The following is an 86287-nucleotide window of genomic DNA, read 5'->3' as shown; positions in this document are numbered from 1 at the left end:
CACCCGCGCGAACACCGGGAACACCCCGTACAAACCCCGCCCCATCCCCACCCACTGACCACCCTGACCGGAGAACACGAACGCCGACCCGCCCGAGCCCCGGGCCTCGCCGGTCACCAGCCCGGGATGCGCCTCCCCGCGCACCAGGGCCGCCAGTGCCTCCGGTCCGGTCACCATGGCCCGGTGGGCGAACCGGGTCCGCGAGGCGAGCGCGACGCCGATTCCGTCCGCGTCGGGGGCCTTGGCCGCGTACGCCTGCAGCCTGCGGGCCTGGGCCCGGAGCGCCTGCTCGGACTTGGCCGACAGCAGCCAGGGCACCGGGACGACGGCCGCCGGCGTGGGAGTGGCAGGGGACTCGGGCGACCTCTCCTCGGCCGGATCCACGGCCGGTGCCTCCAGAATCACGTGCGCGTTGGTGCCGCTGATGCCGAACGCCGACACGCCGGCGCGGCGGGGACGCCCCGTCTCCGGCCACGGCCGGGCCTCGGTGAGCAGCGAGACATGGCCCGCCGACCAGTCGACGTGCGAGGTCGGCGCGTCGACATGCAGGGTCGGCGGCAACTGCCCGTGCCGCATCGCCATCACCATCTTGATCACACCCGCGACGCCGGCGGCGGCCTGGGTGTGGCCGATGTTCGACTTCACCGACCCCAGCCACAACGGCTCCACCCGGTCCCCGCCATACGCCGCCAACAGCGCCTGCGCCTCGATCGGGTCACCGAGCGTCGTCCCCGTGCCGTGCGCCTCCACCGCGTCCACCTCGGACGCCTCCAACCCGGCATTCGCCAACGCCTGCCGGATGACGCGTTCCTGCGACGGACCGTTGGGCGCGGTCAGACCGTTGGACGCGCCGTCCTGGTTGACCGCACTTCCCGCGACCACCGCCAGCACCCGGTGGCCGTTACGGCGGGCATCCGACAACCGCTCCAGGAGCACGACACCCGCACCCTCACCCCAAGCCGTACCATCAGCCGCCTCGGCGAACGCCTTCACCCGCCCATCGGCCGCAAGCCCCCGCTGCCGCGAGAACTCGACGAACCCCGCCGGCGTCGCCATCACCGTCACACCACCGGCCAGGGCGAGTGAGCACTCCCCCGAGCGCAGCGCCTGCGCCGCCAGATGGATCGCCACCAGCGACGACGAGCACGCCGTGTCCACCGACACCGCCGGACCCTCCAGCCCCAGCAGATACGACACCCGCCCCGAGGTCACACTCGTCGCCGTGCCCGTCGAGAGGTAGCCCTCCAGGTCGGGCGGCTGTGCCCCGGCGCCGTAGCCCGAGGACCAGATGCCGGTGAAGACGCCCGTCTGACTGCCCCGCAACGACGTCGGATCGATCCCCGCGTCCTCGAAGGTCTCCCACACCGTCTCCAGCAACACCCGCTGCTGCGGATCCATCGCCAACGCCTCACGCGGCGAGATCCCGAAGAACGCCGCGTCGAAGCCACCCGCATCCCCCAGAAAACCACCCGACCGCGTATACGACGTCCCCGGACCGCCGGCCGGATCGTAGAGACGACCCACATCCCACCCACGGTCCGACGGGAACTCCCCCACCGCATCCGCCCCAGCCGCCACCAGATCCCACAACTCCTGCGCCGAGCCCACCCCACCCGGATACCGGGCCCCCAACCCCACCACCACCACCGGATCACCCGACACCGGCACCCCGACCGGCACGGGTGAGGCAGGGGCCTGGCGCCGGGCACCGACCAGGAGGCTCCGCAGGTGGCCGGCCAGCGCGTCGGGAGTCGGGTAGTCGAAGACCAGCGTCGCGGGCAGCCGTACCCCGGCGACCGCGGACAGCCGGTTGCGCAGTTCCACCGCGGTGAGCGAATCGAAGCCCAGGTCCTTGAAGGCCCGCTCGGCGCTGACGGCCGCGGTGTCGGTGTGGCCGAGGACCGCGGCCGTCTGGCCGGTGACCAGTTCCAGGACGCGGCTGTGCTGCTCGGTCTCGGGCAGGGCCGCCAGTTCCCTGCCCAGGCCCGGCCGGTCCGTGCGCCGGGCGGGCCTGGTACGGGTGAGGCGGCTGAGCAGGGGGCGGGTGGACGCCGCCGACAGGTCGAGGTGTGCGGGGACCAGCGCGGGATCGGCGGCGCCCAGGGCCAGGTCGAACAGTGCCAGCGCCTGGTCCGTGGACATCGGCAGCACGCCGGCGCGGGCGAGGCGCGTGCGGTCGGTGTCGGTGAGGTGTCCGGTCAGCCCGCTGGCCTCGGCCCATTGTCCCCAGGCCAGCGACACGCCCGGCAGACCCAGGGCACGCCGGTGCACGGCGAGGGCGTCCAGGAAGGCGTTCGCGGCGGCATAGTTCGCCTGGCCCGGGCCGCCCAGCACACCGGCGGCGGACGAGAAGAGCACGAACGCGCTCAGGCCGAGGTCCTTCGTCAGCTCGTGCAGGTGCCAGGCGGCGTCGGCCTTGGGCCGCAGCACCTGGTCGATCCGGCCGGGCGTGAGGGATTCGACGACGCCGTCGTCGAGCACGCCGGCGGCGTGGACGACCGCGGTCAGCGGGTGCGCGGCCGGGATCGAGTCCAGTACGGCCGCCAGCGCGTCCCGGTCGGCCACGTCACAGGCCACCACCTCGGCGTCGAAGTCCACCTCCGCCGCGGTCCTGCTGAGCAGGAGCAGGTGCCGGATGCCGTGCCGGTCGCGCAGGTGCCGGGCGACGAGGCGGCCCAGTGTTCCGGTGCCTCCGGTGATCAGCACGGTGCCGTTCGGGTCGAGCGGGCCGGGTGCCGGGGCCGCTTCGGCCCGTACCAGGCGAGCGGCGTGGGCGGCGCCGTCGCGGACGACAAGCTGCGGTTCGTCCCCCGCGACGAGGACGCGGTCGTCGGTGTCGACGAGCACGAACCGGTCAGGGTGTTCCGCCTGGGCCGCGCGGACCAGGCCCCAGACGACGCTGGACGGCAGGTCGACGGGGTCCGGCCCGACCGCCCCGCGGGTCACGACGGCCAGCCGGCCGTCCCCGTCGCGCAGGAAGTCCTGGAGCACGCCCAGCGTTTCGGCGGCGACGGTGTGCGCGGCGGCCACGGGGTCTCCCGCCGGGGGCGTCACGTGGTGGACCGCCGGGGGTTCGCCGGTGCTCTCGACGGGCACCCAGTCGAGGCGGAAGAGCTGGTCGGCCCCGGCGCCCGGTATGCCCGGCGGCCGGTGGCGCACGGTCAGCGCGTCGATCACCGCCAGCGGCCCGGATTCGTCGGCGAGCGCGACCCGGAAGGTGTCGGGGCCGGTGGGTGTGAGGCGGACCCGGGCCGTGGAGCCGGCTTTCCGCATCGACACCCCGGCGAAGGAGAACGGCAGGCGGCCGGCCGCCAGCAGGGTCAGCGGCTGGAGTGCGGCGTCGAGCAGCGCAGGGTGGAGACCGAAGCGGTCGCGGGTGTCGGCGGGCAGCGCCACCTCGGCATAGAGCTCGTCGCCCTGCCGCCGGATCTCGCGAACGCCCGCGAACACCGGCCCGTACTCGTAGCCCTGGGCGGCGAGGGTGTCGTAGAAGTCGGTCAGGTCGACCGGCTCACCGGCCGGCTGCCAGGGCTCGCCGGTGTCGTACGGGTGGGGGCGGTCGCCGGTCGCGAGCATGCCGGTGGCGTGCCGCAGCCAGGTGCCGTCCGCCCGGGAGTGCACGGTGACGGGGCGCCGGCCCGTCCCGTCCGGTGCGCCGACGACGACCTGGACCGGCACGGAACCGTCGTCCGGCAGGATCATGGGGGCTTCCAGCACCAGTTCGTCCAGGACGTCGCAGCCGGCCTGCCGTCCGGCGTGCATGGCGAGTTCGACGAACACGGTGCCGGGCAGCAGCACGGAGCCCAGGACGACGTGGTCGGCCAGCCATGGCCGGGTAGCCGTCGAGAGCCGCCCCGTGAGCAGGACGCTCTGGTCCCCGGCCAGTTCGACGACGGCCCCGAGCAGCGGGTGCCCGGCCGATTCCAGTCCCGCCGCCGACACGTCGCCCTTCGCGGCGGCGGGGTTCAACCAGTACGGCCGGTGCTGGAAGGCGTACGTCGGCAGCGGGACATGGCGGGACTCGCCGGGGAAGACCGGCGTCCAGTCGACGGCCACGCCCTGCGTGTGCAGGCGCGCCAGGGCGAGGTGGAATTCCTGCCTGCCGCTGCCGCGGCGCAGCGTGCCGGTCACGACGCCGTCCATCACCGGCACCAGTACGGGGTGCGGGCTGACCTCCACGAACACGCCGTACCGGTCCTGCGTGAGGGCCTCGACGGCGAGGTCGAAGCGTACGGGTTCGCGGAGGTTGCGGTACCAGTAGCCGGCGTCGAGGGCGGAGGTGTCGATCTCCTCGCCGGTCACCGTCGAGTAGAACGGGATCACCGCCGGGTGCGGCGTGATGCCGGCCAGGTCGGTGAGCAGGTGCTCGCGGATCGCCTCGACCTGCACGGAGTGAGCGGCGTAGTCCACCGGCAGACGGCGGGCACGGACGCCATCGCCCTCACAGGCCGCCAGCAGTTCGTCCAACGCGTCCACATCACCCGACACGACGACCGAACCGGGGGCGTTGACCACCGCCACCGTCAGCCGGCCGTCCCAGCGGGCCACGAACTCGTCGGCCAGCTCATGCCCGAGGCCGACCGACACCATCCCGCCCTGCCCCGCCAGGGCGACCAGGGCCTTGCTGCGCAGGGCGACCGCCTTGGCGGCGTCCTCCAACGACAACGCCCCCGCCACATACGCCGCCGCGATCTCCCCCTGCGAATGCCCGACCACCGCATCAGGCTCCACACCATGCGCACGCCACAACTCCGCCAGCGCCACCATCACCGCGAACAGAGCGGGCTGCACCACATCCACCCGCTCCAGCGCACCACCACCGACCAGCACCTCCACCAACGACCAGTCCGTGTACGGCGCCAACGCCGCATCACACGCATCGATCACCCCCCGGAACACCGGCTCCGACCCGTACAACTCCCCACCCATACCCACCCACTGCGCACCCTGCCCCGGAAACACGAACACCGACCGACCCAGCGAACCGGTCACACCCGTGATGACGCGGGGGTCTCCGTCGGCGAGGGCGGCCAGTTCCGCCATGAGGTCGGTCCGGGTGCTGCCCACCAGGGCGGCCCGGTGGGCGAGCATGGTGCGGGTGGTGGCGAGGGCCCGGCCGATCGCGGCCGGCCGGAGTCCGGGGTGGGCGGTGATGTGGTCCGCGAGCCGTAGGGCCTGGGCGCGGAGGGCGTCGTCCGTCTTGCCGGACAGCAGCCACACGGTGGGCTCCACGGAGTCGTCCGCGGCGGGTTGTTCGGGGGTTTCTTCCGGGAACTGTTCGATGACGACGTGGGCGTTGGTGCCGCTGGCCCCGAAGGCCGAGATGCCCGCGCGGCGGGGACGCCCCGTCTCCGGCCACGGCCGGGCCTCGGTCAGCAGCCGGATGTCACCGGTGTCCCAGTCGACATGCGGCGTGGGCTCCTGGACGTGCAGCGTCGGCGGCAGTTCGGCGTGGCGCATCGCCATCACCATCTTGATCACACCCGCCACACCCGCCGCCGCCTGGGTGTGGCCGATGTTCGACTTCACCGACCCCAGCCACAACGGCTCCACCCGGTCCCGGCCGTACGTCGCCAACAGCGCCTGCGCCTCGATGGGGTCACCGAGCGTGGTGCCGGTGCCGTGCGCCTCCACCGCGTCCACCTCGGACGCCTCCAAGCCGGCATTCGCCAACGCCTGACGGATCACCCGCTCCTGCGACGGACCATTCGGCGCGGTCAGACCGTTGGACGCGCCGTCCTGGTTCACCGCCGAACCCCGCACTACCGCCAGCACCCGGTGACCGTTGCGACGGGCATCCGACAACCGCTCCAGCAGCACCAACCCCGCACCCTCACCCCACGCCGTACCGTCAGCCGTCGACGAGAAGGGCTTGCACCGGCCGTCAGGGGCCAGCGCACGCTGGCGGGAGAACTCCGTGAACTGCAGGGGGGTCACGCTCACGGTCACCCCGCCGGCCAGGGCGAGTGTGCACTCCCCCGAGCGCAGTGCCTGCGCGGCGAGGTGGATCGCCATCAGTGACGAGGAGCAGGCGGAGTCGACGGACACGGCCTGGCCCTGGAGGCCCAGCAGGTAGGAGACCCGGCCGGAGGTGATGCTCGGCGAGATGCCGGTGGCGAGGTAGCCCTCGGTGTCGGGCGGTGCCTGGTCGGGGCTGCCGACGTAGCCGGAGGACCAGATACCGGTGAAGACGCCCGTCTGGCTACCCCGCAGCGACGTCGGATCGATCCCCGCGTCCTCGAAGGTCTCCCACGCGGTCTCCAGCAACACCCGCTGCTGCGGATCCATCGCCAACGCCTCACGCGGCGAGATCCCGAAGAAATCCGCATCGAACCCCGCCGCATCCACGAGAAAACCACCCGACCGCGTATACGACGTCCCCGGATGATCCGCATCCGGATGGAACAACCCCTCAACGTCCCACCCCCGATCACCCGGAAACCCCCCGATCGCATCCACCCCACCCGACACCAGACCCCACAACTCCTCCGGAGACCCCACCCCACCCGGCAACCGGCACCCCATGCCCACGATCACCACCGGATCAACCCCCACACCCACCCCACCCACCGGCACCACCGACACCACACCCCGGCCCGCACCGGAGAGTTCGGCGGTGAGGTGGTCGGCGAGATCGGCGGGGGTGGGGTGGTCGAAGACGAGGGTCGCGGGCAGCCGCAGGCCGGTGGCGCCGGCGAGGCGGTTGCGCAGTTCGACGGAGGTCAGGGAATCGAAGCCGAGGTCGCGGAAGGCGAGTCCGGGGGTGATCGCGGCGGCGTCGGAGTGGCCGAGGACGGTGGCGGTGTGGGCGGCGACCAGGGACAGCAGGTCCGACGCGGGGGCCTTTGGCGTCGGCAGGGTCTGCGGCATCGAGAGGTCGGCCGTGGTCAGCGCGGGACGTCCGGCAGCCAGCGCGGTGTCGAACATGGCCAGGGCGCGTTCGATGCTGATGGGGCGGATGCCGTTGCGGGCGAGGCGTTGGCGGTCGGCCGCGGTGAGGTGGGCGGTCATGCCGCTCTCCTGCTCCCAGTAGCCCCAGGCCATCGACACGGCGGGCAGTCCGAGGGTCTGCCGGTGTGCGGCGAACGCGTCGAGGTAGGAGTTCGCGGCCGCGTAGCCGGCCTGGCCGGCGTTGCCGAGTACACCGGCGGCCGCGGAGAACAGCACGAAGGCGGCGAGGTGGTGCTCGCGGATCAGCTCGTGCAGGTGCCAGGCGCCGTCGACCTTGGGACGCAGCACCCGGTCGAGCTGCTCCGCGGTCAGCCGTTCCACAACGGTGTCGTCGAGCACGCCGGCCGCGTGGACGACGGCGGTGAGCGGGTGCGCGGCCGGGATCGAGTCCAGTACGGCCGCCAGCGCGTCCCGGTCCGCGACGTCACAGGCCACGACCCGCACGTCGACGTCCCCTTGCGGCTCCAGGTGCGGCACCGCACCGCCGCCGCGGCTGACGAGCAGCAGGTGCCGTACCCCGTAGCGGGACACCAGGTGCCGGGCGACGGCCTGGCCGAGGGTGCCGGTGCCGCCGGTGATCAGTACGGTGCCGTCGGGGTCGATCGGCTGCGGGACGGTGAGGACGATCTTGCCGGTGTGGCGGGCCTGGCTCATCAGCCGGAAGGAGGCGACGGCCTGGCGGAGGTCCGCGGCGGTGACCGGCAGCGGCTCCAGCGTCCCGTCGGCGACCAGCGCCACGACCCTGGAGAGGATGGCGCCCTGCCGCGCGGGGTCGACGTCGTTGAGGTCGAAGGCCCGGTAGATCAGGCCCTCGGGTGAGCGGACGTCCGTCTTGCCCAGCTCGACGAACCGTCCGCCGTCGGCGAGCAGCCGCAGGGAGGCGTCGGTGAGCTCTCCCGCGAGCGAGTTGAGGACGACGTCCATGGCCGGGAACCGGTCGGCGAACCGAGTGTCGCGGGACGAACCGATGTGGTCGTCCGCCAGTCCGAGGCGCCGCAGGGTGTCCCACTTGGCGGGGCTCGCGGTGGCGAAGACCTCCGCGCCGCTGTTCAGGGCCAACTGGACGGCGGCCATGCCCACACCGCCCGCGCCGGAGTGGACCAGGACCCGGTCGCCGGGGCGCAGTTCGCCGAGGTCGAACAGCCCGTACCAGGCGGTGGTGAACGCGATGGGCACCGACGCCGCCTCGGTGAAGCTCCAGCCGTCGGGGATCGCCGTCAGGAGCCGGTGGTCGGCGACCGCGCGCGGCCCGAAGGCGCCGGGCATCATTCCCAGGACGCGGTCGCCGGGCCGCCAGGCCGTGACGCCGGGGCCGACCTCGAGGACGGTGCCGGCCCCTTCGCCGCCCAGCGGGGGCCGGTCCGGGTACATGCCGAGGGTGATGAGCACGTCGCGGAAGTTCAGGCCGGCCGCGCGTACGGCGACCCGTACCTGTCCGGGTTCCAGCGCGGCCTCCTGCCAGGGCAGCAGGGCCAGGTCGTCCAGTTGCCCGGTGCCGGACTCGCTCAGCCGGTACGCGCCGTCGGGGGCGGTCAGTTCCGGCGCGTACCTGGCCTGCCGCGGTACGAGGACGCCCTCCCGGCGCAGGGCCAGTTCGGGTTCGTCGCCGGCTGTCATGGCGGCCCGGACCGCGTCCTCCTCGGACGCGTCGCCCATGTCGACCAGGACGAACCGGCCGGGGTGCTCGGCAGCGGCGCTGCGGACCAGGCCGCGTACGGCCGCGCCGGCCACGCCGCGGGTCAGGACGGCCAGGCGTGCGGCCGCCCGCTCCGGCTGCTCGGCCAGGAAGTCCTGGACGAGCGCGCGGGCCCGCTGGACGAGGGCGTGCACGGAGTCCGCGTCGGCTTCCGCAGTGAGTACCGGGCTCGGCACCACCTCGGTCCGTGTGCTCGCGGTGAGGGGCACCCACTGGGTGTGCAGCACCGCGGCCCGCGCCTCGGCGGCCGGACGGACGGTCACCGCGGTGATGTCCGCGACCGGGTTACCGGACAGGTCGGTCAGTGTCGCGCGGTAGGTGCCGGCGCCCGTGCGGGCCAGGTGGACCCGGGCGGACGACACACCGGTGGTGTGCACGGCGACGCCGGAGAACGAGAACGGCAGCCGGACCCGGGTGTCGGGGCTGAGCAGGATCAGCGGCTGGAGTGCGGCGTCCAGGAGCGCGGGGTGGATGCCGAAGCGGGCGCCGTCGGGGACGGACACCTCGGCGTACAGTTCGTCCTCGCCCTGCCACAGCTCCCGCACGCCGCGGAACGCGGGTCCGTACTGGTATCCGAGTCCGGCGAGGAAGCCGTAGAACCCTTCGGGGTCCACGGGTTCGGCGTTCCTCGCGGGCCAGTCGAGGCGTCCGGCCGTCACCCGGCCGCCGAGAGTTCCGGACGCGTGGCGGACCCAGCCGTCGCCGCCCTTGGAGTGCACGGTGACCGGGCTGCGGCCGGCGTCGTCCGGGGCGCCGACCGAGACCTGGATCTCCGTCGGTGTGTCCGAGAGCGCGAGGGGCAGGTGCAGGACGAGGTCGTCAAGGGTCCCGCCGCCCAGGGTGGCGAGTTCGAGGAAGGCGGTGCCCGGCAGCAGGACCGTTCCGTCGACGGCGTGGTCGGCCAGCCAGGGGTGGGTGCGGGTGGAGACGCGGCCGCTGTGCACGGTGCTCCCGTCGGGCAGTTCGACCGTGGTGCCCGCCAGCGGGTGCCCGGTGCCGTGGTCGCCGGCCGCGGGGGTGAGCCAGTAGGTGCTGCGCTGGAAGGCGTAGCGCGGCAGCCTGACGCCGTGCGGGCGGTCGTGCGGCCAGGTCACGGCGACGCCCTGGACGTGGAGGCGGGCCAGGGCGGTGTGGAATTCCCCGATGGCGCCGTGGTCGCGGCGCAGGGTGCCGGTCGCCACGCCGTCCAGGTCCTGCACCAGCACCGGGTGCGGGCTGACTTCCACGAACACCTCGTGGCCGTCGGCGGTGAGCCGGACGGTGGCCAGGTCGAACCGTACGGGTTCGCGGAGGTTGCGGTACCAGTAGCCGGCGTCGAGGGCGGAGGTGTCGACCGGTTCCGCGGTGACCGTGGAGTAGAAGGGAATCGCTGCGGACCGGGGCCGGATGTCCGCGAGGTCGGTCAGAAGCTGCTCGCGGATCGCCTCGACCTGCGCCGAGTGCGCCGCGTAGTCGACGGGGATGGCGCGGGCGCGGATGCCGTCCCTGGCGCAGGCTGCCAGCAGTTCGTCCAGGGCCCCGGGTTCGCCGGACACGACGACGGTCGAGGCGGAGTTGACCACCGCGACGGTGATCCGGTCGCCCCAGGGGCTCAGGTAGCCGGCGGCGTCGTCCGCGGACAGCGCGACCGAGACCATGCCGCCGTGTCCGGCCAGGGCGACCAGGGCCTTGCTGCGCAGGGCGACCGCCTTGGCGGCGTCCTCCAACGACAACGCCCCCGCCACATACGCCGCCGCGATCTCCCCCTGCGAATGCCCGACCACCGCATCAGGCTCCACACCATGCGCACGCCACAACTCCGCCAGCGCCACCATCACCGCGAACAGAGCGGGCTGCACCACATCCACCCGCTCCAGCGCACCACCACCGACCAGCACCTCCACCAACGACCAATCCGTGTACGGCGCCAACGCCGCATCACACGCATCGATCACCCCCCGGAACACCGGCTCCGACCCGTACAACTCCCCACCCATACCCACCCACTGCGCACCCTGCCCCGGAAACACGAACACCGACCGACCCAGCGAGCGGGCGTTCCCGGTGACCAGACCAGGCGCCGTGCCGCCCTCGGCCAGTGCCTCCAGGGCGGCGGCGGAGCCCACCACCACAGCCCGGTGCTCGAACACGGTGCGGGCAGCCAGAGCGCCCCCGACCGCCGCCGGACTCACCTCGGGATGTACGGCGGTGAAGGCGACCAGCCGGCGCGCCTGCTCCCGCAACGCCGCCTCGGACCTGGCCGACAGCGGCCAGAGGACCTGGTCGTCCGCGCGGCCCCGGAGAGAGGGCGCGGCGGAGTCGGCCTCGGCGGGCTGTTCGAGGATGCTCTGCTCGATGATGACGTGGGCATTGGTGCCGCTGATGCCGAACGCGGAGACGGCGGCACGGCGGGGGCGCCCGGTCCCGGGCCAGGCGACCGGTTCGGTGAGCAGGCGGACCGCGCCGGAGGCCCAGTCGACGTGCGGGGTGGGCGCGTCGACGTGCAGCGTCGGCGGCAACTGCCCGTGCCGCATCGCCATCACCATCTTGATCACACCCGCCACACCGGCCGCCGCCTGGGTGTGGCCGATGTTCGACTTCACCGACCCCAGCCACAACGGCTCCACCCGGTCCTGACCGTAGGTCGCCAGGAGTGCCTGAGCCTCGATGGGGTCACCGAGCGTGGTCCCGGTGCCGTGCGCCTCCACCGCGTCCACCTCGGACGCCTCCAACCCGGCATTCGCCAACGCCTGCCGGATCACCCGCTCCTGCGACGGACCGTTCGGCGCGGTCAGGCCGTTGGACGCCCCGTCCTGGTTGGTGGCAGTGCCTCGGACGACCGCCAGCACCTCGTGGCCGTTGCGGCGGGCGTCGGACAGGCGTTCCAGCAGCAGCAGACCGGCGCCCTCGGCCCAGCCCGCCCCGTCGGCCGCGGCGGCGAAGGACTTGCTGCGGCCGTCGGGCGCGCTCGCCCCCTGCCGGGACATCTCGGTGAACAGCATGGGTGCCGCGTTGACGGTGACGCCGCCGACCAGGGCGAAGGAGCACTCTCCCGAGCGCAGCGCCTGAGCGGCCAGGTGCAGGGCCACCAGGGACGACGAGCAGCCGGTGTCCAGGGACAGTGCCGGGCCGAGCAGCCCCAGCTGGTACGCCAGCCGGCCGGACCCCACGCTCGACGCGGTACCGGTGACCTGGTAGCCCTCCAGGTCGTCGGGGACCGGCCCGGCGGCGTAGCCGGTGGACCAGATGCCGGTGAACACGCCGGTGGGTGTGCCCGCCAGCGTGGTCGGGTCGATACCGGCGTACTCGATGGTCTCCCACGCGGTCTCCAGCAGGATGCGCTGCTGCGGGTCCATGGCGAGCGCCTCGCGGGGCGATATCCCGAAGAACGCCGCGTCGAAGTCGCCGGCGGCGTCGAGGAAGCCGCCCTGGGACGTGCTCGACGTGCCGGGGCGGCTTCCCGTCGGGTCGTACAGGCGGTCGGTGTCCCATCCCCGGTCGGCCGGGAAGTCGCCGACCGCGTCCACGCCGTCCGCGACCAGCCGCCACAGGTCCTCGGGGGTACCGACACCTCCGGGGTAGCGGCAGCCCATGCCGATGATCGCGATCGGCTCGTCCGTCGCGGCCGGGGCCGGGGCCTGCGGCGCGTCCTGTTCGCCGGACTCGCCGGACAGGTGGGCGGCCAGCCGTGCCGGGGTGGGGTGGTCGAAGACGAGGGTGGCGGGCAGTCTCACCCCGAGCGCGGCGCCCAGGCGGTTGCGCAGTTCCACCGCGGTCAGTGAGTCGAAGCCCAGGTCCTTGAACGCCTGCCGGGGGTCGAGCCGCTCGGGGGTGGCGTGTCCCAGCACCCCGGCGACGTGGGTGGTGATCAGCTCCAGCAGGTCGGTGCCCTCGGCGGGGAGCACGGGTCGGAGGGCCTGCGGCCGGCTGTGGGCCTCGGGCAGGTCCCGCAGCAGCCGGCTCGGCCGCGCGTGGGTGTAGGCGCGGGCGAACTGTGCCCAGTCGGCCTCGGTGACGACCGCGAGGGCCTCGTCGTGGTCGAGGACGTCCTGGAGCGCGTCGAGTGCCCGGCCCGGGTCCAGTTCGCCGAGGCCGAGCAGGGTGCGCTGGCGCTGCACGGGCTCCAGGGCCGCCATGCCGCCTTCGGCCCAGATGCCCCACGCGACGGAGGTCGTGGCGCGGCCCTGGGCGCGGTGCTGTGCGGCCAGGGCGTCGAGGTAGGCGTTGCCGGCGGCGTAGGCCGCGCCGTGGCCGTCGCCCCACACGCCCGCGGTGGAGGAGAACAGGACGAAGGCGTCGAGGTCCGGCAGGAGTTCCGCCAGGTTCGCCGCCCCGGCGACCTTGGCCATGATGACCTCGGCGAACTCCGCCGGTGTCGTGTCGGCCAGCCTGGTCGCCCTGATCACGCCGGCGGTGTGGAAGACCGCGCGGATGTCGCGGACGCGCTCGACGAGGTCCCGCAGGGCGTCCCGGTCGGCCACGTCGCACGCCGCCACAGTCACCCGCGCCCCGGCTGCCTCCAGTTCGTCGCGCAGGCCGGCCGCGCCGGGTGCGTCGGGGCCGCGGCGGGCGGCCAGCACGATGTGCTCCGCGCCCTGCCGCGCGAGGCGGCGGGCCACATGTCCGCCGAGCGCGCCGGTGCCGCCGGTGACCAGCACCGTGCCCCGCGGCCGCCAGGGCCGCGCGGCCGGGCCCGATGAGGCCTTGCGGCGCAGCCGCTTGGCGAAGCGCCGGGGGCCGCGGATCGCCACCTGGTCCTCGCCCGTGCCGGCGAGCACGACGAGCAGCGCGTTCACGCTCTCCTCGTCGGGCACGGCGGGAAGGTCGACCAGGCCGCCCCAACCGTGCGGGAACTCCAGCGCCGCGGACGCGCCGGTGCCCCACGCCAGGGCCTGGGCCGGGCTGGTGACCGGGTCGGTGCCCGAGGTGCTCACGGCGCCGCTGGTCGCGCACCACAGTGGGACGGCCGCCCGCACCGGGTCCAGGCTGCGCACCTGGTCCAGGGTGCGGACCAGATCCAGGGTGCGGACCAGGCCCGCCGGGAGCACCGGGTGGTCGGGGTGCGGCTCCTCGTCCAGCGCCAGCAGCGACAGCACACCGTCCGGCCCGGGCCGGGCGTCCCAGGTGTCGGCCATGTCCCAGGTGCCGGCCACCGCGAAGCCCCGTTCGCGCAGGGCCTCGGCCCACGGGTGCCCGGTCGTGGCCAGGACGAGCCAGCGAGCCGGGTCCACCGGGGCAGCGGTACCGCTCGTCGGCGCCCATGCCACCTCGTACCGCCAGTCGTCACGGGGCACCGGCGGGGTCGCGGTCACCCAGTAGGGCTCGCGCTGGAAAGCGTACGTGGGCAGGTCCGCCCTGGGTGCGGTGCGGGGCAGGACCGGAATCCAGTCGACGTCGGCTCCGGCGGCGTAGAGGCGTCCCGCCGCGGCGAGGAACTCGGTGAGGCCGCCGTGATCGCGGCGCAGTGTTCCGGTGGCGGCGACGTCCAACGCGGGCACCAGCACCGGGTGCGGGCTGACCTCCAGGAACAGGTCGTGGCCGTCGGCGGTGAGCCGGGCGGTGGCCAGGTCGAACCGTACGGGTTCGCGGAGGTTGCGGTACCAGTAGCCGGCGTCGAGGGCGGAGGTGTCGAGCGGCTCGCCGGTGACCGTGGAGTAGAACGGGATCGCCGCCGAGCGGGGTGTGATGTCGGCCAGTTCGGTGAGCAGTTGCTCGCGGATCGCCTCGACCTGCGCGGAGTGGGCGGCGTAGTCGACGGGCAGGCGGCGGGCGCGGATGCCGTCGGCCTCACAGGCCGTCAGCAGTTCGTCCAGCACGTCGAGGCCGCCGGACACCACGACCGCCGCGGGTCCGTTCACCACGGCGGTGGTCAGCCGCTCGCCCCAGCGGGCCAGGTAGCCGGCAGCCTGTTCGACGGACAGTGCGAGGGACACCATGCCGCCCCGATCGGCGATGACGGCCAGTGCCCTGGACCGTAACGCCACGACCTTGGCGGCGTCCCGCAGCGACAGCGCGCCGGCGACGTACGCGGCGGCGATCTCCGCCTGGGAGTGGCCGACCACGGCGTCCGGCTGCACGCCGTAGGACCGCCACAGGTCGGCCAGCGCCACCATGACGGCGAACAGGGCCGGCTGCACCACGTCGACGCGGTCCAGCGAGCCGTGGCGCAGTTCGTCGACCAGCGACCAGTCGGTGTACGGGGCCAGGGCGGCGGCGCAGGCGTCGATGCCGGCGCGGAAGACCTCGGACTGCTCGTACAGGTCGTGGCCCATGCCCGCCCACTGCGCCCCCTGTCCGGGGAAGACGAACACGGTCCCGCCGGTACGGGCCGGCAGCCCCGGCGGGAGCGCGGCCAGGCCGGACAGCAGGTCGTCCCGGTCGGCGCCGACCACCGCGGCCCGGTGCTCGAACCGGGTGCGGGCGGCCAGTGCGCGGCTGATCGCGGCGGCCGGAACGTCGGGGTGGGCGGTCGCGAACGCGTGCAGCCGCTCGGCCTGGGCGCGCAGCGCGGCTTCGGTCTTCGCGGACAGCAGCCAGGCGGTGGGGGCGGCCTGGTCGGCGGGGTGGGGAAGGTGGCCCGGGTCCGGTTCGGAGGACTGCTCGATGCTGCTCTGCTCGATAATGAGGTGGGTGTTGGTGCCACTGATGCCGAAGGCCGAGATGCCGGCGCGGCGCAGGTGACCGCTGTCGGGCCAGGGCCGGGCCTCGGTCAGCAGCCGGACGCCGCCGGAGGCCCAGTCGACGTGCGGGGAGGGGGCGTCTATGTGCAGGGTTCGCGGGAGTTCGCCGTGCCGCATCGCCATGACCATCTTGATCAGGCCCGCGACGCCGGCGGCGGCCTGGGTGTGGCCGATGTTGGACTTCACCGACCCCAGCCACAACGGCTCGTCCCGGTCCTGGCCGTAGGCGGCCAGCAGGGCGTGGGCCTCGATGGGGTCGCCGAGGGTGGTGCCGGTGCCGTGGGCCTCCACCGCGTCCACCTCGGACGCCTCCAAGCCGGCATTCGCCAACGCCTGCCGGATCACCCGCTCCTGCGACGGACCGTTGGGCGCGGTCAGGCCGTTGGACGCCCCGTCCTGGTTGACCGCACTTCCCGCGACCACCGCCAGCACCCGGTGACCGTTGCGACGGGCATCCGACAACCGCTCCAGCAGCACCAAGCCGGCGCCCTCGGCCCAGCTGGTGCCGTCGGCCGCGGCGGCGAAGGGCTTGCTGCGGCCGTCCGCCGCGAGGCCGTGCTGACGGGAGAACTCGGTGAAGCCCAGCGGTGTCGCCATGATCGTGACACCGCCGGCGAGCGCCAGCGAGCACTCGCCCGCGCGTAGGGCCTGGGCGGCCAGGTGGACGGCGACCAGGGACGACGAGCAGGCGGTGTCCACGGACAGCGCCGGACCGCGCAGCCCGAGGTGGTAGGCGACCCGGCCGGACGTGACGCTGGTCGCGACGCCGGTGAACAGGTATCCCTCCAGGTCCTCCGGCAGACCCGGTCCGGTCGCGTAGCCGGACGACCAGACGCCGGTGAACACGCCGGTGTGGCTGCCGCGCAGCGAGGCCGGGTCGATCCCGGCGTGCTCGAAGGTCTCCCAGGCCGTCTCCAGCACGAGCCGCTGCTGCGGGTCCATGGCGAGCGCCTCGCGGGGCGAGATGCCGAAGAACGGAGCGTCGAAGCCGGCCGCCGCCTCCAGGAACCCGCCCCGGGTGGTGTACGTGGTGCCCGCGCCGCGCAGTTCCGGGTCGTACAGGCCGCCCAGGTCCCAGCCGCGGTCGTCCGGGAAGTCGCCGATCGCGTCCACGCCCTCCGTGACGAGCCGCCACAGGTCGTCCGGCGAGGCCACCCCGCCGGGGAAGCGGCAGCCCATCCCCACGATGACGACCGGGTCGTCGTGGGCGGCCGCGGCGGCGGGGGCCGGTCGGTCGCCGGGGCCGGTGCGCAGCCAGTCGATCAGCTCCGCGGGCGTCGGGTGGTCGAAGACCAGACTGGAGGGGAGTTGCCGATCCAGGGCGCCGGCCAGGCGGTTGCGCAGTTCGAGCCCGGTGACCGAGTCAAAGCCGAGGTCCTTGAAGGTGAGCTCGGGATCGATGTCCGCGGGGTTCTCGTGGCCCAGCACGAGCGCGATCTGCGCGGTGACCACGGCGGCCGCGTCGACCGCGGCGCCCGACTCGGGGTCGCCCGTGTCCATGCCGTCGGCCCCGGTGTCGCAGGCCTCCGGGCCACCGTCCGGCCGGCCGGCTGCGGCGGTCTCCGCCGCGGGAGTCCCCGGGCCGGCCGGGGTCCGTGGGCTCTGCCCGGCTGTCGCTTCGGGCAGCCAGTACGAACGACGTTGGAAGGCGTACGTGGGCAGGTCGACCGGTGCGGCCTCGGCGACGGCCGGGGACCAGTCGACCGGCACGCCGGCCACGAACAGCCGGGACAGCGCGGTCAGGAAGACGTCCGGTCCGCCCCGGTCACGGCCCAGCGTGCCGGTGGCGAGGCCGGGCACGCCGGTCCGCTCGCGGGCCTGTTCCAGGGTCTGTTCGAGGGCGGGCAGCAGCACCGGGTGCGGGCTGACCTCGACCACGACGTCGTGCCCGTCCGCCAGCAGTGCGGCGGTGGCCAGGTCGAAGCGGACCGGCTCGCGCAGGTTGCGGTACCAGTAGCCGGCGTCGAGCTCCGTGGTGTCGTCGAGGAGGCCGCCGGTGACCGCGGAGTAGTACGGGATGGTGCCCTGCCGCGGCCGCACACCGTCCAGTTCGGTGCGCAGCCGCTCGCGGATCGCCTCGACCTGCGCGGAATGGGATGCGTAGTCCACCGGGACGACGCGTGCGCGGACACCGTCCGCCGCGCAGGACTCGACCAGTTCGGACAGGGCCTGCGTGTCGCCGGACACCACGACCGAGCCGGTTGCGTTGACCACGGCGACCGTCAGCGCGCCGCCCCAGCGCGACACGTAGTCCTCGGCCCGCTCGGCGGACAGGGCCACGGACACCATGCCGCCCCGGCCGGTCAGCGCCACCAGCGCGCGGCTGCGCAGCGCCACGATCCGGGCCGCGTCGGACAGCGACAGCGCGCCCGCGACGTATGCCGCGGCGATCTCGCCCTGCGAGTGCCCGACCACCGCGTCGGGCTCGACACCGAAGGAGCGCCACAGTGCCGCCAGGGACACCATCACCGCGAACAGGGCGGGCTGCACGATGTCCACGCGGTCGAGCGGGGCGCCGTCCAGGACATCGGCCAGGGACCAGTCGGTGTAAGGGGCCAGGGCCTGGGCGCACTCGTCCGCGGCGGCCCGGAAGACGGGGTACGCGGCGTACAGCTCCCGGCCCATGCCGACCCACTGCGCGCCCTGGCCGGGGAACACGAAGACGGTACGGCCCGGGGTGCCGGCCCGGCCGACGGCGACCTGGGCGGAGTCGAGCAGGACCGCGCGGTGCGCGAAACGGGTTCTGGTGGTGGCCAGCGCGTGCGCGACCTTGGCGGCGGTCAGGTCCGGGTGGCTGCGCACGTGCTCGCGCAGGCGCTCGATCTGCGCTCGTAGCGCCTGCTTGGTCCGCGCCGTGACGATCCACGGCGCCGGCCGGGCCTCGGGGGCGGGCCGGCGGGTCGGCGGCGCGGCCGCATCGGGCGCCTGCTCGACGATCACGTGCGCGTTGGTGCCGCCCATGCCGAACGACGACACGCCCGCGAGCAGGGGCGCGTCCGGCCGCGGCCAGGGGGTCAGCGCGGTCTGGACCCGCAGCGCCAGTGCGTCGATAGGGATGCCGGGGTTGGGGGTTTCGTGGTTCAGGCTCGGCGGCAGTGCACGGTGGTACACGCTGAGGACGGCCTTGAGCAGACCGACGATGCCTGCGGCGCCTTCCAGGTGGCCGACGTTCGTCTTGGCGGATCCGACCCGCAGGGCGCTGTCGGCGTCGCCGGACTCGGCCGGGTCGCGGTAGGCCGCCGCGAGGGCGGCGGCCTCGATGGGGTCGCCGACGGCGGTGCCGGTGCCGTGCAGCTCCACGTACTGCACGTCCGCGGGACGCACGCCGGCGCGGGCCAGTGCCTCGCGGATGACCTGTTCCTGGGCCTGCGCGCTGGGCACGGTCAGGCTCTGTGTGGCGCCGTCGTTGTTGACCGCGCTGCCCCGGATGACACCGTAGACGCGGTCCCCGTCGGCCAGGGCCCGGTCCAGCGGTTTCAGGACGAGGAAGGCGCCGCCCTCGCCGCGGACGAAGCCGTTGGCCCGGGCGTCGAAGGTGAAGCAGCGGTCGTCCGGGGACAGGCCGCCGAACTCCGCCGCCCCCTCCTCGCGGGCAGCGGTCAGGTTGAGGTTCACCCCGCCGGCCAGGGCGAGCGCCGACTCGCCGCGGCGCAGGCTCTCGACCGCCAGATGCACCGCGACCAGCGCCGACGACTGGGCCGTGTCGACCGTCATGCTCGGTCCGCGCACACCGAGGAAGTGCGAGACGCGGTTGGCGATGACGCCCCGGTTGGTGCCGGTCAGCGTGTGCGGCGTGATGTGACCGGGGTAGGTCAGGGACGTGTAGTCCTCCCACATCGAGCCGACGAACACCCCCGCCGGGCCGCCCGTCAGCGTGCTCGGCACGATCCGGGCGTCCTCCAGGGCCTCCCAGGCGAGTTCGAGCATGAGCCGCTGCTGCGGATCCATGCCGGCGGCCTCGCGGGGGGACACACCGAAGAACGCCGCGTCGAAGCCGTCCACCCGGTCCAGGTAGCCGCCGTGCCGTACGCCCTGCCGACCCACGGGCGGCGCGGTGATCGCGTCGGCCCCGTCGCACAGCAGGCGCCAGAACGCCGCCGGATCCGGGGCTTTCGGCAACCTGCCCGCCATTCCGATGACAGCGACACGATCAGCGTCCGAATCCAGGGGGAAGCGCATCACATCGACACCTCGTGAGCCGGGGGGATGAAGGAAGGTGGGGTGTTTCCGTAGCAGTCCCGATGGTGCGGCTCCGGCCGCGCAAGCGGCCGGAGCATCGAGCGCGCGGGCAGCCCGGCGACCCGGTGCTATCCGAACCCGGACTCGCCCGCGCTTCGGGCGTCTGGATCAGTGGAGCGGCCCTCGAAAGCGACAGCGTTGGCGACCCGTCGAGGAAGACGCACTGGTGAGCTGGACGCACTGGTGAGCTGAGCGTGGGGGTCGAGGCGATGATCGTTCCGCCGCGCAGATGAGCATGGCAGCAACATCACGCCCTCGCCACAGGCCGGGCGAAGGCTGTCTCAAAGGAGGCACACCACAACGTCATATGCCTGCACGAAAGAGGCACCGTGGCGAGATCCGTCCCGTGTGCCCCATGAAACGCGTCGTTTCTCACGGACGGCCCGTCGCGGTGTCCGCCGGCGGACCTGCCGGCGAATCTGCCGGCGAATCTGCCGGTGCGGTCACGGACGTGCGTCCACGCCCCGCACCGTCACGACCGGGCCGGGTTCATGGGCACCGTCGACACCTCCGGTGACCACGCCCTAGAATCCCGTTCGCACTCCCGCAGAAGCGTCCTCGACCGTCATCCGGCCACCCGGGAGAACCTCCGCACGGCGATCACCACCCGGATCGAGCGAACCGCCCACCGGCGCCGTCGACAGCTCCGGCTGAACCGTTTGACCCCTCATCGCATTCGAGACGATCGCGAAGCGCCACCGCCCCCGGCGGCACACAACCCAGCTGTCACCGATCCGCGCATCGGTCCCGGCCGTTCGCGCCCGGCACCCGGTGCGCGGACCTGGTGACATCCAGTCAGGAGGCAGCGATGCAAGCCACGTTTCCCTTCACCACCCCACACCACCTCGACAACGAGCCCGAAGCCGAGGCTCTGCTCGCGCAGGCTCCGGTCGTCCACGCGACGATCGGTCCGGCAAAGGTCTGGCTCGCCCTTTCCTATCAGGCGGTGCGCCAGGTTCTGAGCGACAGCCGGTTCAGCCGGGAGGCGGCCACGCTTCCGGGCAGCCCACTGCAACTGACCGTCGCCGCCGACCCGTTACTGGTCACCAGTCTGGACGGCGAGCGCCACGCCCGCCTGCGCAAGCTGATGTCGCAGGCGTTCAGCCCGCGCATGGTCGACCAGCTCGAGCCACGCGTGCAGTCCCTGGTGGACTCCCTGCTCGACTCCCTCGATCCAACCGCGGACCTTGTGGCAGGTCTCTGTACCCCGCTGCCGTTGATGGTCATCTGCGAGCTGCTCGGCGTGCCCTACTCCGAGGCGGAGGCCATCCGCAGGTGGACCAGGCGGCTGTTCGTCACGGACATCACTCCGGACGAACTGCGGGCCGCGCAGAGCGAGATGCAGGACTGGCTCGCCGACCTGGTGCGTCAGAAGCGGGCGCAGCCGGACAACGGGTTGATCTCGGCCATGGTCGCCGCCAACGACGAGGGCGACCACCTCACCGAACCCGAGCTGCTGGCCAACCTCGAGGGCCTGCTGATCGCCGGCCACGAGACGACCGTCAACCAGCTGGGCAACTCGTTGCTGACCCTGCTGCGCCATCCGGACCAACTCGCCCTGCTGCGGTCGTCACCGGACCTGATCGGTCCGGCGGTCGACGAACTACTGCGCTACAGCAGGCTCTTCACCTCGGCCGAGGTCCGGGTCACGACCGAGCCCGTCGATCTGGAGGGCGTCGAACTGGGGGCGGGCGAACCGGTGTTGCCGGTCATCGTCGCGGCCAACCGCGACCCCGGTGTGTACCCGGATCCCGGCCGCTTCGACATCACGCGCGAAGGACCGGCAGCGCACCTCGCCTTCGGGCACGGGCCGCACTTCTGCCTCGGCGCGATACTGGCCCGCCGGGAGATGCGGGTGGCGATCGGGTCCGTGGTGAAACGGTATCCGGGACTGCGCCTCGCCGTTGACGAGTCCGAGCTCACCTACGTACCGGAACTGGTCTTCCGCGGCCTGCAGGCGTTGCCGGTCACTTGGTGATCCATGGTCTCCCACACCGCGGGCGCGGGAATCCGACGGGATCGACTGGTCGGGGCCCGACACGACCGATGACCCTTCCACCACCTTCGACCAGCGGTACGACCGGCACCGCGAACTCGTCGGCGTCCATGCGCTCTACGGGGCCGCCGAGCGGTTGACGGCCCACGCTCCACTCAGCGGTGCTCGGGGTTCTCGAAGTCGAAGCGGCAGCCGGCGTCCCACTCCGAGCGCTGGTTGCCGTGCGCCGGAATGCCGCCGGCGTCCTTGAGCATCCGGGCCAGGTGGAGCTGGTTCCAGGTCATGAAGGTGGTGTTGCGGTTGGTGAAGTCGTTCTGCGGGCCGCCGGAGCCCGGGTCCAGGTAGGACGGCCCGGGGCCGGCCTCGCCGACCCAGCCGGCGTCCGCCTGCGGCGGGATGGTGTAGCCGAGGTGCTGGAGGCTGTAGAGCACGTTCATCGCGCAGTGCTTGGCGCCGTCCTCGTTGCCGGTGATCAGGCAGCCGCCGACCCGGCCGTAGTAGGCGTACTGACCTTCGGAGTTGAGAATCGACGAGCAGGCGTAGAGGCGCTCGATGACCTTCTTCATCACGGAGGAGTTGTCGCCGAGCCAGATCGGCCCGGCCAGGGTGAGGATGTCTGCGGCCATCACCTGGGAGTAGATCACCGGCCACTCGTCGGTCTCCCAGCCGTGCTCGGTCATGTCCGGCCAGACGCCCGTCGCGATGTCGAGGTCCACCGCCCGCAGGACATCGACGGTGACGCCCTGGCGTTCCAGGATGCCGGTGCTGACGTCGATCAGGCCCTGGGTGTGGCTGCGTTCCGGGGAGCGCTTGAGGGTGCAGTTGATCACCAGGGCGCGCAGGTCGGCGTACGAGGTCGTCGGGTCCGGCACGGGGGTCTCCTTCGGGCGGCGGGGAGGCCGGGCGGGTGGCAGGCTCCGGGCACAGCTCACCAGGCCGGTTCGCGGAGCGCGCGCGGTGCTGGGCCGGTCGCCTGACGGGCGGCTCTCCGCCCCTGTTCGGTCGAACGCCCGTTCAGTAGCATGAACCCGCCTCCTACCGTGGCCCCGAGGGGACGAGTGACCGCCGTGATCACCCTGACCGCAAGCAGCCTGTCCGTCGACGTCGTGGACCTGGATGTCATGGACCTGGATGTCGTGGACATCGACGTGGACGTCGACCTCGTCCTGGCCGGCGACGCCGACCCGGACCGCGCGGCGTGGGGCACCCTCGCCTCCGGGGCGCCGGTGCTGATGGTCCCGCCGCAGAGCACCCAGGCCGTCTTCGAGTTCGACGCGCCGATCCCGCTGGAACCCACGCCGCAGGTCATCCAGATGGAGCCGACGCCGCCGCAGGTCACCCAGATCCGCGTCGACCTCGACGACCCGGTCCTGGCGGAGCCCTCGTCGCAGCTCGTCCAGACCTACGTCCAGCTCGACCCCCCGGTCCTGGTCGACCCGCTGCCGCCGCAGGTCACCCAGGGGATCGTGGACGTCGTCGAGGCGGTCGACACCACGGACGCGGTCGACGCCACGAGCGCCGTCGACGCCACGGACGCGGTCTGAGGCCCGCGCCGCCGCATGGACTCCGACCGCCCCTCCGCACACCGCTACACCCGCCCCTTCGACCGCTTCCCCTCCCGTCGCGAACACGAGCTCCGCTGGGACGAGTTGACCCGGGCGATCGCCGCAGCCGGCCCGCCCACGGGTGAACCGGCCGGTCGGCTGGGCGAGTTGACCGTCCTCGGCTCCGGCATCGAGGCGGCCGGCTTCACCCGGGCCGACGAACGCCTGCTCCGCGAGGCCGACCACGTCTTCCACTGCGTGGCGGACCCGGCCACGGTGGTCAGGATCAACGCCTGGCGTCCCGACGCCTACGACCTCGGCGTGTTCTACGACGACGCCAAGGACCGCTACCTGACGTACGTCCAGATGTCCGAGGCCGTCCTGCACTTCGTCCGCGCGGGGCGGCGGGTCGCGGCGGTCTTCTACGGCCACCCCGGCATCTTCGTGCTCTCCAGCCACCGCGCCGTCCGGATCGCCCGCCGCGAGGGCCACCGCGCCGTGATGCGGCCCGGTATCAGCGCCCTGGACGTGCTCTGCGCGGATCTCGGGGTCGACCCGAGCACCCCCGGCATGCAGACCTTCGAGGCCTCCGACCTGCTGATCCGCGACCGGCGGATCGACCCGGGCCTGCACCTGGTGCTCTGGCAGGTCGGCATCGTCGGCGAACTCGACTACCAGCGCGCCGGGTTCACCAACCGCCACCTGCCCGTCCTGCTGGACCGGCTGGAGGAGGTCTACGGGCCGGACCACACTGTGGTCAACTACGTCGGCGCCCGCTACCGCGGCCTCGACCCCGTCACCGCCGAGCACACCGTCGCCGCCCTGCGCGACCCCGCCGTCCAGCGCACCGTCACCAGCGCCTCCACCTGGTACCTGGCGCCCACCGAGGCCGCTCCGGCCGACCCGCAGGTGCTCCGCCGCCTCGGCCTGCTCCAGCCCGGCCAGACCGTGCGCCCGCCCGACGGCCCGCTGCGCATCATCGACGAGTACGGCCCGCGCGAACTCGCCGCCCTGGACGGCTTCGCCGGCTTCCGCGTCCCGGCCGGCTTCCACTGGCAGGAGGACACGCCCGGCGCCCGCTTCGTCCTCGCCCTCGGCGAGGACAGCGCCCTGCGCGAACGCTACGTCCGGGAGCCGGCCGCCGCCGTGGCGGACTGGGCGCCGCCGGAGCTCGGCGCGGCCGAACGCGCCCTGCTGGCCCGGCGCGAGGACCTCGCCCTCCAGGCCGCCGCCCGGGGCGTGCGACAGCGGCCCGCACCGGAGGCGGCCCGGCGGCTGCGCACCCTGCTCACCCGCAAGTCCGAGGCGCGCAGGCTGCTGCGGGACGGCTCCGCGGGCTGGCCGTCGATCCGCCAGGACCTCGACTCCGTCCTCGCCGGCGCGCTCTACCCGTGGACGGGCCTGTACGGCACGCCGGACGGCGACCTGTCCGTCTACGTCCTCGGCCGCGCGGGCGACCCTCCCCGGCACCGGGTCCACGTCGACGGCCGCCGGATCGCCGACCCGCGCTACGAGCGCGGCGTACTGCGCTGGCACGAGCCGGACGGCGGCCGCGGCGAGCTGCGGACCGAGTTCGGCCGCGACGGGCGGCGCCGACTGGTCGGTACCGTCGGCGCTCTCGGTGCCGGCGGGCGCGCAGTGTGCCTGACGGAGTACCCGCTGCCGGAGACCCCGCCGCTCGCCGACCTGGTCGGCGGGTACCGATCCGAAAGCGGCGAGGGCGGCGAGGGCGGCGAGGGCGGCGTCCGCGTGGACGTGGCCCCCGGCGCCCCCGGCACGGACCCGCGCCTGCGGGTCAGTATCGACGGCGAGCCCGTCACGGCGGCGGTGCTGATCGGGCCGACGGGTTTCGACGTGGACGGCGTCACCGTCCCCTTCGCCCGGGCGGTACCGGACGTCCCGCCGTGCCTGTACGGGGACTACCGGCTGCGACTGCCCTCGCGCCCGGCCGGCGGCGCGGAACTACGGGTGTCGGCGGAGGGTGTCGCCCTCGGCGCACAGCCCGTGCCCAAGGCCGAGGCGAGCGGCCGACGCCTCGGCTGGCAGGACGGCCCGGACGCCGTACCGACCGCCGACCTCACCCTGCTGCTCGACCCGCTCACCCTGCACCCGATGCTCCACGGCACCGGCCGCACGGCGGACGGCGAACCGTTCCCGCTGGTCGGCATGGTCCCGGTCGACGCCGAGGCGGCCCAACGGCTCGCCGAGCGGCCCCGGTTCGGCATCCCGGCGGGCCCGTGGGCCCAGCTGACCGCGCTCGCCGCCGAGGCGAGCCGGGACGGCGGGCTGTTCTGGTGGCACGGCTGGGAGCAGTCGGCCACCGCCCTGCGGACCGTCGAGCGCGCCCTGTGGGAGGGCGGCCGGTAGGCCTCGCGCTGACGGACGGTCCGGAGCGGCGGTCCGGGGACGGGAGGTCCGGGGACGGGAGGTCCGGGGACGGGAGGTCCGGGGGCGGCGGTCCGGGGCGGCGGTCCGGGGCGGCCATCGGCCAATGGTGCGGACAGGGTAAGGAGCGCGCGCGGGTCGTTGGCGCGCTCCCCGCGGCTGGGTAGAGTCGCCCGCCCGACCGGACGTCAACTCCCCTCCGGTACCGGAACAGCACAGCACCACCCGGGACACCAGGCACCTCCCCGCCGACGACCATGGGGGTCACCATGCACTTCCGCACCAGAGCGTCGCTCGCCACCGCGACCGCGGCCCTCGTCCTCGCCGCCCTCACCGGCGGCGCCCCGGCCGGCGCGAGTACGGCCGGAGCGCCGCTCGCCCTGCTCTCGCCCGGCGATCCGTACGCCGCCTGCGACCTCGCCGCCGACGGGCCCGGCACCAACTCCCCGGCCGCCGAGGACGAACCGTACGCCGCCGCCAACCCGCTCGACCCGGCGAACACGATCACCATCTACCAGCAGGACCGCTGGTCCAACGGCGGTGCCCGGGGCCTGAGTTCGAGCTACACCACGGACGGTGCGCACTTCACCCAGACCGCCCTGCCGTTCACCCACTGCGCGCCGGGCGGGCTGGCCTACCAGCGCGCCTCCGACGGCTGGGTGAGCTTCGGCCCGGACGGCGCCGCCTACGCCAGCGCCCTGGTCTTCGACGCCACCACGGCGCGCAGCGCGGTGGCCGCCGCCACCTCGACCGACGGCGGGCGCAGCTGGCAGCACGTCACCGAGCTGATCGCCGACGACGACCCGGCAATCACGGACGACAAGAACGCCGTCACCGCCGACCCGGTGCACCCGGGCGTCGCCTACCAGGTCTGGGACCGGGTGGACCAGGCCGCCGGCCCGACACCCGTCTTCGACGGACCCGGCTACCTGTCGATCACCCGTGACCACGGCCGCACCTGGTCCCCGGCCAAGCCCTTCGTGATCACCGGCACGACGCCGAACACCCAGACCATCGGCAACCAGATCGTGGTCGATCCGCGGACCGACACGCTGTACGACTTCTTCGACTGGATCACCTTCACCGACGCGACCGCCAGCACGGTCAGCGACGTGCACTACGGCATGGTCAGCTCCACCGACCAGGGCCGCACCTGGAGCCAACCGGTCCGGGTCGCCGCCGACACCTCCGTCCCCGAAGTCGACCCGAACGCGCCCGCCGACGCCACCAAGTCCCTCCGGGCCGGCGCCGGCCTGCCGAGCGTGGCCATCGACCCGAGGACCGGCGAGCTCTACCTCGCCTACGAGGGGTCGGAGTTCACCGGCGGCCGGTACGACGCGATCCAGCTGGTGCACTCCACGGACGGCGGCCGGACCTGGAGCGGTCCCGCCCGGCTCAACCAGGCCCCGGGCTCCCCGGCGTTCACCCCGTCCATCACCGTGACCGCCGACGGCACCGTCGCCGTCAGCTACTACGACCTGCGCTACCTCACCCCGGGCAACACCACCACCCTGCCCACCGCCGCCTGGCTGCTCAGCTTCCCGCGCGGCGGCGAGGACAGCCCGGTCGAGCGGCAGATCACGCCGGTCTTCGACTGGCTCCAGGCGCCCGACGCCGGGGGCCACTTCCTCGGCGACTACCAGGCACTGATCAACGACGGCCGTATGGTCCGCCCGGTGCTGGTGACCGCCAACAGCGCCGCCCCGCTGAACTCCACCGACGTGTACAGCGGCCGCTTCCAGCCCGGCACCCTGCGCAGCCCGGCCGCGGGCGCGCCGAGCACCCCGGCGGCGCACGCCGCGGCACCCGCCACCACCGCGCGCGCCGTCCAGCACCTGCGGCGCTGAGCGAGACCGGGCAGGACGGCGTCCCACGGCTCCGGGAGCCGCGGGGCGCCGTCCTCGTTCCGTGGGGTCAGGCCCGCACCGTCCGGGCCCGGTCCGCACGGGCGACCGCCGCCGGCCCGCCTGTCTCCGCCCCGCCCACCGCCGGCCCGCCCGTCGCCGCCCCGCCCGCAACCGCCCCGCCCACCACTGCCCCGCCTGCGGCCGAGACCTGCCAGGCGGCCCGGCCGAGCAGCAGGCAGAGCGGGGTGTACAGCAGCAGGTTGAGCCAGTAGAAGGTGTCGCCCGGGTCCGCCCAGGCGCCGGTCACCCAGACGAGTCCGGCAGTGCCCCGGGCGAGCAGCCCGGCGGCCACCGCCCGGCTCGCCCAGCGCGGCAGCACGGCGGGCAGCCGGCGGGCCAGGGCCGGCAGCCGTCCGCCCTGGACCAGCACCAGCGTCGCGCCGGAGAGGAGCGTCCCGGCGAGCGGGAGCAGCGTCTGCGGCGTGAACGGCACCTGGGTGTTGAGCACCAGCTGCGAGAGCCGGGTGGTGCCGTCCACCGGCCAGGTCCGTCCGGTGGCCCAGTAGAGGTGGACCAGACCGTCCACCGCCAGCACCGCGCCGACCGCGGTGGCCCTGCTGCGGATCTTCGTCGACTTCATGCCGTCACCTCGCGGAGTGTCAGGACGCTTGGACACCAGGAGGAGCACCCCGCCGGCCGATCCGTTCCTGTGACGAGGAACACTGCCGTCGGGCGGAAGCCGCGCGGAACCTTTCGCCCTCCCGGGGCCTCCCTCCACGGACCCCCTCGTTTGCCCCTCGACGGAGAGAGCGGAGAGCGCACCATGCAGGAGCCACCGCCCGGCCTAGCCGAGCTGGTCCGGGCCGCCCAGGGCGGCGACCGACTCGCGGCCGGCCGGCTGCTGGACCTGATCACCCCGTACGTCCGCCGGCTCTGCGGCCCGATCGCCCTGGACGACGGCGCCGACGCGACCCAGGAGGCGCTCATCGTGGTCTTCCGCAAGCTGCGCCAACTGCGGGAACCGGCGGCGCTGTACGGCTGGGTGCGGGCCATCGCCGTCCGGGAGGCGGTGCGGTACGCCACCCGGGCGACGCGCTCGCGGCCCGCCGAACTGAGTGAAGTGCCCGCGCCCGGTGACCCCCAGCTCGCCGCGGACATCCGCGACGTGCTGTCCCGGCTCTCCCCCGAACACCGCGCGGTCCTGCTGATGCGCGACCTGGAGGGCCTCGACGAACGACAGACCGCGGCGCTGCTCGCGGTCGCACCCGGGACGGTCAAGTCCCGTCTCTCCCGGGCCCGGCTCAGCTTCCGAAAGGCGTGGCAGCAGTGACCGACAGCCCGATCCCCGAGATGCCGCGCATTCCACAGCCGCCGCAGTGGCCCGTCGCCGACTTCGACCCGGTCCGGCGGCTGCGGGTGATCGCCGCGACCGCACCCGGAGCGGCACGGATCGGCGAGACCGTCCTGGACGCGCCGTTCGAACGGGTCTGGGCGCTCGCCCAGGACCTGGAGCGCACGATGCCGCTCTGGATCCCGGACGTCCGCACCGTGCGGCTCACCCCGTCCGAGCCGGCCGGCCCGCCCACCGCCGGCCCACCCACCGCCGGCCCACCCACCGCCGATTCGCTCCGGACCGCCTCGCTGCAAGCCCGGATCCACGGCCACACCCGGCTGCGGGCGACCTTCGGGATCGACCTCGCCCCCGGCTGGTGCCTGATGCAGAGCCGTCTGGTCCTCGGCGGGATGGCGGCCCGCCCGGAGACCGACCGCACCACCCGCTTCGCCTTCCTCGGCGGCCTGCGCTTCCCCGGGGCGCGCCTCCTCGCCCCGGCGCTGCGCCCGTTCACCGGGGATCCGCTGGCCCGGTTCGCCGCCCTGCTGGACGAGGGGTAGCGGATACCCCGTGCTGACCGCGGGCACGCCGGTCAGGAGCGGCGCAGCGCCTCGGACAGGTGGCCGGCCGCCTCGAGGACCGCCTGGGAGAGGCGGGCACCGGGGTGCCGGGTGAGCCGTTCGATCGGGCCCGAGACGGAGACGGCGGCCACTACCCGCCCGGCCGGGCCGCGGACGGGCGCGGCGACGGAGGCGACGCCGGGCTCGCGTTCGCCGACGGCCTGGGCCCAGCCCCGGCGCCGCACTCCGCTGAGGGCGGTGGCGGTGAAGCGGGCGCCCTTGAGGCCCCGGTGGAGGCGCTCGGGCTCCTCCCAGGCGAGCAGCACCTGGGCGGCGGACCCGGCCTTCATCGGGAGGGCCAGACCGACGGGGACGGTGTCGCGCAGGCCGAAGAGCCGCTCGGCCGCCGCCACGCAGACCCGGACCTCGCCCTGCCGGCGGTAGAGCTGGGCGGTCTCGCCGGTGAGGTCGCGCAGCTGGGTGAGGACCGGGCCGGCGGCGGTCAGCAGGTGGTCCTCACCGGCGGCGGCCGACAGTTCGGCGAGCCGCGGCCCGAGGACGAACCGGCCCTGCAGGTCACGCCCGAGCAGGCGGTGGTGTTCCAGTGCGACGGCGATCCGGTGGGCGGTCGGCCGGGCCAGGCCGGTGGCGTCGACCAGTCCGGCCAGGGTGGCCGGGCCGGCCTCCAGGGTGCCGAGGATCGAGGTGATCTTGTCGAGCACGCCGACACCGCTCGTGTTCTCCATGGACGGGTACTCCAGTCTCAGATCCCGTGGGCCGTGGGTGGGTCCGGCTCACGGGCGCTCCGGTGGGGTGGGAGCGGGGTGGTCAGCGAGGACAGGCCTGCGAAGCGGGCCGAATGCCTGCGCCGGACACGAGATGGGTACGCGAAAGGGCCGGGGCGGGAAGCGCCCGGGCGAAGGACAGCACAGAGAGCACCGTGTCTCCTCATCTTTCCCGCGCCACGTTGGCGACAGGCCGGAGTTGGCACTGACCCCGGACAACACGGCGCGTACTTCGGACGCCGGGTCGAACGGGGAGTTGCCGGGGCTTCGTAGGGCCGGTCCCTCCACCCCTCTGGATGATTCGCGGAGAACCATACAAGATTCCCCGGGTGCCCCGCCAAACCTTTTCCACACCCTCCACACCCGGAGCCTCCGCAACCGCCTGCCCTGCCGGGAATCCCGGCGCCCCGCCGCGAGGACGCGACGCACCCGGCGGAGCACGGCCAGGTCCGTCAGCGGATCGTTGTCGACGGCCACTCCTCCACCGCTGGGCGCCGATCATCCTCGGGCGCACCATCACCGCCGGCCGTCCATGGGGCCGCCGTCGCCCGGCCGTGGTGATCAGCGGCGCCCGGGCACGGAAGAATGCGACGGGTGACCAGCACTCAGCCACTTCCCCGGGGCCTCACCGCCCTGATCCCCGACGCCCGCGCCCGGGCCACGCCCGGTGAGCGGGCCGCCTCCCAACTCCTCCACCTGCGCGAGGCGACCGTGCCCGTGCCGGTCCTCGCCGCGGCCGTCGAGCTGATCGCCCCTCAGCTGCAGGACCCCGACCCGGCCACCCGCGCGGCCGCCACCGCCGTGCACACCCGGCTGCTCACCGCCATCGAGGACGCCGCACCGGGCCGGTAGCCGGAAGGCCCAGGGGAGTTCGCCTGGGCGTTCGATCGAACACCGATGTCTGAGCCGTCCGGCCCCCCGGGGTTCAGACCCGGGCGCTCCGGGCCCGGCGGACGGTGAGCATGTCCTGGGTGTGGCCGATGGCGTAGCTGCCGTCGGGCTGGGCGAAGTGCTGTCGGACGTAGGCGGTGAGGGCGGCCCGGGTGGGGCGGGGGTCGAGGGTGGCGAGGTCGGCGACGTTGACCATGAACTCGGCGACGTCGACGGCCTCGGCGAGGTGGGGCGTGCGGTAGTGGAGGTCGAGGGTCTCCAAGGCGTAGGTGTGGGTGGGGTGGTGGGCGCGCAGACCATCGAGGAGGGCGCTCAGGTCGTAGCGCACGCCGGTGAAGTGGGCGGCCATCCGCATGCAGGGGCTCTCGGGGTTCTGCAGGACGACCAGCAGGGTGCCGCCGGGGGCCGTCCACTCGATGGCGCGGGTGACGGTGGGGAGCCAGTCGGACTCCGGGACGTAGTAGAGCACGTGGGAGAGGTGGACCAGGTCGGCCGGCTCGGACGGCTCGGCGCGGTCCAGCGGCTCGGGCAGGACGCGGGCGCCCGGGCAGGCGGCGATGAGCTTCTCCCGCATGGCGGCGCTCGGTTCGACGGCGATCGTGCGGTCGAAGTACCGGGCCAGGTGGGCGGTGGTGCGGCCGTCGCCCGCGCCGAGGTCCAGCAGCACCCGGCGGTGCGGGAGGCCGGTGGCGACCTCGCTCAGCCGGGCGTGGGTGCGCGGCTTCTCGTCGGTGCCGGCGAGGAAGAGGTCGAAGGCCCGGCGGTAGTCGGTGCCGGAGGTGTCCAGCACGCGGACCGGATCGGTGTCGTCGGTCAACTGTTCCATCTGGCGGCCCTCCTGCGGGGGGATCGGTACGGCTGGGGCGCGGTTCCGGTGGTCGGCTGCGCTGCGGATCGGATGGGCGTCCATTGCAGCCCGTCGCGGCGGCCGGCGGGTGCAGGCACGTTCCTGCCCGTGTGTTGCGCATCCATCGGATTGACTGCTCGTCGTCAATGCACCGAACGGCAACTTCACCTGGTGGGGTGGTTACGTTTCGCTTTTCCGTAGGCAGTCGAACCGACCTGCGATCTCAGGCCTGGTACGAATACGGAGCGACAGAAAAGTCCGTTACAGGCGGGGGAGTTGGTACGGATGACGACGGTACGGATGACGGCGAAGACGACGACGGAGACCCGGACGGTCGCCGTGGCCGGAGTCGAGTTCGGCTGGGGCAGTTCCGGCAAGTTGAGCGCGGTGCTGTCCGCCCTCCGACGTCGCGGCGGCGACCGGCTGAGATTCATCGGGCTGGCCTCCGGACTGGGCAGACCGGTGCTCGCCGAGCAGCCGGTGGAGCGCTGGTTCGACCTGCCGGAGCACCGGTCGGCCGAGGAACTGGCCCGGATCGTCCGGACTCAGCGCGTGCAGGCGGCGCTGGTGGTGATGGACGGCGCCTTGGCGAAGGCGCTGCGGGCCTGCGGGGTCCCGGTGGTGTTCGTGGACAGCCTGCCGTTCCTCTGGACGGACGGCGACCGCCCCGACCTCCCGCTGGACACCGAGGTGTACTGCGCCCAGCGGTGCGTGGCGCTGCCGCCGGAGGCCGCCCGGGTGCTGGCCGACGTCCACCGACTCCGGTGGGTGGACGCCGTGATCGCCGACGGCGGGGCCGCCCGCGGCAGCACGCCGACACCGCACCCCCGGCGCGCCCTGCTCAGCCTCGGCGGACTGCGCGCACCCCAACTCACCGACTGGGCCGGCTATCCGCAGCTCGTCCTGCCCGCGGCCCTGGACGCGCTCACCGCGAGCGGGGTCACCGAGGTGCACATCGCGGGCAACCTGCCCGCCTGGCTGGCCGCGCAGTTGGTGGACTCCTGCGCCCACCCGGCCACCACCACCGTCGGCGCCCTCCCCCATGAGGAGTTCCTGCGCCGCCTCGCCGAGTGCGACGTGCTGCTCACCTCCCCCGGCCTCACCACCCTCCTGGAGGCGGGGCAGCTCGGGACTCCCACCATCTGCCTGCCACCGCAGAACCTCAGCCAGATCTTCAACGGCCGATTCCACAGCCGGGCGCTCGGCACCGACACCCGCGTCCGCTGGCCGAAGGAGGTGTTCGACGAGGACGAGGCGCTGGCACTGCGCGCCCACGGCGAGGGCAAGGCCCTCGACCTGATCTACGGCGGCATCGCCCGCGCCGCCGACCTCGGCCGCCACCGGGCGACAAGGGCCGTACGGGAGGCCCTGGTCGAGCAGCTCGGGCAGCTGGCCGACCCGCCCGACGCCGACCGGACTGGTACCGATCGGACTGGTACCGACCGTCCCGGCCCCGACTGGACGGCGCTGACGACCGCCGTCGGCACGGCAGGCGCGGCGCAGGTCGCCGACGCCCTGCTCCAGCTCCTGGCCGAACGACCTTCAGGGGCCGACGACCCGGCCCGCTGATGTGTCCCCGCCGATCCGTCCCCGCGCCGCCCACGGAATCGATCCCCGACGGAAAGGCCCAGGTGTCCCCGTGTCCCCCACCACGCACCGGCACCCGCACCCGCACCCGCACCCGCACGACCTGTGCATCCGCATCCTCGAAGCCTGCAACGCCGACTGCTCCATGTGCGGCTTCGCCCGCACCCGCGACCTGCTGGAGCGCACCCTGTGCGTGCCGCTGTCGCCCGAACTGCCGCAGGAGCAGCGGGCCGTGGCGGTCAAGGCGATCCGGCGCGTCCTGGAGGCGATGTGAACGCGGACCCCGCGAACCCCGCGAACCCCGCGAACCCCGCGAACCGCGCGAACCCCGCGCGCGGCGCCCCGCCCGGAGCCGGCACCGACGCCCCGGCCGAGGCCCCGGTACTGCTCCTGGTGGACGACCGGCCGTCCTCCTTCACCCGGTACGCGGCCCGCACCCTCCCGGAGCACCTGGTGCTGCTGCGCTTCGAGGAGCTGCGCGGCGACCTCTCCGAGGACCACCTGCGCCGCACCGCGCACCTGCCCGCGTTCTGGGTGCGCGCCGACGTGCCGCTGGTCCGGGAGGCGGCGCGCTACCGCGAGTGGGTGGCCGGGCTCCCCGCACGGCCGAGCACCTTCTGCAACCCGAGCGAGCCGCGCCAGGCCCTCGCCCAGCGCTTCGCCAAGCTGGCCGGGCTGCCGCACCTGAGCAGCCGACAGGTCGCCTGGGTCCGCGACAAGGCCGAGATGAAGCAGCGCTTCCGTGAACTCGGCCTGCGAACGGCCGAGTTCACGCGAGTCCGGACGGTCGCCGAGGTCGCCTGGTTCGCCGCCACCTACGGCTGGCCGCTGGTGCTCAAGCCGGTGGACTCCTTCGCGTGCGTGGACACCCACCGGCTGGACGGCCCCCAGTCACTGGCCGGCATCGACCTCACCGCCCGGGACTGGATGGTCGAGCGGTTCCTCCGCGGCACCGAGTGGGAGGTCTGCGCGATCATCCACCGGGGCGAGGTGCTGGACGCCTGGCCGAGCGCCATGCCCTGCCGTCCGCTGGACATCGTGGACGGCGCGATGAACGCCAGCATCAGCGTCGGCACCGACGAGGCCCCGCCGGTCGACCTGCGCGTCCTGGTGCAGCGGATCGTCACCGGCATGGTCATCGACCACGGCTACGCGCACATGGAGTTCTTCCTGATCGACGGCCGGCTGTACGCCGGGGAGATCGGGCTCCGGCTGGCCGACTGTGAGATCCCGGCCAACCACGGGCACGCGTACGGCTTCGACGTCTTCGGCGCCACCCTGGACGTCTACCGGGGCATCCGCCCGGCGCTCGACTACCGCCTGCGCCAGTGCGCGGGTGGCCTCCTGCTGCCGCTGCCGGGCTCCGGGACGGTCCGGCGGATCACTCCGACGGAGGACCTGTTGCGTGTCCCCGGGGTGGTCGAGGCCGTTCTCACGGTCGGTGTCGGCGACGCGGTGTCCGCCCGGAGGGCCTCGCACAGTGCCTCGGGGTACGTCCATGTGGTCGGCGCCTCGATCGAGGAGGTGGAACGGCGGATGCGCGAAGTGCTCGGCGCGTTCACCATCGAGCTCGGCCCGGCGACGGACGCCCCGGCGACGGACGGTCCGTCAGCCGAGGGTCAGGCTCCCGAGCTCGCGGCTCCCGGCGGCGCGGTGCCGGGCAGCGACGCGATCCCGGGCGTCGGCGCGGCCGGCAGCCCGGCGACGGAAGGCGCACGGTGAGCGACACTCCGACCCGCGAGACCGCGCCCCCGCCGCCCCGCGCTCGCTCTTCCTGGCCGGCCCCTTCATCCAGCTGCCCGCCCCGGCCACCGGCGAGATACCGGCCGACGCCCGGGCGGTGCAGCGGGTGCTGGCCCGGCACCACCGCTGACCCCGAACGCCACGGCTCACCCCGAACGCCACGGCTGACCCCGAACGCCACGGCTGACCCCGAGCACCACGGCTGACCCCGAGCACCACGAACACCCCCACCATCGACAGGAGTTCACGACGTGCGACGCCCCCTCCCCCTACTCGCCGTCCTCGCCGTGCTCCTGTCGGTGGCCACCGCCCCGGTGGCCGCCGCCCCGGCAGCCGCGCCCCCACCGGCCCCCGCTCCGCCCGGCCGCGCCCCCGCCGACCCGACCCGCACCCCCGGCGCCCCCGCCTATACCGTCGAGCTGCGCAGCGACGCCACCGGCGCCCAATGGCGCGGCCACGAGCGGATCGCCTTCACCAACACCTCGCCCGAACCCCTCCAGGAGCTGTACCTGCGGCTCTGGGACAACTTCCGGGGCGGCTGCACGACCCCGTCCGTGCGGGTGAGCGGACTGGACGGCTCCCCCGAGGTCGACTGCACCGCCCTGCGGGTGCCACTGGCCCGCCCGCTGGCCCAAGGCGCCTCCGCCACCGTCGAGTTCGACCTCGCCGTCGACGTCCCGGACGGCATCGACCGCTTCGGCCGGGACGGCGCCTACAGCTACATCGGCAACGCCCTGCCCGTCCTCGCCGTCCGCGACGAGGCGGGCTGGCACCTGGACCGGTACAGCCAGCTCGGCGAGTCCTTCTACGGCCTCGCCTCCGACTTCGCCGTCACCCTCGACCACCCCACCGAGGTGCTGGTCCCCGCCACCGGCACCGCCGTCGACACCCCCGGCGAACCGGGCCGCACGATCACCCGGGTCGGCGCCCGGAAGGTCCGCGAATTCGCATGGGCCGCAGGCCCGTTCAGCCGCATCGCGGGCACCTCCGGCGACGGCGTCCGGATCGCCGTCTACTCGGCCCGCGGCATCACCCCCGACGACGCCCGCGCGATGCTCGACCTCTCCCTGCGCACCATCGACGCCCACTCGCGCAGCTACGGCGCCTACCCGTACGGGGACCTCGCCCTGGTCCTCGACAACGGCTTCGATTTCGCCGGCATGGAGTACCCGGCCTTCGTCCTCGACCGGATCCGCCCCTCCGCCGTGATCCACGAGCTGGCGCACCAGTGGTGGTACGGCATCGTCGGCGACGACCAGTACCGCGCGCCCTGGCTGGACGAGTCCTTCGCCGAGTACGCCATGGACCTCGCCCTCGGCGACACCGGCGAGAACTGCGCCGCCGCCACGCCCTGGCGGAGCGCGGACGAACACCTCACCAACCCGATGAGCTACTGGGACACCCACCCCGACCGCTACGAGGCGGTCATCTACGACCACGGCTCCTGCGCCCTGCACGAACTGCGCCGGCTGATCGGTGCGGAGACGATGTCCGCCCTCCTGCACGACTACGCCCGCGCGCACTGGTACGGCGTCTCCACCACCGCCGAGTTCAAGGCCGCCGCCCAGGCCGCGACCCCCGTCGACCTGGCCCCCTTCTGGCGCGAGCACCGCATCGACTGAGCCCGCGCCCGCGCCGTTAATCGGTGGCCCGCCCCGCTCACCGGCTCCTACAGTGTCCGCCGGATCAAGGACGTTCAGGGAGCCGGACATGCGAGTGCACTACCCCCGGACGCCGCATCTCCCCTGGTCACCGGGGGCCGCGGCGGACGACGTACGGACCGGGGACCTCTCCGGCCTGGCCGGGGCGGAGGTGGTCGTCACCGAGAAGCTGGACGGCGAGAACACCACGCTCTACGCCGACGGCCTGCACGCCCGCTCGCTGGACTCCGCCCACCACCCGTCCCGGGCCTGGGTGAAGGGCCTCCAGCACCGGATCGGCGCCCGGATCCCGGACGGCTGGCGGATCTGCGGCGAGAACCTGTTCGCCCGGCACTCCATCCCGTACACCGATCTGGACAGCTGGTTCTACGGGTTCTCGGTCTGGACGGACCAGGACCACTGCCTGGGCTGGGACGACACCGTCCGCTTCCTGCGCCGCCTCGGCGTCCCCGCGCCCCGGGTGCTCTGGCGCGGCCGCTACGACGAACGGGCCCTGCGCGCCCTGCGGTTGGACCTGAACCGGCAGGAGGGCTACGTCGTCCGGACGGTCCGGGGCTTCCCCCGGGCCGAGTTCGGCGAGCGGATCGCCAAGTGGGTCCGCCCGCAGCACGTCCGCACCGACACCCACTGGATGCACGCCGCCGTGGTGGCGAACGGCCTCGGCCCCAACGCCCCGCTCTGGGACGTGCGTTCGGGCCGACTGCCGGAACTCCCGCTGCTGGCCGAGGCCTTGGGCCTGACCGCACTCGACACCACGCCGCAGGAGTTGGCTGAGGTCTCGGCCCGGCTGGACGAACTCGGCCGCACCGGCGACGCCCGGCTGGCCGGCGTCCTCGCCACCGCGCTGCGCACCGCCCGCCGGGAGTCGCTCGCGCCCCGGCTCGCCGACCGGCTCGGCCTGCCGCTGGCCCGCCGGGTCGCCGACCTGGTCGGTCTCCACCCCGGCCTCCAGCAGCCGTACCCGGACGAGGAGCGCCGCACCGGCCTGGTCCGGCTCGCCGGCGCCGCCGACCTCGGCGTGCTGCACGCGGTGGCCGCGGTCGCCGCCCCCGGGCGGGCCGAGCGCGAGCAGGTCGCCTGGTCCGCCCTGCACGCCGAGGACGCCGGACTGCTCGAAGCCGACCCGCTGGCCTGGCTGCGCACCGGCCTGCGCGAGGCCCTCGCCGACGTCGACCGCCTCGCCGCCGACCGCTGCTGGGCCCAGGCCCGCGAGGCGTACGCGCTCGGCCGGATCACCACCGTCGAGGAGGCCGTCGCCGCCACCTGGCGCTGGCGGGACGCCCGCTTCCCCCGGCTGGTCCACCTGAGCGGCCCGTCCGGCAGCGGCAAGAGCACCTTCGCCGCCACCCTGCCCGGCGTCACCGCCCGGATCAGCCTGGACGACCTGCGCGCCGCCCGGGGCTCCCGCGCCGACCAGCGCCACAACCCCGAGGTGCTGCGCACCGGCCTCGCCCGGCTGGACACCGCCCTGGCCGACCCGGCCGCCACCGTCGTCTGGGACGCCACCTCGCTCAACCGCGAGCAGCGCTCCCACGTCCACGGCATCGCCCGGCGCCGCGACGCCCTGCTCACCCAGGTGGTGCTGCTGGTCGGCGAGCCGGAGCTGCTGCGCCGCAACGCCGTCCGCCCGCACCCGGTACCGCCCGAGGTGCTCACCGCCCAACTACAGCGCTACAGCCCGCCCTACCCCGGCCAGGCGCACCGCACCTGGTACGTCGGCCCGGGTGGCACCGTGGCGGACACGGCCGGCACGCTCGACTCAGAGGAGGACTGATGCGCCCCATCGAACAGGTCTGCCAGCGCATCCGCTGGGACGCCCGCTTCGACCCGGCCCGCTTCACCCTGGGTGTGCGCCAGCGCGACGACCGCACCAAGCGCGTCCCGCTGGAGGCCTTCATCGCCTCCGGCGAGATCCCCTGGCACCGGGTGCACTGGGTCGAGGCCGACGGCGTGGTGGTGTGGGACCGCAGCACCGGCGTGGACCTCCTGGACACCACCACGGCCGGACACCGCGCCGAACCGCGCCGACTGCCCGCACCGTTCTTCACCGCCACCACCCCGTACGCCTGGCGGCCGGACGGCGGCTGGCAACCCCGGCAGGCCGGGGGCGGCACGCCGACCGGGGACACCCTGCGCGTGGTCACCTGGAACACCCTGTGGGACCGCTACGACGCCGACCGGATCGACACCGCCCGCCGCCGACCGCTGCTGCTCGCCGCACTGGCCGCCGCCGACGCCGACGTCATCGCGCTCCAGGAGGTCGAGCCGGCCCTGGTCGTCCAGCTGCTGGCCGAGCCCTGGGTCCGCGACCGCTACGCCCTCGGCGCCGACCCGGGCGGCCGCGACGTGCCCGAGTACGGGCTGCTGCTGCTCAGCCGCCTCCCCGTGCTGGAGGCCGGCCGGCACGTGCTGGGCCCGCACAAGGCCGTCACCGCCGTCACCGTCCGGACCGCCGACGACACGCCGCTCACCGTCGCCGCCGTCCACCTGAGCAGCGACCACTCGACGGACGGGCCCGCCCGCCGACAGGCCGAACTCGCCCGACTGGCCGAGGGCCTGGCCGGCGTCGAGGGCGAACTGCTGCTGCTCGGCGACTTCAACGACGCCCGCACCGGCCCGGCCGGCCCCGCCGCCGCCCTCGGACTGCACGACGCCTGGAGCGAGGTGCACGGCCCGGCCGACTCCACCCCCACCTTCGACCCGACCGTCAACCCGCTCGCCGCCCTCTCCTCGCTCACCGGCCGGCCCGGCCGGATCGACCGCGTCCTGCACCGCTCCGACCGGGCCCGCGCCACCACGGCCACCCTGCTCGGCGAGCGGCCGACCGCCGACGGCCTCCACCCCTCCGACCACTACGGCGTGGCCGTCGACCTCGCCCTCGGCGGCGGCGCCCCGCAGACCCTCGACGCCGCCCCCACCGCCCGCACAGCCGTCGCCTGGCTGCCGCCCGAGGAGCTGTGGCCGCCGATCCAGCGGCTGCGCGCCGCGTACGACCCCCAGCTGCGCCGCTGGCCCCCGCACGTCAACCTGCTGTTCGGCTTCGTACCGGAATCCGACTTCGACCGCGCCCTGCCGCTGCTCGGCGCGGCCGCCGCCGAGGCCGCCCCGTTCACCGCCCGACTGGAGGGCGTGCACACCTTCGGCCATCGCGAGGACGCCACCGTCTGGCTGGACCCGGCCGCCGCCGCGCCCGAACCCTGGGCCGCGCTGCGGCACGCCCTGGAGCGCCGCTTCCCCCGGTGCCGGGGCCACGCCGAGGGCTACACCCCGCACCTGAGCCTCGGGCGCAGCGACGACCCCCAGCGGGTGGCCGCCGACTGCGCCGCCCGGCTGAGCGGTATGGAGGCCCTGGTGGGCGAGCTGGTGGTGCTCTCCCGGCGGGGCGACGAGCCGATGCGCCCGCGCGCGGTGGTCACGCTGGGGACGGGCGAGGTGCGCGTGCTGCCGGAGGAGCCGGAGGTGTCACTGCACGTCGAGTCGGCCGAACGCACGGCCGGCGCGGTCGAGTTGGCCCGGCGGATCGCCTCGGCGCTGCCGGCGGGCGTCGTGCACACCGTCGGCTCGCGCCGGCTCGGCTGCCAACTGGACGGCGGCGACCTGGACTTGGTGGCGGCCCTGCCCGGACCGGCCGACCTGCCCGAGGTGCTGGCTCGAGTGGCGGCCGCCCTGCCGCAGGCCCGGCGGCTGCGCGAGGTGCGCGGCGCCCGGATGCCGGGGCTTCGACTGGAGGCGGACGGGCTGGCCGTCGACCTGGCCGTGGTGTTCACCGGCATCCTCGACCCCGCCCAAGCGGTGCCCCGGCGCGCCGAGTTGGGCGAGGCGGCGGCCGTCGCACTGAGCGCCGTCACGGACGCCGAGGCGATCCTGGCGGCGCTCGGCGAGCGACACGGCCGCTTCGTCCGGCTGGCCCGGCAGGTCAAGTCCTGGGCGCGGGCGCGTGGCCTGGACGGTGCCCCGTTCGGCCAACTGCCCTCGCTGGCCTGGTCGGTGCTCGCCGCCCGGACCGTCCTCGACGCCTCCGACGCCTCCGACACCACGGACACCTCCGACACCTCCGACACCTCCGACGCCGCCGAGGACGACCTGTTCCAGCGCTTCACCGAGACCTGGGCCTCCTGGGACTGGCGCCAACCCGTCACCCTCACCGCCGAGTTCACCGATCAGCGACCCGCCCCACTGACCGTCCTCACCCCCTCCGCCCCCGTCCGCAGCTGCACCACCCAGGTCGGCCCGGACACCCGCGACCTGCTCACCGAGGAGCTCTACCGGGCCTGGGAGCTCACCACCGCGAGCCCCGACCCGTGGCCCGCCCTGCTCACCCCTCCCCCGCTGCACCGCCGACACGCCGCCTGGGCCGTCGTCACCGCCGACCAGGAATCCGCCGGCCCTGTCCGCGGCCGCCTACGCACCCTGCTCACCGCGCTCGAAGAAGCCGGCGCCACCCACCTCCACGCCTGGCCCCGCCCCTACCGCACCCGCGACGGCCGCACCCACTTCCCGATCGGCCTCGGCCCCACACCGCTCCCCCGCACCCAGCTCACCCCCATCGCCGCCGCCTGGTCCCGCGGCCTCCCCGGCGTCCACATCGACCACGTCGAGTGCGGCGCCGTCCCCACCCTCACCGGCCATGAGTAGACGAGACTGCCGTGGCGGCCCACCACGACCCGCCCGTGACGGGTCTGGTCGGGTTCCATGCCGACATGGCCGTCCCCGGCTTCGGCGGGGCCTGGCAGTCGGCGTCCGTGGCGCGCCAGGCGGAACTCGAGAAGCTCTACTCCAGGCTGCTGACCGGTACCGAGCCGATCGGCGCGCTGCCGACGAGCCCGTCGTGGGAGTGCTGGTTCAGCACGACGCGATTGATCACCCCGCCGATCAGTCGGCCTTCGACACCACCGGGACGCCCCCAGAACAGCACCGCGCCGTCGAACCATTCGAGCGGCAGCGCGAAACGCGTCGCCTCCCCGACCCTGCCGGAGCTGGTCCTCGACGTCCTCGACGACCGTGACATCCGGTCCGGCTGTCGTACGGCCAGGCCCGCGCCCTGCTCGACGCCCACACCGCAGTCGGCGGGGTGCCGGGCACAGGCTGGGACCTGCACGAATACCGCCATTCTGGTCTCACCCACCTCGGCGAGGCCGGGGCCAGCCTGCCCATGCTGATGGCGAAGTCCCGGCACAAGAAGCCGGAGAACGTACGGCGCTACTTCCACCCCTCGGCGGAGGCGATCGCCGAGGTCACCAGCCTGCTCGCGCCCGGAGACAGCAGGCGCTGAGGTCTTGGCCAAGGCTGAAGCGTACGACCGAAACTCGTCGACTTCACCTATGCGGCGGGGTTCGTGGGCAGGAGCCGGGCGAGCCAGTCGGTGCGGGTTCGGCGGGCTGTGGCCGAGATGTGTGCCTGCGGGTACAGGGCGTCGAATCCGTGGAAGCCGCCTGCCCAGACGTGGAGTTCGGCCTGGCCGCCGGCCGCCCAGATGCGGGTGGCGTAGGCGGTGTCCTCGTCGCGGAAGACTTCGGCGGAGCCGGTGTCGATGTAGGTGGTCGGCAGGCCCGCGAGGTCGCCGGCCAGGGCGGGTGAGACGTACGCGGGTACCTCGTCGTCGGTGAGGTCGCCGAGGAGGCAGCGCCATCCGAATCCGTTCATCTCGCGGGTCCAGACGCCGGGCCCGTTCGAGTACTGGAGGCTGGAGGTGGTGGTGTTGCGGTGGTCGAGCATGGGGCCGATCAGGACTTGGGCGGCGATCGTCGGGGTGCCGAGGTCGCGGGCCAGCAGGGTGACGCCGGCGGCGAGGCCGCCGCCCGCGCTAGCGCCTGCGACGATGATCCGGGCGGGGTCGATGCCCAGTTCGGCGGCGTGGTCGGCGATCCAGAGCAGTCCCTGGTAGCAGTCGTCGACCGGGATGGTGCCGGTGGACTCGGGCGCGAGCCGGTAGTCGACGGAGACCACGACGGCGCCGAACTCGTCGAGCCACTCCAGCGGGATGTCGATCTGTGAGAAGCGGTCGCCCATGACCATCCCGCCGCCGTGCATCCAGTAGACGCAGGGTGCGGCAGCGGTGCGATCGCTGTTCGCGGGGCTGAAGACGGACAAGGGGATCGGGGTGCCGTCCGGACTCGCAACGGTGACCTCGCGCCGGTCGATAGCGCGACCTTCGAGGAGGGGTTCGACGGGCATCGAGGCGAAGGGGCGTACCTGCGCCAGCACTTCCGGGCTGAGCTCGGACATCAGCGGCATGTCGGCCAGGAGTTCACGCAGTTCGGGGTCGAGGGAGGGGCGTGCTGTGGTCATGGTCGTTGCCTCTCGTGGGTGGTGGCGGGACGGTCGGGCGAGGACGGGGGCCGCCTCGGTGGGCACCGAGGCGGCAGAGGCCGGGGGTGGGGTGCCGGCGGTCCGGCGGGTCAGAGGGCCGATTTGCCGCCGATCGGAACAAGGTCGGTGTACTCGGAGTCCTTGGCGAGCAGCGGGTCGATCTGCGCCACGATGGCCTGGGCGGTCTTGCCGGCGAAGACGCGGTGGTGGTCGTCCTCGCTGGTCCAGCCTTCGGCGACGTGGACGACGTCGGGGTCGGACGCGGAGCGGGAGACGAGGTAGACGAGGCAGTATTCGCTCGCGCCGGGGCTGCCCTCGTTCAGTCCGGTCAGCAGCAGGTCGACGAGCTGGTCGCCCATACCGGGCCTGGCGGTCAGGGTGGCGCCGAAGCCGTAGTCGGCAGTCATGGATTCCTTCTCTTCCTCTTCAGCGATGGAGTGCGGTGATTCCATTCAAGTGGGTTGAACTGCGGAAACGTTAGACCGATACTCTTTTGCACTTGCACGATCCTCGCGACTTTGGGAACCGCGGCGCGGAATGGTGCTGCAATGGACGCATGTACCTCGAAGAACTCCGCACCCTGCTGGCCCGCCATGCGCGGCCCGACTGGACCACCGCCGTCGACGGCGTCCTCATCTCGAAGGTCGACCGCCCTGATCCGCCGGCGCCTTCGATGTCCGGCACGCTCCTGGCGGTCATCGCGCAGGGCGCCAAACGCCTCGCCCTGGGTGAGAGGGTGTTCGAGTACGGACCCGGGCAGTACCTGGTCGCATCCGTCGATCTGCCCGTCACAGGGCAGTTCACCCGGGCCGACCCCAAGCAGCCGGCGCTGGGGTTCGGCCTCGTCCTGGAACCGTCCGCCATTGCCGAGCTGCTGCTCGAGGCCGGGCCCGGAGGCGCCCCCCCGAACAGCGGGGGCGCGCCGTCGGGGATCGCCGTCAGTGACGCTCCGGCCGCGCTGCTGGACGCGGTGGTCCGGCTGTTGCGCCTGCTCGACGAGCCCCGCGACCGGGCCGTACTGGCCCCGCTGGTCAAGCGCGAGATCCTGTGGCGTCTGATCACCGGCGAGCAGGGTGCGACGGTTCGCCAGCTGGGCCTGGCCGACAGCAGCCTCAGCCACATCTCGCGGGCCGTGCGCTGGATCCGCGAGCACTACGCGCAGCCCTTCCGGGTCGAGGACGTGGCGCGGCAGTCCGGCATGGGCGTCTCCGCCTTCTACCGCAACTTCCAAGCGGTGACCGCGATGAGCCCCATCCAGTTCCAGAAGCAGATCCGGCTCCAGGAAGCCCGGCTGCTGCTCGCCACCCATCCCGGAGACGTCACCGGAGTCGGCCACCGCGTCGGCTACGACAACCCGTCGCAGTTCAGCCGGGAGTACCGCCGCCAGTTCGGCGCGCCCCCCAGCCAGGACGCCGCCCGCCTGCGTCAGGCCGTACGTGCGCCGGCAGGTCTCCTGTCCTGAGCTGGTGCCCCTTCCGGAGGATCGTGCAAGGAACAGCGAGGATAGTTCTACTATCTCCGCAGGTCAGAGCGATTCAATGGGATTACCGATTCTCCCGTGGAGCAGGAAAATGCCTGCCCGCCCGAATGGATCCCACCACACGCAAAGGGGCACAACATGAAGACGGTTCTGATCACTGGTACCTCATCCGGGTACGGGCGGGAGACCGCCCGCTACTTCCACTCGCAGGGGTGGAACGTCATCGCCACGATGCGGACGCCGCGTCCAGACGTCCTTCCTGAGTCGGACCGGCTCCGCGTCATCGAACTCGACGTAACCAGGCCCGAGAGCATCACCGCGGCCTTCCAGGCAGCCGGGCCCATCGACGTCCTGGTCAACAACGCGGGCGTCCCATCGATCGGCGTGTTCGAGGGCACCCCCATGGCCCGGGTACGGGAAGTCTTCGAAACCAACACGTTCGGCGTGATGGCGGTGACCCAAGCGGTGCTGCCCCGGTTCCGTGAGCGCGGCTCCGGGGTGGTGGTCAACGTGACCTCGAGCGTGGTGCTGGGGCACATGCCGCTCACAGCCGTCTACAAGGCGAGCAAGATGGCCGTCGAAGGGTTCACCGCTTCCCTCGCGCTCGAACTCGCGCCCTTCGGCGTCCAGGCGAAGACGGTCGAGCCGGGCGCCTGCCTGACGACGAACTTCGCAGCCAACGCGGCCAACGCGGCGGACGGGGCACCGCTGGACGAACTGATCCCGGCGCCCTACGCGTCATGGGCGCAGAAGGCCATGGGCGACTTCACGGCGCAGGACCTGTTCACCAGGGAGAGCGACGTCGCCGAGACGGTGTGGCGAGCCGCGCACGACACGACCGGCCAGTTGCGATTCCCCGCCGGCCCCGACGCGGTGTTGCTCTCCCAGGCGAAGTGATCAGCCGGCGGGCACGGTCACGCCGCCCTGGACCCAGGAGCCGACTCGCGCCCGCGCACGGGTCGGCTCACCGTCGGGCGCTCACCCCGATGAACGGGAACCTGACCAATGACGAGAAGCCGGACCGGTTCGCCTGGGCCGCGGTCACCGCCGGGACACCGCGTATGACCGGCCCGCCTGCCGACAGAAGGCGTACCGGGCACGCTGGGCCGCCGAACGGATCCGCGAAGCCGTAAACAGCTCCGGTCGGTGTGACGGCTCCCGTACCCCTCTCCGGGGCCTGGCCAGCACAGACGCCTAGGTCAAGATGGTGGCGACCACGACGAACCATTCGTATGACGTCACTCGTGCCCGCAGCGCCGACGCCCCCTCCGCGGTCGCCTCGAAGTCCACCACCTCCACCAGCAGCTTCAGGAACGGCCTCACCGTGGAGAACCGGGAGACCAGCATCCGCCGCCACGCCTCGTCCGCGTCCGAGTCCAGGGGCGGAGCCAGCTCGACCATCGCCGCCACCGCCGCGGCGAACTCCTTGCGCGGCTCCACCGCCTCGATCGCCTCCCACATCGCCGCCAGCGTCGCGACCTTCGGGCCGGTGATCTCCCCGGTGGAGGTGTCCACCTGTTCGGCGGTCTCCTCCAGCACCACCTGCAGCGCGGCGGCTCGCTTCGCGCCGGCCCGCGCTGAAAGATCGGAAACGTTTCTTGCGCAGTTTTCATTGCGCAACTTTCCCTTCGGATCTACCGTGGAGGCATGGACCAGCCGCACCCCCCGCAGCACCCCGAAACCGAGCGGATCACCGACCTCTCCCGGCTCAAGGCCTTCACCAACCCGCTGCGCATGCAGCTCTACCGCCTGCTCTACATCTCCGGCACCGCCACCGCCTCCCAGCTCGCCGAGCAGGTCGATCAGGCGCCGTCACTGGTCAGTTACCACCTGCGCAAGCTCGCCGAGCACGGCTTCGTCACCGAGGCGACCCCGCAGAGCAGCGACGGACGGGAGCGCTGGTGGCAGGTCTCCTCGGAGGAGGGCTGGGGTTTCCGCGAGTCGGACCTCGCCGGTACGCCGGAGGGTGCGGCCGCCGTCGGGGTGGTCACCCGTGGCCTGGTGGACACCCGCGTCGCCCAGTACCGCGGCTACCTGGACCAGACCTCCGCCTGGGGCACGGAGTGGACCGACGCCGCGTTCGGCGCCGAGTGGCTGCTCGACCTCACCGCCGCCGAACTCGCCGAGCTGGACGACGAGTTGCAGGCGCTCGGCCGTCGCTGGCGGCAGCGCGGCAAGGCGGCCCGGGCGGCCGGCGACACCGCGGGCCGCGAACACGTGTCCGTCCACCTGTACGGCTTCCCGTTCCGCCCCTGACGCCGCCCACCCACCGACTGGAGCCCGCCATGGCCACCTTGGAGACGACGCCGGCCGTCCGCCCCGCCGCCGCCGCTCACCGCGACCCGAACGTGCTGCGCTGGCTCACCGCCTACACCGCGTCCCTGGTCGGCGACAGCATCTACTTCGTCGCCCTCGGCTGGTCCGCCCAGCGCGCCGCCGGCCCCGCCGAGGTCGGGCTGGTGATGGCCGCCGGCGCACTGCCCCGGGCGGTGCTGATGCTGGGCGGCGGGGTGGTGGCCGACCGGTTCGATCCGCGCCGGGTGATCCTCGGCAGCGACAGCCTGCGCTGTCTGCTCATCCTCTCCGTCGCGGCCGCCATCGCCCTGACCACGCCCGCCCTCTGGCTGCTGGTGGCGGTGGCGCTGGTGTTCGGCGCCGTGGACGCCCTGTTCGTCCCCGCCGTCGGCGCCCTGCCGCCCCGGATCACCGGCCCCGGCCAGCTGGCCCGCGTCACCGGACTGCGCACGCTCGCCATGCGCGTCGGCCAGGTCGCCGGCCCGCCGATCGGCGGCCTGGCCATGGGCCTCGGCGGCCCGGCCACCGCCTTCACCGTCGCCGGCGCACTGTTCGCCCTCTCCCTGCCCTTGCTGCTGTCGGTCCGGATCAGTCCCCTCGCTCCGCCCCCGGAACACGTCGCCCCCGCCGAACGCAGGACGGCCCGCGCCGACTTGACCGACGGCCTGCGCTACATCCGCCGCCACCGCCTGCTCGGCCCACTGGTCCTGGTCGGCGCCGTCTGCGAACTCGGCCTCACCGGCACCCTCAACGTCGGCATGGTGCTGCTCAACGCCGAGCGCGGCTGGGGCCCCTCCGGCTACGGCCTGATCGTCGCCTGCTTCGGCGCGGGCGCCACCGTCGGCGCCACCCTGCTCGCCGTCGTCGGCCGACTGCCCCGGGCCGGTCTCACCATGGCCGTCACCCTGCTGCTGGGCAGCATCGGAGCGGCCGTCATGGGCCTGGTCCCCACCCTGTGGTCGGCTGCGGTGCTCGCCGCACTGGTCGGTCTGAACGCGGGCGTCTTCGGCACCCTGGACGGCGCCCTCGTCCAGACCACCGCCGACCCCGCCTACCTGGGCCGGGTCACCTCCGTCGTGATGCTCACCATGGTCGGCCTCGCCCCGCTCAGCTACCCCGTGGTCGGCGCCGCCATCGGCGCCTGGGGCGCCGCCCCGGTGTTCCTCGGCTGCGGCGCCTTCTCCTGCCTCGGCGCGCTCTACGCCCTGGCCTCCCGGTCCGTCCGGCGGGCCGAACTGCCCCGACGGTAGGGTCCTGCCGCAGACGGAAGGGCTCGGACGCGATCGACCGGACGGGGCTCCCACGCCCCCGACCATGGTTCCGGACGGGATCGAAGCCCCGCTCGCAACCGCCGACGGTTCGCCGGTGGTCGAGTGCTCGCCTCCCCCGAACGCCTCACCACGTGGGCAGCAGGGGGACGGGGCTCGTAGCTTCGCCGTGGCACTGGTCCGGCTCCCGGGACGCCTCCGCGGTGTGCGAACCCCGCGACCGGCCAGGCCACCGGCCGTGGATTGGCCTGCGACACCCGCTCCGTCCGGCACTAGCCTCGGTCTGACCACCGATCAACGGAGAACCCCCATGCACCCCGAACTCACCGCCGACCTCGACCAGTTGCCCACCCTGCTGGAGGAGGCCCGACAGCGGGCCGTCGGCTTCCTGGCCGGCCTCGACGACCGGCCGGTGATCCCGCCGTCGGCCGACCGGCCGACCGCGACGGGGCCACTGCCCGAGGACGGCGGCGGACTGCGGGCGGCGCTGGCGGAGTTCGGCGAGCGCTGGGAGCCGAGGCTGTCGGCCAGTGCCGGGCCGCGCTACTTCGGGTTCGTGACGGGCGGGGCGACCCCGGCCGCCCTGGTCGGCGACTGGCTGACCGCGACGGCCGACCAGAACTCCAACTCCTCGCTCGACCCGGCCGGTCAGCAGTTGGAGCGCGAGACGGTCGGCTGGCTGCGCGAGCTGTTCGGGCTCTCCGCCGCGCACAGCGGCACCTTCGTCAGCGGCGCCACCCTGTCCAACACGGTCGGCCTGGCGATCGCCCGGGAGTGGCTGGGCGAGCGGCTCGGAGTGGACGTGGCCGAGGACGGAGTCGCGACGCTGGGCCGGGTGCGGGTGCTGTCGGGCGGCGCGCACTCCAGCGTGTCCAAGGCGCTGTCCGTCCTGGGCCTCGGCCGCACCGCGCTGACCACCCTCCCCACCCTGCCCGGCCGGGAGGCGGTGGACGTGGCCGCGCTGGAGCGGGCGCTCGCCGAGGCCGACGGCCCGTGCGTGGTGGTCGCCAACGCGGGCACCGTGAACACCGTCGACTTCGACGACCTGCGTGCGATCGCCGCGCTCCGGGAGCAGTACGGGTTCTGGCTGCACGTGGACGCCGCCTTCGGCGCCTTCGCCGCGCTCTCCCCGCGGCACGCGGAGCTGGTGGCCGGGCTGGACCAGGCCGACTCGGTCTGCGTGGACCTCCACAAGTGGCTCAACGTGCCCTACGACAGCGCCGTGCAGTTCACCCGCCGCCGCGACCTCCAGGCCAGGGTCTTCCAGAACGCCGCCGCCTACCTCGGCCCGGTCGGCGACCACCCGGACCTGGTGCACCTGACACCGGAGAACTCCCACCGGCTGCGCGCTCTGGCCGCCTGGTTCACCCTGCGCGCCTACGGCCGGGCCGGCCACCGGGAGATCGTGGAGCGCTGCATCGCCGGCGCCCACGCGCTGGGCGAGGCGATCGGCGCGATCGACGGGCTGCGCCTGCTCGCCCCGGTACGCCTCAACGTCGTCTGCTTCACCCTCGCCGAGGACCCCACGCCCGAGCGGCTGGCCGCCCTCGCCGCCGGGATCTCCGACCAGGCCTTCCTCACTCCGACCCGCTACGCCGGTCTGCCCGCCCTGCGCGCGGCGTTCAGCAACTGGCGCACCACGGAGGCGGATGTCCGGCGGACGGCCGCCGCGCTCGCGACGGCCGTCCGCCCCTCGGAGTTCGCCTGACCGGCTCCCCGCCTCAGAGCCACGTCGTACTTCAGACCCGACGAAGTACTGCTAAGGATGCGCCCCGCCCGCGTACCCGCCCCGCGAGGAGTCCGTCAGGCTCGCCATCAGCTCCGCGTGGGCGAGGTTCAGGTACCGCAGCGCCCGCCAGCGGGGGTTGTGGCCGGGGTGCTCCCGGAAGCCGTCGGCCGTCTCGCACAGCCGTTCCCACCACAACATCACGTCCTGGCGCAGCCGTTGGACCTCCCCGGGCACGTCGACCCGGTCGTCCATCACCACCTCGCTCCAGGCGAGCAGCAGGTCGCCGAGGTGGATGCAGTCGCTGAGGGTGATGTCGGCGAGGCGTTCGGCCGCGAAGCGGGCGGCGCTGCCCTCGGGTTGGGCCTCGACGACCTCGCCGAGACGGGCGGACAGGAAGGCCCGCAGCGGGGTCACGTCCTCGTGGTGCAGGTCGTCGGAGAACTCCAGCAGTTCCCTGGGCCGGTAGTCGGCAGCCATCGTGCGGTGCTCCCTCGGTTCGGATCAGCACTCGGGTCTACGCTCGGGTCTACGCTCGGATCGGCGCGGGGACCAGCACTCGGATCAGCACTCGGATCAGCACTCGGATCAGCGCCAGATGACGGGTCGTCACATCCCGTCGCGTCCCGACCCTAGACCGCCGGCCGCGCCCGCCACCGGCGATTCCGCGAATCCTCATCTTTCGGGGTCAACCAGGCGTCAACGGCGCAACACACCTGCCGTGCCTTGCCCTTCACACCGGCCCGAGGCCCGATGATGCTCCCATGACCGCCACTGCTCACGACCCGTACGCCCTGCTCGCACAGAGCCGCCTCGGCATCCTCGCCACCATCAAGGCGGACGGGCGGCCCCAGCTCTCCCCCGTCCTGCCGTTCTACGACCGCGCGGCGAACGTCATCCTGATCTCCACCCGGGACGGCCTGGCGAAGACCGCGAACCTGCGCCGGGACCCCCGGGTCAGCCTGGAGGTGACCGGGCCGGACGGACGGTCCTGGGCCACCGCCGAGGGCGTCGCCACCCTCACCGGGCCGGCCACCGACCCGGACGGGCCGGAGGCCGAGGCGCTGGTCGACTACTACCGCCGGGCCGCCGGTGAGCACCCCGACTGGGCGGAGTACCGCGCGGCGATGGTCGCCGACCGCCGGGTGCTGCTCACCATCCCGGTCGACCACGTGTACGGCGCCGCGATCTGACCAGTCGTCCCGGCCACCCCGACGGGGGGTGGTGGCCGGGGCGGCCCTGCTTCCGGGTCAGCTCTTCGTCGCCGTGACCACGGTGGCGTCCAACTCCTCCGCACGGCTCACCGCCGCCGCCAGACCCACCGACCGGGCCACCACCAGCGCGTCGGCCGCCTGCCGCTCACTGGTCTCGAACAGCAGCGACCCGCCCGGCGCCAGCCACCGCGGCGCCGTCACGGCCACCCGGCGCAGCACGTCCAGCCCGTCCGCCCCGCCGTCCAGCGCGGGCCGCGCCTCGTGCAACCGGGCCTCCGGCGGCAGGAGTTCGATGTCACCGGTCGGTACGTACGGGACGTTGGCGATCAGCACCTCCACCCGGCCGCGCAGCGCGTCCGGCAGGGCGGCGAACAGGTCGCCCTCGAAGACCCGTGCTCCCGTTCCGGCCAGGTTGCGCCGGGCGCAGCGGACGGCGGCCGGGTCCAGGTCGGCGGCGTACAGCTCGACGGGGTGTCCGGCGCCGGCCGCGACGGCGGCGCCGAGTGCGCCGCTGCCGCAGCACAGGTCGACCACCACCGCGCCGGGACGGGCCAGCCGGGCGGCCTCGGTGGCCAGGAACTCGCTGCGCCGGCGCGGGACGAACACACCGGGGTCGACGGCGATCCGCAGCCCGGCGAACTCGGCCCAGCCGACGACGTGTTCGAGCGGCCGGCCCTGGGCGCGGGCCCGGACCATGGCGGCCAGTTCGGCGGGTGTGGCGGCGGCGGTGAGCAGGATCCGCGCCTCGTCCTCGGCGAACACACAACCGGCGGCGCGCAGTCGGGAGACGACGGAGGAACGGAGAACAGCGGAGGCGAAGACCGGCAAAGGGAACCCCTTGGGCAGGACAGGAGGAGAACGGAGGACTCCGTCAGGGCTCCCGCCAGGGCCGACGCCGCGTCGGTGCGCCCGCGCTACGCGCGCGGTGCGCCCGCACGGCCGCGCTCCGGGAGCACCCGCTCGGACATACCGGTAATGGGTCTCACCTCCCTGGTGCGTGGTCGTGTTCAGCGTCGGTCACCCTACCGCACCCGCTCCGCACGGCGAACGGGCCGACGAAAGGGCCGACGAACGGGCCGCTGACCGGGCCGATGCCCGGCCGTGGGCTCAGCCGAGGAAGTCGGCAACCAGGACGGCGAACTCCTCCGGGGTGGTGACTGGCACTCCGAGTTCCTCCGCCTTGACGCGCTTGGAGCCCGCCTTCTCGCCCGCGACCAGCAGGCTGGTGCGCTTGGACACCGAGGAGGAGGCCTTGCCGCCCGCGCGTTCGATCAGTTCGTTCATCTCGTTGCGGGAGAGTTCGGCGAGGGCACCGGTCATGCTGCCTGTCACCACCACGCTCTGCCCGGCCAGCGGACCTGCGGCCGTCCCCTCGCCCACCACCCCCTCGCCCACCGGGCCCACAGCGCTCGCCCCGCCCGTCGCCGCCGCCGCTGCCACCACTGCCGCCGCGGCGACCGGCTCGGTGACCTCCGTCCCCACCCCCTGCTCCGCCAGTCGGTCCAACAGCGCTGCCAGCTCGGCGAGTTCGGTCACGATCACGGCCGCCTTCTCCGGCCCGATGCCGTCCACGCCCGCCAGCGCCTCGGCGTGGGCAGCCCGGATCGCGACCATGCTGCCGAAGTGCGCGGCGATCCGGCGCGACATCGTCCGCCCGGTGCCACGGATGCCGAGGGCGCAGAACACCCGGTTCAGCGGGCGGGTGCGGGCGGTCTCGATGGCGCCGAGCAGGTTGTCGGCGCTGGTCTCGCCCATCCGCTCCAGGGTGAGCAACTGATCCTTGGTCAGGGTGAAGAGGTCGGCGAGGTCGGCGACCAACCCGGACTCGACCAACTGGACGGCCCGGGTGCCGCCGAGGCCCTCGATGTCGAGCTGGTCGCGCCCGGCCGCGTAGATCACCGAGGCGACGGCCTGGCAGCCCCGGCCGCGCACGCAGCGCCAGCGCTGCTCGGCCCGGTCGATGGCGTCGCCGCAGCGGGGGCAGACCTCGGGGAAGGCGATCGGCTGCTCGGAGCCGGTGCGCTCGTCCACCAGCGGCGCCTCCACCCGGGGGATGACGTCCCCGGCGCGGTAGACGAACACCTGGTCGCCGATCATCAGCCCGCGGCGCTCGATGTCGGCGGGGTTGTGCAGGGTCGCGTAGGCGACGGTGACGCCGTCGATGACCACCGGGTCGAGCACAGCGCGGGGCGCGATGATCCCGGTGCGGCCGACGTTCCACTCCACCCCGAGCAGCCGGGTGACCTTGTGCTGGGCCTGGAGCTTGCGGGCCACCGCCCAGCGCGGCGCCCGGGAGCCGGAGCCGGCCTGCTCCTGGTCGGCGACCGCGTCCGCCTTGACGACGACGCCGTCGATACCGAAGGGCAGCGCGGCGCGCAGGGCGGCGATCTCCTCGATCCGCTGCTCGGCCTCGGCCAGCGTGGCGCAGCGGCGGGGGGCGGCCTCGGTGCTGGCGGCGGTGTTGGCGCCGAGTTCGGCGAGGCGGGCGAGCAGCTCGGCGTGGTCGAGGCCGGGCAGGCCGTGGGCGTCGTAGCCGAAGAAGGTGAGCTCGACCCGGTAGGGGCGGTCCTTGGCGCGCAGGGTGCCGGCCGCGCCGCTGCGCGGGTGGGCGAACGGGGTGGCGCCGTGGGTGGTGCGCACCGCGTTCGCCTGTTCGAACTGTTCGTGGGTGAGCAGCACCTCGCCGCGCAGTTCGACGTCGAGCGGTTCGGCCAGCCGGGCGGGCAGGCCCAGGACGGCGTCCGCCGCATGGGTGATGTCCTCCCCCGCCAGGCCGTCGCCCCGGGTGAGCACCTGGGTGAGCCGGCCCGCGCGGTAGCGGGCGGCGACGGCGAGGCCGTCCAACTTGGGCTCGACGCACCAGGCGGCGACCGGCCGGCCGAGCCTGCGCTCCAGCCCGGCGGCCCAGGACTCCAGCTCCTCGGCCGAGAAGACGTTGTCGAGAGAGAGCATCGGCGTGCTGTGCGGGACGTCGCCGACGGCCGCGCCGCCGGCCACCTTGCCGGTGGGCGACTCGGGCAGCACCTGGTCGGGGTGCTCGCGCTCATAGGCCTCGATCGCCCGGACCAGGGCGTCGTACTCGTCGTCCCCCAGCGGGGTGGAGCCGTCGGCGTAGTACGCCGCGGCGGCCCGTACGGCGGTGGCGACGGCGTCGGCGTAGGCCTCCGGGGAGGCGGGAGCGGCAGGGGTGGCCGTGGTGGCTGCGTCCTTCATACCGCCATCATGGCGAGCCGCACTGACATTCGACCTGCCCCGCCGCGCGGGCGGACGTCAGACCGGTTGCGGCGCCACCGGCCCCGCCTCGGCCCGCGACTCCGCCGACCGCCCGTCGCCGCCCTCCTCCGCCTGCCGGGCCGCCGCGACCTCGGCGACCACCTGGGCACCGCGGTCCGGCCCCATCCGGAGCGAGCCGAGCACCCCGGGCACCGCGACGCTCGGCAGCAGGTGCTGGAACAGGCCGGACACCCGGAGTTCCAGGTCGGCCCGGCCGGCGAGCTTCTGCGACTGGATCTGAACACCCGTCCAGGCGGCGGTCATCAGCCACGCGGTGTCGGCCGGGACGACGTGCGGCAGCAGTTCGCCGCGCTCGCCGGCGGCGACCAGCAGCGCCTCCATCCGGCTGATCCAGCCGGGGATCACACCGCCGCCGAGGTCATCGAGGACGTCCTGGCCGAGCGTGAGCCGGGCGCCCGCGCTGAGCAACGGGTCACGCGGCATCAGGTGTGCGACCACCATCCCGGTGTCCACGAACTCCTGGAGCTTGCAGCTACGTTCGGGCACTCCGTCCTGGACGAACTGCTCCTCGACGACGCCTTGCGCGAGATCCCGCTTCGAGGCGAAATGGAAGTACACCGCACCTCGCGTCACCCCGGCCCGGGAGACCACCTCCCCGATGGTGGCGCCCTCGTAGCCGAACTCGTCGAAGACCGACGCCGCGGCCTCCAGGATCAGCCGACGCGTCCGGAGCGCTCGTTCCTGCCGTACCACCGCAACCACCCCGCCCTGAGCTCCGGGAAAACAAAACCAAACACCCCGTATCCTAGCTACGGGCTCCCCACGGGCGACAAGACGATGTCGGGGAATCAGCGACTCCTCCCCTCCTCCCCCACCTGTTCCACTTCTTCTCTCCTACGGTCCGTCAGATCCCGACCGGACGAATGGAAGTCACACCTCTCCGGAGATCCGCCGACGAACACGGCTAGCACCCCGGCACTCTCGCCTGAAAACCGAACGATCGGTTTCTTCTGATCGGCCGCTTCCCTCCGAAAGCCCGCCCCCACCACTTCCGCAACCAAACAGTTGAGTACGGAGGCGTAGCGGAGTAGCGTTGTTCTCAACCAATCGGTTGCGGATGAACAGAGGTGTGCGGTGGCCGTCGACCAGCTCTCCCGGGCGTTCGTCGCCCTGGCCGATCCGACCAGGCGCGACATCGTCGCCCGGCTCTCGGTCCGGGACGCGACCGTCGGCGAGCTGGCGGAGTCCTACGCGATGTCCATGCAGGCCGTCTCCAAGCACCTCAAGGTGCTGGAGGAGGCCGGACTGGTCAGTCGCCGCCGGGACGCCCAGCGGCGGCCGTGCCACCTGGAGCCGCAGGTGTTCGACTTGATGACGAGCTGGATCGAGCGCTACCGCCGCCAGGCCGAGGCCCGCTTCGGCCGCCTGGACGCCGTCCTCGCGGCCATGGCCGACGCAGACGCCAACACAGACGCAGACACCGGCGCAGACACCGACGCAGACGCCAACGCACACGCAGACACCGGCGCGGACACCGACGCCGACACCGACGCGGAACCGAAGCCGACCGGTGCGGACGACCCAGAGAGCCGCAGCCGCCCCGACCGCCCCCGGCACACCGAAGGAGCCCCGCAATGACCTCCACCACCGGCCACCAGACCCACATCGAGGCGGACCCGACGCTGCCCACCATCCGGATCGTCCGCGAGTTCGACGCCCCGCAGGAGCGGGTGTTCCGGGCCTGGATCGAGCCCCAGCTGGTCGCCCGTTGGCTCGGCCCCGAGGACCTCGACCTGAAGATCGACGACTGGGAGCCCCGCACCGGCGGCCACTACCGCTACTCCATGCACCGCGAGGGCCAGGAGGTCGCCGCCTTCTACGGCTCCTTCCATGAGGTCCGACCGGCCACCCGGCTCGTCCAGACCTTCACCTTCGAGGGCGTACCGGACGGCGTCGCGCTGGACACCGCCGTCTTCGAACCCGCCGGCGAGGGCCGTACCCGCGTGACCGTCCTGTCGGTGGTCGACAGCCTGGCGGCCCGGGACGCGATCCTGGTCAGCGGTATGGAGCGCGGCGTGGTCGAGGGCTACCGGAAGCTGGACGCCCTGCTCGCCGCAGCCTCCTCCTGAGCCCCCGCCCCCGGGCCCGTCAGGGCAGCACGGCCACCGCCTCCACCTCCACCAACTGGTCGCGGTAGCCGAGCACCGAGACGCCGAGCAGCGTACTGGGGGCGTCGTGCGCCCCCAGGTACTCCCGGTACACGTTCCAGACCTTCACCAGGTCCGCCTGATCGCCGGAGGCCACGTACACGGTGGTCCGGGCGATGTCCGTGACCCCCGCACCCGCCTCCTCCAGCACGGTTATCAGATTGCGCATCACCTGGTGGGCCTGGCCCTCGTAGTCCCCGACGGCGACGGTGCGCCCCTCCTCGTCCAGCGGGCACGCTCCGGCGAGCCAGAGCGAACGGGCCGGGGCATCGACCACCGCCGCGTAGGCGTAGTCGACGGCCTGGGTCAGACGGGTGTTGCGGACCAGCTTGACGGCGCTGTCCATGAGGGCCTCCGAGGTCGTCACCGAACGTTCGCGCCCATCGTTGGCCCCTCACGAACGACCGTCAAACCGATTTCCGGTGAACTCCCGGGCCCGCCAAGGCCTGTGTGCCCACGATTCACCGCTGCGGGTGATGGCGGACGGCGCCGCCGGACCGCGATCCTGGTGCGGACCCGCGCCAACCCCGCGACCAGCCCAGGAGAGCCGACCGATGGAGTCCCGACCCCCCGGCCATGACCAGGCCTCCGGAGTAGCCCGCCGCCGCATGCTCGGCCTCGCCCTCGGTGCGGGCCTCGCCCCGGCCCTCGGCGCCGCGGCCCAACCCGCCCACGCCACAGGCCGGTCCAACCCGTCTGACCCATCCGACCCGTCCGCGGCCTCGCTCGCCGCCGCGGCCCTCGGCCGCCGGGTCGCCGCCGTCGCCGAGGCGCAGATCGGCGTTCCGTACGCCTGGGGCGGCGGTGACCGGCTGGGCCCGGGCCTCGGCTTCTGCGACGAGGAGAACGGCTATCTCAACGGCGTGTGCCTGGGCGAGAGCACGGTCGGCTTCGACTGCAGCGGGCTGTCCCTGTACTGCTGGTACCGCGCCAGTCACGGCACCGTCGAGCTCGGGCACTACACCGTGGCCCAGTTCCACCGCGGCGCCCCGGTCGAACGCGACGCCCTCGCCCCCGGTGACCTGCTGTTCTTCTCCCGCCCCGACGCGCCGCTGCACCACGTCGGCGTCTACGCGGGCGACGGCGCGATGATCCACGCCGAGCGCACCGGCACCCTGGTGGCCCGGGTCGAGAAGGTGCTCGACCTCCCGCGCTGGGCGGGCGAGTTCGCGGGCGCCCGCCGCCCGGGGCCGCCCACCGGCTGAGCTCAGACGGCGCCGCGCCGCAGCGCCTCCCCCTGGTTCACCCGCCGCAGCAGCTCCTGCAGCACCCGCCGCTCCGCCGGGTCCAGCGGAGCCAGCACCTCGTCCTGCACCGCCCGGGCCTGCGCGTCCAGTTCGGCCAGCAGCGTCCGCCCGGCGGCGGTGACCGACACCGAGACCCGCCGCCGGTCCGCCTCGTCCCGGCGGCGCTCGACGTACCCGGCCGCGCCGAGCTGGTCGGCGACCTTCGCGAGGTCGCTCGGGTCGATGCCCAGCCGCCGCACCAGGTCCCGCTGAGCCTGCGGCCCGAAGTCGGCGAGCGCCGCCAGTACGGCCATGTCCCAGAGCCGCAGGCCGCGTTCGGCGAGGTGCTCGGCGAGCCGGGCCCGCGCCGTCCGGCCGATCCGGGCCAGCAGGAAGGTGCTCAGGTCCAGCAGGGTCGGCGGCAGCGCGCCGGGCGGGGCGGGGTCCTCGGAGGCCATGGCGGTATTCTAGGGTCACTCCCTATAGTGGGTGCTGACCCAGAGATTCAGAGCCCACCTGGAGCCCGACCGTGGACGCCCTCTACCCCCGCCTGCTCGTCACCCGCTTCGCCGAGACCTTCGGCTTCTACCGCGCCGTCCTCCCCCCGTTCACCGGCGCCACCCTGATCAAGGGCACGCCCGAGGGCCCGTACGCCAACTGGGACGTCGACGACCAGGCCGTCCTGGCGCTCTTCGACCGCGCCGCGATGGCCGCCACCCTGGGCACCGCCGGCCTGCCCGCCGACCCCGGCGCCCCCGCCCAGGACCCCGCGATGCTGGTCTTCCGGGTCGACGACGTGGACGCGGCGCTCGCCCTCTGCCTCGCCCACGGCGGCACCCTCGCCGCCCCGGCCGCCGACCGCCCGGAGTGGGGCCCCACCCTGCGCAGCGCCCATCTGCGCGACCCCGAGGGCCACTTGATCGAGCTGCAGTCCTACTGACCGCCGGGGGCACCCGACCCCGGCGGCCGGCGACACCAGGATCGGCGCCGCCGGGGCCCCTCAGCGATGGAAGACCTGCAGCTCACGGACCGCGTCGTTGAAGTTCCCGCCCAGCTGGGGAGCCGGCAGGTCCATGGTCTTCTCCACGCTGAGGGTCGACCAGAGGTGGACGGCGTTGCAGTTGTTGTAGCCCTTCATCGAGGAGACGCTCAGCGCGACACCGAAGTAGTTGACCAGGTGGTAGCCGGTGCCGTCGCAGCCGCCGGCGTCGCCGAAGAAGGAGTAGATGACGCCGCCCTGGTAGTCGACGTCCTTGAACTCCTCCAGCAGCAGCGTCCGGTCGGTCGGCTGCTCTGCCGTGCGGGTGCGGCCGTCGGCCTCGGCGAGCGCGTCGGCGCGGGAATCCCACGAGCAGGCCCGGCCGAGCACCGGGGAGGCACCGTCGGCGCCGGGCAGGTGCCCGAGCACGGCGGCGCAGTACTGGACCTCCGGCACCGGCAGCGGGCGGAGCCTGGCCGAGCCCGCCGGGGCGGCGGCGACGGCACCGGCGAGGGCGAGACAGACGGTGAGGACGGGAGCGACGAGCCTGCGCGATCCGCGCATGGGCACCTCCGGGACGATGGGACTGGTGGGGACGGCGGCGGCCGTGGACCCGGCCGCCGCGCCCATTCGACGGGCGGCCACCGCCCCCGGCCCCGCCGACACTCCGCGCGCCGCACTAGTCGTACGTATGCTCCCGGCCCGCCGTCCGGTTCAGCCGGCGGGCGCGTCCCGCCACAGCTCGGCGCTGCAGTCCGCGACCAGCGCGCCGATCCGGGCCCAGGCCTCCTCCGCGGGCATCGGCTCCAGCCGACGGCCGTCCCGCAGCCGCAGTGCGACCCGCTCGTCCACGGCCTCCTTGGCGCCGATCACCGCCTGGTAGGGCACCAGCCGGGCCTCCCGGATCCGGGCGCCGAGACTGCCGTGCTCGGGCCCGGCGACCTCGGCCCGCAGCCCGAGGTCCAGGCAGCGTTGCCGCAGCCGCTCGGCCTGCGGCAGCTCGGCGTCGGAGATCGGCACCAGCACCACCTGGGCCGGCGCGAGCCAGGCCGGGAACGCCCCGCCGTACAGCTCGATCAGGTGGGCGACCACCCGTTCCACACTGCCGATCACGCTGCGGTGCACCATCACCGGGCGGTGCTTGGCGCCGTCCGGGCCGATGTAGTGCAGGTTGAACCGCTCGGGCTGGTGGAAGTCGATCTGCACGGTGGAGAGGGTGAACTCGCGCCCGGCACCGTCGGCGATCTGCACGTCGATCTTTGGACCGTAGAAGGCGGCCTCGCCCTCGGCCGCCTCGAACGGCACCCCGGAGCGCTCCAGCACCTCGGTGAGCAGCGCCACCGCCCGCTCCCAGAGCTTCGGGTCGGCCACGTACTTGCCGCCCTCGCCGGGCAGCGAGAGTCGGTAGCGGACCGGCACGATGCCGAGCGCGCGGTGCGCCTCGCGGATCAGCTCCAGGGCGGCGACGGCCTCGTCGGCGGCCTGCTCGGGGGTGCAGAAGACGTGGGCGTCGTTCAGCTGGATCGCCCGGACCCTGGTCAGCCCGCCGAGCACGCCGGACAGCTCGGAGCGGTACATGCCGCCCAACTCGGCCATTCTTAGGGGCAGTTCACGGTAGCTGTGCGGGCGTGAGCGGAAGATCAGGGCATGGTGCGGACACAGGCTGGGGCGCAGCACCATCTCCTCCGAGCCGAGTTCCATGGGTGGGAACATGTCCTCGCGGTAGTGGTCCCAGTGGCCGGAGATCTCGTACAGCTCGCGCTTGCCCAGCACCGGCGAGTAGACGTGGCGGTAGCCGGCCCGGCGCTCGCGGCCCCGGATGAACTCCTCCAGGGTGTGCCGGATCGCGGCGCCGTCGGGCAGCCAGTACGGCAGGCCGGAGCCCATCAGCGGGTCGGTGTCGAACAGGTCGAGCTCGCGGCCGAGCCTGCGGTGGTCGGGTGCGGGCCGGTCCTGGACGGACTGCTCGTTCATGGTGGTCTCCACTCGGGTTGGGCGGGCGAGTGGGCCGGGGAACGACGAAGCCCCGGGGCACTCGCCCCGGGGCTTCGGACTTGGTCAGCAGTCAGCGCGCCGGGACTCTTTCCGGCGTCGTCGTGGCGAGTGCAGCGCGCTTCATGCGTTCCACGGTAGCAGCTCACCGGCGTCCGCGTTGATCTTTGCGGGCGGGATCACAGCAGGACCATGCAGCCACGCTCGATGAGCGCCTCCATCAGGTGATCCGGGACCTGTACGTCGTTCCACCGCAGGTCGAGCTTCTCCAGCGCGGGCAGCGCCGCCGGATCGGCCAGCCAGTCGGGCAGTTCGGTGATGCCGTTGGTGCGGAGGTCGATCCGGCGCAGCCTCGGCAGCCCGGCGAGGACGGCGGGCAGTTCACCTAGGGCGTTCTCCCTCAGTTCCAGCTCGCGCAGTTCGGAGAGCAGCGTGAATGAGGCCGGCAGGGCGGTCAACTCGTTCCCGCGCAGCCAGAGTTCGCGCAGCTCGCCGAGGGCGCCGATCGACTCCGGCAGGGCGGTGAGCCGGTTGTGCTGGGCGCGCAGTTCGACCAGCTCGGCCATCTTGCCGATGGCGAACGGGAGTTCGGTGAGCCGGTTCTCGCCGACATTGAGGTAGCGCAGCCGGGTGAGCCGCCCGAGGCCGTCCGGCAGGGTGGTCAGCTGGTTGTCGTGCAGGTAGAGGAAGTCCCGGAGCCAGGTGAGCCGGGTCAGTTCGGCGGGCACCTCGGTGAACAGGTTGTGTCCGAGGTCGAGGGTGCGCAGCCGCATCAATCTGCTGATGCCGGGCGGGAGTTCGGAGAGCGCGCCTTCGGCGAGGATGAGCACGGTCAGGTCGTTGCGTTCCCACACCGAGCTGAGCACCTCGGCGGCCACCGGACCGAGCGGCTGTCGCCAGAGGTTGAGCGTCATGTCTGTCACGTCCACCATTGTCCGCCCTCACCACTGCGCCGTCGGCACGTGGCGCGTCGTGCCACGGGTGGGGGCCCGGCGGCTTCGTTCACTTCACCGACGGCAGGCCTGCAGGTGATCTGTGGCGAGGGCGGTGCGGTCCGGCCGGTGACCGCAGGGAGTCTGCGGTCACCGGCCGGGAGAGGCTCAGGAGCCACGTGGTCGGGTTCGTGGACGACCATCCGGCCGGCCGGGGCCTGCCCTCCTCGACCGCCCTCGCGAGCACGGTCCGGAGCCGTCGGGCTCGGTCAGCCGATCGGTGGTGCGAGGTATTCCAGCGCGTAGCCCTCGCCGGAGGGGGTCACCCGGGCGATGCCGGGTGAGTCGAGGTGGGCGCCGGCTACGAAGTGGTCTGGTCGGGTCAGTTGTTCGAGGAGTGACGCTCGCGCGGCGCGGGCCTGCGACTGGTCGCCGTCGAACTCCCAGGACACGTTCGGCTGATCGAACTGGAGCGTGGGGACGTGCACGGTGTCGCCCCAGACGAGAAGGTGGGCGGTGCCGCTCCTGACGTCGTAGACGGTGTGACCGGGGGTGTGGCCCGGTGTCGGGATCGCGGTGCACCAGTCGTTGATCGCGACCTTCTCGGACACGGGCACGACCCGGTCGCGGATCGGCTCGAGCCGCCCCGTGAACACCGAGGTGTCGCCCGCGCCGATCCACACCCGCTCGAGTTCGGCGAACGCCTCCGAACCGTCCGGCGCGATCAGGCCGCTCACGTGGTCCTCGTGCTTGTGGGTGATGGCCACATCGGTGATGTGCGCGCGCTGGACTCCTGCTTCGTGGAGCGCGTCGTAGATCAGTCCCATGGTGGGGTCGTGCCAGACGTCGGACGCGCCGGTGTCGATGAGAACGGACTGCGTGCCGTCGGTGACGAAGAAGGCGTTGACCGACAGCCGTAGGTTGTCGCCGGCCAGCGGCACGGCGGCCGGCAGCACATCGAGCGCGCACCCGTCCTCGTCGCGGAGCCGTGTCGGCGGCATGTCGATGTACCCGTCTCGCAACGAGATCACCTGCAGGTCGCCGAATTCGAACGTGGCATGGTGCCGGCCACTCGAGATCAAACGCATGGAACCTCCGTCGTGTTGGGCGTGTCTTTTCGTTGACCACCGGGTGGGAGGCGTGCGGCAGCGCCCGGACTCGCCTGCCGATCGAACGGACCGGCACCGAGTGGCGGTTGGTGCGGACCGCGAGCCGGCCGCGGCGGTCGGGCCTCGGCACCGCCCTGCCCGTGAACGCCCCTGCCCCGGGCCGACGGACCCACCGGGCCGGCTCAACGGGGGCGCGTCAGCCACGCCGTAGGTGGAACAGCCCGTCCACGACGCGGTGGAGGAGCTCCTCCGGGAACTCGGCGAGTTCCCCGCGGGCCTCCTCGGTGAGGCGCATGGCGGTGGCGCCCTCGTGGAGGATCACCAGCAGCCGGGCGAGGTCGCGCGGGTGGACCTCCGGGGCGTGGTCGGTCGCCTCCTCGATCAGCTCCACCAGGCCGTCGATCAGCCGGGCCTCGTGCTCGGCGAGGCTGCGGGCGACCTCCGGGTGCCGGGCGGCGTGCAGGGTGAACTCCATGGAGAGCAGGAACCAGCCCTCGTCCTCCCGGCGCCGGTCGGCCAGTTCGCGCAGCATCCGGGACGGGACGTCCTGGGCGGCGGCGGTGGCCGTGAAGGCGGTGCGCAGATCGGCGAGCAAGCGGTCGATCTGCTGGTCGTAGAGAGCGAGGAACAGCTGTTCCTTGTCCTGGTAGTTGGAGTAGAACGCGCCCCTGGTCAGCCCGGCGCGGGCCACGATGTCGCGGATCGAGGTGGCATGGAAGCCGTGTTCGGTGAACAGGGCGAGGGCGCTGTCGTTCAGGGCGGCGACGGTCAGCGGGCGCCGCTTCGTGGGTGACTTGGGCACGAACTGCGGTCCTCGGCTCTCGTTCTTCGCTCGGCACGGTGCCGCCGGGCGGCCCGGCCCAGTCTACGGGCCGGGCCGGGGTCGCCGTCCGTGTGCCGAGCGGCCGCAGCGTGTCAGGCGGCAGCGGCGCCCCCGCCGGAGCCGCGGTCCGAGCCGCGGTCCGAGTCGCGGTCCGAGCCGCGGTCCGAGCCGGAGCCGTAGTCGTAGAAGCCGCGCCCGGTCTTGACGCCGAGTCGGCCGGCCTCCACGTACTCCTCCAGCAGGGTGCGCGGCCCGGCGGGCAACTCCGGGCGCTCGGCGGCGTAGTGCTCCTCGATGTCCAGTACGACGTCCAGCCCGACCTGGTCCATCGCCCGGAACGGGCCGCCCCGCAGACCGGTGTTGACGGACCACATGGCGTCCACCTCCTCCGCGGTGGCGACGCCCTCGGCCACCACCGCGAGCGACTCGCGCTTGATGGCCGCCCAGATGCGGTTGAAGATGAAGCCGGTGCTCTCCTTGCGCGCCTCGAACGGGAAGACGCCGTGGCGCGGCAGTTCGGCCAGCAGCAGGTCGATGACGGCCCGGTCGGTGCGGCCGCTGGACATCACGTCCACCGCGTTCTGGACGGGCGGCATGTAGAAGTGGATGTTGACCAGCCGCTCGGGCTCCCGCACCCGGTCGACGAAGTGGCTGGTCGGGTAGGACGAGGAGTTGCTGCCCAGGACCGCGTCCCGGTCGGCGTACCGGTCGAGGTCGGCGAAGACCCGCTCCTTGAGCTCCGGGCGCTCGGGCACCGCCTCGATCACCAGCCAGGCGCCGCGCAGTGCCTCGGCGAGGTCACCGGTGACGGCGACGGTGCCCGCCCCGCTCCCGCCCACCTTCGCGGCGACGGCGGGCAGCTGCTCCGCCACGTAGGCACCGGCGGCCGCGAGCTGCTCGGCCGAGGGGTCGTAGATCCGCACCTCGCCGCCGTCGGTGGCGAACATCAGGGCGATGCGGCGCCCGAGGGTGCCGGCTCCGACGACGGCGACGGGTCGGCCGGTGGGGTTGGGGGCGGTGAACGACATCGAGATCACTCCTTGGCTGTGCGGGTGCTGCTGCGCACCGGGGGGATGCGGGGGCGCCACGGGCGCCACGGGCGCCACGGGCGCCACGGGCGGTCCGGGCGGTCCGGGCGGTCCGGGCGGTCCGGGCGGTCCGGGCGGTCCGGACGGTTGGGGCGATTGGGGCACTACGGCGGCCCGGGTGTTCCGCGCGCTTGCACCGCGATCCCATCGGATGCATGGTGTATCCGATACATATCGTATCCGTTTGAGGGGACCGCACAACCCCACCCCGTCCGAAGGAGCCCCCCGATGCGTTCCGAGCAGGTCGTCCGCCACGCCGCCACCCCGCTGACCGCCCCCGTCTACCCCCTGCGCGCCACCCGCTTCACCGACCGCGAATACCTGAACGTCGTCTACCGGACCGACCCCGAGGCGCTGCGCGCCGTCGTCCCCGAGCCACTGGAGATCGACGAGCCGCTGGTGCGCTTCGAGATCATGAAAATGGGCGAGGTCGACGGCTATGGCCCGTACGTCGAGGCCGGGCAGGTCATCCCGGTGCGGCACAGCGAGGAGCACGGTGAATATCTGCACGCGATGTACCTGGACAGCTTCGCCGCCACCGCGGCCGGCCGGGAGCTGAGCGCCTACCCCAAGGTGATGGCCACGCCGCGACTGTTCACGGAGGCCGGCACCCTCGTCGGCACCCTGGACTACGGAAGCCAGCGGGTCGCCACCGCGACCATGGCCTACAAGTGGCAGCCGCTGGACCAGCGGGAGGCACGCGACCAGATCACCGTGCCCACCTTCGCGGTCAAGGTGATCCCCGACTACACCGGCGGCCTGCGGGTCTGCGACCTGGTACGCACCCGGATCAGCGACGTGACCGTCAAGGAGGCCTGGACCGGCCCGGCCCGTCTCCAGCTCAACGCCCATGTGATGGCGCCGCTGGCCGACCTGCCGGTGCTGGAGGTCGTCTCGGCGAGCCACATCGTCACCGATCTGACCCTCTCCCCCGTCGCCCCCGTGCACGACTACCTCGCGGAGCAGCGCCGCTCGGCCTGACGGCGGGGCCGGAGCCGGGGCCGGGGCGCCTCGTCGACCGATGCCGCCCACCGCGACCGGCCGCCCAACCCGGCCCGGCCCCACTCCCCACCCCCGGCCGCTGCGGCTCAGCCGAGCTTCAGCCAGGTGTCACCCCCGCCCTGGTGGGTGCCGCAGAACGCCTCCTCCAGGAAGCCGCCCTGCGCGGCGAGTTGCGCGGAGGCCTGCACCGCGTCGCCCCTGGACGTCACGGACATCGCGACCTGGCGGGTGCCCGAGCTCCACAGCTGCGAGCTGAAGCCGGGCACCCCGCCGTCGTGGCCGTAGACCGGACCGCAGGACAGCTGCAGCCGTGCCAGCCCCAGCCCGTAGCCCAGGCCAGGGAGCCGGCCGTCGGCCTGCACCGGGATGGTCGTCTTCATCTCCCGCATCAGCTGGGGCGACAGCAGCCGACCGCCCAACAGGGCCTGCTCGAAGCGGTTCAGGTCGGCCAGGGTGGATATCAGCTCACCCGCGGAGTTCGCCCACGTGACGCTGGACACCGTGACGTCCCGGTCGCTGCGATCCTCCGGCGCCGGCCCCTCGGCGAGCGTCCAGTAACCGTGGGCGTGCGGGCCGCGGATGTCGGTGGCCGCGCCGGGGAAGTACGTTCCGGTCAGCCCGAGCGGCCGGAGGATACGGGCGGTGATCTCCTGGGCGTAGCCATGGCCGGTCACCCGCTCGATGATCATGCCGAGCAGGGTGTAGTTGACGTTGGAGTAGCTGAACTTCGCCCCGGGCGGGAAGTTGGGCGCGTGCGCCACCGAGGCCGCCACCACCTGGGCCGGGGTGATGGAGCGGGTCAGGCCGCCCTGGTCGAGCCAGTCGCGGATCACCACCGGGTCCGTGGTGTGCGGGAACAGCCCGCCCTCCTCGTTGGTCGGATCCCACAGGCCGGAGCTGTGGTTGAGCAGTTGGCGGACGGTGATGTGCCCGCCGTTGGGGACCACCCCCAGCAGGTAGCGCTCGACCGGCTCGTCCAGGACGATCCGCCCCTCCCCCACCAGCTGGAGCACGGTGGTGGAGGTGAACGTCTTGGTGATGCTCCCGGCCCGGAACCGCCCGTCCGTCCGCACCGGCGCACCGGAGGCGAGGTCGGAGACGCCGGAACCCGCTCGCCAGACCCCGCCCTCGTCCCGCACCTCGGCTATCGCCGAGGCCGCCCCGGCCCCGGTCACCGCCTTCAGCGCGGCCGACCGCGCTTCACCCTCGACCCGGACGACGGCCGTGCCCGGCGCGGCGCTCCCCGATTCGGCGGCGCCCGCCGACGCGACCGGCGCGGCGAGCGCCAGACAGACGGCTGCTGCCGCCACCATCACGGAAACCGTACGACGTGTCATGTGACCCCCTCGTCCACGGCGGGCCCCCGCCCGCCTCCGAGACCACAGCCTCGCCGCAGGCCTGATACTCCGTCATCCCCCACCGGGAGGAACCGGTCGTACTCCGACCAACGTAGGCACTACGCCGAACGGCGGAGGCCGACCGGCCGACCCACCCCTTCGCCGGCACGCCCACCGGCAGCTCCCCCGCCGACTCCCGCCGACCCTAGAGCCCCGGCGTCGGCCGGACCGGGTGCTTGCTCATGATCGACACCCGGTTGAAGGTGTTGATGGTGATCGCCACCCAGATCACCGCCGAGATCTCCGCCTCGGTGAGCGCCTCCCGCGCCAGCCCGTACGCGGCCTCCTGCGCGGCCGCGTCCGAGGGGTTCGTGGTCGCCTCCGCCAGCGCCAGCGCGGCGCGCTCCCGCGCGGTGAACAGCTCGGTGTCCCGCCAGGCCGGCAGCACGCCGAGCCGCTGGGTGGTCTCGCCCTCGCGCAGCGCGGCCCGGGTGTGCACGTTCAGGCAGTAGGCGCAGCCGTTGATCTGCGAGACCCGCAGGTTGACCAGTTCCACCAGCCGCCGGTCCAGCCCGGCCTCGGCCGCGCCCTCGCGGGCCGCCTCGGCGGCGGCGAGCGCCGCCTTGTAGGCCTTGGGGCTCTGCTTGTCGATGAAGACCCGCCGCTCCGCCGGAACCACCGTCACATCACTCACCTGTACTCCTCGACTCCCGTGCCATCATCGGCGCACTGCCGTTCGACACTCTGCCATGCCATAATAGTTGAATCTAGAACTACCTGACAGTCGAGATCACCCTGGGAGGGACCACAGCCGTGAGCACCGCCGAGACCGAGCCGCGCCCCGCCGCCGGACCGCAGCACCAGCAGGACCCGTTCGTCGAGGTGCTGTCCCCCCGGGACGTCCCACTCGGCGGACCGCGCGCGATGACCGTCCGCCGCACCCTGCCGCACCGCTACCGCCGGCTCATCGGCGCCTGGTGCTTCGTCGACCACTACGGCCCCGACGATGTCGCCCGGACCGGCGGCATGGACGTCGCGCCCCACCCCCACACCGGCCTGCAGACCGTCAGCTGGCTCTTCACCGGCGAGATCGAGCACCGGGACAGCCTCGGCGTCCACGCCTTCGTCCGCCCCGGCGAACTCAACCTGATGACCTCCGGCCACGGCATCTGCCACTCCGAGGTCTCCACCCCCGCGACCACCGTGCTGCACGGCGTCCAGCTCTGGGTCGTCCTGCCCGACGAACACCGCGACACCGCACGGGACTTCCACCACCACGCCCCCGAACCCGTCGCCCTGGACGGCGCCGACGTCCGCGTCTTCCTCGGCACCCTGGCCGGCCGCACCTCCCCCGTCCCGACCTTCACCCCCCTCCTCGGCGCCGAACTCACCGTCGCCCCGCACGCCACCGTCACCCTGGCCGTCGACCCCGCCTTCGAACACGGCCTCCTCGTCGACCACGGCGAGGTCCGCCTCGCGGGCGCCGACCTCCACCCCGGCGACCTCGGCTACCTCGCCCCCGGCCCCACCGCCCTGACCGTCACCAACACCACCGACGCCCCCGCCCGCCTGATCCTCCTCGGCGGCGCCCCCTTCGAGGAGCAGATCGTCATGTGGTGGAACTTCATCGGGCGGTCTCACGAAGACATTGCCCGAGCCCGCGAGGAATGGATGAGCTCCGCGAACCCCGACCGCTTCGGCGCCGTCGAGGGCTACCCGGGCGACCGGCTGCCCGCCCCGGAGCTCCCGGGAATCCCCCTCAAGCCCCGCGGAAACGTGCGCTGACCTGCATGTCAGGCAATCGGGGGTGTGGTGGCCCGGGCCACCGCACCCCCGACCCGAAGTACCCCTGCGCTCACCTCGAAGCGCCCCCGTCGGCACTCGCTTCCGCACTCGACGCATGACACGGTTCGACCATCCGCGACAGCGTCTGACAGGACTGATGCTGACCCGATCCTGAGGCTGCTGCCGGTCCATCGGAATCGATCGCGGCACTCGCCCGGCCCCGCAAGCCGCCGCGGCGGGACTGGAGCGTGCGGTCACGCACCTGGGCCTGCGCGGCGCGATGCTGTACGGGCGCACCGGCTCCCTGCCGGCCGACGCCCCGGAGTTCGACGGCCTCTACGGCACCGCCGAACGGCTCGGCGTGCCACTGCACTTCCACCCGCAGACCCCGGTACAGGCGGTCCAGGACGTCTACTACTCAGGACTGCCCCACGGAGTCGGCCGCGCGCTCGCGACCGCCGGGCTGGGCTGGTACTACGACCTCGGCGTGCAGTACCTCCGCATGATCTTCTCCGGCGTCTTCGACCGCCACCCCGGCCTTCAGGCGATCGCCGGACACTGGGGCGAGGTCGTCCTGTTCTACCTCGACCACATCGGCATCCTGCAGGACATGGCCGAGCTGGAACGTCCCCTGGCCGACTACTTCCGGCACAACTTCTGGATCGCCGGAAGCGGCACGGTCAGCGAGCGCTACCTCCGCTGGACGGCCGAAGTCGTCGGAACCGACCGCATGCTCTACTCCACCGACTACCCGTACACCTACGGCACCCGGCCAGGAGGCTTCCCCTACCTCGACACCAGCCGGGGAGTCGCCCGCACCTTCCTCGAACAAGCGCCCTTCACCGAACAGGAGAAGGCCGCGATCGCCTCCGGCAACTGGGAGCGGCTGACCGGCCCGATCACCACCGGCCACGGACATCGGCCAACGGCCTGACAGGTAGGAGGACTGCGGCCGGGGCTGTGAAGTCCTCGACCCTGCCCAGCAGGCCGGCCTCGCCGCACTGGAGGATGAGATGACCTGAGGGCACCGGGCCGCGCCGGAAGGCGGTGATCCCCTCCCCGCAGGTAGGGCCAACCCCCGCCCCGATCCGGTGGTCACCGCCATCGCGACCGGCCGCGCCGACTTGCAGGCTTGAGAGTGTCAGAAGACCCTCGTAGCAGCGGACTTGCCGATGGCCGGCACCAGGTCTTCGCGCACCGGCAGTCCGCCCCTCGCGAAAGGCACTCCCGTGGCCGTCCCCACCTCACCGCGCCGCCGACTCCGGTATGCCGCAATCGCCTTGGCCGGCGTGACGGTCGCGACCTGCACCCTCGGCGCCTGCGACTCGACCAGGACACAGGCCGCGCCACCGGCCGGCGCCTCCGCGACCGCGTCCGCGCCCGCCTCCGGGGCGACTGCCGCCGAACCCTCGCTGCACATGATCACCAACGAGGGCCACAAGCTGGCCTTCTACGTCACCCCCGGCCGCCTCCCGGCCATCCTCCTGGACGCCGGCGGCGGACTCGACGCGTCCTCCTGGAGCAAGATCGCCCCCGCCCTCGCCAAGAACACCGGCTCCGAGATCATCACCTACGACCGCACCGGAGAAGGCAGGAGCGACGACGTCCCCGGGCCGTGGAAGGCCCAGAACGCCGCCGACGACCTCGCCGCAGGCCTCACCCAGCTCGGAGTCACCAAGAACGTCGTCCTGGTCTCGCACTCCCTGGCCGGCGAGATCGCGACCGCCTTCGTCCAGCAGCACCCGGACCGGATCGCTGGCGCGGTCCTGGTCGACGCCAACCTCCCGCAGTTCTTCACCGACAGCGAGACCGCCAAGCTCGTCGCCGCGAACACCCCGCAGATCGACGCACTCAAGCAAGCGCCCCAGACCCGCGAAACCCGCCAACTCCTCGCCGAGGCCGCCGACTACGGCCCCGTCCACCTCGCGTACCACCAGCTGATCTGGCCCCGGTCCGTCCCGGCCACCGCGATCGTCTCCTCCCAGACCCCGCTCCCGACACCCGACGACGCGCAGCTGTGGCGCCAGGCCCAGCAGGACTTCGTGAGCGCCGCACCCAACCGCCACCTCGTCACCGCCGAGAACAGCTCGCACGACATCCCCGACGACCGGCCGGACGCGGTCATCAACGCCGTGCAGGACATGGTGAACCAGGTCCGCTAGGCAGACCCGCGGCACCTTCGTGATCATTCACGCGACTGCGGACAGCCGCGCACACGTGACCAACGCGCCGATCCGACGGGGCAGCCCCCGCCACATCAGGGCGGTCAAGCGGTCGACGGGAGTTCGGGGTCAGCCGACGCGGCCGAGCGTGGCGCGGCCGACCTGCCGATGTCCTTCACCAGCTACGGGCGCTGCGGGTTGCGCATTTTCGTCAGCAGCGCCAGCAGGGTGTCCTGTTCCCGCGCGTCAAGGCCGGCGAACAGTCCGGAGGCGTGCAGCCGGGACCGGAGGGCCTCCCACAGTTCGTGGCCCTGTTCGGTGAGGACCAGGATGCGCTTGCGGCCGTCGGAGGGGTGGGGCCGGCGGGCGACGAGTCCCATGCTCTGGAGCTTGTCGGCGGCGAGGCTGACCGTGGAGGGGTCGCAGTTCAGGCGAGCCGCCACGTCCCGCATGGTCGGCGGCTCGGTTCCCGGGGCGAGCGCCCACAGCGTGCCGGTGACGGAGGTCGGGACCCCGAACTCGCCGAGCACCTGGGCCACGACCGCGTCCGCGGCGTTCCCCACCTCCACGAGAACACGGACGATCTCAGCCTTCCGCTCGACGTCCGCCGGGCTGGGCATCGATGCCTTCGCGGCATGGCTTGCGGTCATGACCCCATGGTAGCCTCTCAATATCAATGAGAAACTCAATGATATTGGGGGCTCACATGGCCGATACCCACTGCGGTGAGACGGTGCTCGTCACGGGCGGGACCGGCTACCTGGCCGGCTGGGTGATCGCGGGCCTGCTCCAGCGCGACTACCGGGTGCGCACCACCGTGCGCAGCCTCGACAAGGCCCAGCAGGTGCGCGACGCCGTGAGTGCGCAAGTGGGCCGGCAGGCAGCCGGGACCATCGAGTTCGCGGCCGCCGACCTCCTGGGCGACGACGGCTGGGACCGGGCGACCGCCGGCGCCGACTACGTGCTGCACACCGCCTCGCCGATGCCCTTCGGTCCGGGCACGGACCTCATCACCACCGCCCGCGAGGGCACCCGCCGCGTCCTGGGTGCCGCCGCCCGTGCCGGGGTCAGGCGTGCCGTGCTCACCTCGTCCGGCGTCACGGCCGACAGCGGCGCGCCGGACACACCCGCGACCGAGACGACCTGGAGCGAACCGTCCGGGACCCCGCTCCGCGCGTACCCCGACTCCAAGATCCTCGCCGAGCGCGACGCCTGGGACCTCGCCGCCGCCACCGGGCTCGAACTGACCGCCATCCTCCCGACCTTCATGCAGGGACCCACCCTGGGCACATCGAACAGGCCGGGCACGGTCGAGGTGATCCGCCGTCTGCTCGCCCGGGAGATTCCCGCCGTGCCGAACATCGGCTGGAACATCGTCGACGTGCGCGACATCGCCGAACTCCACCTCCTCGCCATGACGAGCCCGGCCGCCGCAGGCCAGCGCTACCTGGGTTCGGGCACCTTCCTGTGGTACCGGCAGATCGCCCGCATCCTGCGCGAGAGGTTCCCGGACGAAGCCGCGAAGGTGCCCGTCCGCACCATGCCCGACCTCGTGGTCAAGCTGCTCGCACGGCGCAATCCGCAGCTGGCGATGGTGCGGCACGAGCTCGGCCGCATCAGGCTCGTCGACAGCAGCAAGGCACGTACTCAGCTCGGCTGGCAGCCCCGCCCCACCGAACAGACCATCATCGACACCGCCGCGGCACTCATCGCCGCATCAAGGAAGGGCTAGCAGCATGCCGTTCCCACCGATGCCCCGTACTCCCGTTCCCGTCTACTCACTGGCCGAGCGAGACCGGCGCTGGGACCTGGCGCGCGGCTTCATGGAACGGGAGGGCCTCGACGCTCTGGTGGTGTTCGGCGAAGGAGACGCCGGGCCCGCGCCCCTCGCCTTCGACAGCTGGTTCACCAATGACCGGCCAGGCGTCCTCCTCGTCTTCCCGCGCGACCGGACACCGACAGCGCTCGTGCCGATCCCGACGTTCCTCTTCGACCATCGGGAAGCAGCCCACCGGGGCGAGGACCTGTGGCTTGCCGCGAACGACCTGCGTCTGGGCCGGCAGTCCCACCAACTCGTCCAGGTCTTGCAGGACTTGGGGCTCAGCAACGGATCCGTGGGGGTCATCGGCCTTGACCCGTACCTTCCCGCGCATCCCGAAGGGCGAATCCCCTACCCGTTCTGGGACACCGTGCTGGTCCTCCTGCCCCGCGTCGACTTCCGCGGTGTCGGGCACGCGTTCGCCCGTCTCATGATGCCGCTGGGCGACGAGGAGGTCGCCGTGGTGCGTCATGCCGCCCGCATCGGCGATGCGATGGCAGCGGCCATGGTGGCCACGGCCGCACCGGGCATCTCCGAAGCGCACGTGTTCGCCGCAGCCATGGCCACCGCGTACCGGCACGGCAGCCTCGCGCCCCACCTGCACTTCTGCTCGGGCCCGGCACCATCGGCATCCGGGCAGCCCGCCTGGGGCTACCGGCCGCAGGCGCCGCGCATCCTGCAGGAGGGCGACCTCATCGCCACGGAGATCTTCAGCACCTTCGGCGGCCGTCAAACGCAGCATCAGGCCGCCATCGCCATCGGCGAGGTCCACCCGATGATCGAGCACGCCGCCAGGATCGCGAACGCGTGCTACACCGCCGGTCTGGCAACGCTTCGCGCGGGCGCGACGTTCGGAGACGTCTCCGAGGCCATGCTGGCGCCCGCCGAGGCGGTCGGCGCCTGGTTCCGCGGCCCTCAGATCCATGGACTGAACCCCTACGGCGCCTTCAGCCGCATCCCTGGGGGACCCATCCAGGCCGACGGCGGTGACCGGTACCCGACCGCGGCGCCACGACCTGCGACGCTGGCCGGCATGACGCTGGAGCCCGGCATGTCCTTCGCCTTCGAGCCGAGCTGCGGAATCGGCGACCACATGGTCACCATCGGCGGGACGGTTCTCGTCGGCGAGGACGGGCCGGTCGAACTCAGCCCACTCACGGCAAGGCTGCTGCGGGCCGCCTAGGGCGTGTCTGACGATTCGCGTCGGATCAGCGCGCGGCGTAGGGGTGCGTGCATCGCAAGGCAGAGGAGGGAGTCCATGCGGACTTCCCTACCAGACCGGCCCGTTCCTCCTGAAGAAGTCGATCAGCCCTTGGGTGTCGGACTGGTAGACGTCCACCTTGCTGATCGTGCGGCCCCTCACCTCGTACCGCTCGAACTGCTGATAGCGGAAGGTCTCACCGCTGGCGCGCGCGGTGAAGACCGCGCTCCAGAGGCCGGCGAGCCGGTCGCCGTCCCCGAAAATCTCTCCCTCGACGAACTGCCACGTCGAGAACTGATCCAGCCAGCCCGGAACCTTCTGGAAGAACTCGTCGCGGCTCGTGGTCGTCCCGCCGTACGGCAGTGCCGAGGGCTCGGTGATGACGACGTCGTCGGCGAGCGCCGCGGCCAGTGCGACTGGATCCTGCGACTTCATCGCTTCGTAGAAGAACTGGATTACCGAGGCACTCATGGTCATCCCTTCGTTGAAGTTGCTGCTGTGCATCGGGCGGCATCGCGTCGCGCGAAGGCCGCTGTGCGGGCTGCGGGGTCGCCGCCTCCGCCGGCAGCGTCAGCGGCGACCCCGACGCCGAGGACACCGCCCACGCATACCTGCACGCCTGCGCCACCTCCCCGGCGGGCGGCGTCCCCCGAAGCTGCATGACCGACCGTCATGAGGCCGCGCCCGCGTCGCTTGCGGGCAGGCGTACTTCGAACAGGGCGCCGGTGGCAGAGCCAGGGTCGGCGGCGGCAACGGTGCCACCGTGCGCTTTGGCGATCTCCCGGACCAGCGACAGGCCGAGCCCCGCCCCGGAGTCGTGGCCGCCGCGGGCTCGGGAGGTCTCGAGTCGGACGAAGCGGTCGAAGACGCGGTCGCGGTCCTCGGGCGGGATGCCGGGGCCGTCGTCGCGCACCTTCAGCAGCGCGGTGCCCGGTGCCTCCATGCGGACGGTGATGTCGACGCGGCCGGCGGCATAGCGGGTGGCATTGTCGACGAGGTTGCCGAGCAGGCGCGTGAGCTGGTCCGGATCGCCGGCCACACCGACGGGCGCGTCGGCGTGTACCGCGACCGGGACGCGCCCGGCCTGGTCGTCGGCGAGATCGCGGGCCAGCGAGGCCAGGTCGACGGGTTCGCGGCGGGCGACGAGGGTGTCGGCATCGGAACGTGCGAGGAGCAGGAGCTGCTCGACCAGACGTTGCATGCGGGTGGCCTCGGTGACGGCCCGTTCGGCCAGCAGCGGCCAGGGGGCTCGGTCGGGGTGGGCCAAGCCCACTTCGAGGGAGGTACGCACAGCGGTGAGCGGGGTGCGCAGTTCGTGGGAGGCGTCGGCGACGAAACGCCGTTGCTGTTCTGCCGAGGTCTCCAAGCGTCCGAGCATGGTGTTCAGGGTGCGGGCGAGGCGCGCGATCTCGTCGTCGTTCCCGGGCTCGGGAATGCGCCGGTGCAGGTCGCTCGCGGTGATCTCGGCGGCCTCGGCGCGCATGCGTTCCACCGGTCGCAGGGTGCGGCCGATCAGGAGCCAGGAGACGCCCACGGCGGCGATCAGGACCGCGGGCAGCACATAGAGGAGGTGTCCTTGGATATCGCTGGTGAGCAGGGAGAGCAGTTCGGTGGAGCCTCCGACGTAGATGACCACGGGGGTGCTCCCCTCCATGTAGCGCTGGGCGATGACGCGCTCGTCGGCGGCCGCGCGGGAGGGTGCGGGCACGGGGGCGGTACTGCCTGCGGGGAGGGTGTAGCGCGCAGGTTGGCCGGCCGCGTTGGCGGTGGACGCGATGACCTGCCCGCTCTGGTCCACGACCTGGGCCCAGGCGTTGAAGCCCCCTGGTGCGGGTGGCAGCGGTTTGGGCCAGGTGTCGCCGACGTCGCTTCGGGCGATGGTGTCGGCGTAGGCGCTCAGGGTGGTCTTCACGTTGGTGCGCACGGCCTGGACGACGGTGGCGGCCAGGACGGCGACGGCCAGCGCGACGGTGACGGTGATGGCCGCTGCGGCCAGGGCGGTCAGCCGCAGTCGCAGCGAGGAGCGCTTAGAGCTGAACCGGTTCAACGCGGTACCCCGCTCCTCTGACGGTGTCGATGGTGCGGGTGCCGAAAGGCTGGTCGATCTTGCGGCGCAGATGGTGGATGCGGACCTCGACGACGCCGGGGTCGGTCTCGCCGAAGTCGTCCCAGCAGTGCTGGAGCAGTTCGCTCTTGGACACCACCCTGCCCTGCGCGCGCAGCAGGTACTCCAGCACGGAGGCCTCGCCAGAGGTGAGGGCGATGTCCGTGCCGGCGCGCCGGACGCGGCGGGTGGCGGGATCCATGACCAGGTCTCCCGCGCGAAGTTCGGCGGGGCGCTGCTGGGCGCGCCCGCGGAGCAGGGCACGCATGTTGGCGAGCAGGACCGGGTACTCGAACGGCTTGGTGAGGTAGGCGTCGGCGCCGAGGTCGAGGCCTTCGGCCTGGTCCAGGGCGGCGTCCATGGCGGTGAGCATCAGGATCGGCGTCCAGTTGCCCGCGGCGCGGAGCCTCGTGGTGATCTGGTAGCCGTCCAGGCCCGGCAGCATGACGTCGAGGACGATCAGGTCGAAGGGGTGCTCGGAGGCCTGCCACAGGGCTTCGTTCCCGTCGGCGACCAGCTCGACCGTGTATCCCTCGGCCCGTAGGCCCCAGGACAGGGACGCGCCGATGGTTTCGTCGTCTTCTACCACGAGGATCCGCATGGCTACACCTTCGCACTGGCGGCGCAGCCCGGGCCGGGGGCACCGCCTTGGCTCTTCCCGGAGCCGGCGGTGGGTGTGATGGTGATCGCGTCGTTGGTGGTCGGTTGCGGGGTTCGGTGCAGGTTCATCTTGCGGTTCCTTGGCCTGAGGGAGGAGCGGAGATCTGGGCGGACCGCGGGCTGGGGCTTGGGTGGATCGGCGGGGCGGGCCCCTGGGATGCCGGGGTTCGGCGTCTGGGGCCCGCCGTACGGGCTCTGGGTCAGGGGCGCAGGGACTGAAGGGCTGCGGTGCTGAGCCGGTCGTCGCTGCCGTCGCCGTCCTCGTCGTCGACATCGTGGTGGTCGGCAGCGGTGGAGGGCTTGACCCGCAGCAGGCGGGCGGCCCAGGTGGGCAGGTACCAGTTGGCCTTGCCGAACAGCACCACCAGGGCGGGCGTGAGCAGGGTGCGCACGACCAGGGCGTCGATCAGGACGCCGGCGGCCATGCCGGTGGCCATCATCTTGATGGTGACATCGGGCGCGGAGGACAGGGACGCCAGGGCCAGGAAGAGGATGAGGGCAGCGCTGGTCACGAGGCGTCCGGTACGGGCGATCCCTTCGACGACGGCGCCGTTGGTGTCTCCGGTGCGGTCGAAGGCTTCACGGACGCGGGCGAGGATGAACACCTCGTAGTCCATCGAGACCCCGAACAGGAACCCGAAGAGGAGCATCGGGACGAGCGGGTTGATCGATCCGGTGGCGGGGATGCCCCACAGGCTGTTGGAGCCGTAGCCGAGCTGCCAGATGAGCACCAGGACGCCGTAAGCAGCTCCCACGGAGAGGATGTTGAGGGCGACGGCCTTGGCGGGCAGCAGCAGGGAGCGCATGCCCCGGGCCAGCAGCAGGAAGGTGACCAGCGCGACGACGACGAACAGCAGCGGGAACCAGTGCATCAGAATGTGGGTCAGGTCGGTGTTCTGGGTCTGCTCGCCGCCGATGAGCGCGTTGTGCGGAGCCGCTGCGCGCAGGTCGGCCACGGTGGTTCCGGCGTGGGCGGTACCGACCTGGGCGTTGGGCAGGCCCATGATCACCGAGGTGCCGTGCTGGTTCCACTGCGGGGCGCCGGAGACCAGGACGCCGTGCATGGAGGGCAGCGCCCGCAAGGAGGCGGCGGTCGCGGCCGGGTCGGTGCCGACGGGCAGTTCGACCGGCACCGATGTGAGCACCCCGGTCGGGAAGCCGTCGTGCTGGAGCTGGACCAGGGCCTGCTCGGCGGGGCCGTTGGGGGCGAGCGAGGTGCCGGCGGGCTGGTTCATGTTGATGGTCGCGCCGAACACGCACAGCACTCCCAGGATCGCGGCGCCGATCGCGGCGGCGGTCTTGGGCCGCTTCACGATCTGCTGCGCGCTGCGGGTCCACGTCCGGCTGGGGGTGCTGACAACCTTGCGCTTGCGCAGTCGGATCCTGTCCAGGCGCGGTCCGATGCTGGACAGCAGCAGAGGCACCGTGGTCAGGGCGACGAGGGCGGCGATGGACGGGATGAACAGTCCCGACAGGCCGACGCCCTGGATGAACGAGACGGGTATGACGGTCAGCGCGAACAGGCCGAGGGAGGCGATCAGGGCGCTGAAGGCGACGGAGTGGCCGGCCTTCCTGAGCGACCGGACGACGGCCTCCTTGTTGTCGGCGCCGTTGTCGCGCTCCTCGCGCCAGCGGTTGACCAGCAGCAGCGCGTAGTCGACGGACAGGCCCAGGCCCAGCAGGGCGACGATGAACTGCACCGAGGGGTTGATGGCGAGGTCGGTGGCGTAGGTGAGGCCGTAGATGGCCACCTGCATGGTGAGCACCGAGACGATCGCCGAGATCAGCGGCAGGATCGCGAGCGCAGAACCGAACACCCACGCGAGGACGATCAGTGCGAGGCCGATACCGACCAGGATCTCGCTCAGCACGCTGCCGCCGGAGCTGGTGCCGCCGTTGCCGAGCTGCTCGAGGCCGGTGGTCTGCGCGTGCGCGCCGGGGACCTGGCGGGCGATGGCCGCTCCCATGGCATCCATCACCTCCTGCGGGACCGGGTCGCCCATGGCGGGCGGGTAGACCATGATCAGGGTTGCGGTGCCGTTGTTGCCGACCAGGGCCCTGTCGCCGGTGTTGGCGTAGGACAGGTCGCGTACCTGCGGCACCTGGGCGGCAACCTTGTCGGCCGCGGCCAGCCCGGCCCTGGCCTGGGGACTGTCGACGGTGGTGCCGGCGGGCAGGTCCACGACCAGGACGCTCGGGTTGGCCGCGACGCCGCCGTAGTGCTGTTGCAGGGACTTGTTGGCGGTGTAGCTGGGCGCGCTGATGGTCGTGCCGCTCTTGAGCCGGCCTGACACCTGCGGCGCCATGAGGACGCCGACGACCGTGATGGCGACCCAGATGAGCGCCACCCAGATGCGGTGCAGCATCACGAATGCGGCGAAGCGTTCCATGACTTCCTACCTCCAAGGCGGCGGGGGTCCGCAGTCGCAGACCACTCACGCTGCCGAAGCTAGGAGGCCGCAGCTTTCGGTTTGCTTAACCTGTCGCCCTCGCGCTGACGACCGTGCAGGTCGCGCTGGCCGCGGGGTGGCGTTGGTGTACGGACCTGCTTGTGCTCGACCTTGCGGGGCCGACGAACCATGGGGGACAGTCGGCCCCGTTGCGCGGAAGTGCGGCCTGCGCGGGCCGCGGCCGGGGCTCCAGCGTCTGTGCTGACCACTGCCCACGGTAGGGAGGTGGGCATCGTTTGCGCTTGAACCACAGCGCCGTACCCGTCACGTAGCAGCTGTGGTCGCGGGCCCAGTGCATGACCGGGCTGTCGGCGCGGGCGGCGGCGATCATCCGGTCGGGTTCCTCGTCGTGCTCGGCGCTCGCACGCCGGACGACCTCAGGGGGACGGCGATCGCAGACCGGCGCGCCATGCAGGTCGTGGCGGCAGGTGCGGATCACCCCGGTTGGTGTGCGGGTGGTGTTCTCACGTGTGCTGTGGCGTGGTGTGCAGTCCTTCGAGGAGTGTGGCCAGGTAGCGGTGTGCGGTGTCGATCCGGTCGGCGGGTGTGCCGCCGTGGACGTTGACGGCGTAGGCGATGCCGCACATGAGCGGGACGAGGTCGGTGGCGGCCAGGTCGCGTCGGACCGTTCCGGCATCGCGAGCCCGGCCGAGGAGTGCGGTGCCGACCGACCGAAGTGTCTCTTTGAGTTCCGTGGTGCGCGGCAGGGTGTCGGTGGCTGCCGCGGCGACCGGGGCGAGGGACGCGTCGGTGACCTGCGCTTCGACGGTGCGGTACAGGAAGCCTTCGAGGGCGCGCCAGGGGTCGGTGCCGGTCAGAGCTTGCCGGCCGTGGTCGGCCAGGGCTTCCAGGCAGGGAGTGGCGACGGTCTCCAGTAGCGCCTCGGGGGTGGCGAAGTGCCGGTAGACGGTGCCGACTCCGAGTCCGGCGCGGCCGGCGACGTCGTTCAGCTGCAGGGGTGTGCCCTGGTCGACCAGGGCACGGGCGACCGCGACGATCCGGTCCCAGTTGCGGGCCGCGTCCTTGCGCAGGGGCGTCGTCATGGGGGACATGATAACCGGATTCTCCATCCGGATGATGCCCCCCGACGGCACTCGCACCGCCTGGCGGGTCAGGTGACGGTGAGAGGTGCGTACCGTTCACTGAGCCGGCGCACGTCCCGGGCGATGCGGGGGTCGGTCGCTGCGCGCAGCGGCGACACCGGGTGCACCTGGGCCCCGATGACGATGCCGGTCCGGCCCGCGAGGGCTTCGTCGGTGGCGGCGACGATCGAGGGCCGGGCAGCCACGGACGCCGGGCCCGAGGTGGAGCGTTCGAACTTGCGGCGCACCAGCGGCCACAGCAGTCGCAGGGCCGGTGAGACGATCCGCGGGTCGGTCATGGTGCCGTTGGTCATGTCGGTCGCGGCGCCTCCCGGGTCGGCGGCGAAGACGGAGGCGGCCGTGCCCTTCAGCCGGTTCGCCAGGTCGAGCGTGTAGGCGAGGTTGGCGAGCTTGGCGCGGCCGTACCAGTGGAAGCCGTAGTAGCCGCCGGGCGGCTCGACGGCGTCGAAGGCCCTCTTCGCGAGCCCGACCGCGCCCGAGGTCACGTTCACGATCCTGCTCGGCGCCCCGGCTGTCAGCGTGGGCAGCAGCAGTTCCGTCAGCAGGTACGGCGAGAGGTGGTTGACGACGAACGACGCTTCGATGCCATCCAGGGTCTGTCGCTGCGGGAACATCGCCCCGACGTTGTTGACCAGCACGGTCAGCGGGTCGCCGGAGGCGGCGTGCTCGGCGGCGATCCGGTCGGCGAGCGCGCGCACCTGGTCGAGCGAGCCGAGGTCGGCGGGCAGGAACCGTCCGGGATGCGCCGGGTTCGTTGCGTTGATTCGGTCGACCGCCCGGGCACCGCGGCCGGCGTTGCGTCCGACCACAGTGACCGAGAACCCGGCGTCGGCCAGTCCCAGGGCCGTCTCCAGCCCGATGCCGGCCGTCCCCGCTGTGACCACTGCTGTCTTCACCATGTGCACCTCCACCCAGATATTCGGATAGTTCATCCGCTTGCTGAGACAGTAGCACACAACCGGATGACCTATCCGCTTAGCGGTGTCGGGCGGCGGTCAGGCACTGCCGGGCGCCATGAGGCCGCGCCGATCCGAGCACGCCGGACGGCCTGGGCGCCCATCGGCCGCTACGCCCTGGACGCCTGACGTGCTCCCGCTCGGGCCGTAGGGTCAGTCCGTCGTGGTGGATCGCGCTGGACTGTCCGGGGCCGTCGAAGGTGAGGACGTGGTAGCCGCGCTCCAGCCCGCCCGCCGCCGTGGAGGAGCTGCGCCGGCGGCTGAGCGAGCGCGGTGTGGACGCCCGTCGGCTGCACATCGCCGCCGCCGGTCACAGCGCGCAGGTCGAGCCGATCCTGGACGAGTTCGCCGCCAGGATCTCCGAGTTGGATCGTCGCCGACCTGGTGCGGGCGGCGGTGCTGCTGGCCGTGCCCGTGAGCGCGCTCTGCGGGGTGCTGCGGCTGTGGGTGCTCTACCCGGCGGCGCTGGTGGTCGGGGTGATGACGGTCTTCTTCGACCTCGCGGCCCAGTCCTTCCTGCCCACCGTGATCGGTGCGGAGCGCTTGGTCGAGGGCAACTCCAAACTGCAGCTCTCCACCACGGTGGGGCAGTTGGGCGGCCCGAGCATCGGCGGCCTCCTGGTCCAGTGGCTGACCGCGCCCGTCGCGGTGCTGGCCAACTCGGTCGGCTTCGCGGTGTCCGGCGTGCTGGTCCTGCTGATGCGGGCACGGGAGGAGCCGCGCCCGGCCCGGGCGGAGCGGGCGGCGCTCGTCACCGAGATCCGGGACGGGCTGAGATCGGTCTTCGGCCATCGCCTGCTGCGGCCGATCGTGTTGACCGCGGGCCTGGGCAACCTGTTCGGCATGGGCCAGGCGGTGCTGCTGCTCTATGCGGTGCGTGAACTGCACCTGTCCGCGGGGGCGTTGGGTGGCGCGCTGGCCGTCGCCAACGGCGGTGTACTGGTCGGCTCGCTGCTCAACGAGCGGCTGACCGGCCTGCGCGGAGTCGGGCCCGCCCTCGGTGGCTCGGCCGTGCTGATGGCGGGCGCGCTCCTGCTGCTCCCGCTGGCCACCCCGACGAGCGCGGTGCCGGTTCTCGTCGCGGCCATGGCGCTGGCGGGGTTCAGCGCCGCCGTCTTCAACATCAACTCGGTGAGCCTGCGCCAGTCCGTCACCCCGCCCGAGCTGCGTGGGCGGATGACGGCAACGTTCCGGTTCGTCAACTGGGGCGCGATCCCGGTCGGCACCTTCGCCGGCGGTGCCCTGGTCGGGCCGCTCGGCCTGCGCACGGTCGTATGGCTGCTCGGTCTGGGCGGCCTGCTCGCGGCGCTGCCGGCGCTGGGGCCGGCCGTCCGCTCCCTGCGGGAGATCCCCGGCCCCACCCCTGCGAAGGAGGTCGTCCATGCCTGAGCACCGACCCGCACTGCTGGTCTGCCGCCGTCGGCGGCCCGATGCCGCAGTCCGGCTGTACTGCTTCGCCCACAGCGGCGGCTCGCCGGGGGAGTTCGTCCGCTGGGGCGACGAACTTCCCGAAGCCGAGATCTGGGGCGTGCAACTCCCGGGCCGTGGCTCGCGGATCGACGAGCCGGGGCACACCCGGATCGAGCAGGCCGTCGCCGACATCGTCGAACACGCCGACTTCCGGGGCCGGTTCGCCTTCTTCGGCCACAGCCTGGGCGCGCTCGTCGCGTTCGAAACGGCCCGGGCCCTGCGGGACCGCGGGCTGCCGCAGCCGGAACGGCTGTACCTCTCCGCCTGCGTCGCCCCCGACCTGCCGCGCGGCGTGCCACCGATCCACCACCTCGGCGACCGCGAGCTGTTCGCGGCCATCCAGGGCCAGTACGGCTCGCTGCCCGCCGAGATCGCCGACGACGAGGAGCTGCTGGCACTGATCATGGCCACCCACCGGGCCGACTTCGAGATGGTCGACAGCCACCGGCACACCCCGGGCGCGCCGCTGGCCCTGCCCCTGCACGTCGTCGCCGGCACCGAGGACCGTCTGTCCACCGCCTGCTCTGAGAATCGATTCCCAAACCGCGTGAGACGCCTCGTGGTCGATCGTTCGTCCGGATCGATCTCTTTCGGGTGGCCGCTCGACGGTGGGTGCATGAGAGAAGGCATCGACGACAAGGGTCGCCGGGTGGGTCCGCCGACTCGCTCCGCGTGCCCCGGGAGCCCACACCGCCGGGCCGGGCGGCCGGTCGGGGCCGTCCGGTTCAGGGCTCCCGCCCGCCCCCGTCATCCGACGGCTCCCGCCCCCGCGAACGGTGTCGCCGGACGTACCAGACCAGCAACACGGCGGCGATGATCACGGCGATCGTGAGGGCGGCGACCCGGCCGACGGTGCCCTCCACCCTGGTGTAGGCGGCTCCGGCGAAGTAGCCCAGGAGGGTGAAGCCGACGCCCCAGGCAAGCCCACCGAGGGCGTTGTAGAACAGGAACCGGCGGTACGGCATCCGGGACATCCCGGCCAGCGAGGGCACCAGCGGGCGGAAGAACGCGACGAAACGGCCGACGAAGACGGCGGCCGGCCCGCGTCGGCGGATCGAGTCCCGCACCGCGTCGACCTGCTTCGCATGGCGCCGCAGCGGCCGGGTGCGCAGGATCGCCGGGCCGAGGTGTCGGCCGATCTCATAGCCGGCGGAGTCCCCGAGAACGGCCGCGCAGACCACGACCAGGACCATCCAGCCGAGGGAGACGCTGCCCTGGTGGGCGATGAAGCCGCCGAGGACGGCGGCGGTCTCGCCGGGGATGAAGAAGCTGAAGAACAGGGCGTCCTCGGTGAAGACCATGCCGCCGACGACCGCGTACACCACCGGGCCGGACAGGCCGCGCAGCCAGTCGGTGATCGCATGCATCGGCCACACCTCGTCGGCGATCGAGCCCCTTTTCGCCCCAAATGTAACGCCTGCCCCGCGCCGGCCGTCGCGGTGGCGGCAGCAGGGCACGGGCGAGCGCCATCGGGCCCGGCTCCTGGCCGAGACCGACCGGCGCTAGGTGCCCCGGGTCGACAACTCGGTCCACGCGTCGGCGTCGTGGAAGGTGCCGTCCCCGCCGCGCTCGTACCCGAACCCGCCCGGTGACCGGTGACCGGTGGCCGACCTCCAGGGTGATCGCCCACTGTGACGACTGTCATGGCCATCCAGTGATCATCCGCGCTGGCGTGGGGCGCCGCCCGATTGCGAGGATGGGCCGCGTCGACGGGGCGAGGTGCCCCGAGGCTGTTCGAACGGGGGGTCGGCGATGTCGCCGCACGAAATCGGGTTGTACGCAAGCGCTGCCGTGGTGATCGGTGTGGGACTAAGGGCGTTGGTGCTGGTCAGCCCCACGAACGGCCCCACGAACGGCCCCGCGAGCGACTCCGGGGCCGGCGGCGCGGCGGCCGACCGCCCGGCGAATGCCGGCGGGCCGGGCGACGTGCTGGCGGTGGTCCGCGCGGCCCTGGCGCGGCGCCCCTGGGCCACCCTCGCCCTGTTCGCGGTGATGGCGGTGATGGCGGTGGTCCAGTACGCGGTGCCCTCCGTCGTCGAGGATCTGATGCGCCGGCCGGACGCCCTGTCGGACGGGCAGTGGTGGCGGGCCGTGACCGCACTGCTGGTGCAGTCCTCGGGCGCAATGCAGATCGCGATCAACCTGCCGGCCCTGCTCGTGGTCGGCGCGGTCGCCGAGGCGGTCCTCGGCTGGTGGCGGACCCTGGCCGTCTTCCTCGTCGGCGGTGTCCTGGCGCACGTGGTCAGCCTGGCCGGCTGGTCGCCCCGAGGCGGCGGCGACTCGGTGGCCGTCTGTGCCCTCCTGGGCGCCGTGGCCGTCACCTGCCTGCTCGGCGCGAACACCCCCCGCCGCCCCTTCAAGGAGATCTGGTACCTGCTCCTCATCCCCGCCGCGGGAACGCTGCTCTGCCTCATGCGGAACAACCACGGCATCGGCCTGGTCGCGGGCTGCCTGCTCGGCCTCGCCCTCACCCCTCGCACCAGGCACCGGCTCGCGGAGCCCGCCGCCGCGTAGCCTCACAGACCGGCCGCCCGACCCAGCCGTGCCCACCGCTTCCCGCTCCCGGGCCCGCCGGTGCAGGTGAACGCGAACAGCGGCTGTGGGAGGGTGGATCATGCCCTTGAGCGATTTCCACCTGCGTGCTTCGGTCGCCGTGTCCGACATTCAGCGAGCAGTCGCGTTCTACGAAGGAAAGCTGGGCCTGCGGGCCTTGCGGGCCGGTCCCAGCGCCGACATCCCCGACGGCAGCCGCGTCTACGGTTCCGGTGGCGGCCCGGCGCTGAACGTGTACCAGTCGGGCACCGCGGGGAAGTCGCGGGCGACCATGGCGGTTTGGTACGTCGACGACATCGAGCAGGTCGTCGACGAGCTCACCGCCGCCGGCGTCGACTTCACCCGCTACGACGGGCTGGAGCACGACACCAAGGGCATCACCGCGCGAGCCGGCGGTGGACGTATCGCGTGGTTTCAGGATCCGGACGGCAACACCTTCGCCATCGAAGCCGACGTCTGAGCGCCAGGACACCGTCCGAAGCCCCGGGACCGGGCTCAGCCTCCGTCCCGCCCGGCCGCTGTCGGGAGGACGGTTCAGGCGTTCCGCGGAGTTGCTCGTCGTTCAACCGACAGCTTCGGGAGCACCGGGACCGACTCCGACACCTCGATGCACGCCCAACCACGTGGTGCCCGGCGAACGGTCGGCAGCAGGAGCAGGCACGTCAAAGGCGCGTCACTCGCGGATCCGGGCGTTCACCGGGGGATGCGCGTCACCGGTGTCCGCGTCCAGGCCGGCGAGCAGGCGCAGCCCGTCCTCGGCGGGGCTGCCGGGGGCCGCGGACAGCACCAGGAGCTCGATGCCCGATTCGTCCGGCAGTGCGAAGTTCTCCTGGTGCAGTTCCAGCAGCCCGACCAGGGGGTGCCGGTACGCCTTGCGTCCATGGGTGCGGGCGCGCACGTCCGCGCGGGCCCAGAGGCGGCGGAAGCGCTCGCTGCCCATCGCCAACTCGCCGATGAGCGAGGCCAGTCCGGGGTCCTCGGGGTACTGGCCGGCCGCCAGGCGAAGGTGCCCGACCACGTCGAGGGTGCAGTTCTCCCAGTCCGCGTAGAGGCCGCGCTCGGCCTCCTCCAGGAAGATG

The 86287-nt window shown here is 73.0% G+C and carries 65 protein-coding genes, 2 pseudogenes and 1 riboswitch (1 of these 68 running past the window's edge); of the genes and pseudogenes, 34 read left to right on the top strand and 33 right to left on the bottom strand.

Annotated elements, in window-relative coordinates; genetic code table 11:
- On the bottom strand, positions 1 to 19485 hold a 19485-nt coding region (locus ACZ3YL_RS20970; protein WP_465659009.1), incomplete at its 3' end, for an SDR family NAD(P)-dependent oxidoreductase.
- A gap of 844 nt (positions 19486 to 20329) precedes the next feature.
- Between ACZ3YL_RS20970 and ACZ3YL_RS20965 the strand changes: the two genes are divergently transcribed.
- Complete coding sequence (locus ACZ3YL_RS20965) at positions 20330 to 21523, top strand: cytochrome P450 family protein (protein WP_188308979.1); 1194 nt, start codon at positions 20330 to 20332, stop codon at positions 21521 to 21523.
- Positions 21524 to 21696: 173 nt separating this feature from the next.
- On the opposite strand, the gene ACZ3YL_RS20960 is transcribed toward ACZ3YL_RS20965, so the two are convergent.
- Positions 21697 to 22413: a flavodoxin family protein gene (locus ACZ3YL_RS20960; RefSeq protein ID WP_350508073.1), complete on the bottom strand. Its 717-nt coding sequence runs from the start codon at positions 22411 to 22413 to the stop codon at positions 21697 to 21699.
- A 186-nt stretch (positions 22414 to 22599) separates the two neighbouring features.
- Here ACZ3YL_RS20960 and ACZ3YL_RS20955 point away from each other — a divergent pair, with 186 nt between their 5' ends.
- The 3 genes from ACZ3YL_RS20955 (at position 22600) to ACZ3YL_RS20945 (ending at position 27317) form a co-directional block, all read left to right on the top strand.
- On the top strand, positions 22600 to 23085 hold the full coding sequence (locus ACZ3YL_RS20955; protein ID WP_465659007.1) for a hypothetical protein: 486 nt from the start codon (positions 22600 to 22602) through the stop codon (positions 23083 to 23085).
- A gap of 15 nt (positions 23086 to 23100) precedes the next feature.
- Complete coding sequence (locus tag ACZ3YL_RS20950; RefSeq protein WP_465659005.1) at positions 23101 to 25452, top strand: SAM-dependent methyltransferase; 2352 nt, start codon at positions 23101 to 23103, stop codon at positions 25450 to 25452.
- Between the two features lie 287 nt (positions 25453 to 25739).
- Positions 25740 to 27317, top strand: coding sequence for a sialidase family protein (locus ACZ3YL_RS20945; RefSeq protein WP_465659003.1), 1578 nt, complete (start codon positions 25740 to 25742; stop codon positions 27315 to 27317).
- A gap of 67 nt (positions 27318 to 27384) precedes the next feature.
- On the opposite strand, the gene ACZ3YL_RS20940 is transcribed toward ACZ3YL_RS20945, so the two are convergent.
- Positions 27385 to 27957, bottom strand: coding sequence for a DUF3995 domain-containing protein (locus ACZ3YL_RS20940; protein ID WP_465659001.1), 573 nt, complete (start codon positions 27955 to 27957; stop codon positions 27385 to 27387).
- A gap of 183 nt (positions 27958 to 28140) precedes the next feature.
- Between ACZ3YL_RS20940 and ACZ3YL_RS20935 the strand changes: the two genes are divergently transcribed.
- Both ACZ3YL_RS20935 and ACZ3YL_RS20930 read left to right on the top strand, forming a co-directional pair.
- Complete coding sequence (locus ACZ3YL_RS20935) at positions 28141 to 28647, top strand: RNA polymerase sigma factor (protein ID WP_188305993.1); 507 nt, start codon at positions 28141 to 28143, stop codon at positions 28645 to 28647.
- A complete protein-coding gene (locus tag ACZ3YL_RS20930; protein ID WP_188305992.1) occupies positions 28644 to 29210 on the top strand; it encodes an SRPBCC family protein in 567 nt (188 codons plus the stop codon). Before ACZ3YL_RS20935 ends, ACZ3YL_RS20930 begins: the two co-directional genes overlap by 4 nt.
- Before the next feature lie 32 nt (positions 29211 to 29242).
- Here ACZ3YL_RS20930 and ACZ3YL_RS20925 read toward each other — a convergent pair whose 3' ends face one another.
- Entirely contained in the window at positions 29243 to 29956 is a 714-nt protein-coding gene (locus ACZ3YL_RS20925; RefSeq protein WP_465658998.1) for an IclR family transcriptional regulator, read from the bottom strand.
- 199 nt (positions 29957 to 30155) lie between these two features.
- Positions 30156 to 30298, bottom strand: a riboswitch (SAM riboswitch).
- Positions 30299 to 30589: 291 nt separating this feature from the next.
- Here ACZ3YL_RS20925 and ACZ3YL_RS20920 point away from each other — a divergent pair.
- On the top strand, positions 30590 to 30847 hold the full coding sequence (locus ACZ3YL_RS20920; RefSeq protein ID WP_188305990.1) for a hypothetical protein: 258 nt from the start codon (positions 30590 to 30592) through the stop codon (positions 30845 to 30847).
- 73 nt (positions 30848 to 30920) lie between these two features.
- Here the strand turns inward: ACZ3YL_RS20920 and ACZ3YL_RS20915 are convergent, their stop codons facing one another.
- The gene (locus ACZ3YL_RS20915; protein ID WP_188305989.1) at positions 30921 to 31712 is read right to left on the bottom strand and encodes a class I SAM-dependent methyltransferase; all 792 of its coding nucleotides are present in this window, start codon (positions 31710 to 31712) and stop codon (positions 30921 to 30923) included.
- Between the two features lie 306 nt (positions 31713 to 32018).
- Between ACZ3YL_RS20915 and ACZ3YL_RS20910 the strand changes: the two genes are divergently transcribed.
- The 6 genes from ACZ3YL_RS20910 (at position 32019) to ACZ3YL_RS20885 (ending at position 41359) form a co-directional block, all read left to right on the top strand.
- On the top strand, positions 32019 to 33302 hold the full coding sequence (locus tag ACZ3YL_RS20910; RefSeq protein ID WP_465658996.1) for a hydroxymethylcytosylglucuronate/cytosylglucuronate synthase: 1284 nt from the start codon (positions 32019 to 32021) through the stop codon (positions 33300 to 33302).
- 70 nt (positions 33303 to 33372) lie between these two features.
- Positions 33373 to 33594 (top strand): hypothetical protein, encoded by a 222-nt coding sequence (locus ACZ3YL_RS20905; protein ID WP_465658994.1) that lies wholly within the window; start codon positions 33373 to 33375, stop codon positions 33592 to 33594.
- Entirely contained in the window at positions 33591 to 35042 is a 1452-nt protein-coding gene (locus ACZ3YL_RS20900; RefSeq protein ID WP_465658992.1) for an ATP-grasp domain-containing protein, read from the top strand. Before ACZ3YL_RS20905 ends, ACZ3YL_RS20900 begins: the two co-directional genes overlap by 4 nt.
- Before the next feature lie 272 nt (positions 35043 to 35314).
- Positions 35315 to 36685, top strand: a complete 1371-nt coding sequence (locus ACZ3YL_RS20895) for a M1 family metallopeptidase (protein ID WP_465658990.1) — start codon at positions 35315 to 35317, stop codon at positions 36683 to 36685.
- A gap of 88 nt (positions 36686 to 36773) precedes the next feature.
- Positions 36774 to 38498, top strand: a complete 1725-nt coding sequence (locus ACZ3YL_RS20890) for an RNA ligase family protein (protein ID WP_465658988.1) — start codon at positions 36774 to 36776, stop codon at positions 38496 to 38498.
- A complete protein-coding gene (locus ACZ3YL_RS20885) occupies positions 38498 to 41359 on the top strand; it encodes an RNA repair domain-containing protein (protein WP_465658986.1) in 2862 nt (953 codons plus the stop codon). The genes ACZ3YL_RS20890 and ACZ3YL_RS20885 overlap by 1 nt, the downstream gene beginning before the upstream one ends.
- Before the next feature lie 136 nt (positions 41360 to 41495).
- Here ACZ3YL_RS20885 and ACZ3YL_RS20880 read toward each other — a convergent pair whose 3' ends face one another.
- Positions 41496 to 41780 carry a hypothetical protein gene (locus ACZ3YL_RS20880; protein WP_465658984.1) on the bottom strand — a complete coding sequence of 95 codons (285 nt, stop codon included), beginning with the start codon at positions 41778 to 41780 and terminating at the stop codon, positions 41496 to 41498.
- Here ACZ3YL_RS20880 and ACZ3YL_RS20875 point away from each other — a divergent pair.
- Positions 41739 to 41996: pseudogene (locus ACZ3YL_RS20875) on the top strand (hypothetical protein); the annotation flags it as partial. The gene ACZ3YL_RS20880 and the pseudogene ACZ3YL_RS20875 overlap by 42 nt on opposite strands.
- Before the next feature lie 47 nt (positions 41997 to 42043).
- Here ACZ3YL_RS20875 and ACZ3YL_RS20870 read toward each other — a convergent pair.
- Positions 42044 to 43012 (bottom strand): alpha/beta hydrolase, encoded by a 969-nt coding sequence (locus ACZ3YL_RS20870; RefSeq protein WP_465658982.1) that lies wholly within the window; start codon positions 43010 to 43012, stop codon positions 42044 to 42046.
- A gap of 110 nt (positions 43013 to 43122) precedes the next feature.
- Complete coding sequence (locus ACZ3YL_RS20865) at positions 43123 to 43440, bottom strand: putative quinol monooxygenase (RefSeq protein WP_188305042.1); 318 nt, start codon at positions 43438 to 43440, stop codon at positions 43123 to 43125.
- Positions 43441 to 43589: 149 nt separating this feature from the next.
- Between ACZ3YL_RS20865 and ACZ3YL_RS20860 the strand changes: the two genes are divergently transcribed.
- Positions 43590 to 44495, top strand: a complete 906-nt coding sequence (locus ACZ3YL_RS20860) for an AraC family transcriptional regulator (protein WP_188305041.1) — start codon at positions 43590 to 43592, stop codon at positions 44493 to 44495.
- A 156-nt stretch (positions 44496 to 44651) separates the two neighbouring features.
- Positions 44652 to 45410, top strand: coding sequence for an SDR family oxidoreductase (locus tag ACZ3YL_RS20855; protein WP_188305051.1), 759 nt, complete (start codon positions 44652 to 44654; stop codon positions 45408 to 45410).
- Between the two features lie 348 nt (positions 45411 to 45758).
- On the opposite strand, the pseudogene ACZ3YL_RS20850 reads toward ACZ3YL_RS20855, so the two are convergent.
- Positions 45759 to 46088: pseudogene (locus ACZ3YL_RS20850) on the bottom strand (Tn3 family transposase); the annotation flags it as partial.
- A gap of 72 nt (positions 46089 to 46160) precedes the next feature.
- Here ACZ3YL_RS20850 and ACZ3YL_RS20845 point away from each other — a divergent pair.
- The 3 genes from ACZ3YL_RS20845 (at position 46161) to ACZ3YL_RS20835 (ending at position 49784) form a co-directional block, all read left to right on the top strand.
- Positions 46161 to 46769 (top strand): ArsR/SmtB family transcription factor, encoded by a 609-nt coding sequence (locus tag ACZ3YL_RS20845; RefSeq protein WP_465658979.1) that lies wholly within the window; start codon positions 46161 to 46163, stop codon positions 46767 to 46769.
- Between the two features lie 29 nt (positions 46770 to 46798).
- Entirely contained in the window at positions 46799 to 48058 is a 1260-nt protein-coding gene (locus tag ACZ3YL_RS20840; RefSeq protein ID WP_465658977.1) for an MFS transporter, read from the top strand.
- A gap of 328 nt (positions 48059 to 48386) precedes the next feature.
- Complete coding sequence (locus tag ACZ3YL_RS20835) at positions 48387 to 49784, top strand: pyridoxal phosphate-dependent decarboxylase family protein (protein ID WP_465658975.1); 1398 nt, start codon at positions 48387 to 48389, stop codon at positions 49782 to 49784.
- A 51-nt stretch (positions 49785 to 49835) separates the two neighbouring features.
- Here the strand turns inward: ACZ3YL_RS20835 and ACZ3YL_RS20830 are convergent, their stop codons facing one another.
- Entirely contained in the window at positions 49836 to 50282 is a 447-nt protein-coding gene (locus ACZ3YL_RS20830; RefSeq protein ID WP_465658974.1) for a hypothetical protein, read from the bottom strand.
- Between the two features lie 284 nt (positions 50283 to 50566).
- On the opposite strand from ACZ3YL_RS20830, the gene ACZ3YL_RS20825 reads away from it, so the two are divergent.
- On the top strand, positions 50567 to 50995 hold the full coding sequence (locus tag ACZ3YL_RS20825) for a PPOX class F420-dependent oxidoreductase (RefSeq protein WP_465658972.1): 429 nt from the start codon (positions 50567 to 50569) through the stop codon (positions 50993 to 50995).
- A 57-nt stretch (positions 50996 to 51052) separates the two neighbouring features.
- Here the strand turns inward: ACZ3YL_RS20825 and ACZ3YL_RS20820 are convergent, their stop codons facing one another.
- From ACZ3YL_RS20820 to ACZ3YL_RS20810, 3 genes are all read right to left on the bottom strand, one after another.
- The gene (locus tag ACZ3YL_RS20820; protein WP_465658970.1) at positions 51053 to 51844 is read right to left on the bottom strand and encodes a putative protein N(5)-glutamine methyltransferase; all 792 of its coding nucleotides are present in this window, start codon (positions 51842 to 51844) and stop codon (positions 51053 to 51055) included.
- A 279-nt stretch (positions 51845 to 52123) separates the two neighbouring features.
- Complete coding sequence (ligA, locus tag ACZ3YL_RS20815; protein WP_465658968.1) at positions 52124 to 54229, bottom strand: NAD-dependent DNA ligase LigA; 2106 nt, start codon at positions 54227 to 54229, stop codon at positions 52124 to 52126.
- Positions 54230 to 54286: 57 nt separating this feature from the next.
- Positions 54287 to 55003 (bottom strand): ScbR family autoregulator-binding transcription factor, encoded by a 717-nt coding sequence (locus tag ACZ3YL_RS20810; RefSeq protein WP_465658966.1) that lies wholly within the window; start codon positions 55001 to 55003, stop codon positions 54287 to 54289.
- A 381-nt stretch (positions 55004 to 55384) separates the two neighbouring features.
- Here ACZ3YL_RS20810 and ACZ3YL_RS20805 point away from each other — a divergent pair, with 381 nt between their 5' ends.
- Together ACZ3YL_RS20805 and ACZ3YL_RS20800 are read left to right on the top strand one after the other, a co-directional pair.
- Positions 55385 to 55888 (top strand): ArsR/SmtB family transcription factor, encoded by a 504-nt coding sequence (locus ACZ3YL_RS20805; RefSeq protein ID WP_465658964.1) that lies wholly within the window; start codon positions 55385 to 55387, stop codon positions 55886 to 55888.
- Positions 55885 to 56379 (top strand): SRPBCC family protein, encoded by a 495-nt coding sequence (locus ACZ3YL_RS20800; protein ID WP_188305031.1) that lies wholly within the window; start codon positions 55885 to 55887, stop codon positions 56377 to 56379. Before ACZ3YL_RS20805 ends, ACZ3YL_RS20800 begins: the two co-directional genes overlap by 4 nt.
- A 19-nt stretch (positions 56380 to 56398) precedes the next feature.
- Here ACZ3YL_RS20800 and ACZ3YL_RS20795 read toward each other — a convergent pair whose 3' ends face one another.
- Complete coding sequence (locus tag ACZ3YL_RS20795; protein ID WP_188305030.1) at positions 56399 to 56803, bottom strand: RidA family protein; 405 nt, start codon at positions 56801 to 56803, stop codon at positions 56399 to 56401.
- A 208-nt stretch (positions 56804 to 57011) separates the two neighbouring features.
- On the opposite strand from ACZ3YL_RS20795, the gene ACZ3YL_RS20790 reads away from it, so the two are divergent.
- The gene (locus ACZ3YL_RS20790) at positions 57012 to 57662 is read left to right on the top strand and encodes a C40 family peptidase (RefSeq protein WP_465658962.1); all 651 of its coding nucleotides are present in this window, start codon (positions 57012 to 57014) and stop codon (positions 57660 to 57662) included.
- A 2-nt stretch (positions 57663 to 57664) separates the two neighbouring features.
- Here the strand turns inward: ACZ3YL_RS20790 and ACZ3YL_RS20785 are convergent, their stop codons facing one another.
- On the bottom strand, positions 57665 to 58141 hold the full coding sequence (locus tag ACZ3YL_RS20785) for a MarR family winged helix-turn-helix transcriptional regulator (RefSeq protein ID WP_465658960.1): 477 nt from the start codon (positions 58139 to 58141) through the stop codon (positions 57665 to 57667).
- A gap of 71 nt (positions 58142 to 58212) precedes the next feature.
- Here ACZ3YL_RS20785 and ACZ3YL_RS20780 point away from each other — a divergent pair, with 71 nt between their 5' ends.
- The gene (locus ACZ3YL_RS20780; protein WP_188305028.1) at positions 58213 to 58623 is read left to right on the top strand and encodes a VOC family protein; all 411 of its coding nucleotides are present in this window, start codon (positions 58213 to 58215) and stop codon (positions 58621 to 58623) included.
- Positions 58624 to 58683: 60 nt separating this feature from the next.
- Here ACZ3YL_RS20780 and ACZ3YL_RS20775 read toward each other — a convergent pair whose 3' ends face one another.
- The 6 genes from ACZ3YL_RS20775 to ACZ3YL_RS20750 form a co-directional block, all read right to left on the bottom strand.
- The gene (locus ACZ3YL_RS20775; RefSeq protein WP_465658958.1) at positions 58684 to 59226 is read right to left on the bottom strand and encodes a hypothetical protein; all 543 of its coding nucleotides are present in this window, start codon (positions 59224 to 59226) and stop codon (positions 58684 to 58686) included.
- Between the two features lie 150 nt (positions 59227 to 59376).
- Positions 59377 to 60636 carry a threonine--tRNA ligase gene (thrS, locus tag ACZ3YL_RS20770; RefSeq protein ID WP_465658956.1) on the bottom strand — a complete coding sequence of 420 codons (1260 nt, stop codon included), beginning with the start codon at positions 60634 to 60636 and terminating at the stop codon, positions 59377 to 59379.
- A gap of 197 nt (positions 60637 to 60833) precedes the next feature.
- Complete coding sequence (locus ACZ3YL_RS20765; protein WP_223242307.1) at positions 60834 to 61568, bottom strand: leucine-rich repeat domain-containing protein; 735 nt, start codon at positions 61566 to 61568, stop codon at positions 60834 to 60836.
- Between the two features lie 287 nt (positions 61569 to 61855).
- A complete protein-coding gene (locus ACZ3YL_RS20760) occupies positions 61856 to 62674 on the bottom strand; it encodes an MBL fold metallo-hydrolase (RefSeq protein ID WP_465658954.1) in 819 nt (272 codons plus the stop codon).
- 217 nt (positions 62675 to 62891) lie between these two features.
- Positions 62892 to 63497, bottom strand: coding sequence for a TetR/AcrR family transcriptional regulator (locus ACZ3YL_RS20755; protein ID WP_188305023.1), 606 nt, complete (start codon positions 63495 to 63497; stop codon positions 62892 to 62894).
- A 113-nt stretch (positions 63498 to 63610) separates the two neighbouring features.
- Entirely contained in the window at positions 63611 to 64546 is a 936-nt protein-coding gene (locus tag ACZ3YL_RS20750) for a 3-hydroxyacyl-CoA dehydrogenase family protein (protein ID WP_465658952.1), read from the bottom strand.
- 288 nt (positions 64547 to 64834) lie between these two features.
- Here ACZ3YL_RS20750 and ACZ3YL_RS20745 point away from each other — a divergent pair, with 288 nt between their 5' ends.
- A complete protein-coding gene (locus tag ACZ3YL_RS20745; protein ID WP_465658950.1) occupies positions 64835 to 65587 on the top strand; it encodes an acetoacetate decarboxylase in 753 nt (250 codons plus the stop codon).
- Positions 65588 to 65694: 107 nt separating this feature from the next.
- Here ACZ3YL_RS20745 and ACZ3YL_RS20740 read toward each other — a convergent pair whose 3' ends face one another.
- Both ACZ3YL_RS20740 and ACZ3YL_RS20735 read right to left on the bottom strand, forming a co-directional pair.
- The gene (locus tag ACZ3YL_RS20740) at positions 65695 to 66921 is read right to left on the bottom strand and encodes a serine hydrolase domain-containing protein (protein ID WP_465658948.1); all 1227 of its coding nucleotides are present in this window, start codon (positions 66919 to 66921) and stop codon (positions 65695 to 65697) included.
- Between the two features lie 229 nt (positions 66922 to 67150).
- Positions 67151 to 67639: a carboxymuconolactone decarboxylase family protein gene (locus tag ACZ3YL_RS20735; protein WP_465658946.1), complete on the bottom strand. Its 489-nt coding sequence runs from the start codon at positions 67637 to 67639 to the stop codon at positions 67151 to 67153.
- A gap of 119 nt (positions 67640 to 67758) precedes the next feature.
- Between ACZ3YL_RS20735 and ACZ3YL_RS20730 the strand changes: the two genes are divergently transcribed.
- The 3 genes from ACZ3YL_RS20730 to ACZ3YL_RS20720 all read left to right on the top strand — a co-directional run bounded on the left by ACZ3YL_RS20730 (position 67759) and on the right by ACZ3YL_RS20720 (position 70892).
- Positions 67759 to 68730: a pirin family protein gene (locus tag ACZ3YL_RS20730; protein ID WP_465658944.1), complete on the top strand. Its 972-nt coding sequence runs from the start codon at positions 67759 to 67761 to the stop codon at positions 68728 to 68730.
- 190 nt (positions 68731 to 68920) lie between these two features.
- Entirely contained in the window at positions 68921 to 69664 is a 744-nt protein-coding gene (locus tag ACZ3YL_RS20725) for an amidohydrolase family protein (protein ID WP_465659020.1), read from the top strand.
- Between the two features lie 355 nt (positions 69665 to 70019).
- Positions 70020 to 70892, top strand: coding sequence for an alpha/beta fold hydrolase (locus ACZ3YL_RS20720; protein WP_465658942.1), 873 nt, complete (start codon positions 70020 to 70022; stop codon positions 70890 to 70892).
- Positions 70893 to 71074: 182 nt separating this feature from the next.
- Here the strand turns inward: ACZ3YL_RS20720 and ACZ3YL_RS20715 are convergent, their stop codons facing one another.
- A complete protein-coding gene (locus ACZ3YL_RS20715) occupies positions 71075 to 71542 on the bottom strand; it encodes a MarR family winged helix-turn-helix transcriptional regulator (protein ID WP_188305017.1) in 468 nt (155 codons plus the stop codon).
- A gap of 56 nt (positions 71543 to 71598) precedes the next feature.
- Here ACZ3YL_RS20715 and ACZ3YL_RS20710 point away from each other — a divergent pair, with 56 nt between their 5' ends.
- Together ACZ3YL_RS20710 and ACZ3YL_RS20705 are read left to right on the top strand one after the other, a co-directional pair.
- Positions 71599 to 72624 (top strand): NAD-dependent epimerase/dehydratase family protein, encoded by a 1026-nt coding sequence (locus ACZ3YL_RS20710; protein ID WP_465658940.1) that lies wholly within the window; start codon positions 71599 to 71601, stop codon positions 72622 to 72624.
- A 4-nt stretch (positions 72625 to 72628) separates the two neighbouring features.
- Positions 72629 to 73894, top strand: a complete 1266-nt coding sequence (locus ACZ3YL_RS20705; RefSeq protein ID WP_465658938.1) for a M24 family metallopeptidase — start codon at positions 72629 to 72631, stop codon at positions 73892 to 73894.
- A gap of 87 nt (positions 73895 to 73981) precedes the next feature.
- On the opposite strand, the gene ACZ3YL_RS20700 is transcribed toward ACZ3YL_RS20705, so the two are convergent.
- The 7 genes from ACZ3YL_RS20700 to ACZ3YL_RS20670 all read right to left on the bottom strand — a co-directional run bounded on the left by ACZ3YL_RS20700 (position 73982) and on the right by ACZ3YL_RS20670 (position 81128).
- A complete protein-coding gene (locus ACZ3YL_RS20700; protein ID WP_188305014.1) occupies positions 73982 to 74416 on the bottom strand; it encodes a nuclear transport factor 2 family protein in 435 nt (144 codons plus the stop codon).
- Positions 74417 to 74582: 166 nt separating this feature from the next.
- The gene (locus ACZ3YL_RS20695; RefSeq protein ID WP_465658936.1) at positions 74583 to 75959 is read right to left on the bottom strand and encodes a sensor histidine kinase; all 1377 of its coding nucleotides are present in this window, start codon (positions 75957 to 75959) and stop codon (positions 74583 to 74585) included.
- A complete protein-coding gene (locus tag ACZ3YL_RS20690; RefSeq protein WP_465658934.1) occupies positions 75940 to 76617 on the bottom strand; it encodes a response regulator transcription factor in 678 nt (225 codons plus the stop codon). The genes ACZ3YL_RS20695 and ACZ3YL_RS20690 overlap by 20 nt, the downstream gene beginning before the upstream one ends.
- 2 nt (positions 76618 to 76619) lie before the next feature.
- Entirely contained in the window at positions 76620 to 76745 is a 126-nt protein-coding gene (locus tag ACZ3YL_RS20685; RefSeq protein ID WP_465658933.1) for a hypothetical protein, read from the bottom strand.
- Between the two features lie 131 nt (positions 76746 to 76876).
- Positions 76877 to 79066 carry an MMPL family transporter gene (locus ACZ3YL_RS20680; protein ID WP_465658931.1) on the bottom strand — a complete coding sequence of 730 codons (2190 nt, stop codon included), beginning with the start codon at positions 79064 to 79066 and terminating at the stop codon, positions 76877 to 76879.
- A 524-nt stretch (positions 79067 to 79590) separates the two neighbouring features.
- Positions 79591 to 80169, bottom strand: a complete 579-nt coding sequence (locus tag ACZ3YL_RS20675; RefSeq protein ID WP_188305010.1) for a TetR/AcrR family transcriptional regulator — start codon at positions 80167 to 80169, stop codon at positions 79591 to 79593.
- 68 nt (positions 80170 to 80237) lie between these two features.
- Complete coding sequence (locus ACZ3YL_RS20670; protein ID WP_465658929.1) at positions 80238 to 81128, bottom strand: SDR family NAD(P)-dependent oxidoreductase; 891 nt, start codon at positions 81126 to 81128, stop codon at positions 80238 to 80240.
- 441 nt (positions 81129 to 81569) lie between these two features.
- Between ACZ3YL_RS20670 and ACZ3YL_RS20665 the strand changes: the two genes are divergently transcribed.
- Both ACZ3YL_RS20665 and ACZ3YL_RS20660 read left to right on the top strand, forming a co-directional pair.
- On the top strand, positions 81570 to 82574 hold the full coding sequence (locus tag ACZ3YL_RS20665) for an MFS transporter (protein ID WP_465658927.1): 1005 nt from the start codon (positions 81570 to 81572) through the stop codon (positions 82572 to 82574).
- The gene (locus tag ACZ3YL_RS20660) at positions 82567 to 83472 is read left to right on the top strand and encodes a thioesterase II family protein (protein ID WP_465658925.1); all 906 of its coding nucleotides are present in this window, start codon (positions 82567 to 82569) and stop codon (positions 83470 to 83472) included. Before ACZ3YL_RS20665 ends, ACZ3YL_RS20660 begins: the two co-directional genes overlap by 8 nt.
- Here ACZ3YL_RS20660 and ACZ3YL_RS20655 read toward each other — a convergent pair.
- Positions 83381 to 84022, bottom strand: coding sequence for a DedA family protein (locus tag ACZ3YL_RS20655; RefSeq protein WP_188305006.1), 642 nt, complete (start codon positions 84020 to 84022; stop codon positions 83381 to 83383). The two genes, ACZ3YL_RS20660 and ACZ3YL_RS20655, sit on opposite strands and share 92 nt — an antisense overlap.
- 406 nt (positions 84023 to 84428) lie before the next feature.
- Here ACZ3YL_RS20655 and ACZ3YL_RS20650 point away from each other — a divergent pair, with 406 nt between their 5' ends.
- Positions 84429 to 85169: a rhomboid family intramembrane serine protease gene (locus ACZ3YL_RS20650; protein ID WP_465658923.1), complete on the top strand. Its 741-nt coding sequence runs from the start codon at positions 84429 to 84431 to the stop codon at positions 85167 to 85169.
- 100 nt (positions 85170 to 85269) lie between these two features.
- Complete coding sequence (locus ACZ3YL_RS20645) at positions 85270 to 85668, top strand: VOC family protein (protein ID WP_465658921.1); 399 nt, start codon at positions 85270 to 85272, stop codon at positions 85666 to 85668.
- A gap of 213 nt (positions 85669 to 85881) precedes the next feature.
- On the opposite strand, the gene ACZ3YL_RS20640 is transcribed toward ACZ3YL_RS20645, so the two are convergent.
- Positions 85882 to 86287, bottom strand: the end of a protein-coding gene (locus tag ACZ3YL_RS20640) for a helix-turn-helix transcriptional regulator (protein WP_465658919.1). The gene runs 443 nt beyond the window's last position; only the last 406 of its 849 coding nucleotides appear in the window; its start codon lies off the right edge, out of view — the gene reads right to left on this strand; it ends in the stop codon at positions 85882 to 85884.

The sequence above is a fragment of the Kitasatospora sp. NPDC023176 genome (assembly GCF_055560495.1).
The sequence above is the reverse complement of the archived record's forward strand: the minus strand, read 5'-3'. Positions and strand labels throughout refer to the sequence as shown.

What these genes read in the sequence shown, in the direction of transcription:
- ACZ3YL_RS20950 (WP_465659005.1), top strand. Translation starts at nt 23,101, where the DNA reads ATGGACTCCGACCGCCCCTCCGCACACCGCTACACCCGCCCCTTCGAC.
- ACZ3YL_RS20945 (WP_465659003.1), top strand. Translation starts at nt 25,740, where the DNA reads ATGCACTTCCGCACCAGAGCGTCGCTCGCCACCGCGACCGCGGCCCTC.
- ACZ3YL_RS20940 (WP_465659001.1), bottom strand. Translation starts at nt 27,957, where the DNA reads ATGAAGTCGACGAAGATCCGCAGCAGGGCCACCGCGGTCGGCGCGGTG.
- ACZ3YL_RS20935 (WP_188305993.1), top strand. Translation starts at nt 28,141, where the DNA reads ATGCAGGAGCCACCGCCCGGCCTAGCCGAGCTGGTCCGGGCCGCCCAG.
- ACZ3YL_RS20925 (WP_465658998.1), bottom strand. Translation starts at nt 29,956, where the DNA reads ATGGAGAACACGAGCGGTGTCGGCGTGCTCGACAAGATCACCTCGATC.
- ACZ3YL_RS20915 (WP_188305989.1), bottom strand. Translation starts at nt 31,712, where the DNA reads ATGGAACAGTTGACCGACGACACCGATCCGGTCCGCGTGCTGGACACC.
- ACZ3YL_RS20910 (WP_465658996.1), top strand. Translation starts at nt 32,019, where the DNA reads ATGACGACGGTACGGATGACGGCGAAGACGACGACGGAGACCCGGACG.
- ACZ3YL_RS20890 (WP_465658988.1), top strand. Translation starts at nt 36,774, where the DNA reads ATGCGAGTGCACTACCCCCGGACGCCGCATCTCCCCTGGTCACCGGGG.
- ACZ3YL_RS20885 (WP_465658986.1), top strand. Translation starts at nt 38,498, where the DNA reads ATGCGCCCCATCGAACAGGTCTGCCAGCGCATCCGCTGGGACGCCCGC.
- ACZ3YL_RS20870 (WP_465658982.1), bottom strand. Translation starts at nt 43,012, where the DNA reads ATGACCACAGCACGCCCCTCCCTCGACCCCGAACTGCGTGAACTCCTG.
- ACZ3YL_RS20865 (WP_188305042.1), bottom strand. Translation starts at nt 43,440, where the DNA reads ATGACTGCCGACTACGGCTTCGGCGCCACCCTGACCGCCAGGCCCGGT.
- ACZ3YL_RS20860 (WP_188305041.1), top strand. Translation starts at nt 43,590, where the DNA reads ATGTACCTCGAAGAACTCCGCACCCTGCTGGCCCGCCATGCGCGGCCC.
- ACZ3YL_RS20855 (WP_188305051.1), top strand. Translation starts at nt 44,652, where the DNA reads ATGAAGACGGTTCTGATCACTGGTACCTCATCCGGGTACGGGCGGGAG.
- ACZ3YL_RS20845 (WP_465658979.1), top strand. Translation starts at nt 46,161, where the DNA reads ATGGACCAGCCGCACCCCCCGCAGCACCCCGAAACCGAGCGGATCACC.
- ACZ3YL_RS20840 (WP_465658977.1), top strand. Translation starts at nt 46,799, where the DNA reads ATGGCCACCTTGGAGACGACGCCGGCCGTCCGCCCCGCCGCCGCCGCT.
- ACZ3YL_RS20835 (WP_465658975.1), top strand. Translation starts at nt 48,387, where the DNA reads ATGCACCCCGAACTCACCGCCGACCTCGACCAGTTGCCCACCCTGCTG.
- ACZ3YL_RS20830 (WP_465658974.1), bottom strand. Translation starts at nt 50,282, where the DNA reads ATGGCTGCCGACTACCGGCCCAGGGAACTGCTGGAGTTCTCCGACGAC.
- ACZ3YL_RS20825 (WP_465658972.1), top strand. Translation starts at nt 50,567, where the DNA reads ATGACCGCCACTGCTCACGACCCGTACGCCCTGCTCGCACAGAGCCGC.
- ligA (WP_465658968.1), bottom strand. Translation starts at nt 54,229, where the DNA reads ATGAAGGACGCAGCCACCACGGCCACCCCTGCCGCTCCCGCCTCCCCG.
- ACZ3YL_RS20800 (WP_188305031.1), top strand. Translation starts at nt 55,885, where the DNA reads ATGACCTCCACCACCGGCCACCAGACCCACATCGAGGCGGACCCGACG.
- ACZ3YL_RS20795 (WP_188305030.1), bottom strand. Translation starts at nt 56,803, where the DNA reads ATGGACAGCGCCGTCAAGCTGGTCCGCAACACCCGTCTGACCCAGGCC.
- ACZ3YL_RS20790 (WP_465658962.1), top strand. Translation starts at nt 57,012, where the DNA reads ATGGAGTCCCGACCCCCCGGCCATGACCAGGCCTCCGGAGTAGCCCGC.
- ACZ3YL_RS20785 (WP_465658960.1), bottom strand. Translation starts at nt 58,141, where the DNA reads ATGGCCTCCGAGGACCCCGCCCCGCCCGGCGCGCTGCCGCCGACCCTG.
- ACZ3YL_RS20775 (WP_465658958.1), bottom strand. Translation starts at nt 59,226, where the DNA reads ATGCGCGGATCGCGCAGGCTCGTCGCTCCCGTCCTCACCGTCTGTCTC.
- thrS (WP_465658956.1), bottom strand. Translation starts at nt 60,636, where the DNA reads ATGAACGAGCAGTCCGTCCAGGACCGGCCCGCACCCGACCACCGCAGG.
- ACZ3YL_RS20765 (WP_223242307.1), bottom strand. Translation starts at nt 61,568, where the DNA reads ATGACGCTCAACCTCTGGCGACAGCCGCTCGGTCCGGTGGCCGCCGAG.
- ACZ3YL_RS20760 (WP_465658954.1), bottom strand. Translation starts at nt 62,674, where the DNA reads ATGCGTTTGATCTCGAGTGGCCGGCACCATGCCACGTTCGAATTCGGC.
- ACZ3YL_RS20750 (WP_465658952.1), bottom strand. Translation starts at nt 64,546, where the DNA reads ATGTCGTTCACCGCCCCCAACCCCACCGGCCGACCCGTCGCCGTCGTC.
- ACZ3YL_RS20745 (WP_465658950.1), top strand. Translation starts at nt 64,835, where the DNA reads ATGCGTTCCGAGCAGGTCGTCCGCCACGCCGCCACCCCGCTGACCGCC.
- ACZ3YL_RS20740 (WP_465658948.1), bottom strand. Translation starts at nt 66,921, where the DNA reads ATGGTGGCGGCAGCAGCCGTCTGTCTGGCGCTCGCCGCGCCGGTCGCG.
- ACZ3YL_RS20715 (WP_188305017.1), bottom strand. Translation starts at nt 71,542, where the DNA reads ATGACCGCAAGCCATGCCGCGAAGGCATCGATGCCCAGCCCGGCGGAC.
- ACZ3YL_RS20710 (WP_465658940.1), top strand. Translation starts at nt 71,599, where the DNA reads ATGGCCGATACCCACTGCGGTGAGACGGTGCTCGTCACGGGCGGGACC.
- ACZ3YL_RS20705 (WP_465658938.1), top strand. Translation starts at nt 72,629, where the DNA reads ATGCCGTTCCCACCGATGCCCCGTACTCCCGTTCCCGTCTACTCACTG.
- ACZ3YL_RS20700 (WP_188305014.1), bottom strand. Translation starts at nt 74,416, where the DNA reads ATGCACAGCAGCAACTTCAACGAAGGGATGACCATGAGTGCCTCGGTA.
- ACZ3YL_RS20690 (WP_465658934.1), bottom strand. Translation starts at nt 76,617, where the DNA reads ATGCGGATCCTCGTGGTAGAAGACGACGAAACCATCGGCGCGTCCCTG.
- ACZ3YL_RS20685 (WP_465658933.1), bottom strand. Translation starts at nt 76,745, where the DNA reads ATGAACCTGCACCGAACCCCGCAACCGACCACCAACGACGCGATCACC.
- ACZ3YL_RS20680 (WP_465658931.1), bottom strand. Translation starts at nt 79,066, where the DNA reads ATGGAACGCTTCGCCGCATTCGTGATGCTGCACCGCATCTGGGTGGCG.
- ACZ3YL_RS20675 (WP_188305010.1), bottom strand. Translation starts at nt 80,169, where the DNA reads ATGACGACGCCCCTGCGCAAGGACGCGGCCCGCAACTGGGACCGGATC.
- ACZ3YL_RS20670 (WP_465658929.1), bottom strand. Translation starts at nt 81,128, where the DNA reads ATGGTGAAGACAGCAGTGGTCACAGCGGGGACGGCCGGCATCGGGCTG.
- ACZ3YL_RS20660 (WP_465658925.1), top strand. Translation starts at nt 82,567, where the DNA reads ATGCCTGAGCACCGACCCGCACTGCTGGTCTGCCGCCGTCGGCGGCCC.
- ACZ3YL_RS20655 (WP_188305006.1), bottom strand. Translation starts at nt 84,022, where the DNA reads ATGCATGCGATCACCGACTGGCTGCGCGGCCTGTCCGGCCCGGTGGTG.
- ACZ3YL_RS20645 (WP_465658921.1), top strand. Translation starts at nt 85,270, where the DNA reads ATGCCCTTGAGCGATTTCCACCTGCGTGCTTCGGTCGCCGTGTCCGAC.